The 115,343-nt window shown below is 34.6% G+C and carries 107 protein-coding genes, 4 pseudogenes and 3 riboswitches (2 of these 114 only partly in view); of the genes and pseudogenes, 75 read left to right on the forward strand and 36 right to left on the reverse strand.

Annotated features, from left to right (window positions below; all coding sequences use genetic code 11):
- Window positions 1-763, reverse strand: partial view of an NO-inducible flavohemoprotein gene (gene hmpA / locus RGU12_RS01455; RefSeq protein WP_309534480.1) — the 5' portion only. 458 nt of this gene lie to the left of the window's left edge; only the first 763 of its 1,221 coding nucleotides appear in the window; its start codon is at window positions 761-763; its stop codon lies off the left edge, out of view.
- A 172-nt stretch (window positions 764-935) separates the two neighbouring features.
- On the opposite strand from hmpA, the gene RGU12_RS01460 reads away from it, so the two are divergent.
- Together RGU12_RS01460 and RGU12_RS01465 are read left to right on the forward strand one after the other, a co-directional pair.
- Window positions 936-1,382 (forward strand): RrF2 family transcriptional regulator, encoded by a 447-nt coding sequence (locus RGU12_RS01460; RefSeq protein ID WP_309534481.1) that lies wholly within the window; start codon window positions 936-938, stop codon window positions 1,380-1,382.
- Between the two features lie 125 nt (window positions 1,383-1,507).
- Window positions 1,508-1,954 (forward strand): RlpA-like double-psi beta-barrel domain-containing protein, encoded by a 447-nt coding sequence (locus tag RGU12_RS01465; RefSeq protein WP_309534482.1) that lies wholly within the window; start codon window positions 1,508-1,510, stop codon window positions 1,952-1,954.
- A 47-nt stretch (window positions 1,955-2,001) separates the two neighbouring features.
- Here RGU12_RS01465 and RGU12_RS01470 read toward each other — a convergent pair whose 3' ends face one another.
- On the reverse strand, window positions 2,002-2,142 hold the full coding sequence (locus RGU12_RS01470; RefSeq protein ID WP_309534483.1) for a hypothetical protein: 141 nt from the start codon (window positions 2,140-2,142) through the stop codon (window positions 2,002-2,004).
- Between the two features lie 344 nt (window positions 2,143-2,486).
- Entirely contained in the window at window positions 2,487-3,539 is a 1,053-nt protein-coding gene (locus RGU12_RS01475) for an alpha/beta fold hydrolase (RefSeq protein ID WP_309534484.1), read from the reverse strand.
- A gap of 187 nt (window positions 3,540-3,726) precedes the next feature.
- Here RGU12_RS01475 and RGU12_RS01480 point away from each other — a divergent pair, with 187 nt between their 5' ends.
- From RGU12_RS01480 to thiW, 4 genes are all read left to right on the forward strand, one after another.
- Complete coding sequence (locus RGU12_RS01480; RefSeq protein WP_309534485.1) at window positions 3,727-3,858, forward strand: hypothetical protein; 132 nt, start codon at window positions 3,727-3,729, stop codon at window positions 3,856-3,858.
- 115 nt (window positions 3,859-3,973) lie between these two features.
- Window positions 3,974-4,636 (forward strand): DNA alkylation repair protein, encoded by a 663-nt coding sequence (locus RGU12_RS01485; RefSeq protein ID WP_309534486.1) that lies wholly within the window; start codon window positions 3,974-3,976, stop codon window positions 4,634-4,636.
- Between the two features lie 64 nt (window positions 4,637-4,700).
- Window positions 4,701-4,807, forward strand: a riboswitch (TPP riboswitch).
- Between the two features lie 92 nt (window positions 4,808-4,899).
- Entirely contained in the window at window positions 4,900-5,661 is a 762-nt protein-coding gene (locus RGU12_RS01490; RefSeq protein ID WP_309534487.1) for a 3-oxoacyl-ACP reductase, read from the forward strand.
- A 21-nt stretch (window positions 5,662-5,682) separates the two neighbouring features.
- Window positions 5,683-6,186 (forward strand): energy coupling factor transporter S component ThiW, encoded by a 504-nt coding sequence (gene thiW, locus RGU12_RS01495; RefSeq protein WP_309534488.1) that lies wholly within the window; start codon window positions 5,683-5,685, stop codon window positions 6,184-6,186.
- A 38-nt stretch (window positions 6,187-6,224) separates the two neighbouring features.
- Here the strand turns inward: thiW and RGU12_RS01500 are convergent, their stop codons facing one another.
- The 3 genes from RGU12_RS01500 to RGU12_RS01510 all read right to left on the reverse strand — a co-directional run bounded on the left by RGU12_RS01500 (window position 6,225) and on the right by RGU12_RS01510 (window position 9,801).
- A complete protein-coding gene (locus RGU12_RS01500) occupies window positions 6,225-7,640 on the reverse strand; it encodes a Na+/H+ antiporter NhaC family protein (RefSeq protein WP_309534489.1) in 1,416 nt (471 codons plus the stop codon).
- A gap of 84 nt (window positions 7,641-7,724) precedes the next feature.
- Window positions 7,725-8,432: a DUF421 domain-containing protein gene (locus tag RGU12_RS01505; RefSeq protein ID WP_309534490.1), complete on the reverse strand. Its 708-nt coding sequence runs from the start codon at window positions 8,430-8,432 to the stop codon at window positions 7,725-7,727.
- A 118-nt stretch (window positions 8,433-8,550) separates the two neighbouring features.
- Window positions 8,551-9,801: an Nramp family divalent metal transporter gene (locus RGU12_RS01510; protein ID WP_309534491.1), complete on the reverse strand. Its 1,251-nt coding sequence runs from the start codon at window positions 9,799-9,801 to the stop codon at window positions 8,551-8,553.
- Window positions 9,802-9,981: 180 nt separating this feature from the next.
- On the opposite strand from RGU12_RS01510, the gene RGU12_RS01515 reads away from it, so the two are divergent.
- Window positions 9,982-10,983 carry an LLM class flavin-dependent oxidoreductase gene (locus RGU12_RS01515; RefSeq protein WP_309534492.1) on the forward strand — a complete coding sequence of 334 codons (1,002 nt, stop codon included), beginning with the start codon at window positions 9,982-9,984 and terminating at the stop codon, window positions 10,981-10,983.
- A gap of 117 nt (window positions 10,984-11,100) precedes the next feature.
- Window positions 11,101-11,230, forward strand: a riboswitch (FMN riboswitch).
- 167 nt (window positions 11,231-11,397) lie between these two features.
- A complete protein-coding gene (locus tag RGU12_RS01520) occupies window positions 11,398-11,970 on the forward strand; it encodes an ECF transporter S component (protein ID WP_309534493.1) in 573 nt (190 codons plus the stop codon).
- Between the two features lie 769 nt (window positions 11,971-12,739).
- Here RGU12_RS01520 and RGU12_RS01525 read toward each other — a convergent pair.
- Window positions 12,740-13,645, reverse strand: coding sequence for a nuclease-related domain-containing protein (locus tag RGU12_RS01525; RefSeq protein ID WP_309534494.1), 906 nt, complete (start codon window positions 13,643-13,645; stop codon window positions 12,740-12,742).
- A 105-nt stretch (window positions 13,646-13,750) separates the two neighbouring features.
- On the opposite strand from RGU12_RS01525, the gene RGU12_RS01530 reads away from it, so the two are divergent.
- From RGU12_RS01530 to RGU12_RS01545, 4 genes are all read left to right on the forward strand, one after another.
- Window positions 13,751-14,641: a TIGR01777 family oxidoreductase gene (locus RGU12_RS01530; RefSeq protein WP_309534495.1), complete on the forward strand. Its 891-nt coding sequence runs from the start codon at window positions 13,751-13,753 to the stop codon at window positions 14,639-14,641.
- Between the two features lie 59 nt (window positions 14,642-14,700).
- Complete coding sequence (locus RGU12_RS01535) at window positions 14,701-14,904, forward strand: zinc ribbon domain-containing protein (RefSeq protein WP_116350392.1); 204 nt, start codon at window positions 14,701-14,703, stop codon at window positions 14,902-14,904.
- A 24-nt stretch (window positions 14,905-14,928) separates the two neighbouring features.
- A complete protein-coding gene (locus tag RGU12_RS01540) occupies window positions 14,929-15,324 on the forward strand; it encodes a secondary thiamine-phosphate synthase enzyme YjbQ (protein ID WP_309534496.1) in 396 nt (131 codons plus the stop codon).
- A gap of 150 nt (window positions 15,325-15,474) precedes the next feature.
- The gene (locus tag RGU12_RS01545; RefSeq protein WP_396232293.1) at window positions 15,475-15,993 is read left to right on the forward strand and encodes a YfiT family bacillithiol transferase; all 519 of its coding nucleotides are present in this window, start codon (window positions 15,475-15,477) and stop codon (window positions 15,991-15,993) included.
- 31 nt (window positions 15,994-16,024) lie between these two features.
- On the opposite strand, the gene RGU12_RS01550 is transcribed toward RGU12_RS01545, so the two are convergent.
- On the reverse strand, window positions 16,025-16,543 hold the full coding sequence (locus RGU12_RS01550; RefSeq protein ID WP_309534497.1) for a TetR/AcrR family transcriptional regulator: 519 nt from the start codon (window positions 16,541-16,543) through the stop codon (window positions 16,025-16,027).
- Window positions 16,544-16,649: 106 nt separating this feature from the next.
- Between RGU12_RS01550 and RGU12_RS01555 the strand changes: the two genes are divergently transcribed.
- The 6 genes from RGU12_RS01555 (at window position 16,650) to shc (ending at window position 21,040) form a co-directional block, all read left to right on the forward strand.
- A complete protein-coding gene (locus tag RGU12_RS01555) occupies window positions 16,650-16,991 on the forward strand; it encodes a VOC family protein (RefSeq protein ID WP_309534498.1) in 342 nt (113 codons plus the stop codon).
- Window positions 16,992-17,104: 113 nt separating this feature from the next.
- Complete coding sequence (locus RGU12_RS01560; RefSeq protein ID WP_309534499.1) at window positions 17,105-17,500, forward strand: VOC family protein; 396 nt, start codon at window positions 17,105-17,107, stop codon at window positions 17,498-17,500.
- A 14-nt stretch (window positions 17,501-17,514) separates the two neighbouring features.
- A complete protein-coding gene (gene ybaK / locus RGU12_RS01565; protein WP_309534500.1) occupies window positions 17,515-17,991 on the forward strand; it encodes a Cys-tRNA(Pro) deacylase in 477 nt (158 codons plus the stop codon).
- A gap of 336 nt (window positions 17,992-18,327) precedes the next feature.
- Window positions 18,328-18,774, forward strand: coding sequence for a DUF5392 family protein (locus RGU12_RS01570; RefSeq protein WP_309534501.1), 447 nt, complete (start codon window positions 18,328-18,330; stop codon window positions 18,772-18,774).
- A gap of 13 nt (window positions 18,775-18,787) precedes the next feature.
- Window positions 18,788-18,946 (forward strand): hypothetical protein, encoded by a 159-nt coding sequence (locus tag RGU12_RS01575; protein ID WP_309534502.1) that lies wholly within the window; start codon window positions 18,788-18,790, stop codon window positions 18,944-18,946.
- 207 nt (window positions 18,947-19,153) lie between these two features.
- The gene (gene shc, locus RGU12_RS01580; RefSeq protein ID WP_309534503.1) at window positions 19,154-21,040 is read left to right on the forward strand and encodes a squalene--hopene cyclase; all 1,887 of its coding nucleotides are present in this window, start codon (window positions 19,154-19,156) and stop codon (window positions 21,038-21,040) included.
- A 13-nt stretch (window positions 21,041-21,053) separates the two neighbouring features.
- On the opposite strand, the gene RGU12_RS01585 is transcribed toward shc, so the two are convergent.
- Window positions 21,054-21,839, reverse strand: coding sequence for a hypothetical protein (locus tag RGU12_RS01585; RefSeq protein ID WP_309534504.1), 786 nt, complete (start codon window positions 21,837-21,839; stop codon window positions 21,054-21,056).
- A gap of 387 nt (window positions 21,840-22,226) precedes the next feature.
- On the opposite strand from RGU12_RS01585, the gene pepF reads away from it, so the two are divergent.
- Window positions 22,227-24,017 (forward strand): oligoendopeptidase F, encoded by a 1,791-nt coding sequence (pepF, locus tag RGU12_RS01590; RefSeq protein WP_309534505.1) that lies wholly within the window; start codon window positions 22,227-22,229, stop codon window positions 24,015-24,017.
- Window positions 24,018-24,051: 34 nt separating this feature from the next.
- On the opposite strand, the gene fumC is transcribed toward pepF, so the two are convergent.
- On the reverse strand, window positions 24,052-25,440 hold the full coding sequence (fumC, locus tag RGU12_RS01595; RefSeq protein ID WP_309534506.1) for a class II fumarate hydratase: 1,389 nt from the start codon (window positions 25,438-25,440) through the stop codon (window positions 24,052-24,054).
- Window positions 25,441-25,586: 146 nt separating this feature from the next.
- Here fumC and RGU12_RS01600 point away from each other — a divergent pair, with 146 nt between their 5' ends.
- Window positions 25,587-27,785 (forward strand): ATP-dependent helicase, encoded by a 2,199-nt coding sequence (locus tag RGU12_RS01600; protein ID WP_309534507.1) that lies wholly within the window; start codon window positions 25,587-25,589, stop codon window positions 27,783-27,785.
- Window positions 27,786-27,817: 32 nt separating this feature from the next.
- Here RGU12_RS01600 and RGU12_RS01605 read toward each other — a convergent pair whose 3' ends face one another.
- A complete protein-coding gene (locus RGU12_RS01605) occupies window positions 27,818-28,141 on the reverse strand; it encodes a LapA family protein (protein ID WP_309534508.1) in 324 nt (107 codons plus the stop codon).
- Between the two features lie 137 nt (window positions 28,142-28,278).
- Between RGU12_RS01605 and RGU12_RS01610 the strand changes: the two genes are divergently transcribed.
- Genes RGU12_RS01610 through RGU12_RS01620 form a run of 3 tightly spaced genes read left to right on the forward strand, consistent with a single transcriptional unit; the run spans window position 28,279 to window position 30,192 of the window.
- Window positions 28,279-28,881 (forward strand): class I SAM-dependent methyltransferase, encoded by a 603-nt coding sequence (locus tag RGU12_RS01610; protein ID WP_309534509.1) that lies wholly within the window; start codon window positions 28,279-28,281, stop codon window positions 28,879-28,881.
- Between the two features lie 3 nt (window positions 28,882-28,884).
- Window positions 28,885-29,169, forward strand: a complete 285-nt coding sequence (locus RGU12_RS01615) for a DUF3219 family protein (RefSeq protein ID WP_309534510.1) — start codon at window positions 28,885-28,887, stop codon at window positions 29,167-29,169.
- A 12-nt stretch (window positions 29,170-29,181) separates the two neighbouring features.
- Window positions 29,182-30,192 (forward strand): LLM class flavin-dependent oxidoreductase, encoded by a 1,011-nt coding sequence (locus tag RGU12_RS01620; protein ID WP_309534511.1) that lies wholly within the window; start codon window positions 29,182-29,184, stop codon window positions 30,190-30,192.
- Between the two features lie 53 nt (window positions 30,193-30,245).
- Here RGU12_RS01620 and RGU12_RS01625 read toward each other — a convergent pair whose 3' ends face one another.
- Window positions 30,246-30,710 carry a low molecular weight protein-tyrosine-phosphatase gene (locus RGU12_RS01625; protein WP_309534512.1) on the reverse strand — a complete coding sequence of 155 codons (465 nt, stop codon included), beginning with the start codon at window positions 30,708-30,710 and terminating at the stop codon, window positions 30,246-30,248.
- A 351-nt stretch (window positions 30,711-31,061) separates the two neighbouring features.
- On the opposite strand from RGU12_RS01625, the gene RGU12_RS01630 reads away from it, so the two are divergent.
- Both RGU12_RS01630 and RGU12_RS01635 read left to right on the forward strand, forming a co-directional pair.
- The gene (locus RGU12_RS01630; RefSeq protein WP_309534513.1) at window positions 31,062-31,253 is read left to right on the forward strand and encodes a hypothetical protein; all 192 of its coding nucleotides are present in this window, start codon (window positions 31,062-31,064) and stop codon (window positions 31,251-31,253) included.
- A gap of 193 nt (window positions 31,254-31,446) precedes the next feature.
- Window positions 31,447-31,686 carry a spore germination protein gene (locus tag RGU12_RS01635; RefSeq protein ID WP_309534514.1) on the forward strand — a complete coding sequence of 80 codons (240 nt, stop codon included), beginning with the start codon at window positions 31,447-31,449 and terminating at the stop codon, window positions 31,684-31,686.
- A 205-nt stretch (window positions 31,687-31,891) separates the two neighbouring features.
- Here the strand turns inward: RGU12_RS01635 and RGU12_RS01640 are convergent, their stop codons facing one another.
- From RGU12_RS01640 to selD, 5 genes are all read right to left on the reverse strand, one after another.
- Window positions 31,892-32,992, reverse strand: a complete 1,101-nt coding sequence (locus RGU12_RS01640; protein WP_309534515.1) for an AI-2E family transporter — start codon at window positions 32,990-32,992, stop codon at window positions 31,892-31,894.
- Between the two features lie 87 nt (window positions 32,993-33,079).
- The gene (gene phnC, locus RGU12_RS01645; protein WP_309534516.1) at window positions 33,080-33,817 is read right to left on the reverse strand and encodes a phosphonate ABC transporter ATP-binding protein; all 738 of its coding nucleotides are present in this window, start codon (window positions 33,815-33,817) and stop codon (window positions 33,080-33,082) included.
- Window positions 33,818-33,832: 15 nt separating this feature from the next.
- Window positions 33,833-34,588, reverse strand: coding sequence for a phosphonate ABC transporter, permease protein PhnE (phnE, locus tag RGU12_RS01650; RefSeq protein WP_309534517.1), 756 nt, complete (start codon window positions 34,586-34,588; stop codon window positions 33,833-33,835).
- An 11-nt stretch (window positions 34,589-34,599) separates the two neighbouring features.
- Window positions 34,600-35,481, reverse strand: a complete 882-nt coding sequence (gene phnD, locus RGU12_RS01655) for a phosphate/phosphite/phosphonate ABC transporter substrate-binding protein (RefSeq protein ID WP_309536251.1) — start codon at window positions 35,479-35,481, stop codon at window positions 34,600-34,602.
- An 86-nt stretch (window positions 35,482-35,567) separates the two neighbouring features.
- The gene (gene selD, locus RGU12_RS01660) at window positions 35,568-36,620 is read right to left on the reverse strand and encodes a selenide, water dikinase SelD (RefSeq protein WP_309534518.1); all 1,053 of its coding nucleotides are present in this window, start codon (window positions 36,618-36,620) and stop codon (window positions 35,568-35,570) included.
- A 418-nt stretch (window positions 36,621-37,038) separates the two neighbouring features.
- On the opposite strand from selD, the gene RGU12_RS01665 reads away from it, so the two are divergent.
- From RGU12_RS01665 to RGU12_RS01685, 5 genes and pseudogenes are all read left to right on the forward strand, one after another.
- Window positions 37,039-38,064, forward strand: coding sequence for a PTS sugar transporter subunit IIC (locus tag RGU12_RS01665; RefSeq protein WP_309534519.1), 1,026 nt, complete (start codon window positions 37,039-37,041; stop codon window positions 38,062-38,064).
- A 496-nt stretch (window positions 38,065-38,560) separates the two neighbouring features.
- On the forward strand, window positions 38,561-39,451 hold the full coding sequence (locus tag RGU12_RS01670) for a tyrosine-type recombinase/integrase (protein ID WP_309534520.1): 891 nt from the start codon (window positions 38,561-38,563) through the stop codon (window positions 39,449-39,451).
- Window positions 39,452-39,793: 342 nt separating this feature from the next.
- The gene (locus RGU12_RS01675; protein ID WP_309534521.1) at window positions 39,794-40,033 is read left to right on the forward strand and encodes a hypothetical protein; all 240 of its coding nucleotides are present in this window, start codon (window positions 39,794-39,796) and stop codon (window positions 40,031-40,033) included.
- A 26-nt stretch (window positions 40,034-40,059) separates the two neighbouring features.
- The gene (locus RGU12_RS01680) at window positions 40,060-40,662 is read left to right on the forward strand and encodes a DUF2628 domain-containing protein (protein ID WP_396232294.1); all 603 of its coding nucleotides are present in this window, start codon (window positions 40,060-40,062) and stop codon (window positions 40,660-40,662) included.
- A gap of 65 nt (window positions 40,663-40,727) precedes the next feature.
- A pseudogene (locus RGU12_RS01685) lies at window positions 40,728-41,735 on the forward strand (IS1595 family transposase).
- A gap of 104 nt (window positions 41,736-41,839) precedes the next feature.
- On the opposite strand, the gene RGU12_RS01690 reads toward RGU12_RS01685, so the two are convergent.
- A complete protein-coding gene (locus RGU12_RS01690) occupies window positions 41,840-42,163 on the reverse strand; it encodes a hypothetical protein (RefSeq protein ID WP_309534523.1) in 324 nt (107 codons plus the stop codon).
- Window positions 42,164-42,623: 460 nt separating this feature from the next.
- On the opposite strand from RGU12_RS01690, the gene RGU12_RS01695 reads away from it, so the two are divergent.
- On the forward strand, window positions 42,624-43,370 hold the full coding sequence (locus RGU12_RS01695; RefSeq protein WP_309534524.1) for an SDR family NAD(P)-dependent oxidoreductase: 747 nt from the start codon (window positions 42,624-42,626) through the stop codon (window positions 43,368-43,370).
- Window positions 43,371-43,451: 81 nt separating this feature from the next.
- On the opposite strand, the gene RGU12_RS01700 is transcribed toward RGU12_RS01695, so the two are convergent.
- Window positions 43,452-44,111: a GntR family transcriptional regulator gene (locus RGU12_RS01700; RefSeq protein ID WP_309534525.1), complete on the reverse strand. Its 660-nt coding sequence runs from the start codon at window positions 44,109-44,111 to the stop codon at window positions 43,452-43,454.
- 756 nt (window positions 44,112-44,867) lie between these two features.
- On the opposite strand from RGU12_RS01700, the gene RGU12_RS01705 reads away from it, so the two are divergent.
- The 4 genes from RGU12_RS01705 to RGU12_RS01720 all read left to right on the forward strand — a co-directional run bounded on the left by RGU12_RS01705 (window position 44,868) and on the right by RGU12_RS01720 (window position 46,609).
- Window positions 44,868-45,068 (forward strand): hypothetical protein, encoded by a 201-nt coding sequence (locus RGU12_RS01705; protein WP_309534526.1) that lies wholly within the window; start codon window positions 44,868-44,870, stop codon window positions 45,066-45,068.
- A gap of 234 nt (window positions 45,069-45,302) precedes the next feature.
- On the forward strand, window positions 45,303-45,647 hold the full coding sequence (locus RGU12_RS01710) for a YolD-like family protein (RefSeq protein WP_309534527.1): 345 nt from the start codon (window positions 45,303-45,305) through the stop codon (window positions 45,645-45,647).
- Between the two features lie 339 nt (window positions 45,648-45,986).
- Window positions 45,987-46,136, forward strand: a complete 150-nt coding sequence (locus tag RGU12_RS01715; protein ID WP_309534528.1) for a hypothetical protein — start codon at window positions 45,987-45,989, stop codon at window positions 46,134-46,136.
- Between the two features lie 68 nt (window positions 46,137-46,204).
- Window positions 46,205-46,609 (forward strand): hypothetical protein, encoded by a 405-nt coding sequence (locus RGU12_RS01720; RefSeq protein WP_309534529.1) that lies wholly within the window; start codon window positions 46,205-46,207, stop codon window positions 46,607-46,609.
- Between the two features lie 255 nt (window positions 46,610-46,864).
- On the opposite strand, the gene RGU12_RS01725 is transcribed toward RGU12_RS01720, so the two are convergent.
- Window positions 46,865-47,359 (reverse strand): YkyB family protein, encoded by a 495-nt coding sequence (locus RGU12_RS01725; protein WP_309536252.1) that lies wholly within the window; start codon window positions 47,357-47,359, stop codon window positions 46,865-46,867.
- Window positions 47,360-47,521: 162 nt separating this feature from the next.
- On the opposite strand from RGU12_RS01725, the gene RGU12_RS01730 reads away from it, so the two are divergent.
- Together RGU12_RS01730 and RGU12_RS01735 are read left to right on the forward strand one after the other, a co-directional pair.
- Entirely contained in the window at window positions 47,522-48,181 is a 660-nt protein-coding gene (locus RGU12_RS01730) for a hypothetical protein (RefSeq protein WP_309534530.1), read from the forward strand.
- A gap of 214 nt (window positions 48,182-48,395) precedes the next feature.
- A complete protein-coding gene (locus tag RGU12_RS01735) occupies window positions 48,396-48,758 on the forward strand; it encodes a DUF2750 domain-containing protein (protein WP_309534531.1) in 363 nt (120 codons plus the stop codon).
- Between the two features lie 148 nt (window positions 48,759-48,906).
- Here the strand turns inward: RGU12_RS01735 and RGU12_RS01740 are convergent, their stop codons facing one another.
- On the reverse strand, window positions 48,907-50,142 hold the full coding sequence (locus tag RGU12_RS01740; protein ID WP_309534532.1) for an IS110 family RNA-guided transposase: 1,236 nt from the start codon (window positions 50,140-50,142) through the stop codon (window positions 48,907-48,909).
- A gap of 890 nt (window positions 50,143-51,032) precedes the next feature.
- Here RGU12_RS01740 and RGU12_RS01745 point away from each other — a divergent pair.
- From RGU12_RS01745 to RGU12_RS23740, 9 genes are all read left to right on the forward strand, one after another.
- Entirely contained in the window at window positions 51,033-51,488 is a 456-nt protein-coding gene (locus RGU12_RS01745) for an SRPBCC family protein (RefSeq protein ID WP_309534533.1), read from the forward strand.
- Between the two features lie 128 nt (window positions 51,489-51,616).
- Window positions 51,617-52,369 carry a hypothetical protein gene (locus RGU12_RS01750; RefSeq protein ID WP_309534534.1) on the forward strand — a complete coding sequence of 251 codons (753 nt, stop codon included), beginning with the start codon at window positions 51,617-51,619 and terminating at the stop codon, window positions 52,367-52,369.
- Between the two features lie 709 nt (window positions 52,370-53,078).
- Window positions 53,079-54,380, forward strand: coding sequence for a group II intron reverse transcriptase/maturase (ltrA, locus tag RGU12_RS01755; protein ID WP_396232295.1), 1,302 nt, complete (start codon window positions 53,079-53,081; stop codon window positions 54,378-54,380).
- Window positions 54,381-54,854: 474 nt separating this feature from the next.
- A complete protein-coding gene (locus tag RGU12_RS01760) occupies window positions 54,855-55,412 on the forward strand; it encodes a hypothetical protein (protein WP_309534535.1) in 558 nt (185 codons plus the stop codon).
- A gap of 5 nt (window positions 55,413-55,417) precedes the next feature.
- Window positions 55,418-55,600, forward strand: coding sequence for a hypothetical protein (locus RGU12_RS01765; protein WP_309534536.1), 183 nt, complete (start codon window positions 55,418-55,420; stop codon window positions 55,598-55,600).
- A gap of 1,080 nt (window positions 55,601-56,680) precedes the next feature.
- Window positions 56,681-56,896, forward strand: a complete 216-nt coding sequence (locus tag RGU12_RS01770) for a hypothetical protein (RefSeq protein WP_309534537.1) — start codon at window positions 56,681-56,683, stop codon at window positions 56,894-56,896.
- A 204-nt stretch (window positions 56,897-57,100) separates the two neighbouring features.
- Window positions 57,101-57,607 carry a helix-turn-helix domain-containing protein gene (locus tag RGU12_RS23850; RefSeq protein WP_505307728.1) on the forward strand — a complete coding sequence of 169 codons (507 nt, stop codon included), beginning with the start codon at window positions 57,101-57,103 and terminating at the stop codon, window positions 57,605-57,607.
- Window positions 57,576-58,310, forward strand: a complete 735-nt coding sequence (locus RGU12_RS01780) for an IS3 family transposase (protein WP_309534539.1) — start codon at window positions 57,576-57,578, stop codon at window positions 58,308-58,310. The genes RGU12_RS23850 and RGU12_RS01780 overlap by 32 nt, the downstream gene beginning before the upstream one ends.
- A 39-nt stretch (window positions 58,311-58,349) precedes the next feature.
- Entirely contained in the window at window positions 58,350-58,523 is a 174-nt protein-coding gene (locus tag RGU12_RS23740) for an IS3 family transposase (RefSeq protein WP_396232296.1), read from the forward strand.
- A gap of 178 nt (window positions 58,524-58,701) precedes the next feature.
- On the opposite strand, the gene RGU12_RS01785 is transcribed toward RGU12_RS23740, so the two are convergent.
- The 3 genes from RGU12_RS01785 to RGU12_RS01795 all read right to left on the reverse strand — a co-directional run bounded on the left by RGU12_RS01785 (window position 58,702) and on the right by RGU12_RS01795 (window position 61,801).
- Window positions 58,702-60,399, reverse strand: a complete 1,698-nt coding sequence (locus RGU12_RS01785; RefSeq protein ID WP_309534540.1) for a methyl-accepting chemotaxis protein — start codon at window positions 60,397-60,399, stop codon at window positions 58,702-58,704.
- A gap of 33 nt (window positions 60,400-60,432) precedes the next feature.
- On the reverse strand, window positions 60,433-60,888 hold the full coding sequence (locus RGU12_RS01790) for a chemotaxis protein CheW (RefSeq protein ID WP_309534541.1): 456 nt from the start codon (window positions 60,886-60,888) through the stop codon (window positions 60,433-60,435).
- 190 nt (window positions 60,889-61,078) lie between these two features.
- Window positions 61,079-61,801, reverse strand: coding sequence for an EAL domain-containing protein (locus RGU12_RS01795; RefSeq protein ID WP_309534542.1), 723 nt, complete (start codon window positions 61,799-61,801; stop codon window positions 61,079-61,081).
- A 74-nt stretch (window positions 61,802-61,875) separates the two neighbouring features.
- Window positions 61,876-61,960: riboswitch (cyclic di-GMP riboswitch) on the reverse strand.
- A 590-nt stretch (window positions 61,961-62,550) separates the two neighbouring features.
- On the opposite strand from RGU12_RS01795, the gene RGU12_RS01800 reads away from it, so the two are divergent.
- A complete protein-coding gene (locus RGU12_RS01800; protein WP_309534543.1) occupies window positions 62,551-63,648 on the forward strand; it encodes an L-dopachrome tautomerase-related protein in 1,098 nt (365 codons plus the stop codon).
- 152 nt (window positions 63,649-63,800) lie between these two features.
- Here RGU12_RS01800 and RGU12_RS01805 read toward each other — a convergent pair whose 3' ends face one another.
- From RGU12_RS01805 to RGU12_RS01825, 5 genes are read right to left on the reverse strand one after another with little or no spacing between them, the layout of a single operon-like run.
- On the reverse strand, window positions 63,801-64,100 hold the full coding sequence (locus tag RGU12_RS01805; RefSeq protein WP_066322149.1) for a spore coat protein: 300 nt from the start codon (window positions 64,098-64,100) through the stop codon (window positions 63,801-63,803).
- Window positions 64,101-64,118: 18 nt separating this feature from the next.
- Window positions 64,119-64,313, reverse strand: coding sequence for a hypothetical protein (locus RGU12_RS01810; protein ID WP_309534544.1), 195 nt, complete (start codon window positions 64,311-64,313; stop codon window positions 64,119-64,121).
- Between the two features lie 16 nt (window positions 64,314-64,329).
- Window positions 64,330-65,466, reverse strand: a complete 1,137-nt coding sequence (locus tag RGU12_RS01815) for a zinc-dependent alcohol dehydrogenase (RefSeq protein WP_309534545.1) — start codon at window positions 65,464-65,466, stop codon at window positions 64,330-64,332.
- Window positions 65,467-65,484: 18 nt separating this feature from the next.
- Window positions 65,485-65,853 (reverse strand): spore coat protein, encoded by a 369-nt coding sequence (locus RGU12_RS01820; protein ID WP_304217332.1) that lies wholly within the window; start codon window positions 65,851-65,853, stop codon window positions 65,485-65,487.
- Between the two features lie 16 nt (window positions 65,854-65,869).
- Window positions 65,870-66,115 (reverse strand): spore gernimation protein GerQ, encoded by a 246-nt coding sequence (locus RGU12_RS01825; protein ID WP_309534546.1) that lies wholly within the window; start codon window positions 66,113-66,115, stop codon window positions 65,870-65,872.
- A gap of 201 nt (window positions 66,116-66,316) precedes the next feature.
- On the opposite strand from RGU12_RS01825, the pseudogene RGU12_RS01830 reads away from it, so the two are divergent.
- The 6 genes and pseudogenes from RGU12_RS01830 to RGU12_RS01850 all read left to right on the forward strand — a co-directional run bounded on the left by RGU12_RS01830 (window position 66,317) and on the right by RGU12_RS01850 (window position 75,564).
- Window positions 66,317-67,129: pseudogene (locus RGU12_RS01830) on the forward strand (NmrA family NAD(P)-binding protein).
- Window positions 67,130-67,358: 229 nt separating this feature from the next.
- Window positions 67,359-67,760, forward strand: a complete 402-nt coding sequence (locus tag RGU12_RS23745; RefSeq protein ID WP_396232333.1) for a CBO0543 family protein — start codon at window positions 67,359-67,361, stop codon at window positions 67,758-67,760.
- 637 nt (window positions 67,761-68,397) lie between these two features.
- On the forward strand, window positions 68,398-71,508 hold the full coding sequence (locus RGU12_RS01835) for an EAL domain-containing protein (RefSeq protein ID WP_309534547.1): 3,111 nt from the start codon (window positions 68,398-68,400) through the stop codon (window positions 71,506-71,508).
- Between the two features lie 259 nt (window positions 71,509-71,767).
- Window positions 71,768-73,273 carry a spore germination protein gene (locus RGU12_RS01840; RefSeq protein ID WP_309536254.1) on the forward strand — a complete coding sequence of 502 codons (1,506 nt, stop codon included), beginning with the start codon at window positions 71,768-71,770 and terminating at the stop codon, window positions 73,271-73,273.
- A gap of 12 nt (window positions 73,274-73,285) precedes the next feature.
- Window positions 73,286-74,470, forward strand: coding sequence for a Ger(x)C family spore germination protein (locus RGU12_RS01845; protein WP_309534548.1), 1,185 nt, complete (start codon window positions 73,286-73,288; stop codon window positions 74,468-74,470).
- Window positions 74,467-75,564, forward strand: a complete 1,098-nt coding sequence (locus RGU12_RS01850; protein ID WP_309534549.1) for a GerAB/ArcD/ProY family transporter — start codon at window positions 74,467-74,469, stop codon at window positions 75,562-75,564. Before RGU12_RS01845 ends, RGU12_RS01850 begins: the two co-directional genes overlap by 4 nt.
- A 122-nt stretch (window positions 75,565-75,686) precedes the next feature.
- Here RGU12_RS01850 and RGU12_RS01855 read toward each other — a convergent pair whose 3' ends face one another.
- From RGU12_RS01855 to RGU12_RS01875, 5 genes are all read right to left on the reverse strand, one after another.
- Entirely contained in the window at window positions 75,687-76,817 is a 1,131-nt protein-coding gene (locus RGU12_RS01855) for a Ger(x)C family spore germination protein (RefSeq protein WP_309534550.1), read from the reverse strand.
- A gap of 4 nt (window positions 76,818-76,821) precedes the next feature.
- The gene (locus RGU12_RS01860) at window positions 76,822-77,916 is read right to left on the reverse strand and encodes a GerAB/ArcD/ProY family transporter (protein WP_309534551.1); all 1,095 of its coding nucleotides are present in this window, start codon (window positions 77,914-77,916) and stop codon (window positions 76,822-76,824) included.
- Window positions 77,917-77,924: 8 nt separating this feature from the next.
- A complete protein-coding gene (locus RGU12_RS01865; protein ID WP_309534552.1) occupies window positions 77,925-79,406 on the reverse strand; it encodes a spore germination protein in 1,482 nt (493 codons plus the stop codon).
- Window positions 79,407-79,902: 496 nt separating this feature from the next.
- Window positions 79,903-80,130 (reverse strand): hypothetical protein, encoded by a 228-nt coding sequence (locus RGU12_RS01870; protein ID WP_309536255.1) that lies wholly within the window; start codon window positions 80,128-80,130, stop codon window positions 79,903-79,905.
- Window positions 80,131-80,571: 441 nt separating this feature from the next.
- Window positions 80,572-82,130 (reverse strand): IS3 family transposase gene (locus RGU12_RS01875; RefSeq protein WP_309534553.1). Its coding sequence is split into 2 segments (ribosomal slippage): window positions 80,572-81,488 and window positions 81,488-82,130, totalling 1,560 coding nucleotides; the frame shifts between segments, so codons are not numbered across the junction.
- A gap of 193 nt (window positions 82,131-82,323) precedes the next feature.
- Here RGU12_RS01875 and RGU12_RS01880 point away from each other — a divergent pair.
- Complete coding sequence (locus RGU12_RS01880; protein ID WP_309534554.1) at window positions 82,324-83,394, forward strand: hypothetical protein; 1,071 nt, start codon at window positions 82,324-82,326, stop codon at window positions 83,392-83,394.
- A gap of 353 nt (window positions 83,395-83,747) precedes the next feature.
- Here RGU12_RS01880 and RGU12_RS01885 read toward each other — a convergent pair whose 3' ends face one another.
- Window positions 83,748-85,034 (reverse strand): hypothetical protein, encoded by a 1,287-nt coding sequence (locus RGU12_RS01885; protein ID WP_309534555.1) that lies wholly within the window; start codon window positions 85,032-85,034, stop codon window positions 83,748-83,750.
- A gap of 778 nt (window positions 85,035-85,812) precedes the next feature.
- Between RGU12_RS01885 and RGU12_RS01890 the strand changes: the two genes are divergently transcribed.
- The 21 genes and pseudogenes from RGU12_RS01890 (at window position 85,813) to RGU12_RS01990 (ending at window position 114,729) form a co-directional block, all read left to right on the forward strand.
- Complete coding sequence (locus RGU12_RS01890) at window positions 85,813-86,652, forward strand: EcsC family protein (RefSeq protein WP_309534556.1); 840 nt, start codon at window positions 85,813-85,815, stop codon at window positions 86,650-86,652.
- 175 nt (window positions 86,653-86,827) lie between these two features.
- Window positions 86,828-87,328 (forward strand): annotated as a pseudogene (locus RGU12_RS01895) (DNA/RNA non-specific endonuclease); the annotation flags it as partial.
- Between the two features lie 182 nt (window positions 87,329-87,510).
- The gene (locus RGU12_RS01900; RefSeq protein ID WP_309534557.1) at window positions 87,511-88,422 is read left to right on the forward strand and encodes a DNA/RNA non-specific endonuclease; all 912 of its coding nucleotides are present in this window, start codon (window positions 87,511-87,513) and stop codon (window positions 88,420-88,422) included.
- A 168-nt stretch (window positions 88,423-88,590) separates the two neighbouring features.
- Window positions 88,591-89,940, forward strand: coding sequence for a site-specific integrase (locus RGU12_RS01905; RefSeq protein WP_309534558.1), 1,350 nt, complete (start codon window positions 88,591-88,593; stop codon window positions 89,938-89,940).
- A gap of 13 nt (window positions 89,941-89,953) precedes the next feature.
- Window positions 89,954-92,482, forward strand: coding sequence for a hypothetical protein (locus tag RGU12_RS01910; RefSeq protein ID WP_309534559.1), 2,529 nt, complete (start codon window positions 89,954-89,956; stop codon window positions 92,480-92,482).
- A complete protein-coding gene (locus RGU12_RS01915) occupies window positions 92,479-94,245 on the forward strand; it encodes a site-specific integrase (RefSeq protein WP_309534560.1) in 1,767 nt (588 codons plus the stop codon). Before RGU12_RS01910 ends, RGU12_RS01915 begins: the two co-directional genes overlap by 4 nt.
- The gene (locus RGU12_RS01920) at window positions 94,235-94,822 is read left to right on the forward strand and encodes a hypothetical protein (protein ID WP_309534561.1); all 588 of its coding nucleotides are present in this window, start codon (window positions 94,235-94,237) and stop codon (window positions 94,820-94,822) included. Before RGU12_RS01915 ends, RGU12_RS01920 begins: the two co-directional genes overlap by 11 nt.
- Window positions 94,823-95,550: 728 nt before the next feature.
- The gene (locus tag RGU12_RS01925) at window positions 95,551-96,573 is read left to right on the forward strand and encodes a Gfo/Idh/MocA family protein (RefSeq protein ID WP_309534562.1); all 1,023 of its coding nucleotides are present in this window, start codon (window positions 95,551-95,553) and stop codon (window positions 96,571-96,573) included.
- Window positions 96,574-97,359: 786 nt separating this feature from the next.
- On the forward strand, window positions 97,360-99,909 hold the full coding sequence (locus RGU12_RS01930) for an ABC transporter permease (RefSeq protein ID WP_309534563.1): 2,550 nt from the start codon (window positions 97,360-97,362) through the stop codon (window positions 99,907-99,909).
- A gap of 39 nt (window positions 99,910-99,948) precedes the next feature.
- On the forward strand, window positions 99,949-100,635 hold the full coding sequence (locus RGU12_RS01935; protein ID WP_309534564.1) for an ABC transporter ATP-binding protein: 687 nt from the start codon (window positions 99,949-99,951) through the stop codon (window positions 100,633-100,635).
- 223 nt (window positions 100,636-100,858) lie between these two features.
- Window positions 100,859-101,323 (forward strand): annotated as a pseudogene (locus RGU12_RS01940) (DNA/RNA non-specific endonuclease); the annotation flags it as partial.
- Window positions 101,324-101,905: 582 nt separating this feature from the next.
- Window positions 101,906-103,837, forward strand: coding sequence for a hypothetical protein (locus RGU12_RS01945; RefSeq protein ID WP_309534565.1), 1,932 nt, complete (start codon window positions 101,906-101,908; stop codon window positions 103,835-103,837).
- A gap of 276 nt (window positions 103,838-104,113) precedes the next feature.
- On the forward strand, window positions 104,114-104,362 hold the full coding sequence (locus RGU12_RS01950; protein ID WP_309534566.1) for a hypothetical protein: 249 nt from the start codon (window positions 104,114-104,116) through the stop codon (window positions 104,360-104,362).
- Between the two features lie 97 nt (window positions 104,363-104,459).
- Window positions 104,460-105,242 (forward strand): hypothetical protein, encoded by a 783-nt coding sequence (locus RGU12_RS01955; protein ID WP_309534567.1) that lies wholly within the window; start codon window positions 104,460-104,462, stop codon window positions 105,240-105,242.
- Between the two features lie 92 nt (window positions 105,243-105,334).
- Window positions 105,335-106,024, forward strand: a complete 690-nt coding sequence (locus tag RGU12_RS01960; RefSeq protein WP_309534568.1) for a DUF1643 domain-containing protein — start codon at window positions 105,335-105,337, stop codon at window positions 106,022-106,024.
- Window positions 106,025-106,409: 385 nt separating this feature from the next.
- On the forward strand, window positions 106,410-107,414 hold the full coding sequence (locus tag RGU12_RS01965) for a hypothetical protein (RefSeq protein WP_309534569.1): 1,005 nt from the start codon (window positions 106,410-106,412) through the stop codon (window positions 107,412-107,414).
- 562 nt (window positions 107,415-107,976) lie between these two features.
- The gene (locus RGU12_RS01970; RefSeq protein WP_309534570.1) at window positions 107,977-108,111 is read left to right on the forward strand and encodes a hypothetical protein; all 135 of its coding nucleotides are present in this window, start codon (window positions 107,977-107,979) and stop codon (window positions 108,109-108,111) included.
- Window positions 108,112-108,245: 134 nt separating this feature from the next.
- Window positions 108,246-109,727 carry a type I restriction-modification system subunit M gene (locus RGU12_RS01975; protein WP_309534571.1) on the forward strand — a complete coding sequence of 494 codons (1,482 nt, stop codon included), beginning with the start codon at window positions 108,246-108,248 and terminating at the stop codon, window positions 109,725-109,727.
- Window positions 109,720-111,015 carry a restriction endonuclease subunit S gene (locus RGU12_RS01980; RefSeq protein WP_309534572.1) on the forward strand — a complete coding sequence of 432 codons (1,296 nt, stop codon included), beginning with the start codon at window positions 109,720-109,722 and terminating at the stop codon, window positions 111,013-111,015. Before RGU12_RS01975 ends, RGU12_RS01980 begins: the two co-directional genes overlap by 8 nt.
- Window positions 111,016-111,019: 4 nt before the next feature.
- Window positions 111,020-113,962: a type I restriction endonuclease subunit R gene (locus RGU12_RS01985; protein ID WP_309534573.1), complete on the forward strand. Its 2,943-nt coding sequence runs from the start codon at window positions 111,020-111,022 to the stop codon at window positions 113,960-113,962.
- A gap of 59 nt (window positions 113,963-114,021) precedes the next feature.
- Window positions 114,022-114,729, forward strand: coding sequence for a coiled-coil domain-containing protein (locus RGU12_RS01990; RefSeq protein ID WP_309534574.1), 708 nt, complete (start codon window positions 114,022-114,024; stop codon window positions 114,727-114,729).
- Window positions 114,730-114,808: 79 nt separating this feature from the next.
- On the opposite strand, the gene RGU12_RS01995 is transcribed toward RGU12_RS01990, so the two are convergent.
- Window positions 114,809-115,343 carry the 3' portion of a M48 family metallopeptidase gene (locus RGU12_RS01995; protein WP_309534575.1) on the reverse strand. 194 nt of this gene lie beyond the right edge of the window, so the window shows 535 of its 729 coding nt (coding positions 195-729); its start codon lies off the right edge, out of view; its stop codon occupies window positions 114,809-114,811.

Below are 115,343 nucleotides of genomic sequence, written 5' to 3' on the forward strand. Positions count from 1 at the left end.
CGAAATCACCAGCTGGAGCACTTACAGTGATTACATCAGCTTCATTAATTTCTTGATGTAAGTAATTTGAAACGACACCATATTCTTCACGTTTGACACTAATTCTGTAATAGTCTTTCCCAGGTGCATCTGAAAGGCTATAGTGGCGGATATGTGTATATTCGTCACCCTCAGGCTGCACTTTAACAGTTAAGTATTGACCGGCTTGATAAGATGCAATTTCTGTTCCATCTTCAGGCTTTAAATAGAAGGAAGTAATAACTTCACTTTCTTTCACTTTACGGTCTACAACAAAGTTTTTGAAGCCTTCCCAACCTCCAGGCTGTTCCTTTGCTTCCTGATACATTGCTTTTTCCACACCGATGAACGCATCTGCAATTGCCCCATAAGCTTCAGCCCAAGCGTTGATAATTTCATTTGTTGCTGCATCCCCTAATACTTCTTTAATTGCACCAAGTAGGTTTTCACCAACGATTGGATAATGTTCAGGTTGAATTCCTAATGCGCGGTGTTTTTGAGCAATTTGTTTAACAACAGGAAGAATAGCTCCTAAATTATCAATATGAGCAGCCGCAGCATAAACTGCGTTTGCTAAAGCTGTTTGCTGGCGGCCTTGTCTTTGATTTGCATGGTTGAAAATATTTAACAATTCTGGGTTATTTTTAAACATACGCTTGTAAAAATGTGTTGTAATATCTTTACCGTATTTTTCAAGTACTGGAACTGTGCTTTTTACGATTTCAATTGTTTGTTGAGTTAGCATGATATGACGTCCTTTCAAAACAAATATTTAAAATACATGTTTATAATATAACGACAGTGCAAATAAAAGATACCTTTTTAATACATCTTTTAAAAAATTGTCACATTTACAGTGAAAACAGGACTTTCGTGCTATACTTATTAAGAACTCATCAATATAAGGAGTTTTTTAAATGAAGTTAACTAATTATACGGATTATTCTTTACGCGTTTTAATGTATTTGGCAATGAAAAATGAAGAAGAATTGTGTACAATCCAAGAAATTGCAGAAGCTTATAATATATCAAAAAACCATTTAATGAAAATCATTCATCATTTAGGAAAACTAGGGTACATCAAAACCATTCGTGGAAGGAATGGGGGCTTTAGGCTTGCGAAGCATCCAAAAGATATTAATATTGGGGAGGTCGTGTCGAATACAGAGGACGACTTCAATATCGTGGACTGCTTTAAAGAGGGAGGGGGCTACTGCTCCATTTCACCATCTTGTAAACTAAAACATGCATTAAATGAAGCATTACAGGCTTTCATAAATGTATTAAATGGCTATACGTTAGAAGACTTAGTGACGAATAAATCAGACTTGCTCAGTTTATTTCACATTCAGGATCAGAAATAAAGAAATTCCATGTCCACAAAGAGGTCTAAGTATAACTCTCCAACAGGAACCAATAGTAGTCGTTTTACATACATTTAAGTAGACGAAGTAATTAGAAAATTGGTTTTTAAAGGAGAAGGAGAGAGATGATAAATCAGACGTCTGGTTTTTACTGCCCTTATTGTCACGGATACTTAGAACCACGGAACATGTATGATGAATATTACTATCACCAGTACGTACAACCGTACCCAACACCTTACTATGGGTGGGATTGGAATCGAAATCCCGATACGATTTTAGGAAAAGCTACTTGGACATGGGGCGGAACACCAACAAAATGTGAAATGGGTTGGTCCTATGACAACAACATGACTGTAGCAGTCGGAGAAAATAGTCCATTTAAATGTGGTCAACGTTTACGAATCCGAAATGTTTCTTTTGTTCCGAATCAAGACGTAATAGTAACAGTAGTTGATCAGGTGAAGAAATTCCCAGCAAATCGAATTAACCTTCACCGCAAAGCATTTGAAGCATTGGGTGCTTCACCAAGTGTTGGCGTTTTAAATGTAGAAATTACACCACTCGACTAATATAGACTAAAGGAGAACAATGACCATTGTCCTCCTTTTTCAATTTATTACTCTACATCCGTTTTATTGATAGGTTCGCAATGATTTTCCTCATCATTTTCCTCAAGAAGATGTTCTGAATGCAAAGCATCGTAAGCAGGGTTTGTAATATAAAGAACCTGGTTCTTTACATGCTCATCTTTCTTCATAGATTTCCATCCTTTCCCATATGTTATTTTACTAATATGGCTTTTTGAGGTTCTTTTTACACATATTAATCAGATAAAAAAGCCATCTACGTAGATGGCTCCAGGCTGTTGACAAACGCTCGCATACTTCGTTGCTTGCCTCTCTCGTCCGCTCATGAAGGCAACTTCTCTTCGCGTCTTCGATCAGTTGCGCGCCTTGTCTGACAAGCGTTTTCAAGACAGTTTGGGGAGAGTAATTTACATCTAGATATCCTGTAAAAAAACGTGTAGACAAAGTCAGTACTGACTTTGTCTATACTCTGAAGCCATCTAAGTAGATTGCTCAATTTTATTAGTATGATATTTTATACCGGTGTGGCTAATAGTTCTATAAGATGTTTGTCAATCTGATCAAAGTAATCTGGTCCTTCTACACCAAATAAGCCAAAATGACCGCAAATACTTTTGATTAATCGGAGTTCACTGTTCGGAATCATTTTTTGTTCGTCTTCACAGTCTCGTGGAGGGAAGAACATGTCCTCATCTATCGGCATAACAAAGGTTTTTGCTTTGATTCTTCCAAGTGCCTCTTCTAGATTTCCGTTTGTCATTCTACTTACATCCCCACGTTGCCATTTCCATGCCATCGTGAGCAACGCATTTGGGTCCATCGCCGCAAAAAGTGGCTGTAAAAAATCGTTAACGAATTCGTTAACAGAATTGACTCCAAATAGGCGCCATTTTTCTTGTTTATAAAATTCTGTGCTAAGCCCCATAACAGCCCATATTTTTGCATGTCTATTTAAACCTTCGACTACCTCCGTACAAGAGTGATAGTTTCCATTTTTCCAGCCTGGATCTGAAGTGATGGCTTCTATTAAAGTTTCTGTGAAGATGAAATCGTGTGTTGTATTTTTAGCAGTTCCAGCAATTGGTGCAGCACGTTTGACCATATCCGGATATCTCACAGCCCATTCATATGTCTGTTGGGCTCCCATCGAACCACCAACAACTAACGCAACTTCTTCAATCCCATATTTTTCAGTAAGGAATTGATGCTGAGCACGTACATCATCACTAATCCTGACCTTCGGAAAGTTTACCATACTAATAGGAGCGGGGCTGTTATGTGGGGAACTTGAAAGTCCATTTCCAATTTGGTTGATAATTACAATAAAGTATTTACTAGGATCTAATGCTCTTCCTTCGCCTATATATGGCTCATAGGCCTTGTTTGTACCGGAAAACCAAGTAGGGACGACAATTACATTATCCTTCGCTTCGTTTAATTCACCGAATGTCGCATAGGCAAGTTGACAGTTTGGAATCATTCCACCTTCTTCTAGCGTAAAATCCCCTAAATTATGAAGTTCATAAGGACCGTGGAGTTCTTGGCTATAAAATGAATTCTCAATCAAAGTGGGACCACCTTTCTTTTTTTGATTCTACTAATACAATATATAGAATAAATCTAGCTTAAGAACTACTAGGTGGACAAACTTTTTTAATAATCTTGAATATTTTTTTGAAAAGTAAGCACATTTTCGTTTCCCCTTCATATACTACTTATTGTGTGAGAAAACTGTTAGAAGGGAAGTACGGAAGATGAGCAACGAGATTAAAACAACTGTTTCAAATGATTACAAAGACAAAGAGGGCTACAAAGTAATCGAAGTAAACCTTAACAATCCAACAGAAAATTTATTTGCTGTTGTTACTCCTATAAAGATGCAGTAATGTACTCTAAATACTATCTTTTCGTACGTATTCTACATAGAAAAGATGGTATTTTTTATTTTGCTTATAAAAGGTAATAAAGTACAATAAAGGAAACGTACTAAGGGAGTATGATATGAACGAATTAAATAAACTTGTTGAATTATTTGAATCTAATAGAAATGAAGAAAATGCAGAACCAATGAAGAAATATATGAAAAACCTTTTCCCATTCCTTGGAATAAAAGCACCATTAAGAAGACAATTAATGCGTGACTTTTATAAAGAAACAGGTATTTTACAGCAAGAAATTAATCTTGAGCTTGTCAAACAATTGTGGATGAAAGAAGAACGCGAATATCAATATGCAGCTTTAGACTATTTAGTCAGGTCTTTAAAGAAAATAAATAGCAGCCATTTGCTATTTATAGAGAATCTCATTATCACAAAATCTTGGTGGGATACGGTCGATGTTCTTGCCCCACATCTTATTGGAAAAATCGCAAAAGATACACCCAGCATAATTGAGGAAAGAATTGAAATATGGGCATTTAGTGACAACATATGGCTAAAACGTTCATCGGTATTATTTCAATTAAAATATAAACTAGAAACAAATGAAACATACCTATACAAATACATAAGAGCCAATGCAGATAGTAAGGAATTTTTCATTCAAAAGGCAATCGGTTGGGCATTAAGGGAATATTCAAAGACGAACCCAGATTCAGTTCGTGAATTTATAAATGAAAAAACATTGGCGAAGTTGAGCGTTAGAGAGGGGAGTAAATATATTTAAAGGCTGGTATTCAAATACCTTTACATTTTTGTCCTAACCTACTATGCTTATAGAAAGAATATTCGCAAACTACTAGGGGTGCCCGATTGGGCTGAGAGAAAAACGGACGTTTTTTAACCCTTTGGACCTGATCCGGGTAATACCGGCGGAGGAAAGTAGAGTGGAAAACTTCCATTTTTTCTTGCTACCTAAGTCAGGTCCATTTATGTGGGTCTGGCTTTTTTTGCGTATTTCTTATCTTACCATATTAGGAGGCTACTAGAATGAAGTTACAAAATCAGGTTGTTCTCGTTACCGGTGGTGCACGTGGACTAGGAAAGGAAATTGTAAAAGGATTTGTAAATGAAGGAGCGAAAGTGGTTATCAATTACTTCAAAAGCGAAGCCAAAGCTCATTCTCTAAAAGAAGAAATTGGTGAAAACGCGCTTGCGATTCAAGCTGATGTGAGAAATCGTGAACAGGTAGAGAACTTATTTATTGAAGCGAAAAAGCATTTTGATCAACCTATAACAACAGTTGTTAATAACGCTTTAATAAATTTCCGTTTTGACCCAATTACTAGAAAAAACGCAGAAGATATATCTTGGGAGGATTATCACACACAGCTTGAAGGTGCAATACGAGGAGCTTTACATACGACTCAGGCTGCGGTTACTGACATGAAGGAATTAGGCTTTGGTCGAATCGTGACAATTGGTACGAATCTCTTCCAAAACCCTGTCGTTGCTTATCATGATTACAACACCAGTAAGGCAGCACTTTTAGGATTTACTCGGAACATGGCAAAAGACCTTGGTGCATATGGCATTAACGTTAACATGATATCAGGAGGTTTACTTCAAACAACAGATGCAAGTTCAGCAACTTCTGAAGAGGTTTTCCAATTAATTAAGAATTCTACACCCCTTCAAAAAGTCACTACACCAGAGGATGTTGCGAATGCGGTTCTTTTCTTTGCATCACCATGGAGTAAAGGAGTAACTGGGCAGAACCTTGTCGTTGATGGTGGATTAGTAATGGACTAACAATTCAAAGGAGGATTCACAATGAATAAAACTTTAAAAATGACAATCACAGCGATGTTTGTCGCAATAGGAACAGTTACAAGCCATTTGTTTGCGATACCAATCGGATTTACAAAAGTGTTTCCAATGCAGCATTTTATTAATGTATTGTCGGCAGTCATTTTGGGTCCAGCATACGCAGTACTTCAAGCTTTTTCAGTATCTTTACTTCGAAACATGCTTGGTACGGGTTCGTTATTTGCCTTTCCAGGAAGTATGATTGGAGCATTTTTAGCAGCCTATTTATATTCAAAAACAAAGAAAGCTTCTATGGCAATGACCGGTGAAATTGTCGGAACTGGACTATTGGGTGCGATGGCTTGCTATCCAATCGCCACACTCATTCTTGGTCAAGATGCTGCGCTTTTTGGATTCGTACCATCGTTTATTTTTAGCTCAATTGCAGGTTCTATCTTTGGGTTTATTATTGTTGGCATTGTATTAAAAAACCCTGCCTTTAAAACATATCAAGAACGAAACCTTTAACATCGGAAAAAGACTAAACATTTAGCGTTTAGTCTTTTTTAAATCATTAAACCACCTGCGATATATAGAGCTGTTGCAAGGATGCCACCTATGGTTGAAACTTTTAATTTGTATTGAGCATAGTCAACTAGGTCCAGATCTAAAATCGATGCTGTTGTAATGGTTGTATCACCAAGAGGGGAAGTCAACGCCCCAAATGCTCCACTCGCAAAAACAGCTCCAACGGTTAATGGGATCGAGGCACCTGTCGACAAAGCTAGCGCTATCCCAAGCGGCATAAATAAGCCCCACGTTCCCCATGAGGACCCAATAAAATAGCCAACAACAGAGCCGATAATAAAAATCGTTGCAGGAGTCAAAAAACCGGGTAGAAATGAACCTAGGGTTGAACTAATAAATACAGAAAAACCGAGTTCCTCTGCTGATAAAGTTAGGGCCCATATTAAGATAAGGAGGCTTATCGCCTGCATCATTTGATTCCCGCCATCGTAAAAATGATACATAATCTCATGTAATTTCTGTTTTCGAATCACATAAAAGACAAATGTAAAAACGAGGGTGATGAACACAGCTAATAGCATCACAAAAGTAGCATCAGCCATCGAAAATGCTTCAAAAACCGTTTCGGCTCCGAGTGATTTGCCATCCTCCCATAGTAGGTAAAGCGATAATCCTAACAATAGAAATACTGGAACTATTAAATTCCAAGGCTGAGCTTTTACAAGCGATAACTCTTTTTTTATCCCCATACGGTGAAATTCGTGCTCATTTTCTTCTTGGTCCTGATTTTTATCAGAATTGGACTTTTTTTTAGATGGCCATAATGTTTGCATGATTCCAATAAGAAGCATTGCAATTGCATAAAAATTGAACAGGATGCTTAGTAGGAAAACTTCATATGCGGACATACCTAGGTCAAGACCTTTAATACCACCTTCAACAAGTGAAACCATAAAGCCAACAAACGCAGTCGCTACTGGTAAAAGTACGATTACCGATTCGGTGGAAATATCTAATGTCATGCCGACCTTCTGTTTTGATAGGTTCATTTTTTTGATTAGTTGTTTAATTATAGGCCCAATCATCATAATCCGAAACATTGGCATCATAAAAGTAAAAGGGAGGGTGAGCCAAATTAAACCGAGCAAACCTCGCTCGCTTTTAATTTTTTCCCCAATCCATTCTGTAAATCCTTTAATACCTCCAGCGATATTCATCATTCCAACTAAACCACCGAACACATACAAAAAACTTACGATTTTAATATTGGTTGGATCTGATAAAGTGGTCACGATATATGTTATCGATTGCTGTGTTCCAGCTAATAAATCAGATGTAACAAGAATCGCACCTACTAATAATCCTAAAACAAGTCCAGGTAAAATATCCTTTAACCAAATCGCCATCCCGATTACAATAAAAAAAGGAATTAGAGAGAGCCATGAATGTTCCAAACCAATATCCTCCAATATCCAAAATTGTTCATTTGGTTAGTATGACCAATTTTGGATGGGAGTATTTTGAATGCGTGAGTCTCTCTAATGATATAGAAATAATCTAACATTTTCATTTTCATCTATTGTTCCAAGTAAAATTTCATTAAGTGTTACATTCTTAACGGTTGCTTGGAGTTTTTTCAATAGCCAATCTTCGTTTTTTCCAATTTCGGTTAATACATTATGATCGATCTTTTTCTCTTTAATAATGGTCTTAGGATATTGAAATGGTTGAATAGGGGCATTAAGGGAATTCGGAGTTAACGGTTGGTGTTCACTTTTTAAAAAAATCGATACAGATCCGCCAGGCTCCCAAGAAGCTAAAGCAACCTTCTGAATATCTTCTATTTTATCCATCCTTAATTCTGATAAAAGAACATCGATTGAAATCCTAGCTTTGTTCAAGTTTTTATAAAGCACTTTCCCGTTTTCAATTAGTGGAATCGGTGCAGGAATAAACAACTTTCTTATCATATTTGACCGTAGACTTAATAAAATACCAATCAAATAAAGAATCAAGATAACGGTCATCGTAATCATCGACCCTTTTAAACCTAACCCCTCATCTGATAATGGATGAGCAATTATATTTCCAATTAGTAACACAATCACAAAGTCGAGAAGACCGACCTGTGAAATCGTTCTTTGGCCCATCATTCTAGCTACTACGATAAAAAAAACGAAGCCGACAATTGCTCTAAGAATCCAGTCAACAGCAGTGAGATGGTCTTGCGAGGCAAAAAAATGCATAAATACTCCACCTTAACCTAAATTTCCCTAATTAGTTTTTACCTATTTCTTGATTACTATTAAAATTTGCAACCAAGTAAAAAACACTTTCTTTTCAAATAGAAAGTGTTTTTATGCTTTAAAATAATCCTACTAATTGTTGAATAGCTAAAACTACGAATAAAACCAAACATGCAGATAATACAATATTGGACAGTAAACGATTACTATACTCTTTTCCAATGCGTTTGGAATTCAGCAACCACAATAAACTTATCGATAAAAATGGCATAAACAAAGCTCCAAGTGCACCATATAAAATAATTAACTCAACAGGTTTACCAAAGAATAAAAGGAGCATAGGAGGGAAGGTTAGCCAGGCTAAAAATGCACGGTATGCCAGATCTTTTTCAGTAACTGAGCGATCGTGTTCCTTTTTCGTAATGCGTACAAAGTCTGCAAATAGATAAGGAACGCCATTCCAGACTCCTAATAAAGAAGAAAACGCTGCAGACCAAAAACCAATTAAAAAGAGCCAAGTAAAAACAGTTCCGAATTTGTCACCAATCATCTCTGATAATTGATATAACCCTTGTTCGCCTTGTATTTCAATTCCAGTTCCATAAAGGAACTGACTTCCTACTATTAAAAGAGATAGAGTGAACAATGCAGTCATAAAATATGCTGCCTTTGAATCCAATCTCATCATTGGAATCCAGTCTTTCCCTTTCCAGCCTTTTTCTTTTAACCAATAGCCATAGGATGCCATCGTTATAGTACCACCTACACCACCGATAAGACCTAGAGCAAGCATAAAAGAGCCTTGTGGAATAGTTGGAACAAAACCTTTTAAAAGAACACCAATAGCAGGTAAGAATAATACTGCAGAACCAATAACTGTAACAAACATTAATCCTATTAGAACCATCATTACTTTTTCGAATAGGAGATAACGACCACTCCAAATGAGAAGGAATCCTACAATTGCATGAATTACAGCCCAAGCCCAAAAGGGGAGGACAGGAAACATCGCGGTCATCGCCATAGCACAAGCAGATGTTGCGGCCGCTCCGTACACGAATCCCCAAATAACAGAATAAATTCCGAAATAACCAGTAGCCCATTTTCCCATTTGCAGCCAGCCTTCAATGATCGTTTTTCCTGTAGCAAGATGCAAACGACCTACACCTTCATTTAAGAAATATTTAAAAATAGAACCAAGAATAATTGCCCAAACGAATACAAGTCCAAAGCCTGCCCCCGCAACTAATGCTGCGACAAGGTCACCTGTTCCGACCCCCGTTGCTGCTGCAACAAAACCCGGACCAATCATCGCGAATTTCTTTTTATAACTCGTTGGTGCCTGTATTGGCGTATGTAGATTTGACATAAAGTAACCCCTTTCATGGTGAAGTGAAAATATTTTTCAAAATTATATCACAATTAAAATAAATCCTCTTGGTCAAATAGTCTGAATTTTTTCTCGAACTTCAGTCGAGCAACATTGTTTGTTTCTTTACTTACAATTGATAAGATAGTAATGAAACAAAATGGAAGAGAGGTCATACACATGACAAATATAAATATTCCTGTCTCGGTTCTAAACCTTGCTCCAATTCGTAAAGGGCAGAATCAGAAAGACGCAATTGATGCTATGGTTGACTTAGCTCAAACTACTGAAAAAATGGGTTACAAAAGATATTGGATTGCGGAACATCACAATTCACCAACATTAGTCAGTTCTGCTACGTCCATTTTAATTAAGCATACTTTAGAGCACACAGAAAAAATCAGAGTTGGTTCCGGTGGAGTTATGCTTCCAAACCATTCACCACTAGTTGTAGCAGAACAGTTTGGAACCATGGCGACCATTTATCCAAACCGTCTTGATTTAGGTCTGGGAAGAGCACCAGGAACCGATATGATGACAGCCAGTGCATTAAGACGTTCAAATAATGATTCTGTTTACACTTTTCCTAATGATGTAAATGCTTTACTCACCTACTTTGGTCTGATGGAACGCCAAGGGTATGTAAAAGCTTATCCTGGAGTAGATACAAATGTACCAATCTATATTCTTGGTTCTTCAACCGATTCTGCTTATTTGGCTGCAAAATTAGGACTTCCGTATGTATTTGCCTCACATTTTGCACCTAGATATATGGAGGAGGCGATTTCCATTTATCGCAAACGTTTTGAGCCATCCAAATATTTAAGTTCACCTTACATGATGGTATGCCTCAATGTAATTGCAACAGATACTGATGAAGAGGCTAAACGAGAAATCACAACCATGCAGCAATTTTTCTTAAACGTTGTACGTGGTTCACAAAACCCATTACAACCACCAGTTGAGAACATGGATGAACTATGGAACCCACATGAAAAAGAAATGGCACAATCCATGTCTAGTGTCACATTATTAGGAAGCAAAGATACCATACGTAAGCAATTAACAAGCTTCCAGGAAAAATATAATGTCGATGAGCTCATGGCTGTTTCTTACATCTATGATCAGGAAAAACAAAAGCGTTCATATGAGATCTTAAAAGAAGTTGTCGATGGAAAGTAAGTTTTGACGTGCATTTTACTAATATGAAGGTGAAATTTATACAAAATTGGGTGATATGAAGCAAATTGCTTCACAATATCACATATACTTGCTAAAATAAAGTGAAACTAAATATTGATCTATCTTCGGGGCTGGGTGAAAATCCCGACCGGCGGTGATGAGAGTACTCTCTAAGCCCGCGAGCCGAAAGGCAGGATTTGGTGCGATTCCAAAGCCGACAGTATAGTCTGGATGGGAGAAGATGGAGGTTCTGCGCGTTCAAAAAATTTATAATGATTGGACGTTTATTAAGCATGCCTTTTACATTAACTCCCTCAAGAAGCTATTCTTGGGGGTTTTTATTTGGGTATGTCTTAAAAGCTGAACCTTTCTTCTTTTGAGGTGGATCGACAAAAGAGGAGAGGAAAGAAAAAAATGAAGAAAATACCTTTACGTCAATTTGTGGCAATTGCAATGTTGAGTACGATTTCGTACATCCTAATGTTTTTAAACTTCCCGTTGCCAACATTCCCAAGCTTTTTGAACGTCGACTTTAGCGATGTTCCCGCATTACTAGCAGCACTTATTTTTGGACCGATGGCCGGAATCCTGGTTGAATTATTCAAAAACATGATTGATTATTTCATCACCGGAAGTGAAACTGGCGTACCAGTTGGTCATATTTCAAACTTTGTAGCAGGGATTATATTCGTTCTAACAACCTACTATATTTTTAAACTAATAAAAACGAAATTAGGCTTAACAGTCGGATTAATTGGCGGTACAGTGATGATGGCAATCATCATGAGTGTTCTTAACTACTATGTATTTCTACCGGCATTCAACTTTTTCTTGAATATCCCGATCATGTCAGCACCAGAGACACTCAAAATGGTGGTTTACGCAATTCTTCCGTTTAACATTCTAAAAGGATTGATCGTTGCAACAATTTTCATGTTGTTGTATGCTCGTCTACATCCGTGGATTAATAAACAAGCATCTATATAAATAATTTGATATGGCAAGCACCCGGGGGCGGGTGCTTGTTTTGTTTTATTTCATAAGACTACTTTGTTTAGACACAACACCAGAAGACAAACTTCATTATTTTGATTTGAAATGTCATTGGGAATATGTTTGGAACACAGACTCTTGCAAATTCATCAACTGGTTGTCTTCGACGCGGCTTTCAAAGGCAAAAGATAGGTAAATCGCTTTGAATATGTCTTTGATGCTGGTTATCATAGACAAAATCAAGCAATTTCATCGGCTATTTGTCCCTGACAATGCTTCTCAAAGACAAAAGATCGTTTGTATGCTTTGTAAATGTCTCTGAGGATAGCTATCGTAGACAAAATCAGGCATTTTCATCAGGAATTTGTCTCTGACATGGCTTCTAAAAGACAAAAGATAGTTAGATCGCTTTGAATATGTCTCTTAGGATTGCTCTCGAGGTCAAACTGCAGCTAACTCACCGACCAAATGTCCCTGACACGAGTTCTCAAAGACAAAAGCAAGTGAGTTCACGTTTAAAATGCCCCTGAGACTAGCTCTCGAGGACAAACTGCACCTAACTCACTGACCAAATGTCTTTGACACGAGTTCACAAAGACAAAAGCAAGTGAGTCCTCATTTAAAATGCCCCTGAGACTAGCTCTCGAGGACAAACTGCACCTAACTCACTGACCAAATGTCTTTGACACGAGTTCACAAAGACAAAAGCAAGTGAGTCCTCATTTAAAATGTCTCCGAGACACTCTTTTGCATACAATCTTTATTATTCATAATACGTCCACCGATTATTTCTTACAATCTGATAATTCTTATCTAGAATTCTTTGAATTCTCTTCTTCGACTCCACAACACAACACCATTCCTGAACCAAATTCGTTGTAATCTTATTTTCAGGAAACAAAAGTTTCAATTCTGCAGTACTACGTAGTACTGCATCATTAACTAATTCCTCATGTCCACAGCGTCTACAAACACAATTTCTTCCAACAATCTCTACCGTCAAAGACCCACACTCCGCACAACAAATCCCTTTTTGTAACTGATCATAAGTATATTCCGGTAACTGACTATACGGAGACTCCTGCATGTGCATTGAAACTAATTTCTCCGCTAGCACTTTATGTTTATTATTTATTTTTGCATTAGACTTATTAAGATTTTGAAAAAAAGAGATTAGTTGTGTTGGAAAGATAATGGGTGTATGTAGCGGTGCTTGATATAGAGTAAAACCCGGATTTACAAAGACTACATAAGCATAAATTTGTATTGTAAAACCGAGACTTTGGAGAAGTTGTCGAAGTAAGGATTCGCTGCGATGGAGTTGAATGAGTGGGCTGTTCCTTTCTATTTTAGGTTTCTTGTAAAGTCGTTCTGAATCATAATAAAAATCACCCTCGTAATTTTTTATTTCAAAGAAATAGAGTACCTCGGCTGTAACCAACAGGGAATCAATTTGAAATGTAGTGTTATTAAATTGGAGCAATAAATCATTTAAAACCAGACAATCACATTCAAGATTTTTTGTGAATGAATCAAATAACAGTTCTCCTTCATACCCCTTAATTTGATTTGAAAAATACTTCCTTTCTGCTTTGTTCAAATCCATTCGAGCATCTTGGGATTTCATTATTTTGATGTGAATCGATTCGGTTCGTTCCTTGTAAATCATATGCCACAACCTTTCTTATAGTTTCGAATCTATTATACTCGTATTTCACCTTTCGCACCAAATAATGGTAAACTGGTAAAAGAATGATATAAGGGGATGAATACTATGAAGAAGGTCGTCCTTGCAGGTGGTACTGGTTTTGTGGGCACCTATTTTTTAAAAAGGTTTAGTGAACTTGGGTATGTAGTAAACGTGATTTCAAGAAATGCACCAAACATCACATGGGATGATAGAAAAGGAATTATAGAGGCACTCGAGGATTCCGAGATTCTTATCAATCTAGCTGGAAAATCCGTCAATTGCAGATATAACGAAAAAAATAAACAAGAAATTCTCCACTCTCGAACGGAGACTACGAAAATATTAGGTGATGCCCTCAAAGAATGTAAAAACCCGCCAAAATTATGGATTAATTCTAGCACAGCAACGATCTATCGGCATGCTGAAGATAGACCAATGACAGAAGAATCTGGGGAAATTGGTACTGGTTTTTCAGTAGATGTTGCAAAAAGATGGGAGGAAGCCTTTTTTTCTTATCAATTCCAGAGCACTAGGCAGGTTGCGCTAAGAATCTCGATTGTACTTGGAGCGGGTGGGGGTGTAATGATTCCATATAAAAACCTAGTTCGCTTTGGGCTAGGGGGAATCCAGGGACATGGTACTCAAAAATTCAGTTGGATTCATATTGAGGATTTGTTCAATATTGTTCTTTATATTCGGGATCATCCCCATCTAGCTGGGGTCTTTAACTGTTCAACCCCGAATCCTATTACAAATCGCGAGTTAATGAATAGTCTCCGAGGGGCATATAAACGTAAATTCGGATTACCTTCCCCAGCTTGGCTTCTTGAAATTGGTGCGATTTTTATTCGAACGGAAACGGAATTAATTTTAAAGAGCAGATGGGTTATTCCAGAAAGACTGATTAAGGAAGGATATATTTTTTCTTATCCAACAATCGAGGATGCACTTACACAAATAACAAAAAATAATTGAAACTAATTTCCTATAAATCCGTAAATAATAGTGTTAGAACTAAAATTGGAGGGGATTTTGTGGAAGGTAAAGGCTGCGTTAAATGCGGAAGCACAAATGCTGGTACGAAAGATGTATCGATGACTGGTTCTGGTCTTACTAAAATGTTAGATATTCAAAACAATCGTTTTACTGTAGTATATTGTAAGAATTGCGGATACTCTGAGTTCTACAATAAGAATTCTTCAACCGCATCAAATATCCTTGATTTATTCTTTGGATAATATGATGAAGGAGATACAAAAATCATGTTGCATAAGCTCATTATACAAACTAATAATCGTGACCAAATGGTAGATGTAACAGAAAAAGTTCAAGCCATTATTGACGAAAAGGGGATAAAAGAGGGCGCTGTGATTGTCTATTGTCCACATACAACAGCTGGGATAACGATTAATGAGAATGCGGACCCCGATGTAAAACGTGACATGATTCGCCGTTTTGATGAATTATATCCTTGGCATCATAAACTTGACCGTCACATGGAAGGAAATACCGCAGCTCATATGAAAGCTAGTACTGTCGGCGCTTCGCAACATGTTATTGTCACAAATGGCCGTTTACTCCTTGGTACATGGCAAGGCATCTATTTTTGCGAATTTGATGGTCCTCGAACGCGGACATTTTATGTAAAAATCTTGTAAATAGGCGAAACCAAATGGTTCGCCTATTTCATTTAGAAAACACAATTCATTCTGCTCCTTTATTAAACCCATAGAAGCAGAAAAATTCCCTTACTTTTGTTAAAATAATACTAAGCATTTTGTATTCGAAATTTTAAGGAGGGGAATATAATGGATGAACGTTATCCGATTGGAGAATTCCGATTTGATGGAGATTTGACAGAAGAATTAGCAGCCGGCTGGATAAAAGAAATTGAGAATTTACCGCCTTTACTAAAAGATGCGGTGAAAGATTTAACAGATCAACAGCTCGATACACCTTATCGTAACGGTGGATGGACACTTCGCCAGGTTGTTCATCATATTGCAGATGCATCGATGAATTCATATATTCGTTTTAAGTTAGCTGTAACTGAAGGTAATCCAGTTATTAAACCATATGATGAAGCAAAATGGGCTGTACTTTCAGATTCGACGTTACCGGTAGATGCTTCATTAGCAATCATCGAAGGTGTTCACAAACGTTGGGTCACACTTTTACAAAGCTTTTCAATGGATGATTATGATTTGTCATATGTTCCCCCAGAAGGTGGCGCAATGAAATTAGGCATCTTTTTAGGCTTTTGCGCTTGGCATGGAAACCATCATCTAGCACATATCACGACTTTAGTGAAAAATAAAAATTGGTAAATGGAAAAGCAATGCACGGTGCATTGCTTTTTTAATACGTTTCTTTATTAAACATCCATTTGATTAATTGCTTACCTTGTTCAAGTGTAATTTCACCTTCAGCAAGTGATTTCAAGATTGATCTCCATGAAGCAATAACAACAATATTTATAGGAAGAGAAGATTCTGAAATCATTCCGTTAAAAAAAGATTCCACTTTATCTTTATTTTTTCCAGGAGATTCCTCACAAAGTAAGCGACAAATATGAACCTTCACTGCAAAATCTATTCCAATTAGCATTGCTGCTTCAATTTTTCTAAATGTATCTTCAAATAAAGATACGGCACCCTCCATTCTATCTATAATCCTTTGTTCCATTTCAGCCCGAATAACTTCATAGAGCTTTGTTTTTGACCCAAAGTGATGATAAATAGCACCAGTAGTCACATTCGCTTTTTCAGCAAGTTCTGTGATATTTACCACTTTGTATCCTTTTTTACTAAATTCCTCTAAAGCCACTTTTAGTATGGTATCTTTATTAGTTCCTGGTATTGGTATCCACTCTTTCATATTTTGATCATACCATATTGACAAGAGTACGTAAATGACTTACGCTTGACGTAACTAATTTACGTATTACATAAATATATTATCTTAATTAGAAGGAGGAAAAGAAATGAAACTACTATTTTTATATCACCCTGTAAAAAACCTTAAAGAATCTCTTACATTTTACCGTGAAAATCTTGGATTCGAAGAAGCATGGAGAGAAGGGGAACATACTGCGGCCATTCATTTACCAGACACCGATATTCGTCTTATGATTGAGGATGAAGACGAAGGGCTTTCTGCAGGAGGAGTATTTCTGGTCAATAGTGTAGACGAATTTTATACCAAGAACAAGGACAATCTTAACTTTGTTAGAGAACCCCATGACATCCCACCAGGTCGTTATGCCATTTATTTAGACAATTCTGGGAACCCTATTCGCATTCTAGATTTTACAAAAGAAAAATAGCCCCTAATATGGGCAGACAGTCAAATGAACTGTCTGCTTTTCATAATGAAAAAGAGGAATCCGTGATTTAATTACAGAATACTTATGGATAAAATATTTTAGGAGGGTTTTGGTTGATTTATGAAATGACAATTCAATTTCGTGTTAGTGACATATCTAAGGGACAACATTGGTACGAAACACTCCTCAATAAAAAACCTGATTTTATTCCCCATGATGGGTTTGCTGAGTGGGAACTTCTTACTGGATGTTGGCTTCAGATTGCTGAGGGAATTCCCTCAATCGGTTCCGGTCCATTAAGATTAGGGATAGACAATCTTGAAAAAGAGCGTGAAAGACTAATCAATGATTTAAAAATAGAGCCATTTGATATATATTCAAGGGAAGAGGTCCCGGTTAAATGGGCCACATTTTCAGACCCTTGGGGAAATAAAGTTGGCTTATTTGAATATCATAATCAATCAGAAATGGAAGATCGAAAGAAAACCATTGTTGGTAAACAACAATAAAGGAGGACAATCGAATGGCAAAAGGTAAAACAAATGCCATGAGGATTTTGGATTCTAGAAAGATTGAATACAAGATTCATACATATGAAAGCAATGATGGAAAAATTGATGGAGTATCTGTTGCACAGAAGATAGGATTAGATACGAAAAAGGTTTACAAAACATTGGTTGCTCAAGGAAATAACAAAGATATTTTTGTGTTTGTCATTCCAGTGGAAGAAGAACTTGATCTAAAAAAAGCAGCAATAGTAGCTAATGTTAAAAAAGTCGAAATGGTACCAGTAAAGGATATCCAAAAACATACCGGTTACATTAGAGGCGGTTGCTCACCAATCGGTATGAAAAAAGCATATCCTACATTTATTGATGCTCAGGCTTCTAACCTTGACAGCATTATTGTTAGCGCAGGAAAAATCGGAATGCAGGTCGAACTAACAGTGGCCGATTTAACATCTTCAACAGAGGGACAAATTGTAGACATCATTAAATAATATTATTTTTCCTCGAATGAAGAAATCGCATGATTAATTTAGAAACGATTCAAGTAAGTTTATTTAAGATAATAGTAGAATTGTTACTATGGGTTGTTTGGTTTTAGCCTATATGTTAAAATGGTTGTATAATAAACTGGATACTCTAAGGGGAGTAGCTTTAACAGCAAAGTCGTCAATACAGAGATGTACTCTCTCGGCTTTGTTGGCAACTATAACGTTGTTAGCAAGACCTTACCAATAACAATGGTATAGGTCTTTTTTGCTTTTTTAAGGCCTATATCAAACGTGATATAGGCCTTTTCTCATCCAACAAAAAGGAAGGGGAGTTAATAAATGAATATCATTACAACAAAGAATTTGCCTGTATTTATCACAAAGGAACTTGAGGAGCTACAAAAAAAAATTGCTCCAATCATGATGAAGACATCTAAATACATGTTTTGGTCATTTCCTTTGATCATGATTTCACTAATTAATTTAGTGTTTTTACTATTTTTCATGCCGTTCACCAATGAAGCTATTCCGTCACTTCTCATTTATGCGATCATTGGTGCAATTGGATTCGCCTTAGCGAAGGAAGCTAAATTGAAGAAGAAGGAAATAGAAGCCATATCTTCTAAATATATGATTGAAAGAATTAAAAAGAGTGATGTAGTAACAGCAGCACGCCAGCAAGACTATATAGCACGACTTAAAAACCAACCAAAACTTGCTCTTCAGTACTTTATTGAGTTCTTAGATGAGGAAAACAAAAGAGAAAAGCGAAATCTTTATTCCTAAGGAGTTTTAATATATGAAATCCACAAATCGCGAAACAATAAAGCAGGATGAAAGACCAGTAAAAAAAGCAAAGCATAAAAAATCGATCCACCAAATTCTTTTACAACTGCAAAGCCAGGGAGTGAATGCATCCCTTTGTAAAAAAAGAAGTAAGCTTGTTTTAGGATCGTAATAGGAAAACCTGACTCATACAGAGTCGGGTTTTTTTCATGCCTGCAAAAGAATAGACAAGCTTAAAATCTTTTTTGATTTTTAATAGAGATTCAGAGAGTGGGAGTTTTTTCTTTTTAAACAGTTTGCACATCAATGATGAACTCCTCAATGAATGCTCTTGCACTACGTTGAATATGTATGAAGTAAGTTAAAGGGGAGGTTGAGTATGTTTGACAAAGTGAATGACGGTTTAGGTCAGTTAATTGACTCCATTAGGAAAGACCAATCATCAAATGGGGCGTGGAAGTACCCATTTGAAACAGGCATTTCAACCGATTGTTATATGATTATCTTATTAAGGAGCCTTGAAATAAATGATGAGAAATTGATTCAACAATTAGTTGAACGAATTTTAAGTCGGCAAGAGGATAATGGGGCATGGAAGCTTTTTTATGATGAAGGGGATGGAAATATATCTGCAACAGTGGAGGCATATTATGCACTTCTATATTCGGGATATATTGAAAAGCAGGATCCAAAAATGAAACGAGCAAAATCCTTCATCGTAAAAAATGGGGGACTTACGAACATTCAGATGCTTACTAAATTTATGCTTGCGTTATCTGGCCAGCATAGGTGGCCATCCTTCAATCCGTTGCCAGTTGAACTCATCCTGTTGCCACACTCATGTCCAATTCACTTTTATCGTTTTTCCGTATTCGGAAGAGCTAATCTTACACCAATTATGATTCTTGCTGATAAAAAATTTAGTCTTACAACAAATAGGAGTCCTGATTTATCTGATTTAACTACTAAGAGAGACGAAAACGAATTTAATTTTGGGAATTCACAGGAATGGCGTTCATTTTATTTAAATGTCAAACAAGCGATCGATCGGTTAATTGGATTACCATCCCACCTTCACCAGCTGGCAATTGAACAAGCAAAGCACTATATGCTGCAAAGGATAGAGCCCGATGGAACCTTTCTAGGGTATTTTAGCTCCACATTTTTGATGATTTTTGCTTTACTGAGCCTGGGCTATTCAAAAAAACATTCGAGTATTATAAATGCAATAAACGGGCTAAAGGGAATGAAAACAGTCATAGATGGGCATGTTCATATGCAATACACGACTGCTGATGTATGGAATACTGCACTCCTTGGATATGCCCTCCAAGAAGCAGGTGTTCCTTCAAATGATTCGATGATCAAAAAGGCAAATCACTATTTATTGCAACGCCAACATTTGAAATACGGTGACTGGGCCGTTCAAAATCCTTCGGGTGTTCCTGGAGGGTGGGGATTTGCAGACATGAACACGATTCATCCAGATGTCGATGATACGACTGCAACCTTACGTTCAATTGCAAGAATAGTAAAAAAAGTACCAGTCTATAGGCAATCATGGGACAGAGGATTAATGTGGTTATTGACTATGCAAAATGCTGATGGAGGCTGGCCTGCATTTGAGAAAAATACAGATAGCAAGCTACTTAGTTTTTTACCAATTGAAAAAGCTGAGTACATCCTAACCGATCCTTCGTCCGCAGATTTAACTGGACGTACACTTGAGTATCTTGGTAAATATACGAATTTAAAAAATAACCACCCTTCTGTTAAATCAGCGATTCAATGGCTGTATAAAGATCAAAAAGACAATGGTTCCTGGTATGGTAGATGGGGAATTTGCTATATTTATGGAACATGGGCTGCCGTTACAGGTTTACGTGCTGTTGGGGTTTTGTCGACATACTCATCAATTCAGCGGGCTGTCACATGGCTTGAATCTATTCAAAATCCGGATGGGGGCTGGGGAGAATCGTGTAATAGTGATCGTAAGCTTAAATATGTTCCTTTAAAAACAAGCACATTAACACATACCGCTTGGGCAGTGGACGCCCTTATCTCAGTAAGTGATAAACCTAGCAATTCCATAAACAAAGGGGTCGATTTTCTATTATCAAATTTGGATCGAGACGACTGGACCACATCCTATCCAAAAGGGCAGGGTATGGCAGGAGACTTTTACATGCACTACCACAGTTACCGGTATATTTTCCCGCTCTTGGCACTTGCGCATTACAAAACGAAATATACAGAAAAAAGCTAAAAGATTTGCTCTTTTAGCTTTTCTTAAGTTTTGAGGGGTTATTGATTTTATAGTGAACTGGATCTTCAATGATGAACTCTTCATCAACATCCTTGCCTTTTGCTAACTTCTTTTTCACAATTTTTGCGTCAAATTCAAGCGCATTCCCTGGCTCAAGCTCTAGTTTCTTTAAGGTCTTTGAATGGGAGCACCATGCAAGTCCAATCTGAATGGGATCTTCCTGCTGAATGACTACATCTTCAAGTACGACAACCTCATCATTGTCTTCATTAAAATGGTTCCATGTAAGCGCAAATTGTTTAACGGTAGCGGTAAAATGAACCTTGTCAATTGGTAACTCAATTTTTGGTGCTTTTTCCTTTTTAATTTGTTTCGTGGGTTGTTCTTTCTTAACACCTGTTTTTGATTCTGCCGATGCAGGATTTTCAACATTAGATGTACTCGCGGTTTCCTTTTTCTTTTCCTTCACTACTGCTGTGTCTGAAATAGCACTTTTTGCAAAGCTAGGTGATTGCATTTCTTTTAAATATGCCGGGTGAATACAGGTTACATTGCCATCCTCAAACTCAAGCACAATCGTATTGTGTTCTTGTGTTTTACCATACACTTCATAACCTTTTATTGTAACAATTCGTTGGTGGGTTCTTTCTTTGTACCAGTATTCTTTTTTAACTGAAAGACCCCATTCTCGAACCTTTTCTTCATAGTGGGCTTCGTCTACAAAAGATTCGTATTCTCCTTTTGGGGGGAGATATGTTGTACTGGCTGAGTCCTCTACATGAGGCAATTTATTCGCCATGTATGAACATCCTTTCGTTTTTTACAAATTTATGTAATTCATATACAATAAAATGAAACATATCTATTTCTTATCATATATTTCTTTCCTACATAATAAAAGGTTTTTTACTTTTATTCAGTTCAAACCTCATACTCGATGAGTGAGGTAATCATTCAAGAAAGAATACAATTCAGTATGTGTTTAAACGCTGGCTGAATTAAAAGTTAAAGCCTTCGGCGGTTGCCACAGATTTTCAAAGGGAATTATTCGAGCGTAAGATTAAAGACTAAGAACGCCACTTCCTGTGGCAACGTCTTTATGACCCACCTAGTGTGGGCCTAAAAAATCCGGGCGCAAATACGCTAATGCGCATTTGATTTATATTTTAACAAAAGGAGAATTGCGATGACAACTACGTATACGTCTCGAAATGAAGTACCTGAACAAGAAAAATGGAACTTAGATGATCTGTATTCTGACTTGAATAAATGGGAAGAAGATTATCAACTCATTGAAAAGATGGGGGAGGAACTCGCAACATTTGATGGTAATATCCATAATGGACATTCATTGTGCGAGTATTTAACGTTAAGTGAAAAAATGTCTTTCCATTTTAACAAACTCTTTGCGTATGCAATGTTAAAGGTAGATGAAGATACTCGGGTAACGAAATCCCAATCATATTTAGATCGCGCCAAACAACTTAGTGTTAAGGTAAGTTCAGCAAATTCATTTTTCATGCCATATTTATTAAGCTTAGATGAAAAAACATTAAAGCGATACATTGCCGAAGAAGATGGGCTTCAGTATTTTGAAAAAGAATTACTGGAATCCTTTCGTTATAAGCCACATGTATTAAATAAAGACCAAGAAGAAATTTTATCTCGATTAGGTGAGGCTCTTTCTGCTCCAAGTACGACGTATGGAATGATGAATAATGCAGATATCCGCTTTGGCAAGGTTACGAAGGATGATGGTGAGAAAGTTGAACTTACAAGAGGGATGTATGCAAAGTTGATTGAGGATGAAGACCGTGATAAGCGAAGAGAAGCTTATAAAGCCTATTACGAGCCTTATGTACATTTGAAAAACTCAATCGCTTCGACCTTATCTGCAGCCATTAAAAATAATGTAACGATTTCCAAGTTGAGACATTACCCATCAGCACTCGAGAAGGCACTATTCGGAGATAATGTTCCAAAAGATGTCTATGAAAATCTAATTGAAACCACGAAAAAAAATATTGGTACGATGCACAAATATACAAGCATCCGCAAGGAAAAATTAGGGCTTGATGAGCTTCGTCAATATGACTTGAGTGTACCGCTCGTTAGTGGAGCAAAAAAAGATATATCGTATGATGAAGCATTTGAAACGATGTGTAAAGCACTTGCTCCTTTAGGTGAAGAGTATATTCAAACACTAAAAGATTTTAGAAAATCACGTTATTTCGATGTTAGAGAGACACCTGGAAAACGGTCTGGCGCCTATAACTTAGGTGTGTACGGCGTCCATCCATATATCCTTTTAAATCATCAGGATGACTTAGATAGTTTATTTACGTTGGTTCATGAATGTGGCCATGGGGTTCACAGCAAATTAAGCTCAGAGCACCAGCCACAAATCACGGCTCGGTATAGTATTTTTGTTGCTGAGGTAGCTTCAACAGTTAATGAAGTACTGTTAATTAATTATTTATTGAACAATGAGGACAATGAAGAAGTAAAGAAATTCTTATTTAATCATTTTATTGATAAATTTAAAGGCACATTCTTTACTCAGGTGATGTTTGCAGAGTTTGAAAAGAAGACACATGACATGGCTGAACAAGGGCTTCCATTAAATGTAGAATCTTTTAGCGAAGTGTATGAAGGGTTATTTAGAGAATACCATGGTGAAGATCTTGTGTTTGATGATGAAGTAAAATATGGCTGGGCACGTATCCCACATTTTTATCGCCCGTTTTATGTTTATAAATACGCAACGGGATTTGCTTCCGCTATTCATATCGCTACGAAGATTCTTGAAGAAGACGAAACAACGCTAACCTCTTATCTTGAATTTCTAAAGAGTGGTAGTTCTGATTATCCACTTGAATTGTTGAAAAAGACTGGTGTAGACCTTACAACACCATATCCAATTGAAAATTCATTGAAAAAGTTTAATGAATTAGTAGAAGAATTTTCAAAACTGTAAAAAGGGGAGCCTTCCAAATTTGGAAGGCTCTTTTTCATTCCTTTGGATGAACCATATCCTCAGGTTGTACGTATTGGTCAAATTGTTCTTCTGTTAAAAATCCTAACTGTAGGGATGCATCTTTTAAGGTAGTTCCGTGTTTATGTGCATGTTTTGCGATAGCAGCGGCTTTTTCATAGCCAATATAAGGATTTAGAGCTGTTACAAGCATTAAGGAATCTTGTAGGTTTTTAGAGATGATTGTTTCGTTTGCCTGAATTCCAACTGCACAGTGTTTATTAAAAGATCCCATCGAATCCGCTAACAGGCGAACCGATTGTAGGAAATTATAGATAATTACAGGCTTAAACACATTCAGTTCAAAATTTCCTTGGCTTGCCGCTATTCCGATTGTAGCATCATTGCCCATTACTTGAACCGCAACCATCGTAAGGGCTTCACTTTGGGTAGGATTTACTTTCCCAGGCATTATCGAACTGCCAGGTTCATTCTCCGGAATCGTAATTTCTCCAATTCCACAGCGTGGACCACTTGCAAGCCATCTTACATCATTTGCTATTTTCATTAAATCAGCTGCTAATGCTTTTAAAGCTCCATGGGCATAGACGATCTCATCATGACTAGTTAGCGCATGGAATTTATTTTCCGATGAGAAGAAGGAAAGCTTTGTGAACTTCGAAATTTCCTTTGCCACATTCTCACCAAACTTCGGATGAGCATTAATCCCAGTTCCAACTGCAGTGCCACCTATCGCAAGGGCAAGCATTTTTTCAGTCGATTCTATAATCATTTCCTTCGAACGCTTTAACATATGGACCCAGCCGCTAATTTCCTGACCAAGTGTTAATGGAGTGGCATCTTGAAGATGAGTTCTTCCAATTTTTACGATGCTTGCAAATTCTTTTTCTTTTGCTTGCAAAGTTGCCTGTAATCTTTCAAGTGCTGGCACAAGGTGTTCTTTTACTGCTTTCACAGCTGCAATGTGCATGGCTGTTGGGAATGTGTCATTAGAGCTTTGACTCATATTGACATCATCATTCGGATGAACTTTTTCATCAATACCTTGATCCTTTAACCATTGGGTAGCACGATGTGCAACAACCTCATTGATATTCATATTACTTTGTGTTCCGCTACCAGTTTGCCATACAACCAGTGGAAAATGATCAAACATACCACCTGCTAATATCTCATCACAGGCATCGGAAATGGCTTTAGCTTTATTTCCACTTAAATTACCAAGCTTTTCGTTCGTAATCGCCGCACTTCTTTTTAATATAGCGAAGGCTTCTATCACTTCTTGGGGCATCTTTTCTGTCCCAATTCGAAAATTTTCTTTACTCCGTTGAGTTTGAGCAGCCCAGTAGGCATCCACTGAGACTTTGACTTCTCCCATTGTGTCCTTTTCAATTCTGTACTCCAAGATGATCACCTCTCATTTTCCTCTTTATATAAGGTACCAATTATTCCCTCGTATTATGTCTTGTAATTCGTATCGAACACAACATCCTTGTCCATAAAAATGATAGAATTTATAATGGAGTTTTAATGAAAGGTAGGTGGGCTACCGTGAATACAGAGGAAAGCTTTTTTAATCGAAAAAAACAACAGCACGGTGTACAACTAAATAACGTTCAGAAAAAGGCCGTTCTTCACACAAGAGGACCATTACTCTTATTAGCTTCTCCAGGTTCGGGTAAGACAACAACAACGATTATGCGCATTGGTTATTTAATTGAAGAAGTGGGGGTAGAACCTTCACGCATAAAGGCTGTAACCTTTAGCCGTGCATCTGCAGCCGATATGAAAGAAAGATTTGCTCGATTCTTTCCTGAGCACACCACTACTTCTGTTGACTTTTCAACGATTCATAGTCTTGCATTTCAGGTGGTTCGGGATTATTTTTATAAACAAAAAGTTTCCTACCACTTAATAGAAGGTAGTCTAGATGGTGGACCTAATAAAAAATTACTTTTGAGAAAAATATATAAAGCAATGAATGATGAGATTATCACCGAAGAACAGCTTGAGGAACTCACAACGTATATTAGTTTTATTAAAAATAAGCTACTCCCACGGAATGAGTGGAAAAATATTGACTGTGATATTCCTTTTGTTGAAGCGATTTTTGAGGAATATGAAAAAATTAAGAACACAGACCCAAGTAATCTATTACTCGATTATGATGACATGCTAACCATTGCAAATGACGCATTTAATAAAGATAAATTGATTCTGCAAAAATACCAAAAGCGCTATGATTATGTCCTTACTGATGAAAGCCAGGATACTTCACTCGTTCAGCACGAAATCATTGAAAAGCTTGCAAAACCACATCATAATTTATTTGTCGTTGCAGATGATGATCAATCCATTTACTCCTGGCGCGGAGCAGAGCCAACGTATTTGTTAGATTTCAAAAAAATATATCCGAATGCAATCATTCTAAAAATGGAGCAGAACTATCGTTCGTCAAAGGATATTGTCGACGTTGCCAATCGATTCATAAAACGCAATAAAAACCGCTATAACAAAAATATGTTCACAGAAAATCAGAGCCATAGACCAATTGAGATCACTCAGTTTGAGGACTATCGCAATCAAGCAAAATATCTTGTCCAAGAAATTCACTTGGTAGAGAACAAGAAGGATGTCGCTGTATTATATCGAAACAACTCTTCATCCATCATGTTAATAAATGAGCTTGATCGAAATCAAATTCCTTTCTATATAAAGGATTCTGATAATCGCTTTTTCTCACATTGGGTTGTAAAAGACATTTTGAATTTTATGAGAATGACTTTTACGGATAAACGAGTCGATATTTTTCAGCAAATTTACACGAAATGTGGATTTTACTTATCAAGAGAACAATTGTTCGAACTCACAAAAAAGAAACCAGCTGAATCCATTTTTGACCGTCTATTACAAAATAAAGGCTTAAAAGACTATCAAGTAAAGCAAATTCAAGCATGCCAGAAAACCTTACAAGAAATGCAGGGGGCTAAGCCACTTAAGGCGATTAAGCTAATAAGGAACCAGCTTAGTTATGACAAAACACTTAAAGACATGAGTAAGAAACTCGGATTCAATACAGATTATATCTTCAGCGTCCTACAAACGCTTGAGGAAATTGCTGATTCACTTGACACGATGGAGCAATTTGCTGAACGATTAAATCATCTCGAAGATCTAATGAAAGTCTCTAAATTTAATAAAAACAAAGACGCCATTACCCTTTCCACATTTCATAGTTCAAAAGGACTTGAGTTTAAAAAAGTTTATATGATTGATCTGATCGAAGGAGTGATTCCTTCACATGATGAGATTAATAAATATAAAGATGGCGAACGGGATCTCATGGAAGAGGCAGTTCGACTATTTTATGTTGGGATGACACGAGCTGAACAGGAGCTTGAACTTTTGACTTATAAAAAACAAAATGGAAAAGAGGTTGCTCAGTCTCGATTTGTGGCAAATGTAAAAAATATCATTTCACCTCCTGAGAAGGTACAGCCTTCTGAGCCAAAGACAAAGTTGAAAGCTGAAAAAGCAATTGTTCCTTATAATCCAGATGCGATTAGAAAAACGGAAGACATTCAAGAGGGAATGACCATAAAACACCGTGTTTTCGGGCAAGGAACAGTTGTTTCTATCGCTGGGGAAAAAATCGAAATCCAATTTCAAAAAGTGCGGAAATCGTTACTACTTGAAACCTGTCTTGAAATGGGGTTATTGGAGCCTGCAAATGAGGTTTCCGTGAATTAGGAAAGAGAAAAGGAAAGGTACCGTACCTTTCCTTATTTTTCACCCTCTGCATTGATAGTTTTTTCTATTTTAGGATATGTCTCTTTTGGTGACTCCTGAATCTTCTCTCCTTTTATCTGCTCGATTTCTTTTTCAAGTCTTTTTATATGCCTTTGCTGCTTGTATTGACGTAGAATACCAAACATACCTACAATCAGACCACCAAGTAAAGCGGAACCTAAAATGATTAAAATAAGCGGGATCTCTGTATAACCCAATACAAAATTTACTTTTACAGAATCCACATTCACAACCGCAAATATCGCGACAATCAATGCAAATATAAGTCCCAAAATTAAATTCCACTGAAATTTCACCCTACACAACTCCTTAGTTCTACTTATTTTTAGCTTACCCATTTATGGTGTTTCGTGTTCCCACCTATAGTAATAATTCGAAATCGATATAAAAACTATTATATAATTGACATATTGAGATTATTGGAGTTGAAACAATGGGTACGTTATTTCCAACACTTTACGATTTTTTTATGAAACCACTTGAAAAGAGAAAATTCATTTCAATTCGGCGCAAATTGCTAAACAGAGCAACCGGACATGTGCTTGAATTAGGTTCGGGTACAGGCATAAATTTCCCGTTATATCATGATGTCCACCATGTAACGGCAATTGAACCGAATCCGCAAATGACAAACAGAGCCCATGAAAATAAAGAACATGCTATTGTTCCGATTGAAATTGTGCAGACAGGTGCTGAAAAATTGACATTTGAGGATAATACATATGACACCGTTGTAGCCACGCTGGTATTTTGTACAATACCAGAACCTGAAATGGCTTTACAAGAAATGAAACGGGTTTGTAAACCAAACGGAACCATTCTAATGTTTGAGCATGTGAAAATGCAAAACCCTTTTTTATCAAAACTACAGGATTGGCTTACACCTGTTTGGAAAAAAGTATGTGACGGTTGTTGTTTAAATCGAGAAACAGAAAATCTTGTAAAACGAAGTGGTTTAAAAATTATTGGTAAAGAAGAATTTTATAATGGACTATTCATTACATTGCAAATACGGAATATCAAAGAGGAGAGCTGACCTATGGTTACTGAAATATACTTAAATGAGTACAAATTGAACGTAACGAATTACTATGAAGAAACAAAAAATCATCTCTTGTTAGTGAAAGTTGAATTTAAAGTATCAAGTGAGGATTATCATGATATCACAACCCTTTTATATAAAGGGAATTTCGATTTAAAAGTTCCAGAGAGAAATATTGCATGTAAAGTAATAATCCAAGAGTATTCAACCTCTATCACGAATCTCTATGAAAAAGATCAAGTCGGGGACTTCACGCTAACTCTTCTTGAAACAAGAGTATAGGAGGATGCTCTAATGAAGTTAAGTATTTTAGATCAAGCGCCCATCTCTGCTGATCAAACACCACAAGACACATTATTACAGTCAATGAAGCTAGCACAAGCAGGGGAACGATTTGGCTACACTAGATATTGGATAGCTGAACATCATGACTTAGCAGGACTAGCTTGCCCTGCACCAGAAGTCATGCTTGGATACATTGGGGCACAAACAAAAACAATTCGTATTGGTTCAGGTGCCGTTTTACTTCCTCACTATAAACCATACAAGGTGGCTGAGCTTTACAATATGCTTGCGACTTTATTTCCAAATCGAATCGACATCGGAATTGGAAGGGCACCTGGTGGTTCAGCAGAAGCGACAAATGCTTTATCAGATAATTTTCTGCAACAGGTTTGGAAAATGCCAGAATTAATTGATATGCTGCTTCACTTTATACATAATGATTTTCCCGATGACCATGAATTTGCTAACCTGAAAGCAGCTCCAATCCCGATAACACCGCCAGTTCCTTGGCTTTTAGGAACAAGCAAAAAGAGTGCTATACTTGCAGCGGAAAAAGGGTTAGCATACACATTCGGACTATTCATGAGCGACAACGATGGCGAAGAAATCGTCAAGAGATATATTCATAACTTTACACCCCGAATTGAAGGGGACAAACCACAAGTGATTGTTACTGTTTCAGTTATTTGTGCGGAAACGAGGGAGAAAGCAGAAGAGATTGCGTTAAGTTCTTATATATGGGGCAAACAAAGAGAACGGGGAGAAGGGAAGAAAGGAGTTCCGTCCATTTCAGAAGCAATGGAATACCTTGAGAAAGAGAAGCTTCACGATGGCTTTGGAAAAATGAAACAAAAAGTTATCATCGGAAATCCAAAAGAAGTGAAGGATAAATTCCTAGAACTTAAAGAAACCTACCAAACCGATGAAATCATGATTGTCACAATTACACACGCTCATGAGGATCGACTAAAATCCTATGAACTTATTGCAAAAGAGATGGGGCTTACAACAAGAATCTAATAACATATCTAAGCACACGTTGTTTTTTAAAAGATGGCGTGTGCTTTTTGTTATTATACGTTTTGTTCGCTGCGTATTTTATTGAGTAATGCCCGGCAACCAACTAAAACAAGACGATAGGTTTCGTCAAAATCACCAGTGTAAAATGGATCGGGGATATCTATCCTGTTTTTGGTAAGGTCGAGTAACTTATTAATTTTTGGATGATTAGGCTTGCCGGTTATCCTGTAGATATTTTTTATGTTGCTTTCGTCCATACCAATAATATAATCAAACTTCCCAAAGTCTTCTCTCTTCATTTTGCGTCCAATAAGCCTTTCGGAAGAGATATTGTATTTCTTAAGGATATCAAGAGTGCCCTCATGAGGAGGAAATCCAATTTGCCATGGACTGGTTGCAGCGGAATCAACTGCGATTTTGTTTGTCAGATTTTCCTTCTTGACTAGGTGACGAAACAAGGCTTCAGCCATCGGTGAACGGCAAATATTTCCCCTGCACACAAATAAAACGTTGATCATGTATTACAACCTCCAGCCATTTTGGAGTCTTTATAAACAAGCTGCTCCTACGATGTTAAGGAGTATACACATTCATGATTAGAGCAAAGGCAGGTCCGTATGTACCATTATTCTAGGCACAGAACTCCTTTACCGTCTTTTCATAATCACAACATATGTACAAAACAGAAATAGGGAACGGCACTAATCTTAATTTTAAATGGACTATCATTTTATTAGAAGAATGCTTTTTTTTAAAATAGTGCCCATTAAGCCTTCCTCGTAAATTTGTTCCAATTGGGTACAATATGTTACAGGACAGTGCTGCAAAAATATTAGCACTTCCCTATAAAGAACGAGGGAGTGAAATAGATGGTTGATATCAATGAACATAAACGTGAAGATAATAATACCAGCTATGCAGAAGAAACTGGTGATACTATAGCTTCTGCTCTTGATCCATTTGGTTCAAATGCAGGTCCTATTGCTGGTGGTGCAGGGAATAATAAGTCGGGGAAAGATTTAATCGATGACGACAAACAAGACTCTAAAACAAGAGCTTAGAACGATGTATTTAAACGACGAGCTATAGTACTTCCAAAGGACTTTCCTATCAGGAGTCCTTTTATTTAATCGGTTTTGTTTACGCAAGTAAGAAATGATAGATACAATATATACTAAATTCCATGTTTGTCTATTTCGAATAATGCCTGTTTAACATACCTTGTATCAAATCGTTTTATATTTGGAGGAGCTTATGTTTAATCTAATTAAAATTGGTAACTTTAAGGTCAACGCGATGACACAAAATTCAAACATCAATTTTGGAGGAACTGTACAAAACAGCCATACTGCGAACATAAAATTATACGGTGCAAGTTTTTCAATGGGTGATTTTTCACCTACTAGTTCCCTGAATATTTCGAAGGTAAATGATTCCGATATAAGTGATCAAGGTCAAATCGAAAATCCATCTGCACCAGAAGAAAATAACTAATGAAGTTTACTATTAATTATAGGAATCTTGCTAGCTAATTTTCACTAATCAAATTTTTAATGATTGATTATCTCGTTTTTATATCTTATTAATAAACTGTACATGTTTTCGCTATGATAGTTAGGGGTGAGTTAGCTCAATAAAAAATAAAAAAGGCTTAAAAGATTTTTTTCTTTTAAGCCTTTCTTATTAAGCGTTGTTTCCGTTATAAATCTGCCGTAAGTTCGGCCTTTTTCTTTGCCTTTAAGAATTTCACGATATTGATGACAATTGTTTTGATAACGGCATAGGTTGGAATTGCTAGAATCATTCCCAATACACCCGCTAGATTTCCCGCTGCCAACAAAAGAATAATAATCGTCGCCGGATGGGTATCAAGCGTCTTGCCAAGAATTAGAGGGGAAAGGACATTCCCTTCAATTTGCTGGGCAATGACAATTACCAAAACCACCAATAACGCCTTCGTAGGGGAGTCAAATAGAGCCACAATTACGGCTGGTGCTCCGCCAAGAAATGGTCCAACATACGGAATAATATTCGTTACAGCTACAATTAATGCCATCACAAGCGCAAACGGTAAGTCAATAATCAAGTACCCAATAAAGGATAAGGTACCGACCGCTAATGCCACCGTTACCTGCCCCTGAATATAGGCTGAAAGTGTTTCGCCAGTTTCTTTTAAAATCGTGAGGGCTTCGTCTCTATAAACAGTCGGAAAAAATCTTGCAATTGCATGTGGGAAACGATCTCCATCCTTAAACATATAAAATAAAAGGAACGGCACAGTCACGAGGATGATTGCAATATTTGTTACAAAACCAATGATTTGCGAAATTCCACCCGTAATACGATTTGGAAGTGTATTGGCAAAAGCTATTACTTTTTCTTCAATCGTATTGATTAGTTGTTGTTGTTCATCTTGAATCCACTTGAATTCTGAGGAATTTGTGAAATCCGAAAAAAATTCCATCACTTGGTTAGCATAACCAGGTAATGCATTTCCGAGTGCTGTAAATTGTTTTGAAATAATCGGAACTAAATTCCCAACTGCTAACCCAACAAGCCCGAAGAATGCGATGTAAATAATTAAAATCCCTAGGCTTTTAGGAACCTTATGGCGATGAAGAAATTTGACGACCGGATTTAAGAGAAAATAAAGAAATCCAGTAATCAAGATAGGAAAAAAGATAGTTGAGAAAAACACCCCAATTGGTTCAAATAAAAATGTAATTTTCGTTGAAACAAAGATAATCGTTAAAATTAACAGGATTTGAATGAGCCAGTATTGTAATTTCGTTTTCGACAATGCATTGTACCTTCTTTTCTATTAATATAAAAAAATTATAGCAATTCATGAAAGAGAAAACAATTACTTCCTACAAAGGGATACTTTTCATGAATTATACGTCTGCTCAAACATTTCCTGTGCAAAGTCTTCCGGTTTACCGTCAAAAATGACTGTTCCATTCCTTAATGCAATCAATCTTGTTGCAAACTGTTTAGCAAGGTTTACATCGTGAAGATTCACTACCGATAAAAGATTATGACGGTTATGTAACTCCTTTAGTAATGTAAAAATACGATTGGCTGTTCCTGGATCTAAGCTTGCCACAGGTTCATCCCCAAGAAAAACACGAGGTTTCTGGAGCAGGGCACGGGCGATCCCAACCCGTTGCTTTTGACCACCACTTAAATATTCGATCCGACGGTTTTTAAACTCTAACAGACCGACAACTTCCAACACTTGTGTCGCTTTTTGTATTTCTTCTTCTGAAAAAATCCCAAGTAAGTTCTTAACTGAATTCCGATACCCGAACATGCCTGTTAACACATTTTGTAACACCGTCAAGCGGGGGATTAGATTAAAATGTTGAAAAATCATTCCGATTTCCCTCCGTATTAGGCGTTGTTGTTCCTTATTTTTATTTGTAAATAGCTCGCCATCCCAAAATACTTCACCACTTGTTGGCTGTTGGAGGCCATTCATGCACCGTATCAGTGTTGATTTACCGGCTCCGCTTTTTCCGAGGACACAGACAAATTCTCCCTTATTAAATGTAAGATTGACAGAGGAAAGAGCAGGCTTTTCATTATTTGGATAGTAGACAGTAACATCCTTTAATCTAATCATTTCAGGTCTCCCCACTTAAATCACTTTATTCCGTACATAGCTTCCAAAGGAATCTACAATAATAACAATCAACATAATTAAGAACACATCCAATGACACTGAAGAATACTGAAAGCTTTTAAAATCATTAAAAAGACGCTGCCCTATTCCTCCACCACCAATAAAACCAAGGATGAGGGAGGTCCTAATCGCAACTTCAAACCGATAAAAATATTGGGACAAGACATTCGGCCAAATTTGTGGAAGAATGCTAAAAAGAGACGCCAACCAATTTTTTGTACCCACTGCTTTCATCGCTTCGTGTGGACCGGATTCGGCTGATTCAATCAGTTCAGAGATTAATTTGCCGAGTACCCCTATATTATGAAAAATGATCGCTAGAACGGCAGGGAAGGGACCAAGTCCTAAAGCCGTTAATAAAATTAGTCCGAATACAATTTCTGGAATGGAGCGGACAAAGCTCAATAATATTCTCGTAAGATTGAAAACAAAGGCAGAAGGTGAAGTATTTTTGGCGGCCAGAAAACTAATCGGTAAAGCAATCATAAGACCAAAAATACTACCCAAGAACCCCATTGCAAGTGTCTCTGCACTATCTCTTAGCATACGGGGTAAAGCTGAATAATTCATCGGAAACCATTGTGAGAGAAAATCAATCATATTACGAAAATCACGAAATTTCGAAAGGTCAAATTCGGTTAATCTCATGCTAACAAAAATTGCAGATACTAATAGAACTACAGTTAGTAGAGTAGTTCGTCTAAACCACATGTAGATCAGCTCTATTCATTTATAATTCCTTGTTTAATTGCAGCTTGGCGTATACTTTCATAATCCTCATCTGTTGCTTCTGTAAATCCACTTGCTCCAAACGCAGCTAAAATTTCTTCATCTTCAATAGCCAAGAACGCATCTTTAAGCTTTTGAATAGTCACGTCATCGGTATCCTTATGGACAGCCCATGGGTATTGAAATAATTTTTCAGATTGCCAAATTGTTTTAAATAAGGAACCATCAATTTTTCCTGAGTCAACAAGTTGATTATAAATTGCACTATCAATAGCACCGGCGCCAACCTGTTGATTTTGAACAGCCAAAGCAGTTGCATCATGGGACCCCGTATAACGGACAGATTTAAATTGATTCACATCCTCAGATTCGAAAACTCCACGTTCCTTGAGTTCAATCGAAGGGATGAGAGAGCCGGATGTTGAATTAATATCACCAAAGGCAAAATCAATATCCTTGGAGTTTGCTACTAAATCATCGATTGAGTTCAATGGGCTATCTTTATGAGTAATAATATAGGAATGATAGAAGGGTTCACCATCAATTAATTGAGTAATAATCGCTTTAGCACCACTTTTTTCATGAGCAACAACATAGGTTAATGGACCAAAATAGGCCATATCAATTTTATTATAATTCATCGCCTCAACAACACCGTTATAATCAGGATACACTTCTACTGTTACTTCGCGATTTAATTCTTTCGTTAAAATGGTTTGAAGCTTATCCATAGCCGTTTCCATTTCTCCAACTGTCTGTACCGGAATAACTCCAATAGTAAAAGCTTCTTCTTTATCATTTTTATTTTCATCGTTCGCATTTGACCCACACCCAGTTAAAAGAAGAGTAAAAACTAGGAACAGTACATATATCATTTTCTTATTCAAAATAAGCACCTCATTAATCTTTTTGTAGTAGTTATTCTTTCCTAACAACCTAAAAAGGACTCAACTTCGAGTCCTTAAATAACCTTAATAAAACCAGGGTTTTCGCTTGTTACTTCACCAATGATGCGAGCGTCAACATGATTCTCTTGTAGTTGTTGCAGCAATTTTTCAGCTTCATTTTCTGGAACAGAAACGAGTAGTCCACCGGAAGTAATTGCATCACATAAAATAAGTTGATCAAGTTCATCTATGTTGGAACTATACTTAACTCGGTCAGCAAGCCAAGCATGATTTTTCTTTGTCCCACCTGGAACTACCTTTTGTTCAGCCAGCTCTTTAGTTTTTGATAAAACAGGGACATTTTCATAGTGTATCGTCATCCCAACCTGGCTTCCTTCTGCCATTTCCATTGCATGCCCTAATAGACCGAACCCAGTTACATCCGTGCAGGCATGGACATTATAACCATCCATTACTTCAGCTGCATTTTTATTTAACGTTGCCATGACCTCTGTTACTTTCTCAATATCTTCTTGTGTTAACAGTTCTCTTTTAATCGCTGTGGTTAAAATTCCAACACCGATTGGCTTCGTTAAAATTAATCTGTCACCAGGTTTTGCACCAGTATTTGCGCGAATTCGATTAGGATGCACGGTACCCGTTACCGATAAACCGAATTTCGGCTCTTTGTCATCGATAGAGTGACCCCCAACTAGAGATGCTCCTGATTCTCTTACTTTTTCGGCAGCTCCTGCTAGAATGTCTGCTAAGATACTTTTATCCAATGTATTAATAGGGAAGGCGACGATATTCATAACCGTAATCGGTTTTCCTCCCATTGCATAGACATCACTTAAAGCATTAGCAGCGGCAATCTGTCCAAACATGTATGGATCGTCCACAATTGGGGTGAAAAAGTCAAGTGTTTGCACAAGTGCAAGTTCATCATTGATTTTATATACTCCTGCATCATCAGGATTATCAAGACCAACTAATAGGTTTGGATTCGGTGTAGCTTTTGGTAAATGACGCAGAACCTGCGTCAGGTCCTCAGGACCGATTTTGCATCCTCAGCCAGCTTTTGTTGAAAGGGAGGTCAATTTAATGATTTCTTCCTTCTTAGACATCAATGTCACTCCTTCCATACTTTGTATTTTGGCACTGATTTTAGCGCCTCATTTCCAAAACTAATTTTAGCATAAGAATCTTAGGATTAGAAATGAATATACATTTTTCATTTTCTCCTATTAAACATTACAAAATTATACTTAAATAATAAATAATTTAGTAATCTCAAAAATGTTTTATATTTTAAATCTAATTATGAAAGCGTTTTTAAAGATTCAGAATTAATGTAATTGTTGACACTATCTGAAAACAACTATATTATTATAACAATTACCCAAAAGAGAGAATTCAAGATATTCAAACAAAAACAAAGATTCATAGTCAAATCATCATCAAGAACTAGGTAATGATCAAACCTTATTTTCTAATATGATTTGATTAAGGATACAGAAACTATCGCATCAGGGGGATTACACAATGAAACAAGCAACAAAAAATTATTTGATCGATCGAATGTATAAAGCTTCACAAGGGCTGGCAAATGCTGTTTTAGTAACACTTGGAATCGGTCTTCTTATGGAGTCACTTGGAACATTTACTGGTTGGGATGGTTTTACTATAATCGGTGTTTCGGCACAGCTCATGTTAGCTCCAGCACTTGGAGCAGGGATAGCGTACCAGCTAGGAGGGAATACACTTGTCATATTCAGTGCAATGGCCTGTTCGACGGTGGGAGCAAGTGCCGTTCAACTAACTGAAAATGGCGTTACATTAGTAACAGGACAACCTTTAAGTGCGGTAATGGCTGCAGTTGTCGCTACTTGGGTAGGGAAGCGTGTTGCAGGAAAAACAAAACTCGATATGATGGCTATACCTTTTGCTGCTATATTTGTAGGAGGAATCGCTGGTGTATTTTTATCAATGATTACGACTCCATTACTTGAATGGTTAAGTGCACAAATCGCTACATCAGTTGCTGGTTCTCCTATTATTGGGCCAATGGTCATATCTCTTGTTTGGAGTATTTTTCTCATGTCACCAGCATCTTCAGCGGCTATTGCGATTGCGTTACAGCTTGATCCTGTTTCAAGTGCTGCTGCTTTAATTGGTTGTACAGTTCAATTTGCTGGATTCACCGCAATGTCGTTTAAACAGAACGACGCTGGTGCTAACATTGCACAATCTTTAATTACACCTAAGGTACAATTTCCGAACTTAGTCAAAAATCCAAGGCTTGCAATTCCGCCATTTATCGCTGCGGTCATTTGCGCTCCAATCGCAACTTTGATTTTCGATTTTCAAGTACCGTATCAATTAGCTGGTCTAGGCCTTAATTCATTAATCGCGCCTATCAATATTTTAGCTGAACAAGGTGCAATTGTTTTATCCATTTACATCGCTGTTGGAATCATCCTTCCAATTATTATCACTCTGGCTATCTACCATGGTTTGAAAGTAATAGGATGGACAAAAGCATCTGACCTAAAAATGGAACTACAATAAATAAAAAAACTGGGTGGAAAGGAGACTCCTTATTCCGCCCAGTTTTTTTGTATTTTAAAGTATATAGAATATCAATATTGGCGGGACTGTGTGGGAATCGAACCCACCGGAGACGACACGCGCCTCCCTCAGGGTTTTGAAGTTATATCTGGATAGTATTCTTGAGTACCTCAGAAGCCTTCAAAGTGCTTTATAATAGTGGTCCTGTAATTAATAATACTTTTTAATATTTGCGCGTTTTAGAATTTGGGCACCATACTCGGCACTAAAATTTATCCAATATAAAAAATAAATCGACTCAAAATCATGTTTTTTAAAACGTTTTTTTATCAATATTAAGTTTTTTTCTACTATTTCAAATATTTAGGTATTAAGGGTAGCAAAAAGGGTAATAATGACCTTGGAAGATAAGAAATAAAAACTGTCCTAAACCTTAATAGGTTGTTGTTCAGTTGGTCCAAAGAAGTAAAAATACATATCTTGGAGGAAAAACGAGATGTCAAATGAGCAAGAAGAAAGCAAGAAGGAACTGGTCACTTTCGGTCAATTTGCAAGACAATGGTTTTATGTGGAATATTGTCCCAGCATATCAACGAGTACGTTTGGAGTAAGTCGATCCATCCTAGAGCGTCATATAATACCTTATTTCAATGATCAACATCTCCATGAGATAACAACCAGTGATATTGATGAATTTTATGAAAAAATAGAGAGTGAAAGGTATACCGACAGAACAATCACGTCTATTTTCACCCTTTTATCTACACTTTTCCGTGTAGCAAATAAAAAGGGCTATGTTGATAAAAATCCAATGGAAGGAAAGATGAAAATGTTAAAAAAGCCAAAATCTAATTTTGTCCCATGGAATAACGATGAATTTTCAATGTTTTTAGAAGTTGTCCGTAAGGATAATGATGGGTTGATGTATGAATTTGCTTTAGGTTCTGGACTACGAATTGGTGAAATCTTAGCTCTTAGGTGGGGAGACATTGATTTCAAGCAAGGCACAGTAATAGTGAGAGGAAGAAGATATACAAGCAGAATTCCTTTACTTTCTTACCTACTTCCAAAGCTACAAGATCACAAAAAAAAACAGGCTTCAATTAACGATCCGCTAGGAAAAAGTGATAACAATGAATCTCAACTGGTTTTCCCCAATAAATACGGTGAGATTCAAAATCAATCGGTAGTTAGAGCTAAACTTAAGCGATTACTGGAGAAGGCAAATGTTCGAAACATTGGTTTTCATGGCTTAAGGCAAATGCATTTATTATTGTTAATTGAAGCAGGTGTTCCCCTGTACACTTTGAGTTTAATTGTTGGTTATAGAAGACTTGAGGTATTAATGGAATTGAATAAATTATTTAATAAAGATGACATTAAATAACCTAGATTATCGAAGAGCAATCAGTAGATTTTTCTTCTTACGATTCAATTTTCATTACATAGTCTCTTGATTAGTTACATCAATTTGAAACAGCAAATCCCACTTAGTTATTAAGTGGTATTTGCTGTTTTTATTTTTATTAATTTTAATGAAAATAAAAGTTGGTTATAAGATAAATAAAATTCACATAATCAACATTATGTACTCCGGAACTAACCACTTCCGCTGAGATATTAAATTCACAAATAAATCAAAATAACTCAATCCATGAAATTAATTTTGGAAAAAAATCCTAGTATTGTGTTAAATTGTATATAGTGAATTTTTCGTGGAGGTAAAAAAATGAATCGTGCAATTGGAGTACTTTTGTTTGTTCAATCTGTAATAATTTTTTTAATGACAAGAACACTTTTTAAAAAATTTCCTACAATACGAGAGTTAGATCCTGAAACAAATGAAATTATTAAAACATATTATGAGTATCCTTTTATGTTTTATGTAGGTAATGTATTTGGAGTTATTGTTTTAATCGTAGTTTTATATTTAATTTTTAGAAGAGAAAAAGTGCCCTTCTATCTTTAAAAACCGAGGGCACCGCCCATGCCCAGTTGGAATTGGCTACATTCTTTTTAGGACCATTTTGGTTTGGTTATCGGAAAATGTATATTCCTGTAATTCTTATAGGTATTTTATATTTCTTGTTGGATTTGATATTATATTTAACTAAATATCAATTTACAGAAGAGTTTTTCTTTGACCCTCTTCAAAATATAATGTTATTTCCATTCTCAATCCTTTTTGCTCTATTTGGAAATTACTTTTATCATCTACACACAAAAAAATATATAGACAAGGTAAATCTTCTACCATTTAACGTTGAACAAAAGAAAACATGGTTAAAAAACAAAGGTGGAACCAGTTGGTTAGGTGTGATGTTTACAGCATTATTCCTAATACTTTATGGGTTTATATCTGCTTATCTACTACCAACAAATGTAGACCAGGTTTTAAAAATTAAAGATGGATCCTTTTACGATTGCCCTACAGTTACTATTGGTGATGGATTTGATGTTTTTTTTGATGAACCTCATTGGGAATACATATCTTCTGCAAGTGTATTTGATATTGTACGCTTTTCCGGAATAGCAGAACGAGGAGGAGAGCCTTTAGAAGTAACGATTGATTTTATTATAAAGGCTGTTTTCGTATAGATTGTTGCTTTCTTGACCATATTAGTAGAAGGTTGATATAATACGGTCTCAGGAGGCATTCAACTATGTGGATAGACATCTATAAAGAGTTCGGTGAACTAACAGAATCAGAGAAATTAAAGCTATTTAATGCTATGAAGGAAGATTAATTTCCAGACGAACCTAATAAAATAACCGAGTTATTAAATAGCATTCGTGAAACACCTTTTGCATCAGGATTAGGTTGTGTTCATTGCGGTAGCACATAAGTAAAACGAAATGGTAAATATCGTTCAAGACAACGCTATCTGTGCAACGATTGCGGAAAGTCTTTCAATGATATGACTAATACACCGTTTTCAGGTTCTCGTTATCCTGAGAAGTGGGTAAAATACATCGAAATGATGGTCGAAGGATATACCCTGCCAAAAATCGCTGAACGATTAAAGATTCACCTATCCACTGCATTTTATTGGAGACATAAAATTTTGAATGCATTAGGAAACAACGGATTTAATCAATTGCAAGGCATCGTTGAAAGTGACGAGACCTTCTTTCGTGAGTCAATGAAAGGTCGAGATATTCCTCACAGAAAGGCGAAAAAACGTGGAGAAAAAGACGAAAAGCCAGGGATTTCTAATCTCAAAATTGCCGTTGTTGTAGCACAAGACAGGAACGGAAGTGTAATTGCTCGTAAAGCTGGAACAGGGCGTGTGAAGGCTGAGGAAATCGATGCTGTTATTGGCGAATACATTCACCCGTCTGCTTTACTATGCACCGATACAGCTACCAACTACAAGAAATTTGCAAAAGTGAAAAAACTACAACACGAAACAGTGAATGAACGTCGAAAAGAACGAGTGAAGAAAGGGATATATCATATTCAACACGTTAATAATTTTCACCATCGTCTAAAAGATTGGATGGAACGGTTCCAGGGTGTAGCTACTAAATACTTGGATAACTATCTCTACTGGTTTCGTTGGCTACAATTAGGGAAGAATTTAGCATTTGAAAGACAAGTGGAGCAAATGCTTATTTCTGCTTGTCGAAATTCTGTTATTACAACTGTTGAGATGCTAAGAAGAACATAAAAAGACCTCGAATATTACTGATTTCCAAAGTCGATTTTGTCTTTCGGGACATTGAGTGTATGTCTGTTAATTACAGCCGTACATTATCTACCCATCAAGGACCTTTAATTCATTATTTGGTTTAGAACATCTCCTACTACACCATTCTCGTCCACATAAGATTCTAAAACAACTTTGTTTTGATGGTTTAGGAAGTAATAGTATGTTTTAGAATCTTCTTTAATCTTAACAGATACCATCCAATTTTTTTCACCTGGTAAATTTGCTATAAAGGGATGTGTCGTAATGTTTTCCTCTGGATGTTTTTTGTTGACCGTTAAATATTCAAAAACTGCCTTTTCGGTAGAAATAAATTTATATTGAATATATCCAATAACTACGACTATCACAACTACTAAACCCAAAAAGATTGTAAGGATTTTTTTCAAATTATCACCCCAATTGAATCGATAGTGTAATTTTACACTATTCCAACTTTATTGTCACCATTTTGAAATTCACTCTGCTAGTGTAAACGGAGTTCAAATGTAGGATGATGAAAGTGGTTCATTGATGCGAGCGATCTTCAACCCCCATTCAAATTAACTGTTGTTAAGCATACTTAATACGTTCATGAAACCCAGGCCTCATAACTTTCCTTATATAACCTTAATATTTATTGATAACATGTTCTTTTATAAAGGACATGTCTTTTTTGTTTATTCTTTCCAAATCAAACTTGAGAGAAAGGTGGAATTAAATAGAGGGAAAGAAAAAGTAGAGGGTGTTCTATGAATTTAAATTATTAATAGACAAAAGAATTGAAATAGTATAAAGTGTAAGCGTACACATTATATATTATATATTATATATAATATATAAAATTAACTTTTATAGGGAGAGGGTATTATGGGACGTTTAGATGGTAAAGTAGCAATTATTACTGGAGCAGCTAGAGGTATGGGAGAATCTCATGCTCGTACTTTTGTAAAAGAAGGTGCTAAAGTAGTCTTAACAGATATTAACGAAGAAGCTGGTGCTTTAATTGCGAAAGAATTAGGTTCAAATGCAATGTTTGTTAAACATGATGTTACTAATTCTGAATCATGGAGAGAAGTAGTAGAAAAAGCTACATCAGCCTTCGGAAATATAACTGTCCTGGTAAATAATGCTGGAGTTTTAGGGCCAATTGCTGAAACTAAAGATTTGGACGAGAAGGAATACTTAAAAGTGTGCGCTATTAATCAACATAGTATTTTTCTAGGTATGAAAGCGGTTATTCCATCAATGCTAAAAGCTGGGATAGGTTCAATTGTTAATATCTCCTCAATTGCTGGAATTGTAGCAAATTATGGTTTTCCAAGCATTGCTTATGTTGCAAGTAAAGCGGCTGTAAGAGGAATGACAAAAGGAACTGCTATTGAATATGGTAAAAATAATATTAGAGTTAACTCTGTACATCCAGGTTTTATTAATACTCCAATGATGGTTGAAGCAACTGATGAATCAGGTGGAGACGCTTTAAAAGATATTCCATTAGGTCGATTAGCTGAAGCACAAGAAGTTTCTAATGTAGTTCTTTTCTTAGCCTCAGACGAGTCTTCATATGTTACGGGTACTGAACAATTAGTTGACGCAGGTATGCTTGCACATTAATTACTTCAACAGTATTTAATAAAAAAGGTGCTAACAATGATTGATAGCACCTTTTTTATTTATTTTGATACAAAGCTCAGATTAACCAATTAAAGCTTGTTTTGACAAGAGTTCCAACTGAATATTAGCTTGTTCAAAATCTGATTGAATTAATGCATTTACCGCAGCCTCTAAATAAGAATGCCACGTTTTAATTTTTACGGGATCATTCCATATTGTTTGGCAATAGGCTGTTGTGATATATGTGATTTCAGAATAAAATCTAAGGAAAACTTCATTTCCGGCCACTTTAAAAATGTAGGAAGTTATTTGATCACATATTGAAATATATTCAACGACTTTTCCGCGAACTAGTTTTTCCTTAGCTTCGATTAGTAGTTTGTTTATATTCAATCGATGTTCTTCATTCCAGTTTGGAACTGAATAAGATATAGCGATTTGATATAATTCTTTTAGTGCAACAGTATATTCTTTAATTTCTTCTTGTGAAATTGTCTTTACTCGAACACCTTTTCTCGGTAGTCTCTCCACAATTCCGGTGTTTTGTAAAATATAGAATGCTTCTCTAACTGGAATATTACTTACGTTAAGTTCCTTCGCTATATTTGATTCAATTAATCTTGTTCCTTGTTCTAGTTTTCCAGTAAATATTTGATTCAGAATATAATGTGCAATTTCGTCAGGCAATGAATTACTTTGGCTTTGATTGTTATCATTAGAAAAGGTAATAAAGTTATTCATGATAATATCCTTTCTTGAGAAATTTAATATTTGGACTTATTTTTTATGTTATATTTTATTTATTTTAATTGTACTTTAACTATCATAGTAATGTAAGTTAGTATATAAAATTTTCTATTATAGATAATGAAAAAGGTACTCGAGGAGCATTAACAAAATATAGAAATTATATTAAAGAACTTAAAATATATAAGTTTTTATTCACTGCTTGCACATTTTAGCTCTGTTTACATTCATAGGATATTTTATTGGATGAATACATTCAAACAAAAAAATATTATATAATCACAAGGTAGTAGCAAATTTGATGATTTCCTGAGCAAATATTATTTATAGAAACCATTGTGATATTGTTCGCATTTCATTGGAAGCTTTTCTTTTGATGGAAGGTTCATTTTTAGTCTGATATGGTTAAATTTCGGGTTTATATATACTTGAAAACTCACATTAGAATGATTGCAACGGTTATATCCATATGTACATTGGGGTTCTGAAGTCTTTTTCTATGTTTTAAGATTTTTAGTTTTTTTAAATCTTCGTCTGTTGTGGTGTGTGAAAGTAAAAGGATCCAACCGGAACAGAGGTTAGAACTTAGCTTTCACCATTTCGAACATTAATTATCCAAACCTATATTGTTTGCTTGTCCGGACTAAACTAGCCAAGTTTGAACTTCGAAGTAATATACATATTACAGCTGCATAGTAAGTTAACAAAACGGTAATAATTAGACTAAAAAAACACAAAAGGTGTTACAAGATGGATTTGAACAAGTTTAAATATTATATGAATTTGGTGGGATTATCTATCGTTATCGCTTCAACTTATCTTCATATTGTAGCAAGTATCACAAATCAATTAACAATCATAGGCGCTGCTTTTTTCACCTTTAATTGGGTAGTTACCCTTTTATTTAATGATGTTTTTTGGGAGTACATAAACAAATGGATGGGGAAGTAGGCTTTCCTTTTTAACAAAAAACCGTTAACGAACATGCAACTTAATAACTGCATGTTTTTTATTGCCTTAAAAGTGACATAACAGAGGATATATGAACTTGTTTTATCTTGCGTTAATCTAAAAAGAAGGATTAACGTTTATTTTTTTTAGCATTCAAATCTAACCAAATCATTTTAATTTAATTGTTAATCGAACATACATTCGCATATAATGATTTTATAAGGAGGGACTAAAGTGATAAAAGATCGTGGGAAAATAAAATGGGGGGCTGCATTTATGTTACCTGAAATGGTGGCATCTCATAACAAGGTGGATTGGGATTATAAAAAGGTTGAAAAATCTATCCTAGATGAACATCTATTAGAAGAAATAAACCAATCGATATGTAGTGCAATGGAGTATAACCAAGACCTAGTGTTTACTCTGTACGAAAATGGAGAATTCCAATTACTAACTGGAAAAGTACATTATATCGATCAAATAAGGTATGAGTTAAGAATTTTAGATAAATTTAACGAAATACACAAGGTAAGGCTAAGCGACATTGTTAAAGTTATATTGAATTGTGATGGTAAGTAACTGGTGCTTTAAACCTTGAAAAGAATAATGGGTATAACTAAGATGGAACTGTTGTATTCAACAATTTGGAAACAAATCTTGCTAACTGAGAAGTAAAGTTCGTTTAGGGGAATCACTAATCAATTGAAAACCGATTTTATGATGAATCCTCTCGAGAATACCTGACGAAAAGTCCCGCTTCTCTCTGTTCAGCATAGAAGAGGGTTGTACATTTTAAAACTTCTCTACTTATAAAAGCATTTAAATAAATTATATTATTAAAAAAGGAACACAAATTTAAATGGTACCTGTCCAGTTTTCCGTACAAAAAGCCATGATAGCAAAAGAACAGGAGTATAAGTGGAACATAAGGATGATTCTTTACCTGAAGAATTTATAAGGGCTGTTGAAAGAGTCTGTAAGGAGCTAGAACCTAAAAACAAAGAAAATAATGCACTATGGCATTTAGTCAATGATATCTGTAAAGATATAGAGTATGACGAAGAATGAACTATTAATTAGGCTATAGCAGGGTTTACAAACGCATATTGTGACAAAAACTAGTAAGGGTTGTTGGCATGGGTGGTTCACCTTTTGCAGAATTCTATCGTGAACGTGATGAAAGAATAGAAAGAGAAACTTTGCATTTGATTGTAAAAGTACTAGATATGCTAAAAGAAGAGAAGGAAATAACAGTAATTTCAAAAGAAACAGGGCAAAACATTGAATATATCCGAAGGATTGCAAAAATGCTACCAAAGAAGGAGAGGGTGGTCCAGGTGCGTAATGATTTAAAGCTGAAAGAAGAGGGGCAATTAGTTGATTACAACTTATATAGTAATTATTCTCCCGTACAAATGGAAGTTTACGATGGGAAATTTTTTGTCACAGATTCGGAGCGAGAAAATCTTTTAAAACTGTTGATATACAATGTGGGAATCAACAGAACACTTCAGATCATCGAAGAATACAAGGAAAAATAGAATATATTTATGGATGTCGAGCCTGTCAATACGAAAATCAAAAAGTCAATACATACTGTTATATCCTCTTAAGAATGAACCTGCCTAAAATATGTAACAAAGCATCCCGCTTCGCTCTTTTAAACAGAGGAGCGGGTATGCAAAGATAGAGAACTAATGTTGAAAAAGAACTTTGAATAATAAATACAAAGTCGATAAAGACAGTCGTTTCGAATACAAGTAGTAACCAATGAAAAACTGTTTCCAGATCAAATATTATTGTAGAAACCATTGTGATGTTGCTCGCATTTCATTGGAAACTTTGATGAAAGGTTCAGTTTTAGTCTGAGAAGGTTGAATATTATGTGTTTGCTTATAACTCTTATTATACTCATTTTTGGAATGATTGTTTTTAAGGCATGCGAGGATTATATATCTTGCAACGGTAATATCCATATGTACCTTGGGGTTCTGAAGCCTTTTTCTAAGTTTTAATATTTTTAGTTTTTTTAAATCTTCATATGTTGGGGTTGTGTGAAAGTAAAAGGATCCAACCTGAACAGAAGTAAGGACATGACTTTCACCATTTCGAAAATTGTAATTATCCAAACCTATTTTTCTTGCTTGTCCTGTGCTAATTAATTTTTTAAGAGTCTCTTCTTTCATATGATAAAAATCGTAAAATTCATATTCTGTTTTTGCATATTTGTTGATTACGTGGATTGCTGCTGCGATTTGTTCTATTGAGTTAGCAGACTCAAAACACGTTATTCAATACGAAGAAAAAGTAAAGAAAGGTAAAACAGTTTAATGTCTTAATTTTAGTTGTTTCTTACTAAACCTAACGGGGCAGGTTTGTGAAAGAAGGTGTTTTTGTTAGTTTTGTTGAAATCATATACTTGCATTAAATAAAATGGAAAGGATATGTCTAATATGAAAGGTATTCGAAATTCGAAAGTTATTATCTTATCATTTTTGTTTTTATTAACAAGTACCATATTATTAGGATGCAATAATAGCGATGATTTACAAGTTAATCAACCAGTTAAGCAAAGTTCGGCAGATGAAGTTGAAATCGATGTGAAAAATATGGAGCAAGATATATCAGAATACACAAATCAAATAGAATCGCTCGAAACGCAAATAGAATTTTTGAATGAGCAAAATCAATATTATGTGGATGTTATTAAACAAATAATAGAAGATTTTTCAGATGAAGAAATGTTGGATTTTTCACGAAGTCAGTTTATATATGAGCTATGGGTTAATGGTGAACCGATTCCACAAAATGGAGAAATGGTTATTTCTTCAGGAGATGTGGAAGTTTTATTATCAGAGAGAGGTATGGGTTACGATTTTTTACAATCTGATTGGTTAGAGAAGGGAAGAATTAGTGGGGACTATATTGATCATATATTAAATTTTGACACTACTAATTGGACAGCAACGGGAGGCGATGGTACCGTCAATACATCACGGGGATATGAAAAAGCAAATGTAAAAGCAGGAGAACAGATTTCCTTTACCATTACGGATGAATTAAAAGAACGATTAAACTTTGATACAAATTTAATAAAGATTGATGTTAACTAAAATCTGTTTATCGTAATAGGAATAATTGAAGGTTTTATCCAGAAAAGTATTCTTATGAAAGAATGTACTTAAAGGAAAAGGTGCTTTGATCTTAGAAGGAAAAAAGCACTTTTTTTGTTGAAGTTGCTGTACTAAAGGGGCAGTTTAGTTCAAGAAGGTATTGGCAAAAAAATAGAGAATTAATATTTAAACTTGATAAAAAGTAGGTGTTCTTTTGTCTCAATCTACTGCACAATGGAGTGCATTTATAAAAGAAATTATCAAGCATCGTAAAGTATGGACAATTAAGGACGTAAGTGGTATTCCAACTTCTACAAATATTGACGGTGAAACTTCAATGCCATTTTGGTCTTTGAAATCCAGGGCAGAACAAATTATTGAAAATGTTCCTGCTTATAGTGGATTCCAACCATATGAAATTAAATTTGATGATTTTCTTAATCGATGGTTAAAAGGTCTAGAGAAGGATGGATTATATTTAGGTGTTAATTGGAGTGGCAAGAGGGCAACAGGTTATGATATGAAGCCAAAAGAGGTTTTGGAACGTATTCAAAATGAACTCAATTTAATTGATTAATCTTGTTCAACTAAACCAGCTAATAGTTTGTCAATATTTTTCAATAAAAAGTTTAAATTTGTCATGATATACTAAAAATGTGCATGCCAAATAACCTTCCAATGATCGGTGTTTGGAAAGTTTTGGTCTGTTTAGTTATATTTTTAAACTAGGCTATATCTTGGAAAATTGATTTACTTTTTAAAAGTGCATAAATCCAGTGTAAGAGCTTATTCGCACATGCAATAATAGCTACTTTATATGGCTTACCTTCTTCACGTTTTTTATCATAAAACTCACGTAATCTCTTATTACGAGGAATGATCTCATCCGTTGTTTTTTGTTTACGACAATCACGAATGGCACATTGAACAGCCATGTATAAGGCATGCCGTAATCTACTCGAACCTCTTTTGGTTATTCTATTTACGGTGCCTTTAAATCGTCCAGATTCAAAGATACTAGGATCAGTTCCTGCAAATGCAACAATTTTTTTAGGGTGATCAAACCGATCAATCTCTCCAATTTCAGAAATTATCGTTGCAGCGATTTTTTCTCCGATACCGGGGATTGATTGGACAATCTCATATTCTTCAATTTCTTTTGCCAAGGCATCTATCTCGCCCACAAGCTTAGATAGGTGCTTTTGGTATTCAAGAATCATTTTGATATACATTTCTAGAGTTAATAGATTACTTTGAATTAAGACTTCCTGAAACGGATTCTGCGTTGCAGCGGCTATCAGTTTAGTTGCTTGAGCATTCGCCCACTTATTGGAACGGCTTTTACATAATTCATCGATTTTAGCTGCTACCCTTACTTCTCCAGCTTCCAAGACATCTTCAGATGTTGGATACTCTAATAAAGTTAGTAAAGAAACAACGGAATATAAATCACCAAAAACACCTCTATATTCAGGAAAAACTTGATCCAAAACTGCTTGAAACTGTAACTTAGTTTGAACAAATATGCCTGTTAGATTTTCGTGCTGCCTTGTGAGATTACGAAGGTTTAAGAGTTGAATTCCACGCTTTTTATAGGGCTCTAAATCCTCCTTATAATAAAGCTCGCAGAGATGATTAGCATCAATAATATCGGTCTTAACTTTACGCAAGCTAGAGCTCTTCGCGCGATAGGAGATTAGTGGATTAACAATAATTAATAAATAATCTCTTTCCTCAAGATACTGAACAACAGGTGCATGATAATGTCCTGTTGATTCTAAAACGATTGGAGGCCTTACCCCTGTTACGTTTTCTATTTCTCTCAAAAATTCGTATAAACTCACCAATCCCTCAAGAGTATGAGTGATTTTAAAACTGTTTTTATACGGCTTCTTCTTATCCAAGAAAGCTTGTACCTGACTTTCACCTTTAGCAACATCCAGACCAACGACTGGATTCATATCTAAATCATCCTCCTTAAAAACTATATTTACCGGTAACCCCTATACCTCCTTGCAGTATCATAGCTTCGCTTGTTATACGAGATCAAAGTCCCAACCAGCCTCAATCATGTTTCTACAAGTAGGGGGCGAACTGTTTAGTTGACGGGATCTAAGTCCCACGGGTGCGGACGTTCTACCCAGGCTACCGTTATAATAAAACCATATAAAAAAAGGTCAACCAGAAATATTTTCTTATCTGGTTAACCTTATAATACGAACGGGTGCGTTGATCCAAGAAGGATTAATGCACTTTTTTTGTTAAATTTATTGAACTAACGAAGCAGGATTGTTGGATAAGGATAACATTCACTAATGAGAGTTATAGAAATTCTATAAACTACAAGAAGAGTCCTAAGACTAAGTGTTTAAAAAAAACAAATGTCCCAGGACCCTTTAATTATTATTTTAATAGAGATATCTGTTAAATTTAAACTACTTCCAACGGATTCCGATATTTTCCAACAAGGGAATTAAGTCGTTATTCGATCAAATTATAAAGTGTATAACATTTCATTGTTTAACTATCGGGGCAGTTTAGTTCAATTAGGTTGTGTTAGAATATAAGCAAACATAGTCGAACTTCATGAAAGGATGTCTAATTTGTTTTTCTTTTTCGCTATCTTATTTTTTATTTGTGGTTATAGTTTTATTGTGACTTTAATAAGAGCTTTTAAAGAGGAAGTATCACTTCATCTTCCTGCTTTTCTATTTCTTGTATGGGCTACGTCAGCAGTATTGGTTACTGTTTATTTAGTAGACTTATAAATAAATGGAACCTTTTTATTGTAACGAAGCAGAAGAATTGAATGGTAGATATGAAAAAATTGTTCTTACAGAGGAGATAGCATATGCCTATTATTAAGCATAAGCAATTTATCCAAGCACCTGTGGATGTATGTTTTGACCTTGCAAGAAACGTAGATATACATACTGAAACTACTGCTAAAACTAAAGAAAAAGCTGTTGGCGGAGTTACGCAGGGGTTGTTAGAAAAGGGCGATACTGTTACTTGGGAAGCTACTCATTTTGGTATTAAACAAAGATTAACAGCAAAAGTAATTCATATGGAAAAGCCCATAGTGTTTGTTGATATTATGGTAAAAGGAGCTTTTACCTCTTTTACACATACTCATCAATTTAAAGAAGAAAAAGATGGGACTATTATGATTGATACATTTGAGTATAAATCACCTTTTGGACCAATTGGAATAATTGCGGACAAATTATTTTTGGAAAAGTATATGACAGACTTTATAATTTCTCGTGCAAGAGAACTAAAAAGAATTGCAGAAAACGGAAATTAGCTTGTTCAACTAACGGGTAGCGTTGATCCAATAAGGATTTAATGCCCATTATATCATCTTAGAACATACGGTTTCCTTTTCCATTTCTATTTTTGTCATGGAATACTAATTTGTAAAGGGTGTGCAGAATGAGTAAGAATCAAGAATACCAAGATAATATAGAGCAAAGATGCTTGGTTTTAGTAAAAAACAAAATAAATATAAAAGATTGTTTTGGTATGTCAAATCAACAGTATATTGAATTACAAAAATGGTTAAAGGATGCTAAGCCTAATCAGAATAGTAATGAATTTCCAGACTTTATTTTTAAAGATGGCTTTATAGAACATTTTGCAGTTACTTCATCATCAGAGGGAAGAAAAGGGGCAAAACAGAAGCAAGAATCTTTGATCTTAAAAAGGAAGAGTGAAACTACTTTTTTAAGTAATCTTGATAGTAGTGAAGTAGATACTCTAGTAAGCAAATCATTTTCTCGCCCATTTGAACAACACACACATCTTAATATTGTAAATTCAATAAAGAAAAATTGGCTAAAACATATAAAAAGTTATGAGAAAAAAATGCCTCCATCTAAACATGGTATTTTTCTACTTGATTATATAGATTTTAATATTCACACTGCAATTAGCAGAGAAAATGAGCCAGCAGAAATTTTTAAGTCATATAGAATAAGTGCAGACAAGGATTTATTAGAGTGGATACATGCATTTAAAGAAAAAATTGAATATCTAATCTTGAGTAATCCTTTCTCTATTGAAGTAATAAGAATAGACCAAATACTCAACATTATAGAGAGCATTCCCAGAGTTACATATGCACCTATTATAGGAATGGAATCTCATAAATTTATAGGCTATAAAAGTAAGAAAAGAGATATTTAGTAACATAAAGCATTATTTGCGAACTTAAGGCAAGAGGAGAATCCTATTGAGTAAATTCCAATTTGTAGAGTTTAATCAATATAATTTTAGCTTCGATATGTCGTGCTTTTCTTATATTATGATATAGTACCTCATTTAACTTCAAAAACGAGTTTGTGAAACAATGTACTCAAACTATAGGCTGCGTTGATCCAAGAAGGATTAATGCACTTTTTTGTTGGCGTGCCCAGGCAAGCCGTTAATTGCTAACTGGTGAAAGTCCAGTCTAGGTAAGAACCAAGTCGCCTAGTAGCTGACAGGCAGCTGGTGGAGTAATCCTAAGGTTGAAGCCCTGTGCCAGCAACTTTACAGGTTGTAACATAAAGTGAATCCTGCCGCCTCGTCAAGAGCAACCTGGAAACAGGACAAAGAGAAGTCGAGCCTTGCGACAAAGGGCGAAGACCATGGAAGGTGTGTGGAACTTGGAACAACACTCAAGAATCTCTCGGGGTATGGGGAACGACATGTAAAGACAGTAATCATCGGAACTGGGGAGACCCTACTTTACCCTTATGGTTAAGGAGAGAGAAAGCCTATAAGCAATTGCGAAATGGTGGACTGTAAAGAGGGAGTCGGAGGAGGTCATAGTACCAATGATTATCATGACAACACAACATGATATAGGGAAGGACCTCTACTTTGTTCATGTGTTTAAAGGAGGTAAGAGTAAGTGAATGCTATGAAATTAGCTAACTACACCGATGTAAAAGCTCAAGAACTTTGGAAAACACTATATCTATGTGCCAAGGAGAATCCGAAACGTAAGTTTCATGCTTTATATGATAAAGTATATCGACCAGATATATTACTAGAAGCCTGGAAGCGTGTAAAAAGAAAGAAAGGTAGTGGAGGAGTAGACGGGCAAACGATTGAAGAAATCGTTACTGAGTACGGGGAAAGAAATTTCTTAAATGAGCTATATACTCAGCTAAAAGAGAATAAATATAATCCAAGCCCTGTACTAAGAACGTATATTCCAAAGGAAAATGGAAAGAAGAGACCATTAGGGATTCCGACTATAAAAGACAGAGTGGTACAAATGGCTACAAAGTTGGTTATTGAACCGATATTTGAAGCAGATTTTCAAGAATGTTCTTTTGGTTTTCGACCAAGAAGAAATGCACATCAAGCTATGGCTAGCATAAGAAATGCAAGCAAAGGAAGTTCATGGGTAGTAGACATAGATATTCAAGGATATTTTGACAACATTAACCAAGAAAAGTTGTTAAAATTAATTGAACAGAAAATCAATGACCGCAGAATCTTAAAGTTAATCCGAAAATGGCTACGTGCTGGGATAATGGAAGAAGGAAATGTTAGAAATCCCCTAACGGGGACACCACAAGGAGGAGTGATTTCTCCTTTACTAGCAAATATTTATCTAAATACATTGGACAAGCTCTGGTTAAAGAAATTCCATCACCTAGGAGAACTCGTTCGTTATGCAGATGATCTTGTAATATTAACAAGAACAAAACAACAAGCGATTGAGAGTATACAAGTATTACAGTCAATTATGAAAAAGCTGGACTTGACTATTAATCGGGACAAATCAAGACTAGTCCACTTGTTTGATAATAAAGAGGGGTTTGATTTCCTAGGTTTCCACAATCGTAAATTCGAGGTACATAATAAAGGGGGAAGACCCTTTTACGCTATGGCTCACATTCCGAAGAAGAATGCCATGAAAAAGATGAGAGCAAAGATTAAGGCATATACAGAGCCAAGAACCAAGTTATATTTAGACATAAAAGAATTGGTAAAAGGCTTAAATAGAATACTGCAAGGTTATAAGAATTATTACAAGATTTCACCAATTGCATATAAGTGGCTAAATCAGATTGATTGGTATGTGCTCAAAAGGCTCACACTCTTTTACAACAAGAAAAGGAACATCAGAAGAAAACATGGTAACTTAAAGACTATTCGGGATGAAGTAAATCATTTAATCGTGAAACTTGCACTGAATTAACCGTAATGCACAAGAAAGAAGAACATCGGAAAGCCGTATGAGGGAAAACTTCACGTACGGTTTGATGAGGGGGAGCTGAAATTAAATGAAGATAGCGTAAGCTATCCCATTGAAATCAGTTCTCTACTCTACAAGTTATTGTACTAACGAGGCAGGTTAGTTGATCAAATATAATCGTTTTTGAATGTTAACGACATGCACGAAGTCGCAAGAAGGTATTTACGTTAAAAAGGAGTGGTTGTTTTGGTCACTACTGAATTATGTGAAGCTTGTAAGATAAATCTAATAAGCGTTGTTGAGGAATCCGATGATAAAAACCAACCCTACAGGCTTTGTCTGGAGTGTCGTGGTAGATTAGTAAAATATTCTCTTAAACCTATTGAGTGGTATAACTTAGCGGTTATTCATTCTCCATAGAAATTCTTATTACATGATGATGATGGAGAAGCTACTCAACCGGAAGAAGAAGTATATGTGTCTGATAATGATATTGCCCCAACACTAGAAAGTGTTAAATATGATTTGGAATTGTTGTTGGATTTTTCAATTACGAGATGGTTCCTTGAGGATGAGGTAATTTATGCTCTAAACCAGCATGATAAAGCTTCCCTATTAAATTCTGTCAAATATCGATTTTATGACACTGTAAATTATGAAGTAAAATCAAGAATGTTAGAAATAATAGCTGATGTTCTCGGTGATATTGCTTCTGATTGGGTTAGAGAACTTTGGGATAACTACGATGATGATTTCTTGATTCAATTATCTTGGGCAACATCAAGTAGTTTGCCTGCCAAAGAAGGTCTAGAATACATCTTCGGAAAGTTACAATCTTTAAGTGATATAGAACTAATTATGTCTGTATTTTCGTGTTTGCACAGATTTCGCTCAAATGAAGTGCTTGATTGGATTGAAATCAACTGTAGGACGTTTCATGATAATTGGGGGAGATTAGCAGCTCTATGCTTTCCGACTTGGGAGAGGATGAAAGCATGGCTAGCTAAGGACGACCTCTTAGCTTGGTGGCATTAGACACGATGGCTAAATGTGCAGCAATAGGTAACGACCCGTATATTGAAAGGTTCAATCCGAAAATAATTATGACAAATATGAGTGAAATTAACACTGTGTTAGACAGATATTACGATAACGATGCTGTACCTCGCGTTAAGAACAAAAGAGAAAGAATTTTAAACCATAAAGAGGTTATTTTTGAGTAAATTCAAGGCAACCCAATAAGGCTGTTTTTTAGTAAGTTTGCTAATGAAGTAATAGAAATTAATTCTGTCTAGAAACGGTGTATGTTTCTATGTGAAGTAGGAATTATACTTCACTAACGGGGGCGATAGTCCAAGATGGATTATCGCTTATTTTTGTTGAATTTATTGTACTAACGGAGCAGGTGTGCGGCCGAGCATAGGTCGTATCATATAGCGGGTGGGATTCCCGTCGAGCAAGAACTAGCCATTCACTCGTAGCGAGTCTTGGAGGGCTAAAGGTAACTTTAGTCTTTAAGCGTAGACAGTTAGGTAATGGGCCGAAAGCCAAATGGTTGAAGGGATTGAGCCCCATAATGTTAGTAAATCGTGAGGGCTGATGCTTTACCTGCAGCAGAAAGCAACATTTCATTCTTTGTATATGGCAAGAAGAATGAAACCTCTCTGGGGTCAGAGACCTTGGCACGTTACACATTGATATGATACGGCAACTCGGGAGACCCTAACGGTCTTTTCTTGTTAGAAGAGTATGGTGTACAAGCGATACAAAGTAAGGAAACCAAATGCCGTTTAGGGAGTCGGATAGCAGCGTAGTACCAATGAAGTTGGGTAATGCCGATATTTAAGTGCAGTGCCACTAAAATAGTGGAGTGCCTCACACCAATATAAGAGGTCTAGAATTTTAGCCCCAACTCTAAAGGTAGAATCATTTAAAGGTCACTGCACAATTATATTTTACAGCACTTTTGGCAATAAAAAAACAATGTCCTCAAACTAACGGTAGAGTTACACTAAATTAGTGATCCCACGTTTAAGTCAAAGGTACATTGATAATACAATTATAATTCATTAAAGAAATAATTCAAATATTTTTTGCTTAAAACTAAGTAAGTAAAGCACTTAGAGTCCCCAGTATGTAGTGTATTAAATGAGGTAATAAATCAGTTAAATTACTACAGAAACTAATGGGTGAGATTATTAAATAAGGACAGGATTATTTAATAAGAATCCCATAATAGTTCTGGTATGAAAATAATGAGTAGATATTACTTTGTCTTTTAGATTATTTAGAGGGTAGAATAAATGTTGGATAAAATTAAAGAATTTCCTGAAAAAGCGGCATTTGCAATTGGCTTAACTTTATTATTAGTTAGTGGATCATTGTTATTCTTGTTATCACTATTGTTCCATATTGGTAATTGGGCTACGTGGATTGTAGGAGGTATTATTGGGTTTATAGCATTCTTATTTATAGCAAGTGCGACTGATAAAAGACATTCAGGCCTTGATAAAAAGTAATTCTTTTTATTGTACTTATTGCATTAACGGGTGCTTTATTTGAATAAGAAAAGAATAAATCTAATACAAAAAGGCATACCAAATTGATATGCTCCCCTAAAGGTAGACAGATGAAATAAAAAAAATCTATTTTCTTGGGGGAGTATTTTTATAAGGCTAAAAGTAAGTTTTTTAAGGAAGAAAAATATATAATTTTAAAGGCTTATGAAAAGGGGGAATTACGGGCTTGAAAGATCCAACGGATGGAAGCGGTATTCAAAGGAATTAAAGTTATCTGCAGTAAGAGATGCCTTGTCTGGAGACTATTCTCTTATTGAGTTAACTCATAAGTACGAAATATCTAGTCACTCTGTACTGCAAGGATGGATAAAGCTTTATAATGGTCATAGAGAATTAAAGGAAACTTCAAAGGGGAGAAACCAGTCTATGACCAAAGGTAGAAAAACAACAGTAGAAGAGAGAATTGAAATAGCGAACTACTGCATTAAAAATCGGAAAGATTATCAGAGGGCAGCCGAAGTCTATAATGTCTCATACCAGCAGGTATATCCATGGGTTAAGAAGTATGAGGATGGCGGAGATGAAGCGCTGAAAGATAAGCGTGGTCATAAGAAAGAAGAAGGTAAGCTATCTCCAGGAGAGAAAATCAAACTTCAAATAAAAAAGTTAGAAAGAGAAAATGAACGTTTCGTGCGGAGAATTTATTCTTAAAAAAGTTAGAGGAGATCGAAAGGAGGCGAAAATAAGCCAAATCCGATTTGAGGATAAGTATGTCGCTATTCAGGAGCTTCACAGGAAAGAGAATTTAAGTATTAGTTTACTTTGTGAAATTGCGAGAATTGCACGATCCGCATACTATAAGTGGCTTAATGGTACTCCTTCTACCAGAGAAATACTGAATGAAGAAATTATAAAAGAAATGAAAATTCTCTATGAAAAAGTTGATGGTACCTTCGGCTATCGTCAAATGACACTTCATATGAATAGAAAGTTTGAAGAGAAACTTAATCATAAAAGAATCTATCGACTGATGAAAGTAGCTAGCTTACGCTCTGTCATTCGTATCAAGAGAAAACAATATAAACGCTCTACACCTCAACATGTAGCAGAAAATACATTAAATCGGGAATTTACCGCGGAAAAACCAAATGAAAAATGGGTTACGGATATTACAGAACTTAAGTATGGCCAGTCAAAAAAGGCCTATTTAAGTGCGATTCGTGATCTTTATGACGGATCAATTGTAAGCTATGTTCTAGGACATTCCAATAACAATAAACTTGTATTCAAGACGCTTGATCAAGCTACAGTACTATTATTAGCTGAGGAACATCCACTTATCCATAGTGACCGTGGGTTCCAATACACCTCTAAAGGATTTAAACGAAAGATAGATGCGGCGAAGATGACATAAAGTATGTCGCGAGTTGGTCGCTGAATTGATAATGGACCAATGGAATCTTTTTTTGGAACACTGAAATGTGAAAAATATTATTTGCATAAATATAAGACATTTGTGGAACTTTCTACTGCGATAGATGAGTACATTCATTTTTATAATCACAATAGATATCAAAAACGATTAAACGGCCTTAGCCATATGGAGTATAGAGCTAAAGCCGCTTAGGTCATTTTATATTATTTCCACTGTCTACTTGACAGGGGGGAGTTCAAATTCGCAATGCCGTTTTGTAATTTTCCCCCATCCTATTATATTTTTTACTACAAATTTTACAATAGTCACAATATTAGGTTCAACACTAGTTAATTTGGCGTAGGATTTTTTTTAGAGTACCAATTTATGATTAAACCTTAAACCTACTAACCGTATTTTGAAGTTCTTCCGCAAGGTTTGATAGGGCATTTGAAGACGCTGATATATCCTCCATTGATGCAAGTTGTTCTTCTGCAGCAGCTGCGACATTTTGTGAGTACATGGATGTTTCATTAGAAACATGAGAAATTTCAGTTACAGTACTAGATACTTCTTGAATACTCGCTGTTACTTCTTCTGTTGTCGCTGCCATGTCATTAATTTGGTCAGCTAACTTCTCCATATAAGTAAGGATCTCTTTGAAATTTTCTTCTGTTTGTTGAACAATATCTAAACCATCCTTAACATCGTATGTCACTTGCTCTATCGATTTATTTGACTGAATCATATCTTGTTGAATATCAAAGATTAACTTCGAAATTTGTGAAGAAGATTGGCGAGATTGCTCCGCTAATTTTCTTACTTCATCTGCAACCACCGCAAATCCTTTCCCGTGTTCTCCTGCTCTTGCTGCTTCAATAGCTGCATTAAGTGCTAATAAATTCGTTTGTTCTGCTATTTCGGAAATTACGCCAGATATATCACCAATTTCTTTAGAACGCTTATCTAATGATTTAAGTACCACTCCACTTTCAGTTACAGACATGCTGATAGAGTTAATTTGTTTTACGGTTTTATCTACAAACTCCCCGCCTTCTTTTGCTTTTTGAGTAGCTTTAGAACTAACTTCTGTAATGAAAGATGCATTTTCTGCAATTGATTGTACCTGTGTTGTTACTTCATCTAATGAACTTGCACTCTCTTGTACACTTGCGGTGGAATGTTCTGCTCCACTTGCAACTTGCTGAATAGATTCCGTAATTGATTCTGTTGCTTTACTCGTTTGTTCAGCACTAGCGGTTAATTCCTCAGAAGAAGAAGCCACTAGTTCTGAAGCTACTATAACCTCATTCATCATCTTTTTAAGATTCATAGTCATGAGGTTATAGTTCTTAGACAAGTCTCCTAATTCGTCACCTGAGTTATCCGAAATTTCAGCAGTAAAATCACCATTACCTGCTAATTCAAGAGAATTTGAAACGGATTGTAACCTCTTCTTAATTTTTGATGAAAATATAATAACCGCTAATATTGAAAGGGCAACGACTACAGCGAGAACGATTAAGAATGTTACTAAAAAACTTCCTAAGATCTTTTCAATTATAGATTGCGGAGCACCTACATAATACATGCCTATAGCATTATCATTTTTATCTAATAAAGGCATATATGCAGTTTGATATAGTATTCCTGCTACATTTGCCTCTCCATAATATACTTCTCCATTTTTTAAAACCGTTTCCACGACTTCTTTTGATGCTTTTGTTCCTACGGCACGTTCATTATTAGACATAACATTGGTAGATACTCGAGTATCTTCTAAGAAAATTGTTACTGTATCACCTGTATCCTTACCAATTGTATCAACAACTTCGTAATTATCATTCATAAGAGTTGAACCTTTATAAAGTTTATCCTCTTTTAATTCCCATTCACCTGGATATTCACTATTTAGATATCTAAAGGAAAGATTAAGGTCACCTTTTGCTTTTTCTAGAGCGAACTCCTCAATACCTTTTGTGATTTGATGATTAACAACCACACCTATAATAGATGACAAAGTAAGAATAATAGTTATAACTAATATATTAATTTTTGTGCCTAATTTTAAATTTATAAAAACTTTCATCATTTACACTCCAATGTTATATTTTTCTGTATTCTAAAATAATTTCTCTACTTGTTCCCTAATAACTTTTAGATTTGATAATTGATTGAACAATCTCGTTATATTAATAATTGGTATCAATTGTTCATCCAGTTTAATTATTCTTTCTAAAGAATTTTTTGAGGTTTCCATATGATTAAATGGGACAATATCATCATCTGAAACCTCTAAAATTTCCTTAGAATGATTAACTAATAAACAAATATGTATATCATCTGTCTTAACCAAGATATACTTTAAAGTTTCTGAAAGAATGGATTGATTACTAAACAATAACTGTTTCATATCAATAACAGGGACGACCTCTTCACGTATTTTCACTATTCCCCTCATGTACTCAGGGGCTTGTGGAAGTATAGTAGGCATAATTGCTTTCTCTATTGAAAGAACTCCATGAATAGGTAAAGCAAAATCTCCTTTGTCCACTTGGATAATGACATATTTTTGCATTTTAAAATTCTCCTATAGCGTTTTCAATTCAGAATTATATGGTAATTTAAACAAAATAAAAAACACCTTCAACCCTTTGTCTGTCTAACAAGGACCAAACGTGTTATTAGCAAGAAGCAGGGACTCTGCCTTACACCAATTTCACATATTTTATATTAATATTGATCAGAGACAGGAACGCTATCCTAATTCAATATTGTAGTGTTTTAGTATTTAATTTAATAGGTTTACTTAATAGATATCCTTGTGCGTACTGTACTCCCAAATTGTAAGCTGTTTCTAAATCAGTTTTTCTTTCTATACCTTCTAAAATAATATTGCACCCATACTTTTCACAAAAATTTTTAATAAAAGAAATAAGTTCTTGTTTTTTACTAGATAATGCAAGGTTTTTAGAAAAATAACGGTCTAATTTTAAATAATGGGGCTCTAGTTCCAGAATGTTCTTGATATCAGAATATCCTTTTCCATAATCATCAATTGCGATTCTGAATCCTAGTTCTTTTAAAAGATAAATCCTCTCCCTAAAGGTTTCATATTGTTCCACAAATTCAGATTCCGAAATTTCTAGAATGATTTCTTGTTTAAAAAGATAATTCTTTCTAACGATGGTCATAATGAATTCTAAAAATGTATCATGTAGAATTGTGGAAGGTAAAATATTAAGAAAAAGTTTGCCTTCTTCTATTGTATAACCAGTCGATGAATATGTTACTATCGCCTTTTCTATTGATAATAAGTCTAACTCATAAAGCAATCCATTTACTTTTGCGTTTTGAAAGATATTTTCTGGACTGTTATTATCGCCCGTTCTAAGAAGAGCTTCAAATCCAAATGTTTTTTTATCGGTTAGGTTGAACACAGGCTGAAAATGATGATATATTTCTCCCGTATATTTCTCTTTAATTGACATGTTTGATCACCTCCTTAATTTTCTCGACAAAAAGAGAACCTGAAGAAAATACAGGTTCTCTTGAACTGTTTTCTCACGGCAGCTAGGCTACCATAGCATTACTGCTTTAGGCCCTTAGCTTTGCGTCCTTACCTTTCGATAAGTTTGCCTTTATCTGATATCAATCATTACTACTTTTAGACTAGTCTTACAGGAATATTATACTAGGTTTCGACAAAATTCCAATAGTTTTTACAAAAAAAGACAAAATGAAAATGGATAATAGGGTTGTATTGTTTTCTCAAGGAGTAATGGTTGGTGTGAAGGATGCAAAAATAAAAAGCCGTTCTTTAAAAATACTATCCGTTGTATCAGAACCTAGAGGCTCACCAGGACATTGAAAGTGGATGTACAAATGGGAATGTTGATCATAAAATAAAAAAGACACAGAAGTAACTTCTTCAACTACCGGGGCAGTTTCCATTAAGTACATTTCTTCACAAAGTTTAAAGGGAAATTTTTCGGATTTTTATTTATAACAGCTTAACGTTGATTCGGGAATATTGAACTTCGCTACCTGCTAGTTGAAATCTACTTCATCTGGAGACCTTTAAATTAAAATGTTTTCTTTCTTCTGACAGACTTATTAAATTTCGAAAAAATCAATTTAATCATCTTTTCGTATAGAAAAACTTATTAAGAAACATGCACTAGAAAAAATATAAATCATATATAGGAGATATCCCGTTTGAATGCGTGAGGAGGATATTATGAAACCAATGTTACCTAGTGAAAAATATTTCGGTAATTTAGAACTAGTTTATGCATTTTATGGGGCTATGCCTACAGGTGTTACTCTTTCAGAAACCGGTCGTATTTTCATTTGCTTTCCGAAATGGGGAGACGATGTTAAATTTACGGTGGGGGAAATTGTTGAGGATAAATTGCAGCCTTATCCTAATTTACAAACCAATTTGGTTAACCCCGAGAATATCACAATGACTTTCATCAGTGTCCAAAGTGTAGTTGCTGATGGAAGGGGAACGCTTTGGATATTAGATACAGCGGCACCCAATTTTTCTGAACCTATTAAAGGTGGGGCCAAATTAGTCGCTGTTGATTTAAAAACCAATACAATTCGAAGAGTATATACATTTAAAGAAGATGTTGTTTTACCAACAACTTATCTGAATGATGTCCGATTTGATTTTCGTGTTGGAAACGCCGGTTATGCCTATATAACGGATTCTTCTTCTACAGGACCAGGAGCAATTATTGTCGTAGATTTAGAAAATGGAAACGCGTTTAGACGGTTAAATGGAGCAAATTCAACTTCACCCGATCCCTATTTTTTACCGAAAGTAGAAGGTCAAATTTTAATGAATCGAAACAAAGACGGTTCAACTTCTCCATTTAGATTGGCTTCTGATAGTCTTGCTATTTCTCCAGATGGAAAGCTTTTATATTTTGCTCCACTAACCAGTCGTCATTTGTTCTCGATCTCAACAGAAGCCCTGAGAGACAGGAATATACCGGACATGGATTTACCTTATCATGTGGAGTATTGGGGAGAAAAAGGTGCGTCTGATGGAATGATCACCGATGCAAAGGGAACTGTTTATGCTGGAGATTATGAAAACAACAGTATCCGTAAAATATTGCCGAATGGCACAATGGAAACCATTGCACATGATCCGAGAATTTTGTGGCCGGATACTTTTTCAATTGGTCCGGATCAATATTTGTATGTCATTGTGAACCAATTACATCGGCAGCCTAGATTTCATTATGGAAAAGACCTACGACAGAAACCTTATAGTTTACTTCGTATGAAAATTGGTGAATTTCCTGCTCCGACCTTTTCATAATAAAAATAGTCAATTATGTTTTTATTATATAGTGCGATACAAACACGAGTAACAAAGAAGTATTAACTTTATTTAGTTTTGCGAAATAAACTCAAAATGGTTTTAATAGGAACAGTTTATTTGGAAAGTGTTAAACTGTTCCTGGGGATTATTTATAAAGTCGGTAAGTTCAATGCTGTATTGATATTATTTAAATCCAAACTGATCTGTTCGTTTGTATCCCAAGCATGGTACCATCCTTTTTCTACCATATATGCTGATATTTGTTCATGCATATCAAGAGCTTCCACTAAATGGCGAGTGAGCATTTCTTTAATTTCCGGTGTTCCTGCCTCCGTAACTGCCATGGCATAATTTCTAACTCCACTTTTAGCTGAAATGAGTAGATCCATTGCAACCACTTGATCCGATAATGCGTCCATGCCAGTTAATGTTTCAATGATTGGATTCATGTTCATTCATCTCCTAATTTACTGCTTAGCGTTGGAAAGGATAGAAGCATATTCTTGTAATTGTCTCGTAGATACATCAATGTCTTGCTGCATAATATCTTTTAATAGCGGATCTGTAACTAATGCTCTCATTGTTTTGGATTTAGTTAAACAAGTGGTCTTAAATGCAGCTATTTCATGGACTTCAAGAACTTCATGTAAGGCGTATTTCATTTTTTTATCTCCTTCCTCAAGGTTTCAACACGACTTTTATACAATCATCCATTTTGGTGTCAAAAATCTCATAGCCACGCTTTGCTTCACTAAGTGGAAGTACATGACTTACGACATCTCCTGGGTCAATTTTTCCGGTCGAAACTAATTCAAACATATATGGCATATAGTGAATCACAGGTGCTTGCCCAGAGCGGATATTGATATTTCGCTGCATAATATCTCCAAGAGGGAAACCATTATATCTACCGCCGTAAACGCCAGTAACTTGAATTGTCCCGCCTTTACGCACTGCTTGTGTAGCCATGATAAACGCACCTAATGCTCCACCTTGAAGTTTCATTCCGCTCGCAAGGAACTCTAAATCAGTCATTTTACCGTCCATACCAACAGCATCAATGACAACATCAGCGCCGCCCTTCGTCATTTCCTTCAAATGCATTCCCACATTTTCAAAGTGTTCAAAATTTACAATTTCAACTTTGTTGGTACGTTTGGCGTGTTGCAAACGATAGTCTACATAATCTACGGCAATGACACGCGTTGCTCCTTTTAGCCAACAGAATTTTTGAGCAAAAAGGCCAACCGGACCACAGCCAAAAACAATTACTGTATCTCCATCCTTTACGCCTGCATTGTCAACACTCCAAAAACCAGTAGTCATCGCATCGGCAATAACTGTTAACTTTTCATCTGGTTCCTCACAAGTCTCTGGAATTTTGAAATGAGTAAAGTTGGCAAATGGTACTCTTAAATATTCAGCTTGCCCGCCTGGATAACCACCTGTTGTACCAGAATATCCAAAATAAGCACCCATATCACCATTATCATTAGAATTATCACATTGGCTTTCCAAATGGTTTTTACAATAAATACATTCCCCGCAGGCAATGTTAAAAGGAATAATAACACGATCCCCTTTTTTTACTTTCGTAACATTTGGTCCAACCTCTTCAACAATTCCCATTGGTTCATGACCAATAACATAGTTTTCTTGCAGATTAGGAATCATGCCATGAATTAAATGTAAATCAGACCCACATATAGCTGTACTCGTTACTTTAATAATCATGTCATCTGGTTTTTCAATTTTTGGATTTGGAACTTCTTTGACTACAACATTTTTAATACCTTGATACGTTACTGCCTTCATGCTATACAGCCTCCAGTGTTAGTGATCATCAGGTGTCCGGTCAAACATACCTTTTCTATTGGTCTCAACCGGGAATAGATTCATTTTGCCCATCATCAATGTATTGTTGGCAGATAGCTGATCTAGTTTATACTGTTCACTTAGTTCGTATGGATGGAACCATTTTTTATTAATCATTAGTTCTGTAATTTCTTGGTGCATGGCAATACCTTGCATTAACTGCTTTCGTAAGAGGGTCCTAACATCAGGTGATGCAGACTCTGTTAATGCGACAGCAATATTGCGCACACCTTCTTTGGCACGAAGAAGTAAGTCCATCGCAAATGTGGTATCAGCTAGCTCTGGTACGTGTAACGCGTTTATTGGGTCTAAATAGTCCTGGTTCAATGAAATTGCCTCCTTTTCAATTTATTATTGGTGTTGGCCGGTTTTGAGGAACTGGAGCTTCAAAAGGTGCGCGTTGATAAACTGCCTGTAATTCTCTAAGCGCTTGCATGGATTGTTCAACATCTTTTTGCATTAATGCTCTCAAATCATGATCAAATACGAGTCCTTGCATTAGTTTTGATTTCGCTAAGCAAAGTGTTTTGAAATTAATAACTTCATGTAAATCCAATGATTCATGATCGGCTAATTTTTGATTATCCATTTCTAATTAACCTCCTTATTCGTTAATGCAATCTATTGTATTGTTCCAAAAATAGGAGTAAACATAACATTCTTTAATGTTATATTAAATTGGTAAATTATCTTAAATGGTTGGAATATTCCTAAAGTGGGGGATTCATTTATTGTGATGTCAGAGGATGGAGCAACGGGATAATTAGGTTCAAAGGTTGTAGAATAGTTATTGAAGTCTGTACCTACAAGTATATTGGTGATGAGTGTCCGAAATCCAGAAAAAGCAGAAGGACTTCGTAAACGTGGAGTGGATATTCGTCAAGGCGATTTTGACCGACCAGAAACATTAGATAATGCTTTTAAAGGGATTGACCGGTTATTAATTATTTCTAATGATGGTGACAATGACACAAGAATCCAACAACATGCTAATGCTGTCCATGCAACTGAATGTGCAGGGATAAAATTTATTGCTTAAACAAGCTTAGCCAATGCAACAGATAGCAAAAATTAAATGGCTCCAACTCATTTTGAGACCGAAGCAGCGATCATTAAAACGGGTATCCCATGTTCTTTCTTACTTAACAATTGGTATTTGGAAAACGAAATATGAAGCATACGAGGTACTCTCGCAGAAGCTCCATGGGTAACATCTGCTGGAGAAGGTAAAGTAGGTTGGGCACTACAACAAGATTGCGCCGATGCAGCTGCTGCAGATCTTGTTGGAAACGGTCACGAAAATACAGTTATGAACTTTCAGGTCCACTTTTAACTCAAGAAGAATTGGCATCTGCTCTTGGGAATTTATTAGGTAAAGATATACCTGTACAACAAGTTAGTGACGAACAATATTCAGAAATAATGAGAGGCTTAGGTTTACCTGATTTTGTGATCCACAATTGTAGTAGGAATTCAAGAAAGAATTCTTAATGGTTCACTAGAAGTAGATAGCAATGATTTCGAGAAAGTTCTCGGTCGTTCAATTACTTCGATTAACGAAGCACTTAATCAACTCGTTAATCTAAATCTAAAAGTATTATAAGACCGACATTAAGTCGTTTTTTTTTGTTTAATGGAAAACTTTAAAATAAATACCTTTTTGGTGAAAGTTTATCGTTCCACCACTAAAGGATAAGGGTAGTTAAAGAAGAATAATTCATCGATAAAATAATGATAATAAGGTTGATATTGTTGTTTTTTAAAACGAGGTGTTCCTCTTGGTGAAGCTATTTATTGTAACTGTTATATTAGTTTTCTTAGTTGCTCTAAAAATGCCTAGAAAAAGAACAAGGCACGAGTTATTAGCTACAATACAGTTTGCATTGTTAATGAATTTTGTAAGTGATCTTTATCTAGATTTAAAGTACAATCTTTACTGGTATTTTGATAAAGAACAAATAGAGTTGTTGTACCTAGTTGTAGTCCTTGGTGAAATTGCTGTACTGGTTATTATTTTTAATTATTTTCCCCTGAAATCTAATACCATTAAGAAATTTATATATGTCTTGTGTTGGACATGCGTTCTTGTATTACTTGAGTTGTATGCAGTTTATATTAGCATTTTACATTATGGTGAATGGAATATAATATATTCGGCGGTGGCTTACTTTATTTCAATGTACATCCTTTATTTCGTATTAGACTACACGGCGGATAGTAGAGAAACTCAGTAATAAAGTCGCAATTTCTTTTCAATTAACGGGGTGCAAAAACATAAAAGTTTACATTGTAGACGCTTGGAATCAATCCAAGCGTTTAATTTTGTTGAATTATCAACATAGTTATTTAACACAGCCAAAAATAAAAAAAATGACGCAAAAGGGTCGTCACTTAACTTTGAGTCAACTTCATATTTTTTGTCTTATTGGAAAAAACATACTAAACCGCGCTGTTCAATATCTTTTATGATTCAAATCATTATCTCAGTAAAGATGAGAAAATTAGTAAACATAACACTTTAGTCCAAGCACAATGCAAAAAATCAAATAAGCCTGAATGAAATAAAAATCGAAAAGAATTTGGTGAGATTCAGTTCCCTTATTCAACTTATTGGTGCAAGAGTTAAAGTTCAAGCTGCCATTAACTGAGCAACTTTTTCTTGTTGGGCTAACGAAGCTTTAGTTGTAGAGCGAAAAATACCATGATGCTAGGTACACTCTTCAAAAAGGGATTAATAATGGATGAAAGCTCAAGGTGTTTTACGAATATCGATGTATTATATTAAATTTGTCGTTTGAATGGGAATAACTGTATAATATATTGGTGAATAATTTAGTTCCTTTTTTAGGTCCTAACGAAAGGAGATCACCATTGAGTCCTATAACCAATACTAAGGATATTTTGGAGCGAGTATCCGATGGATTTTATTCGTTAAATAATGAATTAAAATTTGAGTATATAAATAATGTTACAGAAAAACTTTTACAAATTAAACGAGAAAATGCAATTGGGCAATATATTCAGGATGTATTACCACACAGTGACTTGCGTAAATTTGTATCACGCTATGAAAGAGCATTGTCGGAACAAGTACCTGTAGAATTTGAAGAATTTTTTAATAATAGATGGTATGAAATAAGGGTATTTCCTTCTAGGGAAGGTTTGTCTGTACTTTTTAGAGATATTACAGAAAAAAAGAAAGAGTTTCAAAAAATTAATTTTCTAGCTAATTACGATGTTATAACAGAAATACCGAACCGTTTTTACTTTAATAAATACTTAAAACGCAAGTTACAATCATCTATTGATGGTTCATTCGCTGTTTTATTTATTGATATTAATAATTTTAAAAATGTAAATGATACATATGGGCATGGAGTAGGTGATTTGGTATTAAAACAAATCTCCAGACAAATTGAGGAAATAATAATTCAATTTGGTTTCATAGCTCGTTACTCTGGCGATAAATTTCTTTTAACGTTGGAAAACCTTGATGATCATGAAATTTCATCTGTGATTGAACGAATAATTAAATCATTTTCAAGTCCATTTTGTGTAAATGGGTTTGACATAAAAATTTCAATCTGCGTTGGGGTTAGCCAGTTTCCTAAGGATGGGCAAAGTGAAGAATTATTAATCAAACATTCAGAAAGTGCAATGTATCAGGCAAAAAAAGAGGGTAGAAATAAATATAAGTTTTACACCTTTGATGAGAATGAAGGAAGAGTAGACGCTTTAACATTAGAGTTAGAGCTCCACAAGGCGATAGAAAATAATCAGTTACTACTTCACTATCAACCTAAAATCAATTTAAATACGGGGAAAATTGTGGGTGTCGAGGCATTGATTCGTTGGGACCATCCAGAATGGGGAATGGTATCGCCAGAAACATTTATATCTATTGCTGAAGAGACAGGATTAATTCTACCTATTGGAGAATGGGTTTTGAATGCTGCGTGTCAACAAAATAAAACTTGGCAGCAACAAGGTTTTTCAACAGTTGTTTCCGTCAATTTATCAGCTATTCAATTTAATCAGACTACTATTATTGATACCATTGAATCCATTCTTCAAAAAACAGGATTAGAACCTCACTTTTTAGAAATTGAGATTACTGAAAGTATGACAGTTGATATTGACCGTACAATTTCAATATTACAACAGCTTAAAAAGATTGGAGTCCATATTAGTATCGATGATTTTGGTACAGGTTTCAGTTCATTAAGTTATTTAAAAAACATTCCTGTTGATAGATTAAAAATGGACAAGTCTTTCCTTAATGAACTTCGAAACAACCCAAATGATGAAACCATAGTTAAAACCATTATCTCAATGGCTCATAATTTAAATTTGATTGTAGTAGCTGAAGGGATAGAAACAAAAGAACAATTAGTTTTTCTGCAGCAACATTTATGTGATGAAGGACAAGGAAATTTTTTAAGTAAGCCCTTAACTGCATTCCAATTACAAGAAAAACGGTTTGAAATCGAAAAAATAGTTGAAGAACATGGAATTCCAAAAGACTTAAACCAACAATTGTTATTTAAAGAATTATTGGAAGCAGCCCAAAGAGAGTTACACGACACCATTCGTTTGCAGCAAGGGATGATATTTAAGTATAAGAAAATGAATGAACGATTTATTCATACACAATGTGACGGGGAATTATTATACCGTCTTGGAATGATACCTTCTCAAGTGATCGGAAAAGAATTAGCTGATTTTCTTCCTTATAGAACTGCTCTCAATATAACTTCCTACTATTTGATGGCATGGGAAGGAAAGGAATTTGTTACTTATGAGGAAGAGCTAAATGGGATTAATTATCTTGCAACTTTACGCCCTATTAAAAAAGCTGGAGAAGTCGTACAAGTCATAGGTTCATGTATAGATATAACGAAACGTAAAAAAGCGGAGAAGGCTTTACAAGAAAGCGAGGCTAAATATCGGCTGATTTCTGAAAACATGACGGACATAATAATGTTATTAGATATAAATGGAACGATACAGTATGCATCACCATCCCTTGGAAATGTATTGGGTAACCCATTAAAATCATATATAGGTAAAAAATCGTTTGATTTAATACATCCCGATGACTTGCAAAGCGTAATGATGGAATTTGAAAAAGTATTTAACACTATGAATCCATTAAGGATGGAAGCTCGTTTTGTGAACGTTGATGGAAAATCGTTATTAATTGAAGGACTAGGTACCCCAGTCCTTGGAGAGAATGGAGCTCCAGAACATTTTATACTAGTAGGAAGAGATATTACGGAAAAAAGGGAAATGGAAGAACAACTCTCAAAATCAGAGAAATTAGCGGTTGTGGGTCAACTAGCTGCAGGTGTTGCACATGAAGTTAGAAATCCTATCACTTCTATAAAAGGATTCATTCAACTTTTAGAGGAAGGAATCATGAAGAAAGAATTTTTTGAAGTAATTTCCAGAGATTTTAAACAAGTTGAGGAAATTCTTGAAGAATTTATTAATCTTGCCAAACCAAAAGAAATTCAATTAAAAAAGGTTCATATTAAAACTATACTTAAAGAAGTTGAGACATTATTAAAACCAGAAGCAAATTTGAAAAACGTAGAAATTTCCCAAGAATATAAACAAGATCTTCCTCAAATTATGTGTGATTCAAACCAAATAAAACAAGTTTTCATTAATATAATTAAAAATAGTATTGAAGCAATTTCTAATAATGGGTTTGTCAGAATCCAAGGCAGTATAGAAGGAAAAAATGTCCTAATAAAAATAAGCGATAATGGAAGTGGGATAAGTGAGGAGCGAGTTCAGAAATTAGGTGAGCCGTTCTATAGTAATAAAGAAAAGGGTACTGGTTTAGGTTTAATGATATGTTTTAGAATTGTTCAGGAACATAATGGGTCAATAAAAATAAAAAGTAAAGAAAATGAAGGTACTACAGTTGAAGTTCGGTTACCAGTAAAAAATTGTCAATCGAATGAAACCCAATAAATTAAACCTTATTAACCAGTTATCTATAACTAAACCCCCATCTGATATACAGGTGGGGATTCTTTGCCGTTTACCATCAAACGATTAAATAAAAGTCCTTCTTCAGAAAATAGGGAACTGTATCCATATTTTAGCTGAACAAAATCAAACCCGTATAATTCATCTTCTTTCTGGAAAACTATACCGCGAGAGGAGATGAATGGTCTTGAAATTACTTCTAAACGTAAGAAAAAGAAATAAAGATAAGGTTTCAGAAAAGATGGATTCCATTTCTAATGAAGAACCAGATAAACGAATAAGTTCAGACCTTTCTACCAACGAACGATTTTTGCGAGATGTTTTTCATCAATGTTCTGATGTTGTATTTCGTATGGTACCTATAAACGATAAAACAAAATTACTTTTTGTTTATATAGATGGTTTATGTGACACAAAACCTCTCGATGAGATGATGTTAAATCCTGATAGGACATCTGACAAAAAAAGTGAAGTATTTATATTTGAAGAATTTGTTGCAAATCAGCTTCGTGCCGTTGCTAAAATAAAATCAACCCAGAGTGTAAATGAATTAACGAATGGGATATTAACAGCAAATGTCGCCATTTTAGTCGAGGGAGAAACAACTGCTTTACTTGCTGATTTAAAAGGTTTTGAAAAACGGTCCATTGAAGAGCCTTCCTCCGAAACTGTCATACGTGGTCCAAGAGACGGGTTTACAGAAACATTACGTGTGAATACGAGCTTAATCCGAAGACGAATTAGGACCCCTAGATTGAAGATAGAGTCATTTACAATTGGTAAACTTTCAAAAACGGATGTAGCCATTGTATATATTGAAAAAATTGCAAGTGATTCTGTTATTGAGGAAGTACGAAAGAGACTCAAGTCAATTGAAATTGATGGAGTTATCGAGACTGGTTTTATTGAAGAGTTTGTTGAGGATTTTCCTTTTTCTCCATTTCCGCAAATTCAAAACACCGAGCGCCCCGATATCGTTTGCGGCAGTTTACTAGAAGGGAAAGTATCCATATTGGTGGACAATACTCCATTTGTACTGATTGTCCCCATGACCTTTTGGTCGGGGTTGCAGGCCGCTGAAGACTACTATGAACGGTTTATTTATGTAACCTTTATTCGCTGGATTCGCTATATTTTATTCAATATTTCACTGCTGCTTCCCTCTATATACGTTGCAGTAACAACTTTTCACCCACAGTTAATTCCAACAAATTTGTTAATTAGTATAGCATCTTCACGAGAGGATGTCCCATTTCCAGTGTTGTTTGAAGCTTTTATGATGGAACTGATGTTTGAAGCTTTACGTGAAGCTGGGATACGGCTTCCAAAGTCAATTGGTTCAGCTGTTAGTATTGTTGGAGCGCTTGTTATTGGGGAAGCTGCTGTACAAGCTGGTATTATCTCTGCTCCCATGGTTATTGTGGTAGCCGCCACAGGAATAGCATCATTCGCGGTACCGCGCTATAACTTCGGCACTGCATATAGGTTCCTTCGCTTTCCTATACTTATCCTAACAGGACTGTTTGGTCTCTATGGAGTTATTCTAGGAATGATTGCTATCCTCATTCATCTTGTTCATCTTCAATCCTTTGGGGTTCCCTATTTAAGTCCGATTGCCCCGCAAAATCCAAAATATCTAAAGGATGTTTTGGTACGAGCACCAAGATGGAGCATGAATCGCCGACCTATAAGAGTAGCTGGTCAAGATAAAACCCGTATTCCTGAAGGGCAGCGGACGAAAACCTGAAGGAAGGAACGAATGGATGAGATGATCAAAAGATTAATTATATGTTTTATTATACTGGTTTGTATGTCTTTAACTACCGGATGCTGGGATGAAAGAGAAATAAACGATCAGGCGATCATATTGGGGTGGGGTTTCGACCAAAATGAAGATGGAGATTATATTGGCAGTGCTCAGATTGTTGTTCCTGGGGAAGTTGGTGAGAAAAGTAGTGGTCAAGGCAAAGGATATATGGTTGAAACAGCGACAGGGAAAAGTCTTTTGGATGTTTCTCAGAATTTGCAAAGAAAGCTTTCAAGGAAAGTTTTTCAAAGTCATCAGAAGGTCATTATAATTGGGGAACGCTTAGCCAGAAATGGGATATCGAACATCCTTGATTTATACAGTCGAGAACCTGAACTTCCCATACGAACGAACTTTTTTGTTTTAAAAAACGGGGATGCATTGGAGTTTATGGAGGTAGAGTACAAAATGGAAGATATGCCTTCTACTGCTGCAATGAAAATGTTCCAAAGTACTGCAGGACCAGAAAGCACGACGTTTAAAGATTTTTTGGAAGATGCGAGCTCAGAGGGAATCAGTCCGACATTACCGATTCTTGAAATTATTAGTTCTAAGGAGCGTGAAAAGGATACAGAGACATTCCGTCTTGGCGGGAGAGCCATTTTCAACCAGGACCTTGAGTCGGTTGGATTTTTATCCTATCGGGAGTCAGTTGATAGATTGTGGATTACTAACAAGCTAAATACTCATAAATTCACCACACATTTAGTAGAGGAAAAAGGAAGTGTAGGTATTCTGGGTATGAATTTTAACAGTAAGATCCAACCCATTATACAAAATAATCAAGTGAAATTTCATATAACGCTTTCCGGAACAGGGGTGGTTCGTGAAAATAATACAGTATTAGACTTAAAGCAGCCGAAGAATCTTCAAATCATAGAACGTTCATTTAATAAGAATTTGCAAGAACATATGAAAAGTACCATTACAAAAGTTCAAAAAGAATATAAAACAGATATTTTGGGTTTTGGACAATCTGTTCATAAGAAATACCCTGGAAAATGGAAAATATGGAAAAAGGATTGGAGTAAAAAATTCTCAGATGCAGATATTACAGTTAAAGTGGAAATAGATATTGAGCGAACTGGGGTAACTGGTTCTCCATTACATTTGAAAGAAAGTGAGATCCAGAAATGAAGATTTCCAAGTATCAAATATTTTGGATGATTGCATCTCTAGAAATTGGAATGGTTTTGTTGCTGACACAATCACCTGCTATTGAGGAAGCAAAGCAGGACGCCTGGATCTCATTTGTTATTGCTGGGTTGGCAGGAATAGGAATCACCTTTGCTGCAGGAAAACTAAGTCTTCTCTATCCTAACCAAACATTTATTCAGTATAGTCAAACCATATTAGGGAAATGGTTAGGGAGAATAATAGTGATTCCATATTTTATCCATTGGCTTTCTGTGATCGGAGTTATTTTTCGTCAATCATCAGAAATAATCCAAATGACTTTATTTACAAGAACCCCATTGATTATTTTAATTGTCCTTTTATTACTTTTAGTCATTTATGTGAATTACATAGGGGGGATTGAAGGCATTGGGCGGTGTAGTGAAATCATGGGCCCGTTGATATTTTTAATGGTTATTATTACTTTGTTGCTTAATTTTAATAATATAGAATGGGACAAGATTCTACCCGTTTATACTGACTCAGGATTAAAATCTATTTTACAAGGAGGTTTAACGCCTTTATCGTTTTATGGTGAGTCGGTTTTAATAATGATGCTCCTTTCTTTTACAGAAGAACCGAAAAAAGGAGTAACTTGGGCTGTATGGGGTGTAGGCGTTTTAGCTATTTTAGTGACTATTTCAACGCTAGAAATTCTAATGGTATTTGGACCAAATCTGTCTTCAAGACTATGGTATCCATTTTTTGAGATGGCGAGATATATTTCGCTTATGCAATTCTTGCAAAATTTAGAAATAATTGTAACTGTTATATGGATCTTCAGTATATTTATAAAATTGTCCATTTACCTATTCGTATCTAGTTATGGGATAGCTCAATGGCTAAATATAAAGGATTGGCGAAAGGTTATTTGGTTTGTAGCCATAGCTTCAATCGTACTTTCTTTGATTTATCCTAATAATAATGCAGCTTCAGTTACTTATCTTGAAAAATATTGGCTTCCATTTGTTCTCCCGATAAATATGATAGGTATTCCCTTGCTCCTTTGGGGGATTGGAGTTATTCGTAATAATTCAAAACAAATGGAAGACTAATAAAAAAGTAAGCGTAAAATAGGCTCCATCTGATAAAGTGTGGCCTATTTTACGCAAGCGAGAAAAAAGACCCAGTGAATAATCAACACTTGGGCCGTGGTTAAGTGGCGTTAGAAAAACTGTTATTCAACTGATCCAGTTCGCTTAATTTCCACCTTTATCTTTGGTTTTATCTTTAGTGTTGAGAAATTTTGTCTTAAATCTTCCTCAGTTAAATGGGAATATTTTCTTACACTTCTTATTTTTCTTCCAATGCCAATGGGATCCGTATGTAAATTTTTTAATTCCTCAAGTATCTTTCCAAATTCTTTGTTTAGGGCTTCACTAATTAGTTGCTCCATTTTGTTTAGTGCATCTTTATTTTTCAAAGAAGTAGTGGGTTGAAATTCTAATGTTGAAACGGAGATGGTTGCATTTAAATGAACAAATCCTTCGTTCTTTATTTCAATGTTTCCTTTGTACTTTATTGGATGAAGTGTAATCTTATACATATCACTTTTAGGAAGGTTGAGTTTTGCCATACCTCTTTTCTCTAGTTCATCAGCAGGAATCTCTATAGTTATATCACCTAAAAATGCATTATTATTTGTGAATAATTTTAGGTAAAAGGTGTTTATCAACGAAATAGTCCCCACAATTTTATCATCTTTGAATAATGCAACACCACCTATAGAAGGTGCCACCCCATTTTCATTTTTAATCAAGGGTAGTGTAGGATCGATACCAATTTCATATAGTGTAGTTATAAAATCATGTAAGTTGGAGTTGACTAACATTTCTTTCTTTTCGTGTTTATCTAATAGTTGATAGATATAGGATCCCATTTCGGGATATTCTTCATAGTTTGTATTGTTAATTGTCTCCTCAGCATTATCAGTAATGGCCAAAAAGATTAAAGAACTGATACTACTATCTCGTTGCATTGTATCCAGAAAAGAAGTAATTCCTACTGTTTCTGACATATTTTTATTAAATAGTATGGTCCTTAATTGACCAGACGTAATGTCATGGCTTGTTTGTTCCTCTAGTTTTTGTCTGATTTGTTTACTAGTCGTTCCTTCAGCTGAAAGGGTTACACTGGTCCTTTCTTCTTTTCGGTCAAATTGTAACAAACTGATAGTGCCTTTGTATGTATTGTCATCAAGCAAGTCATAACCAATAATCGTTGAAATACCTTGCATTTCTATTATTTTTTCAGGGGCCATACATGCAGTACAAAGAAGAGAACACAGCAGAATAACAATTTTCTTCATTCTTTCAACTCCGTCTGGAATGAGTATTGATTTTTGATTTTATAAAGATGATCACATACAAGAAAATTGGATAGATAAACCAGAGGAAAAATCCAGTTTTGCCAATTTGATCAAAAAAATAATTATTATCTACTCTTTTCGTAATGAAAAAACTGCAGATAAAAATGATAATGGAGATGACCCATATTCCATGTTTTTGTTTTATATGAAAAATCTGTTTAATACCCTTTGAAGAAATATATAGAGTGATACATAGGTTTGGAAAAATAACTAAAATCCATAATGGAACCGCAACAAATTCAAAGCGTTCAATAAATGGAAAATGGACCGTGCTAATCATGCTGACAACAGGCCATACATTCTTCTCTAATTCTTTAGCGCTAAAAAATAAAATAGAAACTACAGTTGTTATTAAAACAAGAATGGTCGTTAACCAGACTGCTATTTGACTAAATAGCTGAAGTTTATTTTTCTCCTTTATAAATGGAAAAATAAAAAGCAACGTCTCGAAACCTAACATTGTATAACTGCTCTTGAAAACTCCTATCATCATTTCTGAAGGAGTTGTCGTCATTATAGGTAAAATCCTTGTTAAGTTTATGGTTTGAAGAGGTTGGTAAACAACAAATAGCAGCCATATAGTCAATAAAAAGGATAAGAAGCAAACACCGGTCACTACTCTAAATCCGCCTGATACAGCATAAATGGTTATCATTAATAAAGCCAATACCCCGACCCATTCATAGACTCCTTCATATCCCCATGTTAGTGACAACTCGACATAACTAATGGTAATCGAATAATGGACGGCAATATAGTAAATGACAATAACGAAGTTTAAAATACTACCAATCAAGCGTCCAAATATATGATCATGAATTTCAAATAGAGTACCACCTTCATTTTTATTTAGGATAGATATCATTAACCATGTAATTAAGCTAACGAATAAACCAGAAAGTAAAATGGATATCCAAGCATCTTTTTTTGATTCTAGATATATAATTCTTGGAACTCCAAGAATCCCCATACCAATTTGCGAAGTGTGTATGATAAAAAATGCCATAAAGGCGTTAACAAAACGTATATTTGATTTCATTTTGCACCTCAAAATTCATCTAAATCTGTTGAATTTTTTAATCGCTCCTTTAGGCGAATGGAGTCTTTTGGTCGATTTACTAACGGTCGTCTCATATAAAAATGGTGGGGTAGACGTATTAAAAAATAAGGCAAATCTTTGATTCTTAGCGGATATAGAGGGGCAAGATAAGGTTTATTTAAAGAAGTTAATTTTAACAAGTGAACCATTAGAATACATATACCGACAATGATTCCGTTTAACCCCCAAACACCTGCTAAAATAATGAATGGAAATCTAGCAATTCTGACAGCAGTGCCCATTTCATAAATAGGTGCCGAAAATGCTCCTAATGCACTAAATGCAACAATGATAATTAAAATATTGCTAGTTAACCCTGCCTCAACCGTTGCTTGGCCAATGACAATTCCTCCTACAATTCCCATTGTTTGTCCTACTTTTGAAGGAAGGCGGGCCCCAGCTTCTCTAAGTAACTCAATTAAAAATTCTAGTAAGAGCGCTTCTAATAAGGGTGGAAAAGGAACTTGTGAACGTGATTGTCCGATGATAAATAACAATTTAGATGGTATAAGTTCAAAATGATAAGTCATGGCAGCCACATATATGGCTGTTAAAAATAGAGAACCTACCATAGCAAATAACCGGATAAAACGAATAAATGTACTTAAAGACCATCTCAAATAGTTATCTTCTGTTGATTCGAAAAATGAGAAAAAATTAGCAGGTGCAATAATGGCTACTGGGCTACCATCTAAAAAAACTCCAATTCTGCCATTTAAAATCGAATAGATGAACCGATCGGGAAGCTCTGTTAAGATAAATTGTGGAAGTAAAGAGTAATGATTATCTTCTAGGCATTGAGCCAAAACGGAACTGTCAATTATATTTTCCGTTTTTAATTGATTAATCCTGTCCTTAAGTGTCTGAAGAGTGTCATCGTTCGCAATATCTTTTATATATACAATTCTTACTTGCTTTTGAACGCGTTCCCCAATTTTTATTTCATCCGTGCACAAATTCTTATCTTTTAGATTTTGTCTTATTATCTTAACGTTAGAAGTTAATGATTCAGTAAACGAAATTTTAGGACCATATACTAACGATTCTGTTTCTGCTTTCTCAATAGAGCGTTCAATGGGATTTGCGCAGTTCACAATGAATGCCTTTTTCTCGTCTAAGAAATAAATATAAGCATATCCATTTAATAGGGAAGAGATTACCTCTTGTTCCTCTATATTTACCTTTATTTCTTCTATAGGTATGTTTTTCATTAAATAGGTGTAATGTAAGAATTCTACAGAAATTTCTTCAATGTATTTAATGACGTATTCATTTAGAATCTCTGGTTTAATTAAATTCTTCATGAAAATAATATGAATCCCCTCTTGTCCAGCTTCAATCTTTCGACACTTCAAGTCGGGTGATTCATTAAGAATCGATTTAATTTTTTCATAACCTGGGAAGTTATCATTATTATGACGCTCTGTCATTCTTAACATATCCTTCAACCGTTTTTAATAGTGTCTGTAAAAACAATTAATTTATACAGAATATGAATAGAAGGACAGTGAACTATTACATTATCATGGACAGCTTAACCATTACTGTGTCTAGATTAAGAGATTATGCTTTTATAGTAATGCTAATTTTTATTGGTTTTATGTCAGCCATTTACTCGTTTATTTTTATTTTCAAGGCTGGTTATATGGAATTTATTAGTATCCTTACGCATGGAGAGACACATATGATGGAAGTTCTGCCTGTTATGATAATGATAAAAATTAAAGTGACAAAACCAACGATGACTTTGATTGTCAGTAAACCAATATTAACTTCTTCCAAAGCTTTTGCCTCTAATTTAAGTTTTACTTAGTTGTAAGATCCTGAGGTTTAGATAAAGAGGCTAGTTTTAGTATCAAAGCTCGAGTTACAATCCCAACAATGATTTAATATATGAATGAATATTTGTATCTCCACTCTAAATAATTAATAAGTTTGATCCACTCGCAAAAGGGTTCTCATATATAGGCATATGTTAGTGCCATAATGATCTGGGCTAAAATAAAAAAAAGTCCAAGTTCTAAAATATTGATATAACAACATGTAAGCTACAGGTACAATTGAAAAATCAAAAGGAAAGGCACGAGGAATAATAGGTAGGAATGCAATGGGGTAATCCCAAAAACTATATTGTGCACCAACTAACTCTAATATTTGTGCCTGTTCTTGTTAAAGTGAAGAAGCAGTTTACTATGAGACTGTATATAATAAAAGCCTTGATTAGCCTTGGATTTAGATATCTATGAGATTGTAAATACATGGCCGTTTTACTATACAGCAACTTTTCATTATAAATATAACCAGTAGGGTACATATAACACCGATTCTGAGAACAAAGTTCCGATAACTAATAAATGCAACTTTAATCTTACAATTGAAAATCACACCATCACATCGATTGAATTGAACCAAAAAGAAACCCTTTCTCAACAACAGAAAGAGGATAAAATGATGGAAAAACTCCGAATTAAAATTCGAGAACTTAGTAAATGACATGGCTAGAATGGAATGCAACCTTATGATACAAATTAAAACGCTAGATGGTCATCTGAACTGCACCCTGTCAAGTAGACAGTGGAAATAATAAAAAATGACCTAAGCGGCTTTAGCTCTATATTCCATAGGGCTAAGGCCGTTTAGCCGTTTTTGATATCTATTGTGATTATAGAAATATATATACTCGTCTATCGCTTTAGATAGTTCTTCAAATGTAGCGTACTTATGCAAATAAAACTTCTCGCATTTGAGTGTTCCCCAAAAGGATTCCATTGGTCCATTATCTATACATCGTCCTACTCTAGACATGCTTTGAACCATCTTCGCCTTGTTTATTCTCCGTTTGAAGCCATGAGATGTGTATTGAAAACCACGGTCACTATGAATAAGAGGATGGGCTCCATCCAACAACTTGGTAGCTTGGTCAAGAGTATTGAACACAAGTTTATTGTTATTTGAATGTCCTAATACATAACTTACAATCGATCCATCATATAGATCACGAATAGCGCTTAAATAGGCCTTCTTTGATGTTCCATATTTAAATTCCGTGACATCAGTTACCCATTTTTCATTTGGTTTTTCAGCCGCGAACTCCCGATTTAACACATTCTCCGCAATATGTTGAGGGGTAGAGTGCTTATAACGTTTCTTCTTTTGACGGATGACAGACTGTATATCAGCAACTTTCATCAGTCTATAAAAACGTTTGTGGTTGAAGTTTTGCCCAAGTTTTCGATTAATGGTCATCATCATTCTACGATATCCATAGATGCCTTCTACTTCTTCATGAAGAGCTTTCATCTCTTTAATAATTTCTTCATTCTGAAGTTCCCGATCAGAAGGAGTACGCTTTAGCCACTTATAGTAAGCAGCCCGTGTAATACCAGCGACATCACAAAGTAACAAGATGCTTAGATTTTCTTTCTTATGAAGTTCCTGAATCGCGATATACTTGTCCTCAAATCGAACTTGGCTTACTTTCGCCTCCTTTCGATCTCCTCTAACTTTTTTAAAAATAAATTCTCTGCACGTAAACGTTCATTTTCTCTTTCTAACTTTTTCATCTGAAGCTTTATTTTCTCTTCTGAAGTTAATTCAGCTTCTTCTTTTTTCCTCCCACGCTTATCTTTAAGCGCTTCATCTCCACCCTCTTCATACTTCCTAACCCACTGGTACACTTGTTGATAAGAGACCCCATGAGTCTCAGCTGTACTTTGATAATCTTTTCCGTTCTCTAAGCAATCAAATACAATTTGAATCCGTTCATCCCAAGTAGTTTTTCTACCTTTGGTCATAGAGCTCGTCCTTCCCTTCGACGTATCGTTTAATTCTCTATGACTATTATACTTGTTAATCCACTGCCTGAGGACGGAATCATTTGATATTTCATACTTTCTAACAACTTCACGTAATGAAAAATTACCTGATAGATAATCATTTATTGCTGAAAGTTTTAATTCCTTTGTATATGGTTTCCAAGTTGCTGATTCTTCGAGACCTTCGGTACCGTATTTATCGAATTTATATTTCCATTCATAAATAGAAACCACATTCACTTTATACTTCTTAGCAAGTTCACTTATTGAATATGTCCCGGCCTCCCACGCTTTTAAGATCTCAAACTTATACTCCATAGTTAAAGCTCTTTTGGACATAAAAATACTCCCCTTTAGTAGCCAGATTTTTATTTTTTAACCTGTCTACCTAAAGGGGAGCATATCAATCAAACATTTTGCGTTTTTTTTAAATCTGGCAGATTTCCGGAAATCTTTGATTCGTGAAGTTTTCTTGATTTTTCCACATAAATAACATATATTTTTATTAGTGGAAAAGTATGGGGGTTTCATTATGGAAAGAAAAGTTATTAGTAGAGAAGAGAGAAAAAAGACACAACAATTAAGAGAATTGTTACCTGAAGTATTAAAGATAACTGGTTACGCTAATGAGCTATCTTTAAATGCTAAATTAGGTGGTAAAAACGCTTTTTTTTTGGATATTAAGAATGATGTAATATTATCTCCTGACCACTTTGTAGCCCTATGGATGAAAGGTATGATAAATTTCTTAGATAGTCTAGGGGCAAATAAAAAAACAAGCAATATTTATGAACTTCATCAATACATTAAAAATAACGAAATAGTTCAAAAATATGCAATAATATTTTTAGAGAGAATGTATTTAAGAAATTATGAATCATTATCAAAAGAGCGTCCTAAGGTAGACGAAGCTACCATGTGGATTGGGCAAGAAAATGCTTCTTATGGATTGCTTATAACACCTCGATTTCATGGTGACAATTGGGAAAATGATAAAAGTGAAATTAGACACTTTAAAAAACGATATTGGACAATTGGTCATATATTGGAAACAGGATTGGTAGTACCATTTGAAAATGAGATAATAAGATTTCATAATGTAGAACAATACTTAGTATTTTTTAAAAACACATTGGTGAGGGCATCTGGATCTCAATATGAAAAAGCAATCGCCTCAAAATACTGTGAATTCGTTCGTAACTCACCTGTACCAGAAAAAGTCCCTTTATTAATCCCTGAATTTAGATATGGTGGTTTAGAAAAAAAACATATGTATAGATTGGATTTTACTTTAATTGATCCTTTCACACTTGATAAATATGGTTTCGAGTTATCACCTTGGTCAACTCATGGTCAATTATCTGGTACAAAAACAAAAACTCAAAAAGCAATTAACGAAGAAGCTCTTGCCAACTTTGAAAAAGAAATGAAAAAGCAAAAAGATTATTTCAGAAAATATGGGATTTTTGTTTTGATTTATACTGATACCGATTTGAAAGATATTGATAATGTTTTTGAAGACATGAAAAAATACTTAAAACCCCGTCAGGCGCAACATCAGTTGAAGATGCATGTATTAGAAGAATTTTTAATTTATTCTTAAACAAACATTGAATTTATGGGCTCCCTTATGGGAGTTTTTTTAATATTACAATATCCTCCAACAACTGACATTAAATGCTATAATTTCATTGCAATACTTTCATCAAGGGTGATTATACGAATCTAACTAAACATGAATTTCCCAAAATGTACGAAATTCAAGGTAAAATCTTAAGAAGTTGCTCTTTTTCTTTTTACACGACTAACTTGACGCATTATTGGCATTAAAATGGCACTAAGAAATAAGCAAGAAAGAAGTAAATAAACTCGCTAAGGATACTATTGACTGGATAGAGCTGAATCGTGCGGGTGATAATGTTGAAATCAAAATAAAATTTTGGTAAAAGCAGCATCTTATTCGGATGCTGCTTCTTTAATGGAACTTAAATATTCGGGTGGGTCAATATTATGCTCTTCCAGAATACTAATAAATGAATCTCTTTTTTCTTGATTTCCTTCAAAAAATTCATTTAACTTATCCCTTAAATGCCATGGATGATTGCTGTAATCAAAGGTATTTGTTATACTGCGAACAATTTGTTCATCCATAGGGAATCGTTGTAGATAATATATAATAATATCTCTTCTATTATTTGCTTTATCAAAGTTATTCAAGAATTCTGTTGTAAGAACAACCTCTTTAAATTTAATAAAAAGGCCATTTTCATTTAAAATGTAAAAATCATCTTCATCTGGAATGACATTTCTAATTTTATTGGCAATAATTTCATTAGCTTCATCAAGTTGTTCACTTTCTATCAATCCATTTCTTAGAAGGGCACAATATAACTTTAAATCTTCTTTCCGATTGGACAAATTTTCAAATATTTTCGTATACCATAAGGTCCGAATAAACGAAGGTTCATTAGAAAAATAATTTACTCTACTTGGAAATTTTCTAAGAAAAGTCATAACAAGTTCATCGTTGGATTTTAAAAATTCAACCAATTTATTTGTAACTGTACCATCATTTAATAAGAAGAGTTTTTCCCAAAAAATGATATAATCATCATCTATATCCCCAAAAGAATCGTTCGCCTCTTCAAAGTATTCATAAATTGCAGTAAAGAATGATATGAGGTCATTTTCTTCGACTGCATTTGGTACCTCATTTATAATATATAAAATGTCAGTATTTGGAGCAGTTAAGGTCACATCGTAATGTCTTTTAATTTTATTTATTAATGCATCACGACTTCCATTAACCATTATCTTTGAGAGGTTTGACCTAATAAAGGTCCAAAAACTTTCTACATGAGAAATAGTAATTTTATTATTCTTGGAGTGTGCACAATCATTTCTCCTATTTTTCCAATATGTAATTTGATTCCTAATATCGTCGTTTAAAAGAAATATTTCTCTTGGATTCTGTCTTTGAAGGTTATCGTATACTGTAGAATCCCATTTATCTTCATTTCGAAGATTCCTCAATATGTCATTCCACATGCCTTCCTGAATATTATCAGGTCTTTGTGCATTTAGCATTCTATCCCTGATAATGGTTTGAAAGCAAAGATATGAAAATAATAGAGAAGCTTTATAAGCAGTTGCTTTATAACATAAAAGCGCCTCATTTATTAAACTTTTTGCCTCTTCAGATATCTCTTGTGTTAAAATCCATTCCTCAAATCTAAGTCTCATTTTCTTCCTCCTTATCCATACTTTTCCTATACGTAATTATATATTACTAAAATGTTAAAAGTATAGTTAAAAATGAGTATTGGTATTAGAAGTTAAAAACATTGATATATCTACAGTGCCGGTGCCGGTAACATAGATTATATGAACAACCTTGAAAGGAGAAGTATGGTCATCCTAGTTACGAGGGAGATTAAGAATCTCGTATAAAGTATTAATGCTATTTTTTATTATGTATATAATTTAAAAAATTGTTTCTGAATACTGATTGATTTACCGTTTTCTTCTTTCCAACACTTCAACTTTCACCTAAACCCATTTTCATATACATTCCGTAGCCCTGTAACCGTTGTATCCGTTTGTGTAACCACCATCCTGTGCCTCGTAAAACCCTGGACCATATTCAAAACTTTGTGTAACCCAACCTTGATTACATATAATTATTTCTGTCCAGAACCTTTGAACCTATGTCGGATTCTTAAACACCGTGAAAGAAAGTGGAAAAATAAATTAAAAATACCATTTTTATAACTTTGTCTATTTTTGTCGAAGTTATTTGAATGGCGGAGAAAACCAGTATAATAGTACTAGTTTTGATAAATAATCGGTTCTGTTCATCTTCTTTCAGCTAAACTTAAATGTGAGTTTAATTTATCATAATAAAGGTAGAGAATTAATAAAGTTCAACTCGCTCTTAATAATTAGACATAGAGCGAGTATAGGAACAAAGATTAGAAAATATTATATTTAGAATTTTTTTACATTACTAGGGGGCTAAAGGATGGATACATCTTCTTACGATAATCCAATTACAAAATATGAAGAGGAACAAATTGAGCTGATTAATAAATGGAAAAATGAAGAACCTAGCGTCTTAAATCGAACATTTGGAGTTGTTTTAAAACCTGTCTATTGGGCTGTTGAAAAAGTTATACCTGAGAAGGCAATTCAAGGATTACTTGATGGGGCTAATGAGGTAGGGAGAATTTTTGCTGATACAAATGACATAATTAGGGATGGGAAGGTACAAAAAATTGAGGATTTGAAATATATGGACTTGAAACTATCTGATCAATTATCTGATGAAGTTCATAATTGGGCAATTGGATTAGCCACTACTGAGGGAGGCATCACAGGATTTTTTGGATTACCAGGAGCTTTAGTAGATGTACCTACAATCATAACTTTTGCATTAAGGACAATTCATAAAATTGGTTTATGCTATGGTTACGATTGTAAAAATGAGGATGACAAAAAATTTGTATTAGGAATATTGGCTGCATCTGGTGCAAATAGTGTAGAAGAAAAAACTGCAGCTATTTTAGCATTAAAATCTGTTCAAAATACTATTGCAAAACAAACTTGGAAAAAGATGGCTGAAACTGCTGCACAACAACCGTTGGGTCGTGAAGCAGCAATATTGGCTGTAAAAAATCTAGCTAAACAACTTGGAGTGAATATAACAAAGCGTAAAGCATTACAGGCTATCCCGATTATTGGAGCTCTTGTAGGGGCTTCATCAAATGGATGGTATATAAAGGATGTAGGTTGGGCTGCAAGGAGGGCATTTCAAGAAAGATGGTTAATGGAAAACGGAAAAATTATTGATATGGTGATATAATTTGATTATAAAGGGCCTTTATAGAAATCTTATACTGCACACTTCAAACAAAGTATCTACTGATATATTTAATCTAGGTATGTACTATTATTAATAGGTAAACAACGTTAATCTATGTAAACCTACAGAGATTTTTAGAATGAACAATATGAAACTATTATAGGAGAGTCTTAAAATGAAAAAGAAAATGAACTATTTAATCTTACTATTAACGACCATCTTTATAGTTGGTTGTACCAACGTAGAAGACGCGTCAATTACAGATGTAGAAACAGATCCACAAGAAGTATCCACCGTTGAAACAAATAATAATAGTGAAAAAGAAGAAACTATAACTACGGTTGTTGATGAACCAGTAGTGGAGGAAACGCCAAGCCAACCAAATAATGAATTGTTCGCCGGATATACACTAATTGAAGTTGATGGCGGTAATTTGTCTGGGCATCGTGAACCTAACGTCGTCGTTGACATTGGTTTTGGGGACCGTGAATATTGGGCTTTCACTAATGAATTTGGGCAACTGGTTCGTGTCATCGCTGCCGAAATCATTCTACAAGATGATAATAACGAACCTGTATTATCGTCTGGCAGATACTACTCTGATGAGGCAAAGGTTCCTGGTGTTGAAAGTGACTTTTTAGATGAAGGACATATCATTGCTGATTCACTCGGAGGGGATAGGATACTTTTTGAACAAAACATAAAAATCTTACTATATATTATCTGAAAACCTTTCACATCAATGATTGTGGGGGGTTATTTTTTTGTTCAAAAATAGTAGATGGTGAACAAAACTATAATATACTATGTTATTATTTGGTTACTACAATTTAAAATAATTATTATAGGAGTCTTAAAATGAAAAAGAAAATGAATTATTTAATCGTCCCTTTAATGATCATCTTTATGGTTGGTTGTACAAACATAGAAGATGTTTCGAATACTGAGGAAAAAACAGATTCACAAGAAGTAACAACAGTTAATACAACTGCTGACGAACCAGTAGTAGAAGATACATCAACTCAATCAAAAGATGAACTGTTCAAAGGCTACAAATTAATCGAAGTGGATGCTTGTGATTTATCCGGACATCGTGAAGCTAATGTTGTGGTAGACATTGGTTTTGGTGATCGAGAATATTGGGCATTTACGAACGAGTACGGTCAATTAGTTAAAGTTATTGCTGATAAAATTATTTTACAAGATGACCGGACTGAACAGGTCACATCATCGGGAAGATACTGCAAAGATGAAGCAAAAGTTCCAGGTGTAGAAAGTAAATACCTTGATGAAGGGCATGTTATAGCAGACAGCAACGGCGGTGCTTCTAGTGCTTATAATATCACACCTCAAGATAGTACATTAAATAGACACGGCGACCAAGCTTACATGGAAGATGCTATTCGTAAAGCAGGTGGAGCTACTGATTTTGAAGCAATTATCACATATCCAAATACTGAAACCCAAATTCCTTCTCATTATAAGTACACTTACACTATAAAAGGTAATAAGATTGTTGATGAGTTTGACAATAGCAATCCTGATGAAACAAATAAATCTCTAGGTTTAACTGAAAGTAAATCAACGAACTCAAATAATTCTAATGTTTCTAATAACGATAAAGATATTTCTAGCATTGATACAAATGGTGATGGACAGGTAACAATTAAAGAAGCTAAAGCAGCAGGCTTCAAAATGCCAATAACAAAAGATCATTGGTTATATCAATATATGGATGATCGTGATGGAGACGGTTATGTAGGCGAATAGCTATTAAACTCAAGTTAGTAGTTTTTAGTTGTTTTTAGGAGGATATAGACTTTGTAGCAGGACATGTTTTAGAAGGCGTATGAAGTTTTTAAACAACTTAGAACAATACGAAATAAAGAGAACAGCTTTAATGATAAGGGAGAAAATATATTACAGGTGGGAAGATAAATGAATACAGCTTCAAACAGTCAAAACCATAGCAATGTTGTGGGAATAAACAAAAGATTGGGAGTTTATAGGTACTACTGTAAAAGAGTGTCAGCAACAGAAACTTTACCTAACGGTAAAAATCATACTGTCGATAAGATGATGATTATGTTGGAGCAAAAGAAAAACGGATATGCAGTAAGTGTTGTCCACCCTATTTCAGAATTTATTCATCTGCCATTAAAAAAAGGCGGTATCCCTAGTATTAAAACACAAGAACAAGTTGCTAACTCTATTGTGAACTTCCTAAATTTTGTGTTTATAGAAAATCACGCAAAGTATAAGTTATCAAGCGTAAAAGACCTTCTTTTTGAACATGGAGAGGATTATTTGAACGTTTATGGATTAATGGGACGAAATAACGCTCCAGTGAAAAAAGAAACAGTCAAAAGATGTGAATGGAATCTTACTCGTTTATACTACTTCCTAGCCAAAAAAAATATTTTAAATTATATAACGATAAATGATTTCGATTTCAAAGAATACACGTATGAAGTTTTAGAAGTCAAAAGGAAGCCAGAAAGTCCTTTTATCAATGTGAACTATCCAAATGATGAGGAAGAAACATTTCTTATCCATGACCTTCCTCGCGAGTTAATTATCCCCTTCATACAAACCGCATATACATATACACCTAGAATAGCTCTTGGTGTGGCATTTCAGTGTTTCGGGGGCTTACGTGCTGGCGAAGTTGTAAATATCGCTAGGACTGGTATTACTCCATCAGGAGAATTCGGATTATATGGATTTCAAGTAATAGTAAAAAATCGTAATTTTAGACCCGAACTAAAGGATATCAAGGGAAAAGGAACCGTAAAAAAACGAAGAAGACAAGGTATTTTCCCTTTTAATGGCGAGTTATTACAACTTCTATATAAGACGCATATTGAAAAATATAAACCTACCGATGGTAGCAACGCTCTCTTCTCCAACAGAGATGGAAAAGCAATGGAGAAATTCACTTATCAACGGGAGTTTAGAAAATTGAAAAATAGATTCTTAACTTTATTGTTAGAGTCTAAAGACCCTTTACTTAGAACATACGGATTGGAATTAAGTAGCGCTAAGTGGTCTACTCACATCGGACGTGGAATCTTCTCGAATTTGATTGCAGCAGAAGCAACCAATGTACTTCAAGTTATGACAGCACGTGGAGATGACAACCCCATGAGCAGTATAACGTATCTAAACAATACAGATAAAATGCTTAGACTTCTAAAGGGTAACTACGATGATATGTATATGGATTTATTAGAAGTAAAGGAAGAGGTTATTTCTGAATTAAAATTAAACAGTCGGGATCGAAAATAAAGGATGATTAAAGGTGACAGAATGGTATACAACCGAAGAAGTAGCTAAATTAATCAATAGAAATGCTTCAACATTACGAAAACACGCACGAACAGGGTTAATACCCGATTCGTTTTTGAAATCGGCACTTTCTCCTGGAAGCACCAAATATTTGATTCATGCAAGCTATGTTGAGCAGCAACTATCCTTGCAAGCTAAACTTTCAAACGATTATTACAAAAAAGCTGAAGTTAAAAGAATGCTAAATGTATCAGACCAAACACTAAAGATTTTACGAGAGACAGGAGTATTCGAGGATGTCCTGCTTTTTGAAACAATTCTATACTTTTCAAAAAAAGAAGTTGATAAATATATAAACAGAAAAACAAGCGCAGTTAGTATAGTCAAATTAATCAAAGAAGAATTTAATGTATCAACAGATAGACATGCTTTAGTTAATTTTATATTTAACGATCCTCTTTTATCGAAACTTGTATACAAAGAAGCTCAAAGCTACCAAATTAAAATTGAAGATTGGGAGGAATACAAAAAAGGATTAGTCGATGTTGAAGGGGCTTCTAGGTATCTAAATATGCCTTTAGAAGTGATGCAGATGTTATGGCGTAAGAAACACATAAAATCGTTTACAGCGAACGCTATGGGCGTTAGAACTCATCTTGCTTACTTAGATGAGTACAAGCAACGTGGACTAATTCCAATTGAGCAATTAGCATTGGAGATGAACACATCTTTAAGTGTTATAAGGAAATTTTTTACCTCTGACGACTATATTCTTCTTCCAGATAACAAAAAAGATTTTTACATCAAAAGAGAAAAAGCTGATGAACTTATAAATAGTTACGCTGCGATACAAATCAAGCACAATTATAATAACCATCTTACAGAAACTAATTATAATCAATTTTTTGAAGACAGTATCATTTACTTTAAGAATAAAGCCAATATAAACCTTACAGTGGATTTATATAACAGATGGGCTAGAAAAAAAATAGAGAAAAGCACACAGCCACTCAAAAAAATCACTCTTCATTATTTGCTTGTTTTAGAGGTTTTAGCAACTCAACTAACTAAAGAATTGATGGAATATACAGATTTAGATTTAAAACAACTTTTCGAATCACTCCCTAAAAATCAAACTCGTAGAGTTACCCAATTTCTTGACTATTGCAAAGAGAAAGTTGATTGTGCTTTTAGTGGCGATTATGTTTTTAAAAAGACCTTATATGGCGATTATGATGAAGCGTATACCAAAGAAGAGTGGAAAATGTTAATCCTTCATGTTTTAGATGTGAACAAACATTTCGAAAATGCAGTTAAAAACAGAGAGTATGCTAATATATGGCTATTCTGCTTGTTGCATTTTTCATTGGCATGGAGACGTTCAGATATGTTTTCATTTAAACCAATATCACTTGAAATAGTGGGCATTGATGACTTTGAATGGTTCAACGAACACACATTTAAATTAGAAGACGCTCAAAACATATTAAAAACAGTCGAAAGAAGTATGCAAGAATATTTATCAAGAAAGAACGAACAAAAAATCGTATTCGTTGTCCCTTTTATTTTTGAAATGCCTACGGCATTAGCCTTCATTCTTAGCGAACTACACCGTAAAAAAGAAAACGTAAATAGCGAAATTTTAGTTAAAAATATAAGTGACAAAAATATTAATGATTTCTTTGGAAAAGATTTGCCAAAGTTCAAAAGTAAAATGAGTAACAAATCTTTAATGACTTACGGTTGGGAAACAGCGGTAAAAAACGGTAAAGGCGTATTAGCTTATTGGCTTAGTGGTTTTTCTCGTTCTCACACTCATAAAATTGCAATGCCTAACTCTATCACTCAGGTATATCTAGTTACGCGAAATACTGATGTAGATGTTGAAGAAATGGCTCGTCACGCCTTCGATAGAGGTATTTTTGGTTGGCAAGTAAAAGTTATGATAGACGCAATAAATGAAAATGAACCGATGAGTTTAGAAGAAATGACAACAGCCATAACAAATATCAACGAAGAATATTCACCTGTAATGATAAACGAATTATCAAGATTTGCTGTCACTAGGCACGAGCAATCAATTGCATTATTAAAAGACCTTATGAAAATTCCAAAACAAGAGTTAAAAGACAAACTAAAGGAGATTTCCAGATTACGCTCCCCTTCATTGCTAGATCATTCACAATGTCTCGTAGGTTTGGAAAATTGTCCGTTTAAAAAAGAGGTTGAATATAATTTAGAAATGCCATGTCTCGGTTGCAAAAATCGCATCGATACAAATTATATTTTAGATATTGTGAATGTGAAAATATTTTCTCTGATTGAACGACTAAAAAAAACAAATCAAGATGAACATATCACACGCATGAAATATACACACATGATTAAATCGCTTTTGTATATCCTAATGGATTTCAAAAGAATGTACGACCAATTTGATACGAATTATATTCGTAGCTTCATAGATTTGGAATTGTTGCGATCAAATATCAGAGAATTAAATGTCACAAAATTTTTAACTATAGACGAGGCGAATAATTGATGGCTGTAAAAAAATTAAAAGTAGGTAATATAGATAAAGGATTACTTATTTACGAAGAGACTTCCAATTCAGTTGCAGAAAAAAAGTACCTTAAGTTCAACAAAGATGAGTTAGTTCAGTATCAAGAAAAATTCGAGATTTTACAAGACGATGGGATTATTAAATCCACATCCGAATTTCTTGACCACCAATGGAACGTAATGGGACGCGAATATTATAGGAGTCTTGATTTTACGGAAATAGAATATAATAAAGAGCTTTATTTTTCTTTAAAATGCTACGTAATTGTACAACTATATGACCGAAAAATATCCCCAGATAGCATGTTTGAGGGGTTTCACTGCATTTTAAACATCATTACATTAACAAGTTGTTATGACAAACGTAAACTACTAGAATTCGAAGAATGGAAGTTAGAAAAGGAGTCATCAAAAATTTATTTAGATAGATACAAAGTCTATAACTTGGGATTCTTGTACTTTAACCCCATAAACGACGCGTCTAATTATATCCCTTTATTCGAATCCATACAGGGCGCTGATTGGAATGCGATCAGAGAAATACCTACTTATGAAGAATTCGTCCGTTTTGATTTTTTAATTAACGATTTCATGATCAAAGCAACAAAATATATGCGTTCAAAATACTATCCAATCTTTATTTGGTGGAAATTATCGACAATAATCCCTATTCGTCCAATAGAACTCGTTACAATAAAAAATAACGATATACGGTATGATGCGAAAGAAGAAAAATATTACCTTACAAAAGGGAAAAGAAAGCAATCCCCTTCCAAAAAAGAAAAAGGAAAGCATCACGTCGCCATCCCCCACGAAATTCAAATAAACAAGGAAGTATTCGAAATTATAGAAGATTATAGAAAGATAACTAATAGCGAGAACGAAGAATATCTATTTCATCTCTCTCACCATTATGAACATTTAAAAATGCCTAATCGTAGTAGCTTCATAAATAGAGGGGAAACAATAATTCATGCCAACCATCGAACAACCACTTTAATGACAAAGCTATTGGATTCATTTTTCGATGAAGTGATACAAGACGGAATGGGTATTAACATTGTAAATTCAAGAGACGAATTAGATTTAGAAAACCCACACAAAACCATTACTCGCTTTAATCTAATGGATACTCGCCATTTCGCTATTTGTTCAATGATGATGCAAGGATTCAGCGAATTAACGATCGCTCAAATGGCAGGTCATAATAAGATTGAAACTCAATCCGCATATGCATCTCATATCGATGATTTTCAAAGGTCTTATTCTAATTTACTAGCTAAGGATATCCAACGAAGTATGACAAACCTAAATACTTCAGGATTTGAGCATTTTACATTTCGTCAAAAGCAGATACTCTCTTATTGGAATTCTGACTACTCTAAAGAAAAGAAAATAGATTATGGTTACTGCCAATCAAAAAACTTTCCGTACGAATGTTTCGAAGATGATTGTATCTTTTGTAATAAGATTCATATAGATTTATCTAATCTGACCACTCTAGAACAATCCGAATTGGCAAACAAAATCACAAAAATCCAAGATGAAATACAAATTAAATTAAATTTCATCAAAAAATATTATCAATCAGCTTATAGGAAAAAGGAGTCAGAGTTCGATAATAACGAAAAAAACTCTAAAGACCTTGAACGAAACAGCGCAAATCTCGCAATTTTGTTAAATAGAAAAGCAATGTTAGAGGCGCATCTAGCAAAAAAAATGGAGGTACAAGATGACAACTGAAAAGTCTAAGGGAGGCAGACCGCAAAAATATCCATATGAGGAACTAAGATCTGTTTTATTCGAATACGCAAACAAAAATAGTGGGAAATTAATTACTCTCGCAGATTTAGGGCGCGAAACGAAGTTTCCTCGGTACGTATGGAGAAATAATGAAAAGATTCGAGGAGACATTGAAAAGCTTAATCAAACCCCTATGGCAATCGTGGGTTTAATGAAAGAGAATGTAAAAATTCCTTCGGCTGAGGATTTAGTAAATTCTAATTATCACAATAAAAACCTACTAATCACAAGGGTTCAACAAGTCCTTGACGCATATCAAACTACTTTTGAACAGGTGTTAAAGACAACTGAATTAGAAAATAGACTAAATACTAAGGAGAAAGAAATAGCCTCTCTAAAAGAAGAAATCGACGCTCTGAAAAAGCAATCTGCATTCTATCAAGAAAAATACGAATCGATGACATTGCATAGCACTTCTCTTCTTAGTCGTAAAAACTTTCAGTTAAAGGAGAATGTCATAGATGCGGAAAAGAAATTTAAAGAAATTGACGATGAATTTGAGGATTTATTCAAATAATAAATTAATCTTATAATTCGAATGTTTATAAAAATGAAAATTCCTTCTATTAAACGGAGGTCCTATTGCTTCTTTAATATCGAGGTTGCTAACTATGTGATTATACAAGCTAAGGATGGTAGGCTGACTACATATGTTAGTTTTTATGGTGAGAAACCCGGTAAATTGACATTAACAGATAGTTATCAAGGTGAGGTTTTTGTAGACGGTCTTATTTGTAATTGGAGGAATAGAGAAGAATTCCGATTAGACAATTTACAGTTGTGAAATTTTGAGGAACAGATAAATAAACATTTCAATAGAGGACATTTTGCTATGAGAGCATTCCACTAGATTTGTGTAGATTTACAATGTTAAGCGAAGTAACGCACCCAAACAGCGCTTTAGGTGCATTTTCGTTATTCAACAAACGGTCCAGATTGTGGAGCAACTGTTATGTCGTAGGAGACCTATACTACGCAATAATAGCTTTGGTGATTTTGCAAAGGAATGTACTGAAACAAGCTCTTCTGGGTGCTGGTGTAATGTTTGCTATAAGGTATGAATTATTTCTGAATGATTATGAATAAATATACAATATTGATATTTGCGAATTAAGGTACTAACGGGGCAGTTTAGTAGAACAAAGGAAATAATTTTTCCATTATCTTTTATAACATAAAAAAAGAGGATTTTAATTGTAGGGAACAGAAGTAAATTTGGTAGAAAGATATGAGGAGGTTACTAAATTGAGAGTTGGAATAATCGGAGGTGGTTTTGGATTAACAGTTCAAGCCCCAATAATAAAAACTCACCCAAAGTTTAAAGTATCTGCTGTTAGTACAATGAAGCGTCATCAATTGCCAGAAGAATTTTTATGTGGGGAAAATCCACCTGTTCATTATAAATACTGGTCTGAAATGTTAGATAAAGAAGAACTTGACCTTTTATTTGTAAGTTCTATACCTATTTATCATTTTGAAATGGTTAAATATGCATTAAAGAAAGGAATAAATGTAGTTTGTGAAAAACCTTTTACGATGAATAGTAGGGAGTCAAAAGAGCTATTAAGGCTCTCTAAGTATTATAATACAAAGGTAATGATTGATTTTGAATGGAGATACCTTCCTATTCGTCAAAAAATGAAAGAAATTATTTATAACAATTATATTGGTAAGATAATTCATTTTGAATACCATATTTCAAGCTCCCAATATCAGAATCTTCAATCATCCAAGAGAGGCTGGATGGGTGAAAAGAATAAATTTGGAGGAATGTTAGGTGCATTAGGAACACATATGATTGATTGTTTGAGATGGTTAGTAAAAGATGATATAGAAATTATTAATGGATTATTGCATACTCACGTTCCACAAGGAGCAGGTGAACTAAGAGATGCAGATGATGCTTTTTTTATTCACGGAAAGATGAAAAACAATTCTACTTTTTCAGTTCAACTAATGTCAGGGATTAATCACGGATTCGGCTCTAATTTAAGGGTATATGGAGATAAAGGAACAATCACTTTAACTAATGATAAACAACTTTTTTGGGGGAAAATAAATGAACAATTAGAAGAAATAAAGGTTCAATTTCAAAGAAAAGTTCCATTACATTTATCTGAGGAGGCGAGTGCTTACTATCCAGCATTTTATCCTTTCTTGGAAAAAGTATATGATTATATTGTTTTTAATAAAATTGATAAAGATTTACCTATTATTGAAGATGGTCACGAAAATCAAATAGTTATAGATAAAATTTGGGGTATCTAAAGTGTAAGTCCTTATCGCACTAAAGGGTGCAAGAGTTTAATGGAGCAACTAGTTGTTAAAACAAAGTTGCTCCATTTAAATTAGTTAAAATATTATTGGTAAAACTCCTTTCTGAGACGACCACTTAGCTCGGCATATATTCGCGTAGTTTCACTTTTCTCATGTCCCATCAAACTCTGTATCACTTCAACTCTATTCATAACAACTATGTTGCTTTCCAAGGGTAGAAACTTTGAAGAAAATTCTAATGTGATTACTGGTTAAATAAAAAGCAAGTATGGAATCCGAATAGAAATCGACTTAATGTACCTTCCTAAAATAACAAAAAAACTGCCAATGAAACTGGCAGGGGACAATATTTTTATTAGTGAATACTTTTTTTAGTTATAAGTTATCTGAAATAAAAAAAGATTCATATTTGTAAATATTTTACTAGTATGGTAACCTATTACATGAAATCCGTTTAGCTAAAGGGAGAGGTAGATTGTAATCCCCAAAAATCAATATCTTACTTTTATATATAGTTTTTTACTAGTAGGTTCCTTATCTGTTAATCCTCTTGGAGCAAAAGCAAATCATGGCAGTAAGTTTATTTGGGGGACTCATAACGTGTACAATAAATGTCAAGGTGATGATGGTACAGGTATGAAGAGCAACATAGACATTTTACCGGACGGTTCTTGGGAATATAGAACCATAGATCCTTTCCATGAACATTCGAAATATTTTATACAACAGCAGTAAAATATAGAGAATAGATATATTGGCTTCCATTCTAAATACGGGGTGATCAAAATCATTAATTACCTAAAATCGTCATTTAAACAAAGATGGTTATTATACATAATTATTCTGATTATATTAAATAGTGTTGGTTTAGGTTATATAGTTGCCCAATCGGTTTCTGATCGAATCGTTATTGAAGCAAAAAATGATTTAGATAAATATTGGCGATATCAGTATGATATTCACGTTATTCCAGAAGAAGTAATTGATACTCGTAATCTGGAAGGAGGATGGGTACCACCACAATCTAGTTTGACTAGTTATGGTGGTATTTCCATGAAAGATTTAGAATTAATCCGTAATCTTCCTGGTGTCAAAGTCGCTGCCCCTCTTTCCATGATTGGTTTTTATGAAGGTGAATCAATCGGGGCAACATATTCAAAAGCAAAACCTGGTGAATTCTATGAGGTTGTGACAGAGAGTAACCTATTTGATGGATTAAAGGAATATAGGTTCTCTTGGAATAACTTTATAACAAACTATTATTCTTCTGAACTTGAAGATTCATTATTGTATCATCAATATAATAAAGAAAAAAATATTCCAGAAGGGTTTCGTATTCAAGTACCCCCGGGGACACACTTTCGGTATCCAAATCAATTAATGATAGTCGCTATTGACCCAAAAGCAGAGGCGGCACTTTATTCATTTACTGAAAGTAATGTGGATGTTTTTCAGCAACTAGAGTCACCAATCACTACAATTTCCAATATTCCGGAAGTCCCATTGCTAGCTTTAACAGATCAAAACTATGATGTAACAGAAACCCTAATAATAAACAAAATTGATGTGCCTAGCACGGTATCTGAACAAGAGTTATCCAACGGTGCTGAAAAATATATAAGGAGCTTACAAAAAAATGAAGTCGTAAACTTCTCGTTACCATCATATTCCCCAGAATGGAAGCATAAAAAAGTGGAATTGTTTTTAGAGAATCAATCATATAAAGAAAAATCGTATAAGGCACAAGCAATTCAAGAATTATTCAAATATGGACCGATTTCATATGAAATTGTAAGTAATAAGGAAAATACAATTCCACAGTTCATGGCAAAGGAACAGCCTCCACCGGAACTTGCATGGCCAATAGATTTTCCTAGCTATCGAAATCAGTACGATATCCAAAATGTCTCTATTTGGCCCAAAGTGGTTGGTAACTACAATGCGGAAAATATCATACCAAAACTATCAAAGTCTTGGAAACAAGGCGATCCTATTGATATTTACACCGCTCAACATAGTTTGATTATTGAAGATGGGGCAGGGAATCCTGTTGACCCACGCCCACTTATACCTATGCCATTAAAGTATGCTTATTACCCAGGTGCTCCAGATTTACTCGCACCTATCGAAGCGGCAAAAATATTTTATGGAGATGAGCCGCCTATTTCTTCTATACGGATTGTTGTGGATGATGTTAGTGAGCGTTCTTCCGAAAGTCAAAGAAAAATTGAACAAGTTGCTAAAAATATTATGGATAAGACAGGCCACCATGTCGAAATCATGCTTGGGTCAGCAGCGGGGAAAGTGCATGTTCAGCTTGAAGGGACAGGTGAAGGAGAAGTAGGTGTAGTTGAGGAAGGTTGGCAGCAACAAGGTGTTAGCTGGTCAATTGAAAAGCAGATTGAAGAAACAAATAAGTGGTTGTTTATTTATTTATTGATAACTAGCTTTATATTTTGTTATACAGTTACTACACATAGTCTACTCAAGCGATCAACGGAATTTGCAACATTACGTGCGATAGGTTGGTCACGAAATAAAATAATCGGTGGTCTGATCATAGAAATTACTTGTATAAGTACTCTTTCTCTACTGTCAATGATCATTGCCAATTCTTTTATAAATCTATTAAATTGGCATCATTTCCTTATCGTGTGGCTTTTATTTATGATTATTACGGGTATTGGATATGTTTCAGGTAGTCGTAGAGCATTATGGCTATCCCCAAGAGCTGGTCTTGCTGGGGATAGCAATCAGTGGAGTTCCAAAAGACTTTTTGTAATTCGTGGATTAGGTACTTATGTTATTCACCAGTTAATGAGAAGACCACTTCGCTTCAGTCTATTAGTGGGGACATTGGCATTGACAATATTTATGGCGATTTTGTTTGTAGCTACACAGCAAAGTTTGTCGGACTTTTTATTTTTGAGTTTATTAGGTGAAACAATAGATCTCAATCTAAAAAGCTACCAAAGGATCTTTTTAATCGGTGGTTTAATTCTTACAGTTTCAATTGTATTTTTCCTCTTGTTTTTAAATATAATTGAACGAAAAAATGAATTTTTAATTATGCGTTCAATTGGCTGGTCAATGAAACGAATTCAGGTATTCCTTAGTTTTGAGGTAATTTTAATCGCGGTAATTGGTTCACTTATTGGTTCAATAAGCGCTTATTTAATTGTATGGCTCTTCTCTGCCATATCGTTACCAATCTGGACAATAATCGTTTCATTCTTTACACCAGTTTGTTTGTTATTAGTATTTACAGTAATGATTTCTCGTCTAATCAGTTTGGAATCCACTGTAAAAGATCAACACTCTGCTTAATAAAGAAAAATGATAAAAAAGAAAGGAGCAGGAATCCATTTGATAAAAATAGAAAACATCGTTAAAAGCTATCGAATTGGCGGGGAGAAGTTAACGGTTTTAAAGAGTGTTTCTCTTTCTATAAAAGAAGGAAGCTATATTTCGTTAAGAGGACCTTCCGGTTCAGGAAAATCAACACTTTTAAATGTTATTGGCGGACTTGAACCGATTGATAGTGGTGGGATTTGGATAGAAGACCAACCTGTTCATTCCTTAAAAGATCATCAATTGGCGAAACTACGCTTGAAGAAAATTGGCTATGTATTTCAACAATTTCAATTATTATCAACCGCAACTGCATTAGAAAATGTGATGATGCCACTTTTATCGTTTTTTTCCTCTAAAATGGTAAAGGAAAATGCTATAGAAGCATTGAAACGTGTTGGCTTGGAGCATCGAATGTACCATCTTCCTTCACGTTTATCTGGTGGAGAGCAGCAGCGTGTAGCGATTGCAAGAGCATTAGTAACTAAACCGAGAATCATTTTAGCTGATGAACCAACAGGAAATCTTGATTCTGAAACAGGACATAATATTATATCTTTATTAGAGGAAATCCATCAAAATGATGGGGTAACTATAATGATGATAACACACGATAACGAAATTGCAGAACGAGCAATTGTACAAGTTCAAATTTTAGATGGGAAAATACAGGAGTATTTTACATCAAGCGTGCTTGAGTGAGACAAGGTGTTGTTACGGCAACATCTTTTTTTATTGAAGTAACGAAGCAGCGCGACAAGTTTTTTTGTCATAAGCGCTAATGTGTGAAACGACAAGGGATTTTAACCCTACGATAAAAGTGTAGGAATTTTAAGTTTTGTTCATCATTTAGTTTTGTTCATCGCTCAAATTGAGGTCTATCAACAGCTAACAGGTTTTATCTCTTAAAAGAATATCCTATACCGGAGGGGTATCGAATGCTTATAATATTACCCCACAAGATAGCACACTCAACCGACACGGTGATCAAGCCTATATGGAAAAGGTGATCCGTCAAGCTGGTGGAGCAACCAATTTCGAAGCAATTATCACATATCCGAATACAGAAACACAGATTCCTTCTAGTTATCAGTATACTTATACTTTAATGGGTAACGTGATTGTTGATAAATTCGATAATGTGAACCCTGATGAAGTAAACGCAAAACTCGGTTTAACAGACAGTAAGCCATCCGATTCAACTAGCACAAACACGAATTCAACTAGTTCAAACGCAGACGGTGATATTTCTCGTGTTGATACAAACGGTAATGGGAAGGTAACGATTAAAGAAGCGAAAGATGCAGGTTTTAGTATGCCCATAACGTCTGACCATTGGTTATACAAATACATGGATGATCGTGATGGCGACGGTATGGTAGGTGAGTAAGCCGTTAGTACTTTGAGGCAAAATAAATGAATGAAAGAACATTTTCCTCGTTGGACGATTATAACAATTTGCAAATGGGCGTATGTACAGGAACAACGGAAGTTAATGGTCTTATCATCTATAAAATTTGTACGGTGAATATATAATTACTTTTCACTAACCGGTGCTATAGTTTGAGATCAAAACTAAAAGTAAGAGGAAAAAGCTCAGTTCAAATTAGAACTGGGCTTCTCTATTACTATGAAGAACCCGCTCCAAAATGAAACCATCTTAAAGAGTTCTTATAACATGACTATGTGGAAAGTTCTGAGAAAATAGAATTTTTATATTAGCAAATTGACCTAATAAGTAAACCTTCAAAGAGTCTTAGCTTAGAAATAAAAAATATAGAAAGAGACCTAAAAAAAAAAATTAAGTTACAAAAATAAACTCTTTAAAAGGTCATTATCAAAAGTAGCTATTGACAACTAAAATGCTTCTTGTAAATCTAAAAATCTATTTTTTTAAAACAACTAGAAATGATAGGTAGAAATGATAGAAAATGGTATAATATTTTGGTAAATTGTGAGTTTGGAGGAACATATGAATAAAAATCAGTTATTGTATTATGCCATTATGAATGTTAATGATAGTAATAATGTAGACTATTTTGATCATTTTGTGCCGTTTGTCAAGGAGGCACTGAGAGTATCTGGAACCAAAACAATTTCTTCAAATGAATTAAAAAAAAGTATAAAAGCACATTTTAAGATTGACCTGCCAATAAGTGTAGTAAATACAATTTTAAAGAGGAAACTTTTACAAAGCGGCTATATAAAGAGAGAAAATAAAACGTTGATTCCTGACTTTGATAAACTTCAAGAATCAAAATTTAATGAACTCAAGCAAAAAATGTTAGAAAAACATGAAAAACTAATAGATGAAATTGCCCTTTTTGCCCATGAACGATACGAATTAAAAGTTGAAAAAATAAAGGTCGAAGAAGCATTAGAAGCTTTCCTAGAGAAGCATCAGTTAGTCTTATTAGAAACTTCCTTACTACCTTCTTCGTTAAAAATTAAGGATGATAACAAGAAACAAGAAGGGATAGATATAATTATCTCTCAATATATTAAAAGTATTTATGCTGCACAATCAGTTTCCTTTGAATATCTAATTGATATCGTAAAAGGCAATATGTTAACAAATACGCTTTATTACAAAGAAGATGTCCATACCATTAACATGAAATTTAAAGGAACTGAAGTGTTTTTTGATTCTACTTTTCTAATCTATGCTTTGGGTCTTGCTGGTGAAGCTCGTCAAGAACCATGCCTAGAATTAATACAAATGCTTAGAAAATCTAATGCAATATTAAAAGTGCTTAGAATTAATATTGATGAAATAAACGGTATATTAGAATGGTGTAAGAATAACTTAACAACATGTGTTTCGGATCATCATGGAACTATTAGTTATTTTTTAGATAACGGATTTGGACCAAGTGATATCGAAAGAATCATCTATGCTCTAGAAAAAGAATTGGAAGAGAAACTTCACATTAGTATAGTAGATTCTGTTGGTTATGAAGAATATACCCATGTTATCTCCCATGAGGGATTAGATGATTGTTTGAAAAATAATATGACTTATAGGAGAGAGAGTGCTAGAGAAAGAGATGTACAGGCCGTTTCTGCTATAATGAGACTAAGAAAAGGTTGGAAAACTATTCATATAGAAAATAGTAGAGCTATTTTTGTTACAAATAACTTTTCTTTGGCACAGAATGTCAAAAATTACTTTTATGATGAGAATAATCCTAGAATTATTCCTCCAGTTTTACATGATTCTGTCATTACCAATTTAATGTGGTTAAAGAATCCATCAGAAGCACCCGACTTACCAAGACAAAGGCTAATAGCTGAAACATTTGCTGCAACACATCCGCAAGAACATTTATGGAAAAGATACATAGAAGCCGTCAACATATTCGAGAGTACAAACCAAGGTATTTCACAGGAAGATATTGTTAGACTTCGGTATTCTCAAGGGGCCCGTGAAATTTTAATGGAGAAAACCCTAGGAAATGAAGATTTAATTACAATTGGAACAGTTAAAGAAATTCTAGCTGAAATAAAAAATCAAGAAGAACTTAAAATAAACGAACTGAGTACTGAAAAAGAAAAAGAGATTGAGGAATTAAAAGGTTTTATAACGGTATATAAGCAAGAGGTAGCAGCAACTACAGAAATTAGAGCGGAAAAAATACTCAAGATAGCAAAGAAAAGGGCCAAATGGATAACTGATGGGATATTTTTGCTAATTTCATTATTTATTGGGGTAATAATATATTTCGTTCCGTATATTCAGTCTTTAAATTTTAATTCAATAATAAAAAACGTAGTAATATTTGGTTTAGTTACAATTCCAAGCGTATTGGGCTTGCTTAATATTAATCTCATTCCTTTTAAAACAAAAACAAACAATTATTTAGAAGAAAAAATTTTACTTTCTATCAAACGTAAATATTTATGATAGAATTGAAGGAATAAGTAACTATGAATAGTTACATAAATGAGTGAACAATTTTAGCAATTTATCTGAACATAATTAACGTTATAAGAAATAGGGCGGTTGTCTTAAGTGACTACCGCTCTTTTTAATTTGATTAATTTCCTAGGCAAGCGCAATATGTAACATATCGGATAAAAATTTGAATGTTCCATGTAGATAATTGTTAATATTTGGAGGATAAAATTGATTAGCTGTCGAACTACCAATAATAATAAAAAGTTAGGGAGTTGTTATCTAATGAATAAAAAAGATCATTTTAAAAAAGCACTTATTGAAATTTTCCGAAATGCAAAGACTCGGGGAGATAACTATATAGAGATATCATCTAAAGACCTTCATATAATAGTAGGAGGTTATCCTGGACCAAAGCACAATATGCCAAGTTGCTGCGATGTAATGTATGAACAAATGAAAGAAGGAGATAAAATATTGGAAGCACCTAAGAAGGGAAAAGGAGCAAGCCTATTAATTAGATATTATTTATAAAATACTTTAGTTTTGGGTACTTATAACTTCAATTATATCAATTAACAACTTTTATTTAGCTTTATTGTTAAAACGTCGTAATACCTGGAGGTAACCATTGAATAATGTTATATCAGATATATTGAGTAGGATAGATAGTGATAATAGAAATTTACCCCCAACTCATCTGTACAATGAAGGATGGCTTTTATGCATTATACTTCACTGGTTTTCTAACAATAAGGACACTTCGAATCACGAACTTGAATTCTTTAAAAATAGTAAATGGTATTCGGAGGCATTATTGCCATCCCCTTTTTTACCGGAGTTTAGAGGTGACACCTTATCAGAGGCTCATACTCATGCAGATGGAGTAATAGGGAAGTTTAAGATAGGTAGTTCTGGACATGGAGACTTAGTTTTAGAAGATGACTGCGACCAGTTTATAGTAATAGAGGCAAAGATGTATAGTAAGTTATCAAAAGGTATTAAGAATAATACAACATATGATCAGGTAACGAGAAATATTGCATGTATGAGTCAAATTGCTGCTAATCAACGAATAGATGAAAAGCAATTTAAAAAGCTGGCCTTCTACGTTATAGCTCCAGAAGAACAAATTAAAAAAGAGAGATCTTTTAGAGAATATACAACAAAAGAAATAATAAAAGAAAAAGTTTTTGAAAGAGTAAATAACTATTATCTAAATGAGCGAGAATCGTTCAATTCAAAGCTTAATTGGTTTAATATGTATTTTATTTCTTTTATAGAAACAATTGAAATCAAATGCATCACTTGGGAAGAGGTCATTAAATATATTCATCTACATGATCCCAATTTCTCTCATATACTTAACAATTTTTATAACAAGTGTATTCACTACAATAAAAAATCTAAATAAGTACTATATGAGGAAATAAGGATGAATTTGGAGAATATTAATGCAACTAATTAGAGTTTAATTTTTCAAGAGACAGAAAGAAGGTAATACTCTTGTTTATTTCTGCAAATAAATTAAAGAAAATGTATTCTTCTTCAGGCTGCTTTTTTAATATAAAAATGGGAAATGGTGTTATCAAATGCAGAAGCTATTTAGATATATATCAAAATGATATTAATATCGATTTATTAGATCCAGAAGCATTTATAGTTATGATGAATCCTGGTAATTCTAAACCATTATTTACAAAAAATCCAAATGAATTAAAGATTATACCAGAGTACCATATTAATAGTCCTAATTTATTATATAGTTTGAGAAATACCCTCTTAATCCAAGCAAAACCAGATACTACTCAGTATCAAATTATGAGATTAATGAAGCATTTTGGTTGGAAATACGTTAGAATATTAAATCTTTCAGATATACGAAATACTAAAAGCAAAGAATTTGTAAGAGAATATAAGAAATTAAACAATACAATTCATAGTATTTTTCTTGGAAAAAGGGAAAAGGAACGAAATGCACTATGTAAGGGAATTGACAAAAAACCTGTGATAGTTGCATGGGGGGTTCATCCGGAATTAAAGGAACTAGCTGTAGCTGCCTTAGAAAAGCTCCCTAGTCATATAAAAGGTTTACAGGGCAATAAGGAATATCTTTATTATCATCCTTTACCACGAGGAAAAAGAACTGCAAAAGACTGGTTAGATGAATTTATTAAACAGATCCATTTTATATAAACGTTGACGCTCTAAAGATACTTTCGTTTGATTTTGTATTTAAGTAAATTTTTCAATCCCATAATACCCATTATGTTGACTGCTAGGATGAAACCAGAAAGGTTTCATCCTTTTCTATTTCTATTGAGATATGAACTTATAACAATAAATGATTATGGAGCCAAACCATATAAATAACTTTCCTTTTTGGTGACTAAAAGTCTTATATCTTTTGTAATTAGTTCTTCAGACTAACTTTTAAACAATAATAATACCTATACCGAAATAAAAATGATAAAATTCCTACCTGTTAAATAGTTATAACTTTCAGACATAAAAAGAGGAGAAATCTGTTTTCTTGTCGAAATAATGTTTCTTAGTAGTAAATTGAAAAAGGAGATATGTTATGGAAGATGCAATTTGTTTGGATTGTTTAGGTTTAAATGAGACTTTTAATCATTTAGAAAAGAACCTTGAAAGTATGATAAATTACGTAAAAGATTTAGAAAGGTATGCATCAATATTTGATGAAGAGATGTTTAATAAATTACTGGATAATAATTACCGAAAGACACCTAAAATACTTTGTTCAAAATGTAAAAATGAAATTGGTTATGAAGACTATTTTTTAAGAAGAGAAAGTTTAGTTCCATTTTTGAACGAGGTTTGTAAGATAATTGGTGAAGGGGTTTCAAGATATATTCAATTCTGTTCCAACTGCGAATTAATAAAAGAATTTAATGCATTTAATAAGATAATTGAGGTTGAAAAAGGGCAAGTATCTAAAGATAACGGACAAAGTGTACTAGAATTTTTATACGGCTTTGATATTCCAGAAGATTACAATAAATATGTGTTGCCAAATTTACAATGCAGGTGTTGTGGAATTGGTCAAGATGAGAGCGTAACAATTAAGTTTAATGAATCTTTTTTGATTTATAACGATGATGACTTAACAGATTACCTATCAGTAGATATTGATGAATTAAGCCAATATGCTGAGAAGTATTTTATAAACTTAAAGAAAATTGAACTTACTAATTTCTCCTCTTTTTTAAGAAACTACCCCATGCTAGGCATGAGACATACAGCTGCGGAGAAACTGTATGAACTATTTACAAAAATGTATGAAGAAGGGGAATTCTCAATAATTGAAAATTTAAAGCTATATAGAGGGAGGACAAGAAATAAAGGCACAGAAAAGTTTCATTCTAAACAAATGTGGAACCCACCTATTGGTGTTTCGTCACACGGTAGATATAATTTAGTTGGCTCGTCAGTACTTTACCTAACTGATAATATGGATTATATTCCAGCAGAAGTGAACTATATTGGATCACAAGAACTTGACGTAGCTACATTAATTATTAATAAACCATTAAAAATTCTAGATTTAAGTCAAATGTATTGAGAATTTGGACGTATTTTATCAATTAATCCGAGCGATAATAATGTATTAAAGTTAGAGTATTTACTTACCAATTTTATTGCAGAATGTTGTAAAGAGGTAGGTTTCCATGGAATAAAATATACAGGGCAAAAAAAGGGAATTATAATAACTATGCACTATTAAAATATGAAATTGATAAAGATATTTCAATTTCTACAGTTGAAACCTACAATGTTGAAATTGAATATAATATATTTGGCTTAGCTGAAGTTTGATAAAAGTGGATTCGTTAAAAAAGTGGCACAAGATAAGTGTCACTTTTTTGTCATATTTTTTGTTGATTAATAGAGGATTTTGCCATTCTGTGACAAAATATTATTAATGGAGGTGGGTGTTCTTAGGTCACTGAAATCAAAATTACTGCAGATGATGCTATTTTTTTCTGGAAATGATTGATTCAACTAAAAGTCCAAACTTTGAAGCAAAAATGTATAGAAGAAAACCATATTATGATCTAATCAAAAATAATGATTCAAATGATTATCAACGATTTATGTTAGTTTACAAGGCTATGAGATATGAATTGTCAGAACGTGAACAGTTTGTTTTAGATCAAATTTATTGTGCCGATAAAGAATATTCAAAATTAGAGTCAGTTGGTAAGATGATAGGTGTTACTGGAAGAAGCGTGGCTCTATTCGTTCCGAAGGAGAGATGAAAATAGCAAAAGCGCTATGACCAATTATTAAAGATAATGCGATTATATAAAATACTAAAGCAAAACATAGTAATTAAGAAGCTTTCTTTGTTATAGTAAAGAGGAACTATTTTACTTTTTTAGGGGGATTAAACATGGCTAAGTTAACACAGCAAGAGCTGGAATCTCATCTATGGGAATCAGCCAATATTCTACGTGGATCTATTGATTCATCTGATTATAAAAATTACATATTTGGACTATTGTTTTTAAAACGATTGAATGATGTGTTCGTTGAAACTGCAAGACGAATTGAACAAGAAGAAGGCGACGATTACGGGTGGTATGACCGTGACGAACATCAATTCTTTGTTCCAGAACGTGCTAGATGGTCCCATGTGCAATCACAGACACAAGACATAGGAGATACCATTAATAAAGCTTTTGAAGCACTAGAAGAGGAAAATGCTTCCTTACAGGGGGTCCTTGCTACAATTGACTTCAATGATAAAGAAAAACTTCCAGATAAGCTATTACAACAATTAATAAGTCATTTCTCAGCTATCAACTTAAGTAATGGTAACCTGTCCGAACCAGACATGCTTGGTCGTGCATACGAGTATTTAATTAAACAATTTGCTGATGATGCTGGTAAAAAGGGTGGGGAGTTCTACACCCCAAGTAAGGTAGTAGAATTGATTGTAAAGCTCATTAAGCCAGAGGAGGGTATGCGTGTATGTGATCCTACTGTAGGCTCTGGTGGTATGCTCATACAATCAGTAGATTACATAAAATCAAAAGGTGGAAATCCACGAAATTTAACATTACATGGTCAAGAACGTAATCTTAATACATGGGCTATCTGTAAGATGAATTTACTTTTACATGGATTAAGTGACCATAGGATTGAAAAGGGTGATACAATTCGTGAGCCTAAGCTCCTGGAAGATGGAGAACTAATTCTTTATGATCGTGTAATCGCTAATCCACCGTTCAGTTTAAGCAATTGGGGAAGAGAAGAAGCTGAAAGTGACGAGAATGGACGATTCCGTTTTGGTATTCCTCCCAAGGATAAAGGAGATTTAGCATTTGTTCAGCATATGATTGCTACACTTAACCATGAAGGAAAAGCTGGTGTAGTCATGCCACATGGTATCTTGTTCCGTGGGGGTGCAGAAGGAAAAATCCGACAGAGTATCTTAGAGGAAGATCTATTAGAAGCAGTTATTGGCTTACCCTCGAACTTATTCTATGGTACAGGAATTCCAGCATGTATTTTAGTACTTAACCGTAACAAAGATGCAAACCAAAAAGGAAAAGTGTTCTTCCTAAATGGTGCTGAGGATTATCAAGAAGGAAAAAATCAAAATACACTTCGTGACAAGGATATTGAGAAAATTGTAGCTGCCTATGATAAATGGGAAGAAGTTGATAGATATTGTCGCTCAGTTGAAATAGATGAAATCAAAGAAAATGATTTTAATTTAAATATTGCTCGTTATATTGATTTAACTGAAGAAGAGGAGCAAATTGATGTTAGTGAGGTTGTAATAAAACTTCTTGAAATAGAAAAAGAGCGTAATGTAATTGAAGAGCAAATGTATGCTTATTTGAAGGAGCTTGGTTATAGTGAGTAATCAATATAGAAAACCTTGGCGAATTCAAGTGCCGAAAGAATGGGAGATAACACGACTTGAGGAAATTACAGAAAGAATAACAAAAGGTACAACCCCAACTACATATGGTTATAATTATGTAGATGAAGGAGTTAACTTTATAAAAATTGAAAGTATTAATGACCAAGGTAACTTTTTAGAAGACTTTTTTGCACATATTTCACAAGAAGTACATGAAAAATTAGCTAGATCAAAAATGCAAGAGGATGATTTGTTAGTTACCATTGCTGGAAATTTGGGTAGGGTAGCGATAGTTACAAAAGATATATTACCAGCTAATACAAATCAAGCAATTGCTATTGTTAGACTAAATAATAGCAGAAATTACAATTTGAAATTTATTTTTTATTATTTAAAGGGTACTTCAATAAAAAAATATATACAGTTAGTATCGACGACTGGTGCACAGCCAAATCTAAGTCTTAAACAAGTAGGGGACTTTGAAATAGCCTTGCCACCTTCACATGAACAAAATAAAATTGCCGACATTTTATCTAATGTTGACGAAGCCATTAACAAAACAGAAGCAATCATTAAACAAACTAAAATATTAAAGAAAGGTTTATTGCAGCAACTTCTTATAAAAGGAATTCGGAATACCAAGTATAAACAATCTGAAATCGGTGAAATACCAGAGGATTGGGAAGTTGTAAATCTAAGTAAGTTGTTAGATGTATTAAAAGATGGAACACATAATCCACCAAAGAAAGTTGAACAGGGTGTTCCAATGCTGAGTGCATTAAACATAAAAAACAATAAAGTTGAAATCGAAAACAATGACTCGTTTATTTCTGAAGAAGATTACAATAAAATGCATAAATCCTATGAAATTTCGGAAGGAGATGTTTTATTAACGATAGTTGGTACCCTGGGTAGATCAGCAGTTGTAAAAAAAGAACATGGCAAATTTACAGTTCAAAGAAGTGTTGCTATATTAAGACCTAAAAACACATTATTGCCATTATTTCTAAATTATTTTACTCAGTCTAATTATTTTCAAAACGAACTCCAAAGACGAAGTAACACTACAGCTCAATCTGGTATTTATTTAAAAGAATTAGGGAGTATTAATATTCCATTGCCAGATGTTAAAGAACAGAAAAAAATAGTTTCTATACTATTGTCAATAGATGGGAAATTAAATTACGAGGAAAAAAGGATCAATAAACTTAAGGATTTAAAAATGGGTCTTATGCAAGTCCTATTAACAGGAGAAGTCCGAGTAAAAGTAAATGATGAAGAGGTGTAACCTCATGAAACAAACAAGTAATTGGAGCGAAAAAACACTAGTTGAAAATCGATTTATTAAACAATTAAAGGAAATGGGCTATGAACATATTCATGGTCCATCTCTTGATATTGAACGTGAATCACAGGGTGAAGTCATATTAAAAGGACGCCTAGTAAAATCAATACAAAAGCTAAACACATGGATTTCAGAAAACAATCTGAATAAAATACTACGTTCTACAACACATATACAATCAACCAGCCTAATGGAAGCAAATCAGTCATTCCATGAAAACCTCATCAACATGATTTCCGTACAACAAGACCTAGGTAAGGGGAAAAAGAACCAAACTGTTAGATTAATTGACTTCGAACGTCCAGAGAATAATGAGTTTTTGGTAGTGGATCAATTTACTATATCAAATGCTAAGGGAACAATTCGTCCAGACCTTATTATTTTTGTAAATGGACTTCCACTCGTCGTTATTGAATGTAAAAGTCCAACACTATCACCAGATGAACAAATCGGACAAGGCGTAAAACAGCTATTACGGTACCAAGATCAGTGTGAACAGTTATTTCACTACAATCAGATACTAATTGCTACTAGTAATGATCGTGCAAAAGCTGGGACAATCGGAGCTAGGGTACAACATTATGGTGAATGGAAAGACCCATACCCAAGAACTGTTGCTGAAATTGGTGATAATCCTTCTACACAAGATATTCTTGTCACAGGCATGTTTCCAAAAGAAAATTTACTGGACCTAATACAAAATTTTATTGTTTATGAGCCAGTAGAGGGGCGTACCATTAAGAAATTAGCTCGATACCAGCAATATAGAGCTGTTAACAAAGCTATTAACCGTATTTTACATGCCGATAACCCTCTTAACAGGGGTGGGGTAGTTTGGCATACACAGGGCAGTGGTAAGTCTTTAACCATGGTTTTCTTGGCAGTAAAACTTAGACGACTAAAGGAATTAAAAAACCCTACCATCGTCGTTGTTACTGACCGAAAAGACCTTGATGATCAAATTACAAATACATTTAGAAGATGTGGGTTTCCTAACCCACAACAAGCAGCTTCAGTTGCAAAATTAAAAGACCTACTGCAACAAGGTCCAGGTACAACCGTTATGACACTTGTTCAAAAGTTCCAAGAAGACGCAGAAAAGAACGAATACCCAGAGTTAACAAAAGCTGAGAATATGTTTGTTATGGTTGATGAATCACACAGAACCCAATATAGTGGATTAGCTATGAATATGCGTACAGCTATGCCTAATGCGTGTTATTTAGGGTTTACAGGAACTCCAATTGATAAAGAAGATAAAAGCACTATTCGCACTTTCGGTACATACATAGATAAATACACAATTGAACAAGCAGTAGAAGATGGTGCGACTGTTCCAATTTTCTATGAAGCACGTATGGTTGATCTTCATGTACAAGGTGATTCCCTTGACGATTTATTTGACCGAAAGTTTCGTGATTACAATGAAGAAGATCGTGAACGTATTAAAAAGAAATATGCAACCGAGGAAGCAATTATTTCGTCTCCTAAACGCATAAGAAGAATTGTACTAGACATTATTGACCATTTTGAAACTCATATTAAGCCGAATGGTTTTAAGGCTCAAGTGGTTGCAGTTACCCGTGAAGCAGCTGTTAACTACAAGGAAATGTTTGATGAACTTAGTGATTATGAATCTAAGGTTATTATCTCTGGTGGACATAATGACGAAGAAAGAATGAGGAAACATCACCTTTCAAAAGATGAAGAAAAGAAGATAATTGAACGATTCAAAAGGCCAATGCATGAGGATTCCTTAAGTTTCATTATCGTATGTGATAAATTGCTTACTGGTTTTGATGCACCGATTGAACAAGTCATGTATCTCGATAAGCCTTTAAAAGAACATAATCTATTACAGGCAATCGCTAGAACCAATCGTACCTACGATAAAAAAACGTACGGGTTAATCGTAGATTATTTTGGAGTTTCAAGATTCCTTGAACAAGCACTTGGAATTTTTGCTGAACAGGATATAATAGGAGCATTACACAATATTGACTCAGAGATTCCAAGATTACAATCCAGACACCGTAAGGCTATGAGATTCTTTGATTTTGTACGGAAAGAAGATCTTGAAGGTTGTATTCAAGTTTTAGAGCCAGAAGATGTACGTAACGAATTTGATACTGCATTCAAAAAGTTCTCTGAAAGCATGGACATGATATTACCTAGTCCAAAAGCAAAGCCATACCTAAACGATTTAAAATTCCTAGGAAAAGTACGGCAACTGGCAAAGTCAAGATATAGGATAGAAGATGGCATGGATATATCCGATTGTGGTCAAAAGGTAAAGGAGCTTATTGAAGAGCATTTATTTGCTGCGAATATTGAGGTACTGCATGAGCCAATTGATATATTATCTAATAGGTTTGAACAGCGTTTGGAAGAAGCAAAAACACCAGAATCCAAAGCTGCAGAAATGGAACATGCGATTAAGCATGAAATTAAAATAAAAATTGAACAAAACCCAGTATTATATTCTTCTTTAAAGGAACGTTTGGAGCAGCTAATACAAAAGCGTAAAGACCGTCAAATTACCATAGAAGAGCTTTTAGAGGAATACCGTGAAATGGTTCAAGAAATTAGAAATACAGCACAGAAGAGCCAGGAACACGGTTTTAAAAGGGAACAGTTTCCATTTTATCAAATGTTGGAGCAACAACTGCCAGATGAAGAGGATAAAGAAGCTCTAAAGGAACTAACTCATATAATCACGGAAATAGTTCAGGAACAGGCAGTCATTGAATGGACTGAAAAAGAGGACGTTAAACGTGAGATGCGTAAAAAGATAAAACGTCAACTAAGAGCGAGTAAATGTCCGAAACATAAAATTGAAGGCTTAACGCAACAATTGATGGATTTAGCAGAGGTTCATTACAAAAGATAATATATAGTTAAAAACAATTAGAAATTACAAATAATAATTTGTATGAGGAGAAATAAAAATTGAAAAAAGATTTTCCTTCAAAGAAGGACCTTGTTTATTGGATATTTATACTCTTGATTTTTATTTCAGTAGTTATTGCTTGGAGAACTACTGATCCAGAAATGCTTATAAATGAGATTTCCTTAGGTAGTACATTTCTATCTATCCTTTTGGCTGTGGTTGCGATATTCTTTTCTTTTGTCCAATCTAATCAAAATACAAGACAAAGCAATGACATGGTAAAGGAATTAAATAATATTGCAAAACATATTGTGGAGCTTAATGGTATTAAGAATGAACTTTCTGGCGCAATTGGAAAATACGAAGCTGCTCTTGAGCAATTTGATGAAAAACTAAAGAAATTAGACAGTGAGAAGTTATCAGAAGAAGACAAATCAGCTAAGGTCGAAAATATTACAAATGAGTTTAAAGAAGTAATTAGAGATGTAAAATCTGGAATACTGAAAGTGAATAAATTTATGGTTCAATTTAGGCTAAAAGATAAAAATTATGATTTAAGTGAAGTATTTTCAGGTATATCGAAGCACTTAAACATTAAAAAAATATCTTATAATATGGCTTTAGAAAATAAGAAAGAACAGGGTTATAAAACAATTATTACAATCTATTCTGCAGATGGTGTCTATAACGAAGAAGTTCTACGTGCAATACAATCTGAAATGGATCATGATAGAGCGGAATTTGTAAGTATTTGGAATATTGGTTAATAAAATTATCGGATATGAGCTTATACTGTAATACAGTTAGTATTTGTATAAAATCTTTTCTAAGAATAATGGACCATCACTATAAAAAAAGTGTTGGTCCATTAATTCTTAACCATTCTTTTCTTCCTTCATAATCTTGAAGTATTGATCGTACAAAACGCCAATACTCAGTCGAATGGTTTGGATATTTTAAATGCGCTAGTTCGTGGACAAGCACATAATCAATAATTGACATAGGAGCCATCATTATTCTCCAATTGAGGTAGACAGCTCCTTCTTTTGTACAGGTTCCCCATCTTTTTTGTTGCTCCCTAAAAACAACCTTTTTAGGCACAAGTCCCATTTTTGATGTATAAAGATGAAGCCGATCCACAATTTTCGTATTTCCGTGAGCAATATACCATTCTTTAAACAATTGCTGGAGTTTGCTTGTTTTTTCATTTTCCGTCATGGTTAGTGGTATCTCTGCAATAAATCGACCTTGTTTGAAAGTAAGTGTAGGTGATTTCATATTGTCCATTTTATGTACCTTAAGTCGATAATTACGACCTAAATATGCAAATTTTTCTCCACTCACATATTCCTTAGGTGCTGGTACCGCTGAAATTTCTTCA

The organism is Ferdinandcohnia sp. QZ13 (assembly GCF_031324165.1).
GTDB lineage: Bacteria > Bacillota > Bacilli > Bacillales > Bacillaceae_L > Ferdinandcohnia.

Excerpts from the sequence above, each read along its gene's own strand:
- phnC (WP_309534516.1), bottom strand. The coding sequence starts at position 33,817 with ATGATTAGATTAAAGGATGTTACTGTCTACTATCCAAATAATGAAAAG.
- RGU12_RS01770 (WP_309534537.1), top strand. The coding sequence starts at position 56,681 with ATGTTGGATAAAATTAAAGAATTTCCTGAAAAAGCGGCATTTGCAATT.
- RGU12_RS01630 (WP_309534513.1), top strand. The coding sequence starts at position 31,062 with ATGGTTGATATCAATGAACATAAACGTGAAGATAATAATACCAGCTAT.
- RGU12_RS01505 (WP_309534490.1), bottom strand. The coding sequence starts at position 8,432 with ATGCATTTTTTTGCCTCGCAAGACCATCTCACTGCTGTTGACTGGATT.
- RGU12_RS01465 (WP_309534482.1), top strand. The coding sequence starts at position 1,508 with ATGATAAATCAGACGTCTGGTTTTTACTGCCCTTATTGTCACGGATAC.
- RGU12_RS01850 (WP_309534549.1), top strand. The coding sequence starts at position 74,467 with ATGAAGATTTCCAAGTATCAAATATTTTGGATGATTGCATCTCTAGAA.
- RGU12_RS01525 (WP_309534494.1), bottom strand. The coding sequence starts at position 13,645 with ATGATTTACAAGGAACGAACCGAATCGATTCACATCAAAATAATGAAA.
- RGU12_RS01905 (WP_309534558.1), top strand. The coding sequence starts at position 88,591 with ATGAATACAGCTTCAAACAGTCAAAACCATAGCAATGTTGTGGGAATA.
- RGU12_RS01555 (WP_309534498.1), top strand. The coding sequence starts at position 16,650 with ATGAAACTACTATTTTTATATCACCCTGTAAAAAACCTTAAAGAATCT.
- RGU12_RS01675 (WP_309534521.1), top strand. The coding sequence starts at position 39,794 with ATGAATCGTGCAATTGGAGTACTTTTGTTTGTTCAATCTGTAATAATT.
- ybaK (WP_309534500.1), top strand. The coding sequence starts at position 17,515 with ATGGCAAAAGGTAAAACAAATGCCATGAGGATTTTGGATTCTAGAAAG.
- thiW (WP_309534488.1), top strand. The coding sequence starts at position 5,683 with ATGAATAAAACTTTAAAAATGACAATCACAGCGATGTTTGTCGCAATA.
- RGU12_RS23745 (WP_396232333.1), top strand. The coding sequence starts at position 67,359 with ATGCCTAGAAAAAGAACAAGGCACGAGTTATTAGCTACAATACAGTTT.
- RGU12_RS01885 (WP_309534555.1), bottom strand. The coding sequence starts at position 85,034 with ATGAGACTTAGATTTGAGGAATGGATTTTAACACAAGAGATATCTGAA.
- RGU12_RS01545 (WP_396232293.1), top strand. The coding sequence starts at position 15,475 with ATGGATGAACGTTATCCGATTGGAGAATTCCGATTTGATGGAGATTTG.
- RGU12_RS01485 (WP_309534486.1), top strand. The coding sequence starts at position 3,974 with ATGAACGAATTAAATAAACTTGTTGAATTATTTGAATCTAATAGAAAT.
- RGU12_RS01480 (WP_309534485.1), top strand. The coding sequence starts at position 3,727 with ATGAGCAACGAGATTAAAACAACTGTTTCAAATGATTACAAAGACAAA.
- RGU12_RS01510 (WP_309534491.1), bottom strand. The coding sequence starts at position 9,801 with ATGTCAAATCTACATACGCCAATACAGGCACCAACGAGTTATAAAAAG.
- RGU12_RS01920 (WP_309534561.1), top strand. The coding sequence starts at position 94,235 with ATGACAACTGAAAAGTCTAAGGGAGGCAGACCGCAAAAATATCCATAT.
- RGU12_RS01620 (WP_309534511.1), top strand. The coding sequence starts at position 29,182 with ATGAAGTTAAGTATTTTAGATCAAGCGCCCATCTCTGCTGATCAAACA.
- RGU12_RS01825 (WP_309534546.1), bottom strand. The coding sequence starts at position 66,115 with ATGGATAATCAAAAATTAGCCGATCATGAATCATTGGATTTACATGAA.
- RGU12_RS01860 (WP_309534551.1), bottom strand. The coding sequence starts at position 77,916 with ATGAAATCAAATATACGTTTTGTTAACGCCTTTATGGCATTTTTTATC.
- shc (WP_309534503.1), top strand. The coding sequence starts at position 19,154 with ATGTTTGACAAAGTGAATGACGGTTTAGGTCAGTTAATTGACTCCATT.
- RGU12_RS01800 (WP_309534543.1), top strand. The coding sequence starts at position 62,551 with ATGAAACCAATGTTACCTAGTGAAAAATATTTCGGTAATTTAGAACTA.
- RGU12_RS23740 (WP_396232296.1), top strand. The coding sequence starts at position 58,350 with ATGGAATCTTTTTTTGGAACACTGAAATGTGAAAAATATTATTTGCAT.
- RGU12_RS01795 (WP_309534542.1), bottom strand. The coding sequence starts at position 61,801 with ATGTCAATTAAAGAGAAATATACGGGAGAAATATATCATCATTTTCAG.
- RGU12_RS01570 (WP_309534501.1), top strand. The coding sequence starts at position 18,328 with ATGAATATCATTACAACAAAGAATTTGCCTGTATTTATCACAAAGGAA.
- RGU12_RS01845 (WP_309534548.1), top strand. The coding sequence starts at position 73,286 with ATGGATGAGATGATCAAAAGATTAATTATATGTTTTATTATACTGGTT.
- RGU12_RS01550 (WP_309534497.1), bottom strand. The coding sequence starts at position 16,543 with ATGAAAGAGTGGATACCAATACCAGGAACTAATAAAGATACCATACTA.
- RGU12_RS01575 (WP_309534502.1), top strand. The coding sequence starts at position 18,788 with ATGAAATCCACAAATCGCGAAACAATAAAGCAGGATGAAAGACCAGTA.
- pepF (WP_309534505.1), top strand. The coding sequence starts at position 22,227 with ATGACAACTACGTATACGTCTCGAAATGAAGTACCTGAACAAGAAAAA.
- RGU12_RS01745 (WP_309534533.1), top strand. The coding sequence starts at position 51,033 with ATGCCTATTATTAAGCATAAGCAATTTATCCAAGCACCTGTGGATGTA.
- phnE (WP_309534517.1), bottom strand. The coding sequence starts at position 34,588 with ATGTGGTTTAGACGAACTACTCTACTAACTGTAGTTCTATTAGTATCT.
- RGU12_RS01890 (WP_309534556.1), top strand. The coding sequence starts at position 85,813 with ATGGATACATCTTCTTACGATAATCCAATTACAAAATATGAAGAGGAA.
- RGU12_RS01805 (WP_066322149.1), bottom strand. The coding sequence starts at position 64,100 with ATGAATCCAATCATTGAAACATTAACTGGCATGGACGCATTATCGGAT.
- RGU12_RS01470 (WP_309534483.1), bottom strand. The coding sequence starts at position 2,142 with ATGAAGAAAGATGAGCATGTAAAGAACCAGGTTCTTTATATTACAAAC.
- RGU12_RS01945 (WP_309534565.1), top strand. The coding sequence starts at position 101,906 with ATGAATAAAAATCAGTTATTGTATTATGCCATTATGAATGTTAATGAT.
- RGU12_RS01765 (WP_309534536.1), top strand. The coding sequence starts at position 55,418 with ATGGCTAAATGTGCAGCAATAGGTAACGACCCGTATATTGAAAGGTTC.
- RGU12_RS01700 (WP_309534525.1), bottom strand. The coding sequence starts at position 44,111 with ATGAATAACTTTATTACCTTTTCTAATGATAACAATCAAAGCCAAAGT.
- RGU12_RS01585 (WP_309534504.1), bottom strand. The coding sequence starts at position 21,839 with ATGGCGAATAAATTGCCTCATGTAGAGGACTCAGCCAGTACAACATAT.
- RGU12_RS01490 (WP_309534487.1), top strand. The coding sequence starts at position 4,900 with ATGAAGTTACAAAATCAGGTTGTTCTCGTTACCGGTGGTGCACGTGGA.
- RGU12_RS01975 (WP_309534571.1), top strand. The coding sequence starts at position 108,246 with ATGGCTAAGTTAACACAGCAAGAGCTGGAATCTCATCTATGGGAATCA.
- RGU12_RS01665 (WP_309534519.1), top strand. The coding sequence starts at position 37,039 with ATGAAACAAGCAACAAAAAATTATTTGATCGATCGAATGTATAAAGCT.
- RGU12_RS01810 (WP_309534544.1), bottom strand. The coding sequence starts at position 64,313 with ATGAAATACGCCTTACATGAAGTTCTTGAAGTCCATGAAATAGCTGCA.
- RGU12_RS01615 (WP_309534510.1), top strand. The coding sequence starts at position 28,885 with ATGGTTACTGAAATATACTTAAATGAGTACAAATTGAACGTAACGAAT.
- RGU12_RS01730 (WP_309534530.1), top strand. The coding sequence starts at position 47,522 with ATGAAAGGTATTCGAAATTCGAAAGTTATTATCTTATCATTTTTGTTT.
- RGU12_RS01530 (WP_309534495.1), top strand. The coding sequence starts at position 13,751 with ATGAAGAAGGTCGTCCTTGCAGGTGGTACTGGTTTTGTGGGCACCTAT.
- RGU12_RS01720 (WP_309534529.1), top strand. The coding sequence starts at position 46,205 with ATGGGTGGTTCACCTTTTGCAGAATTCTATCGTGAACGTGATGAAAGA.
- RGU12_RS01880 (WP_309534554.1), top strand. The coding sequence starts at position 82,324 with ATGGAAAGAAAAGTTATTAGTAGAGAAGAGAGAAAAAAGACACAACAA.
- RGU12_RS01625 (WP_309534512.1), bottom strand. The coding sequence starts at position 30,710 with ATGATCAACGTTTTATTTGTGTGCAGGGGAAATATTTGCCGTTCACCG.
- RGU12_RS01780 (WP_309534539.1), top strand. The coding sequence starts at position 57,576 with ATGAACGTTTCGTGCGGAGAATTTATTCTTAAAAAAGTTAGAGGAGAT.
- phnD (WP_309536251.1), bottom strand. The coding sequence starts at position 35,481 with ATGATATATGTACTGTTCCTAGTTTTTACTCTTCTTTTAACTGGGTGT.
- RGU12_RS01635 (WP_309534514.1), top strand. The coding sequence starts at position 31,447 with ATGTTTAATCTAATTAAAATTGGTAACTTTAAGGTCAACGCGATGACA.
- RGU12_RS01540 (WP_309534496.1), top strand. The coding sequence starts at position 14,929 with ATGTTGCATAAGCTCATTATACAAACTAATAATCGTGACCAAATGGTA.
- RGU12_RS01705 (WP_309534526.1), top strand. The coding sequence starts at position 44,868 with ATGGATTTGAACAAGTTTAAATATTATATGAATTTGGTGGGATTATCT.
- RGU12_RS01840 (WP_309536254.1), top strand. The coding sequence starts at position 71,768 with ATGGATTCCATTTCTAATGAAGAACCAGATAAACGAATAAGTTCAGAC.
- RGU12_RS01815 (WP_309534545.1), bottom strand. The coding sequence starts at position 65,466 with ATGAAGGCAGTAACGTATCAAGGTATTAAAAATGTTGTAGTCAAAGAA.
- RGU12_RS01785 (WP_309534540.1), bottom strand. The coding sequence starts at position 60,399 with ATGAAAGTTTTTATAAATTTAAAATTAGGCACAAAAATTAATATATTA.
- RGU12_RS01855 (WP_309534550.1), bottom strand. The coding sequence starts at position 76,817 with ATGAAGAAAATTGTTATTCTGCTGTGTTCTCTTCTTTGTACTGCATGT.
- RGU12_RS01865 (WP_309534552.1), bottom strand. The coding sequence starts at position 79,406 with ATGACAGAGCGTCATAATAATGATAACTTCCCAGGTTATGAAAAAATT.
- RGU12_RS23850 (WP_505307728.1), top strand. The coding sequence starts at position 57,101 with ATGAAAAGGGGGAATTACGGGCTTGAAAGATCCAACGGATGGAAGCGG.
- RGU12_RS01610 (WP_309534509.1), top strand. The coding sequence starts at position 28,279 with ATGGGTACGTTATTTCCAACACTTTACGATTTTTTTATGAAACCACTT.
- RGU12_RS01790 (WP_309534541.1), bottom strand. The coding sequence starts at position 60,888 with ATGCAAAAATATGTCATTATCCAAGTGGACAAAGGAGATTTTGCTTTA.
- RGU12_RS01750 (WP_309534534.1), top strand. The coding sequence starts at position 51,617 with ATGAGTAAGAATCAAGAATACCAAGATAATATAGAGCAAAGATGCTTG.
- RGU12_RS01950 (WP_309534566.1), top strand. The coding sequence starts at position 104,114 with ATGAATAAAAAAGATCATTTTAAAAAAGCACTTATTGAAATTTTCCGA.
- RGU12_RS01670 (WP_309534520.1), top strand. The coding sequence starts at position 38,561 with ATGTCAAATGAGCAAGAAGAAAGCAAGAAGGAACTGGTCACTTTCGGT.
- RGU12_RS01900 (WP_309534557.1), top strand. The coding sequence starts at position 87,511 with ATGAAAAAGAAAATGAATTATTTAATCGTCCCTTTAATGATCATCTTT.
- RGU12_RS01520 (WP_309534493.1), top strand. The coding sequence starts at position 11,398 with ATGAAGAAAATACCTTTACGTCAATTTGTGGCAATTGCAATGTTGAGT.
- RGU12_RS01740 (WP_309534532.1), bottom strand. The coding sequence starts at position 50,142 with ATGAATCCAGTCGTTGGTCTGGATGTTGCTAAAGGTGAAAGTCAGGTA.
- RGU12_RS01695 (WP_309534524.1), top strand. The coding sequence starts at position 42,624 with ATGGGACGTTTAGATGGTAAAGTAGCAATTATTACTGGAGCAGCTAGA.
- RGU12_RS01460 (WP_309534481.1), top strand. The coding sequence starts at position 936 with ATGAAGTTAACTAATTATACGGATTATTCTTTACGCGTTTTAATGTAT.
- RGU12_RS01515 (WP_309534492.1), top strand. The coding sequence starts at position 9,982 with ATGACAAATATAAATATTCCTGTCTCGGTTCTAAACCTTGCTCCAATT.
- RGU12_RS01985 (WP_309534573.1), top strand. The coding sequence starts at position 111,020 with ATGAAACAAACAAGTAATTGGAGCGAAAAAACACTAGTTGAAAATCGA.
- RGU12_RS01965 (WP_309534569.1), top strand. The coding sequence starts at position 106,410 with ATGGAAGATGCAATTTGTTTGGATTGTTTAGGTTTAAATGAGACTTTT.